Here is a 115,343-nt window from a genome sequence, read left to right as displayed (position 1 = left end):
ATCGCAAGCCGGGAATCGCGATCGACAGAAACCCGTCCCGGAATAAGATCAAGGCGATATATTCGGGATTAGAAAATGGCTGAAACTCTTGACCTTCCGCTCTCCGGCATTTGCGTTGTCGATCTCGTACGCGGGCCGCTTGCGTCGATCACGCGCTATCTCGCTGAATTGGGGGCGCAGGTCGACCGGCTGGACGGTCACGATGCACTGGCCGACGCGGTAGAGGATTTCGCTGCCAATGCGGGCAAGCGGCGCCACAGGATCGAAGTCAACCATCCCGATGCCGTCGCGCTGATTGATGCCGCTCATATCGTGGTTGTGGATGGGGATCAGCCGATCGATCTGGCGGCGCTGGTGCAGGTGCGTCCAGGACTGGTCGCCATGACGGTCAGCGATTTCGGCAGCAACACCTCGCTGGTCGACTGGAAGGGATCGGGACCGGTGCTGCATGCCCTGTCCGGCGAACTCGCGCGCTCCGGCATTCGCGGGCGCGAGCCGTTGATCCCGCCGGGGGATCTTGCCTATCAATGCGCGGCGTCGCAGGCCGCTTATACCCTTGTCACGGCCCTCTATCATACTCTGCGGAGCGGGGTTGGCGACCATATCGACTTTTCCGCGCTGGACGGCGCGGTGCAGGCGCTGGACCCCGGCTATGGCGTCGGCGGCAGCGCGACCATGGGCAAGCCCGCCAAGCTGCTGTCGCGCGACCGGCCGGCAAAGGGCTTCCAATATCCCATCCTGCGTTGCGCCGATGGGCATGTGCGCATCTGCCTGCTCGCCAAGCGCCAGTGGCAGGGCATGTTCCGCTGGATGGGCGAGCCGGCGCAATTCGCCTCGCCCGATTTCGAGAAAACCGCTTTCCGCTACAAGTCGCCTGACCTGCTGCCGGCCATCACCGCCTTTTTCGCGGACAAGAGTCGGGATGAAATCGAAGCGGGCGGCAAGACCTTCGGTGTTCCGGTTTCGGCGGTTCTGACCTTCGACGAATGTATCGAGACGGCGCATATGCGAGAGCGCGGGGCGATTGCGTCGCTGCCAATGCCCGATGGGCGCGTGGCGAAGTTGCCGAACGGCATGATCTGCCTGGACGGCCATCGCGCCGGAATTGGGAGCGGTGACAAGGCCCCTGCCTTTGAGAGCGGCCAGCCCCTCGAACCCGGCTTGGCGCGGCCTTTTGACGGGCTGCGCATCCTTGACCTCGGCGTGATTGTGGTGGGGGCGGAGCAATCGCGGCTGCTGGGCGATCAGGGTGCCGATGTCGTCAAGGTGGAGTCGCGCGCCTATCCCGACGGAAACCGCCAATCCTATCTGCCCTATGGCATGTCGGTCAGCTTCGCCGCTGGGCACCGCAACAAGCGCAGCCTTGGCCTTAACCTGCGCGACCCCGAAGGCCGCCACCTGTTTCTGGAACTGGCCGCGCAGGCCGACATCATCATGTCCAACTTCAAGCCCGGCACGATGGAGAGCCTTGGTCTTGGCTATGAGGATGTGACGGCGGTCAATCCGCGCATCATCATGGTCGACAGTTCGGCCTTCGGTTCCACTGGTCCGTGGAGCGGCCGCATGGGTTATGGACCGCTGGTGCGCGCGGCAACCGGCCTGACGCTGGCATGGCGCTATCCCGACGATCCGGAGGGTTTTTGCGATTCCATCACCATCTATCCCGACCATGTGGCTGGACGCATTGGCGCCATGGGGGCGACCGCGCTGTTGATCCGCCGTTTGCGCACCGGGCGGGGGGGTACGGTGAGCGTTGCCCAGTCGGAAGTCATGCTCGGCCATTTCGCGGCGGATGTCGCCCGTGTGTCAATCGGTGAGCCGACCGGGCAGGCGCCGGACCATCCCTGGGGCGTCTATCCCGCCGCTGGCGACGACGCATGGTGCGTGGTCACGGTCGATGGCGAGGCGAGCTGGCGGGCCTTGTGCGACGTCATCGGCTATGCGGCGGGTGAAAAGCTGTCGAGTCCGGCCAAGCGCCGCGCCGCGCAGCCGGAGATCGACGCCGCGCTGAAGGCCTGGCTGGCCGGCCGTTCGCCGTTCGAAGCGGCGTCAGCGCTTCAGGCGAGAGGCGTGGCGGCCGCGCCGATGCTGCGGGTCAGCGAGCAGCCCGACTTTGTCTATTATCAGGAGCGGCATTTCTTTCGGACGGAAAGCCAGCCCTATCTCCACGAAGATGTGGTCGCGGAGCGCCGCCACGCCACCAGCCAGGCGACCGCTGACGCGGCGACTCGCCCGGCGCCGCTTGCGGGTGAACATAGCGGGGAAGTGATGGCGGATTGGCTGTCCCTCGACCCCGCCGCGATCGACGCGTTGCTGGCTTCGGGCGTGCTGGAATCAGTCGATCCGGCCGAATGGGAGGCCATCGAAAAGACCCGCGCGGCGATTTCCGCAGGAGGCGCTTGACGTTAATTAAGTAAGCAGTTAACCCGAGTGGCATAGTCGCTTGAACAGGAAGTCCTATGTCTGAAGCTCTCATCATCGACGCAGTCCGCACGCCGCGCGGCATCGGTAAGGTCGGGAAGGGCGCGCTCGCCCATCTGCATCCGCAACATCTGGCCGCCACGGTCCTCAAAGCCATTGCGGAGCGCAACAGTCTCAACACTGCCGATGTGGACGACGTCATCTGGTCGACCTCCGCGCAGCGCGGCAAGCAGGGCGGCGATCTCGGCCGCATGGCGGCGCTCGATGCGGGCTATGCCATCACCGCGAGCGGCATGACGCTTGATCGCTTCTGCGGTGGTGGCATTTCGGCGGTCAGCCTGGCCGCCGCGCAGGTGATGAGCGGCATGGAAGATCTGGTCGTCGCGGGCGGCGTCGAGATGATGAGCTATACCGCGACCATCGGCGCGGAAGAGGCTGCCGCGGGCATGGCCCCGCCGCTGATGGGTTCGCTGAACGACCATCTCGACGCGCTGCATCCGCAATCGCATCAGGGCGTGTGCGGCGACGCGATCGCGACGATGGAAGGCATCAGCCGCGAGACGCTCGACGCGCTGGGTCTGGAAAGCCAGCGCAAGGCCGCCATCGCCATATCCGAGGGCCGTTTCGACAAGTCGCTCGTCCCGGTGACGGATGATGAAGGCCATGTGATCCTGGCCAAGGACGAATATCCGCGCCCCGAAACCACGGCCGAGGGGCTGGCCCAATTGAAGCCCGCTTTCACCGCGCTGGCCGATTATCCCTATGACGATAAGGGGTCGACCTTCCGCAAGCAGATCAACCGCCGCTATCCCGACCTTCAGATCGAGCATGTCCATCATGCCGGCAACAGCTCGGGCGTGGTCGACGGTGCGGCGGCGGTGCTGATCGCCTCGCGCGACTATGCCGAAAAGCATGGGTTGAAGGCCCGCGCCCGCATCGTGGCGACCGCCAATATCGGCGACGATCCGACGCTGATGCTGAATGCTCCGGTCCCGGCCGCGAAGAAGGCGCTCGCCAAGGCGGGACTGACCAAGGACGATATCGACCTTTGGGAGATCAACGAAGCCTTCGCCGTGGTGGCGGAGAAGTTCATGCGCGATCTGGAGCTTGATCGCTCGAAGGTCAATGTGAACGGCGGCTCGATTGCGCTCGGCCATCCCATCGGTGCGACCGGCGCGATCCTGATCGGTACGGTGGTCGATGAGCTGGAGCGCACCGGCGGTCGCTATGGTCTTGTCACCATGTGCGCGGCGGGCGGCATGGCGCCCGCGATTATCGTCGAACGCATCGACGGCTGAGATTCAAAATCCCGCAGGAGGGGCAAAAAACATGGAACTGAATAGCAACACCGCCGCCGTCATTACCGGCGCGGCATCGGGCTTGGGCGAAGCGACCGCGCGTGCGCTGGCCGCCAAGGGGGTCAAGGTCGCGATCTTCGACCTCAATGAGGAACGGGGCGAGGCGGTCGCCGCGGAAATCGGCGGTACTTTCTGCAAGGTCGATGTGACGGACGATGCCAGCGTCGCGGCGGGCTTCGAGAAGGCACGCGCCGCCCATGGACAGGAGCGCGTGCTGGTCTGCTGCGCGGGCACCGGCAATGCAATCAAGACCGCCAGCCGCTCCAAGGAAGACGGTTCGATCAAATTCTTCCAGGCCGCCGATTTCAACAGGATCATCCAGATCAACCTTGTCGGCACCTTCCGCTGCGTGGCGCAGTCGGCCGCCGGCATGCTGACGCTCGACACGCTGGAAGGCGACAATGATCGTGGCGCCATCGTCATGACCGCCTCGGTCGCGGCGGAGGATGGGCAGATGGGCCAGGCGGCCTATTCCGCGTCCAAGGGCGGCGTCACCAGCCTGACCCTGCCCGTCGCGCGCGACCTGATGGGCGAGGGCATCCGCGTCAACACCATCCTGCCGGGCATCTTCATGACCCCGCTGATGCTGGGCGCCGGGCAGAAGGTGGTCGATGCCCTGTCGGCTTCGGTGCCCTTCCCCAAGCGCTTGGGCGATCCGGCCGAATATGCCAGGCTCGCGCTCATGATGATCGAAAATGGCTATTTCAACGGTGAGGATGTGCGCCTGGACGGCGGCATCCGGATGGCGCCGCGCTGATCCATGGCCGGGCTGTTCGACACGCCGTCCCGTTGGATGGACGAGGAACTCGTCATGTTCGACGAGTCGGTTTCGCGCTTCCTTGCCGACAAGGTGCCGCCCGAGCGGCTCCAGCAGTGGCGTGAGGATGGCATTGTCGAACGCGCGGCCTGGGATGAAATGGCGCAGGCGGGCCTGCTCGGCCTGTCGATCGCGCCGGAATATGATGGTGCGGGCGGCGATTTCCGCCATGAGGCGGTGCTGATCCGCCGCCTTGGCCTGCTCGGCGCCGAAGGCTGGGGCGTGCCGCTGCACAATGCAATCTGCGGCGGCTATATCCAGCATTATGGCACGCAAGAGCAGAAGCAGCGCTGGCTGCCGGGCATCGTCTCCGGCCGTTATGTGACCGCCATCGCCATGACCGAGCCGGGCACTGGCTCTGACCTTCAGGGCATTCGCACCACGGCGACGGCGAGCGGCAACGGCTATGCGATCAACGGGCAGAAGACCTTCATCACCAATGGTCAGCACGCCAATCTGATCATCGTCGTCGCCAAGACGGATCCCCATGCCGGCAGCAAGGGCATCTCGCTGCTGGTGGTGGAGACAGAGGACGCACCGGGCTTCTCGCGCGGGCGCAATCTCGACAAGGTCGGGCTGGAGATGGGCGATACGTCCGAACTCTATTTCGACGATGTCCAGGTGCCTGCCGACAATCTGCTCGGCGGGGTCGAGGGCAAGGGCATGGTCCAGCTGATGAAGGAGTTGCCCAAAGAGCGCCTCATCATCGCGGTCGAATGCATGGCGATCATCGAGAAGGCGCTCGATTGCACGCTTGACTATGTCCGCGAGCGCAAGGCTTTCGGCAAGCGGGTGCTGGATTTCCAGAACACCCAGTTCACGCTGGCCGATTGCAAGACCGAGGCGGTGGTCGCGCGGCTGTTCGTCGATGATTGCATGGAGAAATATCTGGCCGGGCAACTGGACGCCGCGACGGCGAGCATGGCGAAATATTGGACGTCTGAGCGCGCCCAGTCGATCGTCGACCGCTGCCAGCAATTTTTCGGCGGCTATGGCTATATGAACGAATATCCGATCGCCCAGCTCTACAAGGATGTGCGTGTGAAGCGTATCTATGGCGGCACGACCGAAATCATGAAGCTGCTGATCGCCCGAACGCTGGAGGATTGAGCGGCGGCAGGTCAGAATAGGTGGCTGGCCTTCGCGCCGGCACGCAGGACAGGAGAGTAAAGCCATGAGCTATGAAACCATCCGCTATGAAGTCGAGGATGGGGTCGCCACGATCACCCTGCATCGGCCCGAAAAGCTCAACGCCTTTACCGAAAAGATGATGGCCGAAGTTATCGACGCGCTCGACCGGGTCGATGCCGACGATGCGGTACGCGCGGTGATCTTTACCGGCGAAGGGCGCGCTTTCTGTGCCGGGGCCGATCTCTCGGAAGGCACCAATGCCTTTGTGTTCGAGGGGGATGTGGTCCGGGCGGACGGCTCGCTCAACTATTCGGTCGATGCGGCGCGCGATGGCGGCGGGCGTGTGACCCTGCGCATCTTTCAGTGCCTGAAGCCGGTGATTGCCGCGATCAATGGCCCGGCGGTCGGCATTGGCGCGACCATGACGCTGCCCATGGATATCCGCCTCGCCAGCGACAATGCGCGCATGGGCTTCGTCTTTGCACGGCGCGGTATCGTCAATGAGGCGGCTTCGGCCTGGTTCCTGCCGCGCGTCGTCGGCGTGTCGCAGGCGATGGAATGGTGCGCGACCGGACGGGTGTTCGACGCGGCGGAAGCCAAGGCGGGCGGGTTGGTCCGCTCGCTGCATGCGCCCGAGGATCTGTTGCCGGCCGCGCGCGCTTTGGCGCGGGAGATTGCCGACAATACCGCACCCGTCTCCGTCGCGTTGATCCGCCAGATGGTCTGGCGTGGCCTTGGCATGAGCCACCCGATGGAGGCGCACAGGATCGACAGCCGAGGCATCCTCTCGCGTGGCCGCAGCGGCGATGTGGCGGAGGGCGTGACCGCCTTCCTCGAAAAGCGCCCGGCGCGCTTCCCGGACAGAGTGTCGTCGGACATGCCCGATTATTTCCCGTGGTGGGAAGAACCGGCCTATAACTGAAGGGGAAGAGTGATGGACCTGTTTCGCGAAGGCGCGTTCAAGGGACGCACGGTGTTCGTGGCTGGAGGCTCCTCCGGCATCAATCTGGGCATTGCCCATCGCTTCGGAGAGATGGGCGCCAATGTCGCGCTGATCAGCCGCAGCGAGGAGCGTATCGCGGCGGCGGCGGAAGAGGTCCGGGCGACCGGAGCGGACTGCATCGGTCTGGCGGCGGATGTGCGCGATTATGATGCGGTGACGCGGGCCTATGCGGCGACGGTTGAACGCTGGGGGCCGATCGACGTCGTGATCTCCGGCGCGGCGGGCAATTTTCTCTCGCCCGCCGTGGGTCTTTCCGCCAACGCGTTCCGCACGGTGGTCGAGATCGATCTACTCGGTACCTTCAATGTGCTGCGTGGGTCTTTTGACCATCTGCGCAAGCCCGGCGCCTGCCTGATTTCGATCACGGCGGGTCAGGCCAAGCGCCCGATCATGTTCCAGGCCCATGCCAGCGCGGCCAAGGCGGGGATCAACAACCTCACCGAGACGCTGGCGATGGAATGGGGTCCGGCGGGCATCCGCGTCAATGCGATCGCGCCCGGCCCGATCGGTGATACCGAGGGCATGGCCCGCCTTGCGCCCACGGACGAAGCCACCAACGCGATCAAGCGGCGCTTGCCGCTGCGCGACTATGGCGCCAAGCGGGACATTGCCGATGCGGCGCTGTTCCTGGCGAGCGACAATGCGCGTTATATCACCGGCGTCGTGCTGGAGGTGGATGGCGGGCTGTTGCTGGGCGATGCCTCGGCCGATGCGCTGACCGTGCCGGAGAGGCAGAAATGATCAGGATCGAAAAGCGCGGGACGGTCGACTGGGTGACGCTGGACCGGCCCGACCGATTGAATGCGCTGAACCGCGAACTGATCGATGCGCTGCATGGCTATTTCAGCGATCTGCCGCAGAATAAGGACACCCGCATCGTTGTGCTGCGCGGTGCAGGGCGCGCCTTTTGCGCGGGGCTGGACCTCGACATCGGCGCCGAGGACACGCCCAGCGTGGACGAGCGCTTCGCCTTGCAGCGCCGGATCGCCGAGATCGTCATGAAGATGCGCTATTGCCCGCAGGCGATCATCAGTCTGGTCCATGGCCCGGCTTGCGGGGGAGGTTTCGCCATGGCGCTGGCCTCGGACATCCGCATCGCCGGGGAAAGTGCGCGGATGAATGCGGCCTTCATTCGGCTGGGCCTGTCGGCCTGCGACATTGGCGTTTCCTATTTCCTGCCCCGGCTGGTGGGCGCCAGCGTCGCCGCTGAACTGATGATGACCGGCGATTTCATTCAGGCCGACCGGGCGTTGCAACTGGGCCTCGTGAGCCGCGTCGTGGCGGATGACGCGCTTGAGGCGGCGGCCGAGCCGATCATCGATTCCATGCTGACAACCTCGCCCTTGGGTTTGCGGCTTACCAAGGAGTGTCTGCGCATGGCGATCGATGCGCCGAGCCTGGAGCATGCCATCGCCATGGAAGATCGCAATCAGGTGATCTGTTCGGGAACGCCCGATTTCGCGGAGGGCGTTGCGGCCTTTTTCGAGAAGCGTCGACCCGCCTATGCCAGCGAGCTTGTTCGGGGAGGGCAGGCATGAGCGGCCCCGAGACCATAGAAGTCCGCGCCAACGCCCGCTTTGAAGTGGCGGCGCTGGAGCGTTGGATGGAGGCGAATGTTGCGGGTTTTCGCGGCCCGCTCACCGTTGAGCAGTTCAGCGGCGGCCAGTCCAACCCGACCTTCAAGCTGACCGCGCCGAGCGGCCAATATGTCATGCGGCGCAAGCCCGCGGGGCAATTGCTGAAGGGCGCGCATGCCGTCGACCGTGAAGCGCGGGTGATGCAGGCGCTGGGGCAGCAGGGCTTTCCGGTGCCGCGTGTCCATGCGCTTTGCACCGACGACAGCGTGATTGGTAGCTGGTTCTATGTCATGGACATGGTGGCGGGGCGTATTTTCTGGGAGGGCGATTTCCCCGGCGTGCCCGATGGTCAGCGCGGCGCGCATCAGGATGCCATGGGCGCGACCTTGGCGCAGCTCCACAATTTCGATCCGGAAGCGATCGGCCTTGGCGATTATGGCCGGCCGGGCCGCTATCTCCAGCGGCAGATCGAGCGCTGGTCGCGGCAATATCGCGAGGATGAGCTGGCCGGGCCGACGGCGGACCTCGATTTTCTGGTGGAATGGCTTCCTGCCCATGCGCCTGATGATGAGGCGATCAGCGTCGTCCATGGCGACTATCGCATCGACAATATGATCTTCCACCCGACCGAGCCGCGCGTCATCGCCGTGCTGGACTGGGAACTGTCGACGCTGGGCCATCCGGTGGTCGATTTCACCTATAATTGCATGATGTATCGCGTTCCCTCGGTCATCAAATGGGGCTTGGCCGACCGCGACCTGAAGGCGCTGGGGATGCCGAGCGAAGAGGATTATGTGGCGGCCTATTGCCGACGCACGGGGCGCGAGAGCATCGCCCATCTCGACGTTTACATCATCTTCAACCTGTTCCGGCTCGCTGCGATCATCCACGGCATCAAGGGCCGGATGCTGCGCGGCACCGCCTCTTCGGCCGAGGCGGCGGAGATGGTCAAGAATATGGATATCCTTGCCGCCATCGCCCGGCGCATCGCGGAGGAGGGACGATGAGCGTAAAGTTCGATTTTTCCGGCAAGACCGTGCTGGTGACGGGCGGCACGCAGGGCATCGGCCTTGCCACGGCGCAGGCCTTTGCCGATGCGGGCGCGCAAGTGCATATCACGGGAACCCGTGCGGCGCCTTCGGACTATCCGGGTGATCTCAGCGCCTTTCGCTACCATCGTGTGCGCATGCAGGATACGGCGGAGCGGGCGGCGCTGTCCGATGCGTTCGACCGGATCGATATCCTTGTCAACAATGCAGGGTCAGCGGGCGAGAACGAATATGACTATGACGGCTATTGCGAGGTCATAGAGATCAACCAGAACGCGCCGGTCGACCTCTGCTACCGCTTCCGCGACCGGCTTGCGGCGGCCAAGGGCGTCATCATCAATGTCGCCTCGGTGGGCAGCTTCATCGCCCTGCGCGACCAGCCTGCCTATACGGCGAGCAAATGGGGGCTGCTCGGCTTTTCCAAGTCGATTGCGGATAAATGGCTGAGGGATGGCATCCGTGTGAACGCCGTCGCGCCGGGGTTCGTTGATACGCAGATTATCGACTGGGCCCGCACCGAGGATGCGCTGTCGGCCGATTTCCTCCGTCAGATTCCCGCCCGCCGGGTGGGCCGGCCGGAGGAGGTTGCGGCGACAGTGCTGTTCCTCGCGTCGCCAGAGACGGCCTATATTGTGGGCCAGGCGATCGTCATCGACGGCGGCTATCTGCTGCGCTGACCGTGGGAGATGAGATTTGGCGCTGAAGGACGAGCCATGGCGCTTGCTGCCGAGTAGTTATGCGCGACGCTTTTCGACGCGCATTCTCTTCAGCGACATGGACGCGTTTCGGCATCTGAATAACGGCGCGACCGGGCGTTATTTCGAGGAAGGGCGGGCGGACCTCAATATCCAGATATTTGGTGTCCGCCACATGATCAACGCTCCGGACGGATGGCAGCTTCTCTTTGCCAATGTCACGATCGACTATATTCGCGAGGCCCATTATCCTGGCGCGGTAGAGATTGCGAGCGGGGTGCGCAGCATCGGCAGAAGCTCCTATGTCGTGTCCCAGGCCGCTTTTCAGCAGGACCAGTGCTTTGCCGTGGCCGAAGCGGTTCTGGTGAAGGCACGGCAAGGACAGTCCCAACAGCTTCTGGAAGCCGAACGGGAGGCGCTGGAAGGACTGCGCTGCACTGCGGCGGAGGAATATCCATGACGATCGAACGAAACAATCCGCCCGAAAATCGGCTCACGCATGTACGCAGCTATCGTGCGCCGGACGGTGTGCGACTGAGTGCGGATGTCGGCGGTCCGGATGGCGCGCCAGTGATCATCCTGATGCATGGTGGCGGTCAGACCCGGCATAGCTGGTCGGGTGCGACGCGCGTGTTGATTGAGCGGGGCTATCAGGTCATCAACTATGATGCGCGGGGGCATGGCGACAGCGACTGGTCGTCCAGCGGCGCCTATACGCTCGATGACCGCGTGGCCGATCTGCGGGCGATTACGGACACGTTCGATGGACCCTTTGTTCTGGTGGGTGCCTCTTTGGGTGGCGCCACGTCGATCCATGCCGTTGCGCTCGGCCTGAGGCCGCAGGCGGTGGTGCTGGTTGATATCGTACCCCATGCGGAAATGCAGGGCGTCGCGCGGATCGTCGATTTCATGAGCAGCAACACGGACGGTTTTGCGTCGCTGGACGAAGCGATCGAGGCGGTCGCCGCCTATAATCCCGACCGCCCCCGACCCAATGATCCGAGCGGGCTGATGCGCAATCTTCGTCTGAAGCCGGACGGACGGCTTTACTGGCATTGGGACCCGCAAATCATGGCCAATCCGTCGGTCGCCAGAGCGCATCATGATCTGTTGGTGGCATCGGCTGATCAGATGGCGCGGCTGACCGGGCTTCCGGTTCTGCTGATCCGCGGCCTGCGCAGCGACATTGTCAGCGATACGGGCGTTGCCGCATTTCGCACGATGATGCCGCAACTGGAGGTGGTCGATGTCGCGGGTGCCGGACATATGGTGGCCGGCGACCGCAACGATGCCTTCAATCGGGGAGTCATTGATTTCCTGACGCGGACCATCCCCCTCACGCAAGCGGCGGGGGCATAAGGCGTCAGGCGACCGCTTGCTGGCCTAAAGGCTGGCCGATTTCGTCGCGCTCCACCCGCGCTGCTGCTCCAGCCAGATAGATGCGTACGGTTTCGGCAAACAGTGCCTCTTCATCAAAGGCGTTGCTCTCCAGCGCCTCGCTGAAATGGGGCAGTCGACCGGGATCAACTTCAGGCATCGGCGCACGACCTCTGGTGATCGCCGCTGCTGCGAACAGGGCCGATCCGAAGGTCAGCTTTTCTGTACCCTCCAGAATCGCAAGCTTGTAAGCTGGCGGATAGTTGTAGACTTGCGCCGTTCTTTCATAGGCCTCCAGCAGCAAATGGCGCGGGAAGAATTGCAGCATCAAGGGCGCGGCATTCGGATGCCGAAGGATCGTGCGGCGGGTTGCAACGCAAAGGGTTACGATCCATTCTTCGAACGGGCCGTCGTCGGGGTGCAGGTTCGGGATCTTGAGCAGCAAGATACGGGCGACTTCCGCCAGTAGCTCATCCTTGTCGTGAAAATGATAATAGAGCGATGGCGATTTGACACCCAGTCGTTGCGCGACTTTCGTCAGGCTGAGATTGTCCAGACCCACTTCGTCCACAATTTCCAACGCGGCCTCAGCCGCCCTTTGGCGTGAAATCAATGGTGTGCTCGGCCGTGGCAAATGTTCCTCCCTGTTTTGCGTTCCCTATTTTGCATCCGTCGCAGGGTTAGGCAAGCTGTCGTCGTCCTCAGGCGGGGCATGGTTGAGTGGGCGTTCTTCGCTGCCATATGAACGGGGTTTGGGACGTTCGGGAAAATCATCAGCGCATGCGCTTGCCCTTGTTTCCTCAATGTGGATTGGGCTAGGATTTAATTAATCAGTCAATTCGTGATATGCGATTCTGACGCGCGGAAGGGCCATAGGAGAGCTTGGGCATGATCACCCCTCAAATGACAATTGGCGGCAAGGGCGTCGCGGGCCAGGAGGCGCCGGTAGCGGTGCTCAACCCCGCCACGGAAGAGATAATCGGAGAGGCGCCCGGTTGCAGCCGCGAGCAATTGGACGAGGCGGTTGCTGCCGCCCGTACCGCCTTCCCTGGCTGGAGCGCGCGTCCGTTCGATGAGCGCAAGAAGATGGTCGCTGCACTCGCGCAGGCCATTACGGAGAATGGCGAGGAACTCATTCGATTGCTGACCCTGGAGCAGGGCAAGCCGCTGGCGGCGGCCGAGGGTGAGTTGCAGGGCGCGGCCTATTGGGCAGCGGCGGTTGAAGGCTTTTCGCTTCCGCAAGAGGCGTGGGGTGATGACTCGCGCCGCGTGACCATCCGCCATTTGCCGTTGGGTGTCGTCGGCGCGATCGTGCCGTGGAACTATCCGTTGCTGACGGCACTGATGAAGATCGCGCCCGCTGTTACGGCCGGCAATTGCATCGTCCTGAAACCCGCGCCGACCACGCCGCTCGCGACCTTGCGTTTTGGCGAACTGATCCGCGACATTCTGCCCGCCGGGGTCGTCAACATCGTCAGCGGCGGCGATGAGGTCGGGCCCTGGATTACCGCCCATCCCGGCGTCGACAAGATCAGCTTTACCGGGTCGACCGTGACCGGTCGCCGCATCATGCAGTCGGCGGCGGAGCGGATCACGCGCTTCACGCTGGAACTGGGCGGCAATGACCCGGCCATCGTCCTGTCCGATGTGGATGTGGAAGCCGTCGCGGAGAAGCTGTTCTGGGGATCGATGCTCAACAGCGGCCAGATCTGCGTCGCGGCCAAGCGCCTCTATGTCCATGCCGATATTTTCGATGCGTTTCTGGCGGCCTTCATGGCGGTGGCCCGGTCGCAGACCATGGGCAATGGCGTGGATGCCGGTGTCACCCTTGGCCCGATCCAGAACCGGGCGCAGTTCGAACGGGTCAAGCGGCTCGCGGACAATGCGCGAACGGCCGGATATAGGCTGCATCAGGCGGAGGCGCCATCGGGCGGTGCTGGTTTCTTCTTCCCCATCACCGTGGTCGAGGACCCGGCCGATGATGCGGAGATCGTGCAGGAGGAACAATTCGGTCCGGTTCTGCCGGTCATGCGTTTCACCGATGTCGAGGATGTGATCGCCCGCGCCAATGGCACGCCCTATGGGCTGGGAGGATCGGTCTGGTCCAATGATGTGGAGCGGGCCTCTGCCATAGCGGATCGGCTCGACTGTGCGGCCTCCTGGGTCAACACGATCATGGATGCCCCGCCGGATCAGCCGATGGGTGGTCACAAACAGTCGGGCTTCGGCGTCGAAAACGGTCAGCTTGGCCTGCTGGAATATATGAGCGTGCAGTCGCGGGTAACGCTGCCCGGTGTCGCGGCGGTGGCGGGCGCAGATCTTGTCGCGGACGCCGTCTGATCATGGTTGAGGTGCCCGTCCTGACGCTCAAGGCTCAAAATTTCCGGGAGATTGCGCCTCTGCCGGCGGGCGAGGGACGGCGCCTGCGCCCTGCTATGCTCTACCGAACGGGTGATCTGACCCGGTTGACCGAAAGCTGCGTGGATCAGTTGCGGGCGCTCGGTATCCGGTCGGTGGTGGACCTGCGCAGCGCGGCCGAGCGGACGGCGCATCCCTATCTCTGGCTGGATGCCATTGACGCTGATCCCTGGGGCGATGCCAATGCCACAAGCTCTGCCGCGATCAATGGGCTGATCCGGCGAACCGAAGCGTCGCAGGCTGAGGTTGTGGAGGCCATGCAGGCGCTTTACGCCCAAATTCCCTTCAGTCATGCCCAGTCCATAGGCGAGATCGTCCGCCGTGTGATCGATGGGCGCGCGCCGATCGTCTTCGGCTGCGCGGCGGGCAAGGACCGGACCGGCGTTGCTGCCGCGTTGCTGCTCTCGCAGATTGGCGTGTCGAGGGAGGATATCCTCACCGACTATCTGGCGACCAATGGGGCGCTGGACGGGCTGATGGCGATGGCCGAGCGGGCTTTCCGCTGGGATGTGCGAACGCCCCATGTGCGGGCCGCCCTGATGGCCGATCCGGCCTATCTGGAGGCGAGCTTTGTGGAAGTGGGGCGCCGCTGCGGCGGGATGGAGGGATATTTTGAGTCCGTCCTCGGGATAAATGAGCAGGGGCGTCGCGCCCTGCGTGAGGCGCTGACGGAACCCGATGTGGACTGAAGCGGAGACAGGCAATGTCGACGACAGATGCATTCCAGACCGAACCGGGCGCGGATGGCGCCCATATCACCTATTGCCGCATCTGCGAGGCGCTGTGCGGCATGGTTGCCACGGTCAAGGACGGGCGCATCATCAAGGTTGTGCCGGACCGCGACAATCCCCACACGCAGGGCCATATCTGTGTCAAGGGTCCGGCTCTGGCCGAGGTTGCGCATGATCCTGATCGCGTGACCCGACCGCTGAAGCGCATCGGCGGACCTGGCGAATTTGTGCCGGTCAGTTGGGACGAAGCGCTGGACGACATCGCCGCGCGGCTTTCCGCCTCCATGGAGACGCATGGGCCAGACAGTTTCGCGCTCAACAGCGGCAATCCGCCCAGCCTCGGCTGGCCCAGCGCCATGGCGATCGGGCTATTTGCGCGGGCGATGGCGTGCAAACGCCTCTATACCCCCTCGTCGGAGGATATTTCGACGCCGGTGCTGGCGGGCGAGTTGATGTTCGGAAGCCATGCCTTCCTCTTTCCCGATCTGCCGCAATGTACGCATTTGCTGATCTTCGGCTCCAATCCCCTTGTCAGCCACGGGTCGCTGATGATCGCGCCGCGCATCCGCGAGGATCTGGAGGCGATTGCGGCGCGGGGCCGGGTGATCGTGGTCGATCCGCGCCGCACCGAAACCGCCGCGAAGTTCGAGCATGTCGCGGTCAGGCCGGATAGCGACGTCTGGCTGCTGGGCGCGATGCTCTCGGTGATTGTCGGGGAAGGGTTGGCCGATCAGGCTTTTCTGGCGGAGCATTGCACCGGCTGGGAAGAATTTTCCGCCGCGCTCGGCTGGATCATGCCGGAGATCGCGGCGGACCAGTGCGGCGTTTCTGCCGACATTATCCGTACCATGGCCCGCGAATTTGCCACGGCGCCGGGGGCGGCGGCGATGGGGCGGATCGGCATATGCCGGGGCAGTTTCTCGACGCTCACCAACATCTTCCTGCTGGCGCTGAACGTCGTGTCGGGCAAATTCCATCGGCCCGGCGGCCTTGGCTGGGGGCATGGCGGCACCGCGACCGATGCGCAGTTCGAGGGGATCAAGGGACCGGCCGCCTACAATAAACGCCCCTCACGGGTGAGCGGCATCCCCAGCGTTTGGGGCGCGCAATCCAGCCTCACCTTCCGCGAGGAGATGCTGACGCCGGGCAAGGGCCAGATCAAGAGCCTGTTTCTGATCGGCGCCAACCCGGTCATGTCGATGCCCGGCGGGCCGCATCTGGCCGAGGGCTTTGCCGGGCTGGACCTGATGGTCGCGCTGGACCTCTATGTCACGGAATCGACCCGCCATGCCCATTATATCCTGCCGGTGACAACCGCGCTGGAGCGGGATGACATCAACCAGTTCTTCATGAACCATATGGTCCGGCCCTTCGTCCAATATGTCCGCGCGGTGATCCCGCCGGTGGGTGACACGCGGAGCGAACTGGACATATTGAGCGATCTCTGCCGCCGTATGGGGCGCGGCGCGGTGTTCGAGGGCGTCGACCCCTTCGCCATGGCCGACGCGGCCTTGCGGGGTGGCGTGGAGGGACAGCGTCATGGCCTGACGCTGGAGAAGATCAAGGCCGCGCGGCATGGGATGATGATCGAGGGTGGGCGCTGGGATTTCGATTTCTGCAAGCGCATCGGCCATGCCGACCGCAAGATTCACCTCTGGTCGGACGTTGCCGCGGCGGAGATCGACCGCCTGCGCACCGCGCCGCCGCGCGATGTGGGCGCGCTGCGCTTCGTCAATGAAAGGCGTCTGCGGTCGATCAACAGCTGGATGCACAATGTATCCAGGCTGGTGCGCAGCGATGAGCCGCGTCTGCTGATCCATCCCGAGGACGCGCAGAGCCGCAACATCGTCGACGGCGGTCCGGTTACACTGCAATCGCAATGGGGCAGCATCGATGTGACGGCCAGGGTGACGGACGCGATCCGGCCGGGAGCAGTCGCCTATCCGCATGGCTGGGGGCATCGCGGCGGCTGGGAACTGGCCAATGGTCAGCCCGGCGGCAACATCAATGCGATCACGCCTGCTACGCCGGACATGGCTGAGCAGGTCAGCGGCATGAGCTATCTGGAGGGGTTCGACGTGGAGGTGCGCGCCCGCTGATCAGCGGCTCGCCGCTCCCTCATGGCTCGCCCCATGCCTCGATCGAGCGCAGGTCCAGCAGCGCCGCCGATACCCGCTCCGCATTGGCAATGCACACCTCCTCCACCTGCAATTCCGGCGGGCAATAGGCATAGCAAAGCGCGTAGAAAGCATGGCGCCGATAATCGAGCCAGGCGGCGTCGAAGGACAGTTCCGTCACGCCCTTTTCCCACATCCTTGTGAGATAATGGTCGATCAGATCGCGTTCGGCATGGCGGCGGTCCGCGACGCTCAGGCTAACAGTGATGGCATAGGCGACATCATGTGCCCAATAGCCGTGCATCGCCGTCTGCCAGTCGAGAAAACCGGGCGAGCCATCAGGCAGCCAGAAGCTGTTGCCCAGATGCGGGTCGCCGTGGACGAGGCAAAGGGCGTGGTCGCGGTCATGCTCCAGCAGGCGGATGAGCAGTGCCTTCAGCTTCTCGCGGTCGCGCAGTTCCGGAGCGATGAACGCACCGCGCGGCAGGTTGAGCATCCGGTCGAAATTGCTCTGGTTATAGACCATGTCTGGTACGCCGCTTTCAAGCAGTACGCCGCCGCCGTTCAGCCAGCCCAGCGTATCGAGAAACGGATCGCGCCAATAGCGGGCGTGCAGCGTGGAAAGCAGGTCGAGCATCGCGGCTGCCTGTGTCGGTGAAATCGGTCGGGTCGCGTTGCCGAAGGTCGCATTGCGTGCCATCAGATCTTCAAGGATCAGCGTGGAACCGGCTGTCGCGCTGTCGGTGTAGGAAAAATAGGCGATCGGGCAGCCGATCTCCATCGTCCGGGCCAGATCGCGATAAAAACAGGTTTCGCCCGCATAGACCGCCATTTGCTGCTCGGCATGGGGTTCGTAACCGGCCTTGAGCCACATGGTCGGCGGCAGGCGGTGGCGATGCCCTTCGTCATTATAGGTGAGCAGCAGCCGTACCTTGGTCGCCGTGCCATGGATGACTGTCCCGACTGTGACCGAAGTGACCTCCGTTCCGGGGAAGTTGGTGCTCAAAGCCGCCGTCATCCACTTGGCGGATATGGCGTCGATGGACTCCGGTGGTAACAGCGCCGCGCTCACATCCGGCATCGGTTTTTCCTCTCATTTATCGGCCTTTGGCTGGCCCTTTCCTTGTTTCAGGGCGACGCGCTGGCCTCCAGCCTTTGCCTTGCAAGCTGCTCGGCAATGACGGTGCGGACATGCTCGACATGCTGGCCCCCGGCCGCCGCAGCCTGCTCCGCATCGCTACGGCGTACGGCCTCGATCATCTCCCGATAGTCGGTCAGGCGGATGCCGCGCAGCCGTCGGCTCGGATATTGTGCGTAGATGATGTGCATGGCGATGGCGGGGAAGAGGCGCTTCAGTTCCCGATTGCCGCCAATGTCGAGCAGCACGCGGTAGAATTGCCGCCTCGCCCGGCCGAAATCGGCGATCTCATCCTCGCCCGCCGCCGCCTCCAGTTGGGCCCGAATATCGTCCAGCGCCGCGCCATGGCTCGCGCTGTCGAAATGCGTGGCCGCCGCGCTCAGTACCAGCGCCGTCATGGCCTGAGCGACGGTCAGCACCTCCATCGTCTCGTCCTCGTCCAGTCGACGGATGGCGGGCGAACGGTTGCGGGACAGATCGACCACGCCGCGTGCAGCCAGCCTCTGCATTGCTTCCCGCACAGCATTGCGCCCCGCGCCGAAGCGCGCCGCCAGATCGGTTTCGACCAGCCTCTGGCCCGGCACCATGCGGCCATGGTCGAGATCGGCCAGCAGGCCCTGATATACGCGTTGCACTGTTCCGGCAGAGAGATCGTCCATGGCTTCTCTATCGCCACACATTGTTCAAACAGCAAGTTCCAATTGATTGTTCTACAATCATGTAGCATGAAAGAGGCGCAACACAGGAGTGACTCGTGACCGATCGTGCATTGTCCATTGCCGCCAAGGTGGAAGCCTTCGTGCGGGATGTCGTTGTCCCTTATGAACAGGATCCGCGTGCCAAGGGGCATCATGGCCCGTCCGACGAGCTGGTTATGGAGATGCGCGAAAGGGCGGGCGCCGCTGGCGTTCTGACCCCGCACATCCTGCCGGACGGCAGCCATCTGACCCAGCGCGAGACGGCGATCGTGCTGATCCCCTCGGGCCTCAGTCCGCTGGGGCCGCTGGCGGTCAACACCATGGCGCCGGACGAGGGCAATATGTATCTGCTCGGCCATGTCGGGACGGAGGCGCAGAAGGCGCGTTTCCTTAAACCCCTGATCGATGGGCGCGCACGCTCGGCCTTTCTGATGACGGAACCGGCGTCCGAAGGCGGGGCAGGTTCGGACCCGTCGATGATGAAGACGACCTGCCATCTGGACGGCGACCATTGGGTGATCAACGGCCGTAAGCGCTTCATCACCGGCTATCAGGGGGCTAAGGTCGGCATCGTCATGGCCAAGTCCGAAGCTACTGATGGGACGGGGGGAGCCTGCATGTTCCTGGTCGACCTGCCCGATCCGGCGATTACGATCGAGGCAGTGCCCGATACGATCGACAGCTCCATGCCGGGGGGGCATGCTACCCTCAGGATCGACAATCTGTGCGTGCCGGCCGATCAGATGCTGGGGCAGAGCGGTGAGGGCTTCAAATATGCGCAGGTCCGCCTTAGCCCTGCGCGGCTTTCGCACTGCATGCGCTGGCTGGGGAGCTGCCGCCGGGCGCAGGAGATCGCGACCGCTTATGTCTGCAAGCGGGAAGCCTTCGGCAAGCTGCTGATCGACCATGAGGGCGTCGGTTTCATGCTGGCCGAGAATATGATTCTGCTCCAGCAGTGCGAACTGATGATCGACTGGTGCGCCGGCGTGCTCGACAGCGGATCGCTGGGCACGGTGGAAAGCTCCATGGCGAAGGTCGCGGTCAGCGAGGCGCTGATGAAGATCGCCGACAATTGCGTGCAGGTGATGGGAGGCACGGGCGTTACCGGCGATACGATCGTCGAGCAGGTGTTCCGCGAAATCCGCGCCTTCCGTATCTATGACGGTCCGACCGAGGTCCATAAATGGAGCCTCGCAAAGAAGATCAAGCGCGATTATCTGAAGGCGCATGGCTGACCTGTTTTCCGCATTTTGCGAGGAGCCGGCTGTTCCAGTCGGCTCCAGCATGTTCTGTTGCGGTATATCGAACCGGTCCCAGGCGCGGCCATGACACGGCAATTTCAAATATTGCCCGAGCACAGCAGGAAAGGAACAAGGGAATGATAGAAGGTGGGTGCAACTGCGGCGCGGTGCGCTATCGTTGCGAGGGGAAACCGATAGTGGTCGCGCAGTGCCACTGCCGTAATTGTCAGCGGCAGTCGGGCAGTGCCTTTTCCGTCAATCTGCTGTTCAAGGCGTCCGCTGTCACTCAGGAGGGCGAACTGACGGTTTATGAGGATAAGGACACATTTTCGGGCAATCCGGTGATGCGGAAATTCTGCGGCACGTGCGGTTCGTCGGTTTTTTCCGAACCCACGGATGGCAAGGGCATGCTCATCGTCAAGGCAGGGACCCTGGATGATCCCTCACCTTATGTCCCTGCGGTCAGCGTCTGGACTTCCACGGCGATGCCCTGGGTAGAGTTGCCGGCAGGTCAGCACAAATTTGAACGCAATCCCTGACAGTCAGGGCAGGACGGAAATCGATCCGTCCTGTCCCTTTTCCCTTTCTGTCAGCTGTCGATATGACGCTCTATCGTTTCGTAGAAGGCTGGAATCTTGTCCTCCAGTCCAACATAGATCACATCGTCAATGGCGCCCGTCGAAAGGCCGGCTTGCGACAATTCTGCGGCGCGGAAATCTTCGCCGCCGAAAACGCCCAGAATCATATCATAGGATTTGGCGAACAGTTCCTCGGCCTTCGGGTTGTCCGGCGCTTCGCGGGTTACCATCGCATATTCGACTATCGTGCGATCAGGGCCACGCGGCGCGAGGATCATCACGCTGATATAATAAGGACTTGTGATCACGACGCAATTCGGGATCAATTGATAGGCGAAGGTGACGGATTTATGGATATTCTCTTCCGGCGTGATCAGGGAAGGATCGAAGTTCACCTTGCCTGATGTCTGACGGAAATGTGGACCAAGTCGATCGGTAATGGTCGGCGTATCGGCAAACATTGGGCCCACCGATTCCGCGTGCAGGCGCTGGACATGATAACCTTCCAGAAACGGTTCAAGAACCAGTTTCCAATTGGCCTTCAGGTCAAACGTCTTGCGGCCGTAGACATGTCCGCCCGACAGATTGAGCGCGCCCAGATCTTCCGCCAACTGACCTTCGATCGCCGAAAAATCATAGCTGCGATGACGATCCAGCCCCACCCAGACCAGTCCGCCCGCCTCACGGCAGGGCAGTTGCGCCAGCGGCCGGTCCGCCTTCGAGAAATTGGCGATCGTTTCCGCGCGGGGTACGCCGATCAACTTGCCGTCCAGTCCAAAGGTCCAGGCATGATAAGGGCAGGTCAGGCGCGCCGCGCTCTGCGGGTTGCAATGTTCGACCAGCTTCGATCCCTTGTGCGTGCAGGCGTTGAGAAACGCACGGACTTCGCCATCCTTCGCCCGGGTAATGATGATCGGGACGTTGTAGCTTTCGACCGCAATCAGATTGCCCGGTTCGGGAATGAGGGCGGAAAGCGTGACCGGGACCGGCACCGCCCGGAAGAGCTTTTCCCATTCCAGATCGAATCGCGCCTGGTCGCAGAAAATGGCGGCCGGGCGGCGGGCGTCGATCGCGGGCGCCTCAGCATCGGCATGCGGCGGAATGCGCCGGATCGCATCGATCTGGCCGGTACTAAGACTATCTAGAACCGGAACGTTCTTTTCACTCGGACGCGGCGCGGTCGTGGTGGACATCGCTCTTCCTTCCCTCATCCATCATTAAAACTAATAACGATAGATATGCCTTAACTCGTTAGAGAGATCAAGGGGCGCGATGCCCAAAATTTATCCCTGCATCGCGCCGCAGGCGATTGCGAACCAGAAATAAGCTCGTTATCATGGATATAATCAAACAATTAAATATTATGAAAGGTTCAACATTCTGGTTCTGTCCGCACTCGCGCAATTGGCTGATTTGCGGGCCGGGCTGCTCCTTGTGGTGGACCAATCCGAATGAGGAATAACGCAGATGGCTGATGGGCTGGACTATGATTATGTCATCGTGGGCGCGGGTGCCGCGGGATGCGTGCTTGCCTATCGGTTGACCGAAGACCCCGATGTGAAGGTCGCATTGATCGAGGCAGGCGGCAGCGACAGGAATCCGCTCTACAAGGTTCCAAAGGCCGTAGCGCTGCTGATGAACCGGCCCAGCAATTTGTGGACCTATCCCACTAAGCCGGAAGAAACCAACGCCAACAAGACGGAATATTGGCTGCGGGGCAAGGTGATGGGCGGGTCGACATCGGTCAACGGGCTGATGTGGGTGCGTGGTCAACCGGCCGATTTCGACGCCATTGCCGAATTGTCCAGCGACGATTGGGGCTGGCAGCATATCGGGCCTGCCTATGCCGCGCTGGAGCAGCATGAATTGGGCGCGGGGCAGGACCGGGGAGGCAAGGGGCCGCTCAGGATTTCTCTGCCTGGCCCGGATGTGCGGATGAAATGGCATGAGGCGATACTGGCGGCGGGCCGCAGCATGGGACTGCCCGTCAAACAGGATATCAACCTCCCCGATAATGATGAGGGTATCGGCTATAATCCCCGGACGATCTGGGGCGGCGTGCGGCAAAGCGCAGCGACGGCCTATCTGGAGCCTGCACGCAAGCGGCCCAATCTCACGGTGATCTCGGGCGCGACGGTCGACAAGCTGCTATTTGAGGGCAGGCGCGCGGTCGGCGTGCAATATCGCAAGGATAGCGCGGAGCAGAGTGTGCGCGGTGCGGAAACCATCCTGTGCGGCGGCGCGATGGCGACGCCCGGCATATTGGAGCGTTCCGGCATCGGCGACCCCGCCCGGCTGGCGAAGCTCTGCATCGATGTCGTGGCGCCGCTGCCGCAAGTGGGCGAGCATATGATCGAGCATCGTGCTTTGCTGATGCAGTGGAAGCTGAGGGACCCCAGTCACAGCTATAATCGTGATCATCGCGGTTTCCGGCTGTTGCGGACGATCCTGCGCTATCTGCTGACCCGGAAGGGGCCGCTCAGTTCTGCGACCTTCGACATGGGTGCCTGGCTCAAGAGCAATCCGGGGCTTAACCGGCCCGATACCCAGTTCCTGATCGCGCCGCACAGCGTCGACTTCACGAAGATGGGCAAGACGACAGAGCCTTTCCCCGGCATGTCGGCGGTGGTCTATCCGTTGCGGCCGGAGTCGACCGGCAGCGTGCATATCACCGACACCGATCCGCTGGCGGCGCCCGAGACGATCGCCAATCATCGCGCGACTGCGCTCGACCGGCGCGCGATGATTGATGCGGTGCATGCCGCCCGGAAATTCGCGACTCAGCCGCCGCTCAAGGATATGATCGTGGCGGAAACCAATCCGGGGCCGGACTATCAGAGCGATGAGGAAATATTGAAGGCCTACGACATCTTCGCGACCTGCGGCTATCATACCGTGGGCACTTGCCGGATGGGCAATGATGCCGACTCGGTGGTCGATCCGGAACTGCGGGTACGCGGCGTCGAGGGGCTGCGTGTGATGGACACATCGGTCATGCCGGTGATGCCGTCGGGCAATACGCAGGGGCCGACTATGGCCATGGCCTGGCGGGCCGCTGATGTGATCCGCCGCAAGGCTGCGCTGCCGAAACGGGAAGCCGCCTGAAGGACGGGGCGGACCGGCCCCAATCGCCGGTCCGCCCTGGCCTCATTGGGCCTTCAATATGGCCTTGATCTCATCGGTCGGCGCCTTGAGCGTCGACACTTCCAATATCCCTCCGCCCACACGGCCGCCGCATTCGAACCGCGTCAGCCCGTCCATCCACCAGTGGAAGCCGTCGCCCGTCCAGCCCGGCCCGCCGACCAGCGCGGTGCCGATCACCTTGCCCGTGATCCGCCATGCCCGGCCTGAGCGGGTCCAGAGCAAACTATCGTTGCTGATCGGCGAAATGCCGTCATCGGCCACGACAAAGCCCGTTTCGGCGCTCTCGATCGGATCGACTTCGCCATTGACGAGCGCATAGCCGAAGGTGAAGCTCTGCCCGGCCGCCGACAGTACATAGAGCGAAAAGGCAAGGTCGGAGCCGAACACCGCGAACACCCATCGGCCCGCCGGATTGCTGGAGAGCCGGCGTGGACCCCAGCTATGGTCCTGCCAGCCGCTGCCGTTGATGGCGATCACGCGGTCGCCCATGGTGATGCTGCCCCTGACCGATCCCATGGACTCATAGTGGAGCGAGCCGAGCTTCAGCTTGCCGCCGGTGTTGATCTCGACATGGACGGGGTCGGTAAAGCCTTCATAGTCAACCTCCACCTTCGCGCCTTGGAAATCGGCGGTCAGGTGAAGTTGGCGGATCGATTCCCCGGCGATGAAATGCAGGATGCCGACCTTCATGTCGCGCAGGTCCCTATCGGGCAGGGGAATCCGGTTCTCCTGACTGCGGGCGACTTCGACGCCGTCGACGATCAGCCAGGTCCAGACATGGGCGAAACCCAGATAGGGGCAGAGGCTGATATGGTGGTGGCCGCAGACCTTGTTGCGGATATCGGTCCAGCCAAGGAAGAAACTCTCCTGCCAGCTTTCATCCTCCATGTCGGGGGTGTGGCGGCTGGTGTCGGCAAGCGTGAAGGGGTGGTGCATGGCTGTGTTCCTATGTTAGCCGAGCAATGCGGCGACGCTGTCGAGATCGGTGATGGCGGTGCAGGCGCGCTCCGCATTGTGGACGCAGATTTCCTCCGGATGGAACTCCACCGGGCATAATGTCGTCATGAACATCCACATGGCATGCTGCCGATAGGCGAGCCATGCGCTGTCGAAAGCGATTCTCTCGCCGCCGGCCGCCTCCAGCGCGTCGAGATAGAAGGCGAGTTGTTCCTTTTCCAGCGCGCGGCGGTTTTCGACGCTCTGCGATCCGACCATCAGATAGGCGACGTCGAAGGCCCAGTGGCCATACATGATCGTCGCCCAGTCGAGATAACCCGGCGTTCCGTCGGTATTGAAGAACAAATTGCCCTGATGCGCGTCGCCATGGACGATGCAGTTTGCGTCGCGGATGTCATTGGCATGCAACTGGTCGATGGCGCGGCGGATCAGGGCCGGGTCACGCAGGGCTTTGGGAACATGGTCCCAGCGCGGTGCGGCCGAAGCGGTCGGCCAGAAGTCGAGGAAGATGCCGCACACATCGCTTTCGACAAGCATGCCGCCGCGCTTCAGCCAGCCCAGCGCGTCGAGCTTCGGGCTTTTCCAATAAGCGCCATGATAGCCTGCCTGAAGCGTGAGTACGCGGCGCATCTCCTCGGGTTCCAGCGGCGTTGTCTGGCGGCCGAAGCGGGCGTTGCGGAGCGTCAGATCCTCCAGCATCAGCAGGCCATTGGGCGCATTGGGGTCGACAAGCTGAAGCCAGGAGTGGGGAAGGTTGATCGACAGGCCGGGCGCCAGATCGCGGAAGAACTCCACCTCCGCCACCGAATGCGACATGAGGTCGGCATTGGTCGCGTCGAAGCCCGACTTGATCCAGGCGGAGGGCGGCAGGCCATGAGCGAGTCCGGCCGCATTATAGTGCAGATGCACCTGCGCCTTGGTCGCCATGCCCCGGATGATCGTGCCGAAGGAGAGGCCATCGACGCGCGTGCCGGGATAGGCTTCGGCAAGGGCTGATGTCAGCCACTCAGCGCTGATATCCTCCAGCGAGCGGGGAAAGGGCATGGTGTCGACCCTGTGCATGGCGATCCTCTTTCGATGCTATTTTATTTTACCGATTTTTCTTAGCTATGCGATTGATTAGCGTATAAAGGCCTCGGAGCCAATATGGACAATCAAGGGAGATGGTGATGGAATCCGGGCAAATGGAGGTTCGGACGAGCCGACAGGGCGCTGTTGCCATCATCGCCTATCATAATCCGCCCTCCGGCCTCATTCCCAACAAGGGTGCGATATTGCTGGCCGATGCGTTGCGCGCCGTGCTGGATGACCCGGACGTGCGCGCGGTTGTGCTGACGGGCGGGCAGGAAGGCGTGTTCATCCGCCACGCCGATGTGTCCCAGATCGTCCGCGCCGCACAGGCGTTGCAGGCGGGCGCGATTGCGCCGGAGTCCTTTGTCGACGCGCCATTTCCTCGACTCGGGAGGCTGATCGAAACGGCGGAGAAGCCCGTCATCGCCGCGATTGATGGCGTCTGCATGGGCGGCGGGTTCGAGATTGCGCTGTGCTGCATGACCCGCATCGCCGGGGCTGGCGTGACGGCCATCGGCCTGCCGGAAATCCGCATCGGTATCTTCCCCGGCAGCGGCGGAACGCAGCGCCTGCCGCGCCTCATCGGTGGTCATCGGGCGCGTCGCTTCATGCTGGACGGCGCGGTGGTCGATGCGGCTGTGGCACTGGAACTGGGTCTTGTCGATGAAGTGGTGCCCAGCGCCCTCGACCGTGCCATTGAGATTGCGGAGGGCTATGCGGCGCGGTCGCTCCAGGCGGTCGCCGCGATCCTCCGCCTCACGCGCGACAATCCACCGGCGGAGCGGTTGCAGGCTGAGTTGGTGACTTTCGCCGAACTCCTCCGCGCCGATGGCGCGGCCACAGACATCATGTGCCGCTTCGTGGCAGAAGGCGGCGCCTTGCATGACATGCCATAGGGAACAGCCTCATGACAAAGAACGGCAAATGGGTATTGCGGCACCGGCCTCAGGCGGCGCTGGTGGAGACGGACCTCGACTGGGTGCAGGAAGCGCTGCCCGAATTGCGCGACGGCGAGCTGCTGGTGCGCAACATCTATCTTTCGCTCGACCCGACCAACCGCATCTGGATGAGCGATCGGGAACAATATCTGCCGCCGGTCCAGATCGGCGACACCATGCGCGGCACGACCATTGGCGTGGTCGAGCAAAGCCGTTCGGACCGTTTTGCGCCCGGCGATATCGTCATGCCCGCCATGGGCGGCTGGCAGGATTATACCGTCTCGCCGGAGCGCATGACCCGCAAGCTGAATGTCGCGCCCGGCATTCCGCTGACAGCCTATCTGTCGGTACTCGGGCCAACCGGGCTGACCGCCTATTTCGGCTTGCTGGACATCGGCCAGCCCAAGGAAGGCGAAACGCTCGTCCTTTCCGCGGCGGCAGGCGCGGTGGGGTCGATCGCCGGCCAGATCGGGAAGATCAAGGGCTGCCATGTCGTCGGCATTGCCGGGGGCGCGGCCAAATGCGACTGGCTGACCGAGGAATTGGGGTTCGACGGGGCTGTGGACTATAAGGCGCAGGAGGTCGGTGCCGCGCTGGACCGGCTGTGTCCGACGGGCATCGACATCGACTTTGAAAATGTCGGCGGCGCGATCATGGAGGCGGTCTTTTCACGCCTCAACCGCAATGGCCGGATGATCCTCTGTGGCCTGATTTCCGCCTATAATGACGAGGGGCCGGTGCCGGGGCCAGCTGATTTCGGGCGCATCCTGATGCAGCGGCTGACGGTACGCGGTTTCATCGTCATCGATTATCTCGCGCGCGCGGGCGAGGCCTTTGCGGACCTTGGTCGCTGGATCGCGGAGGGCCGGATCAAGTGGAAGGATCATGTCGTGCCGGGGCTGGAGAAGGCGCCTGACAGCCTGCAACTGCTGTTCACTGGCCAGCATGACGGCAAATTGCTGATCAGGGTTTCCGACGAACCCTGATCGGAATGCTGCTCACTGGCCGGTAAAAACCGGCTTCCGTTTCTCGCGAAACGCGGCCACGCCTTCGCGATGATCGGCAGTGCGGCCTGCGATGCGCTGGTTGCGCCGTTCCAGCGCCAGTGCGTCGGTCAGGCCGACCTCCAGACAGTCGGCAATCCCCTGCCGGATCAATCCATAGCTGCGCGTCGGCCCCGCAGCCAGCCGTAGGGCGACGGCCCGGGCTTCTTCCATCAGGGCATCATCCTCAACTGCCTTGTAGATCATGCCCCATTCCGCCGCCTGCTCGGCGGAAATGCGCTCGCCCAGCAGCATCATGGCGTTGGCGCGGGCCCGGCCGATCAGGCGCGGCAGTATCCAGGTCGATCCGACATCGGGCACCAGCCCGATATTGGCGAAGGGCTGGAGGAAATAAGCAGACCGCGCGGCGATCACGATATCGCCAGCCAGCGCATAGCCGCAGCCTCCGCCCGCCGCTACGCCATTGACCGCTACCACCAGTGGCACTGGTAGCCGCCGCAACCGTTCCAGCAGCGGATTGTACAGCGTTTCGAGCATTGCTCCCGCATCGGGGGGGCCGGCGGGCAGGCGCGCTTCTTCCGATCCGCTCGCCGTTAGATCGGCGCCGGAGCAGAAGGCGCGGCCCTGGGCCGTCAACAGAAGCGCGCGGGCGCTTCCCTCGTCACGGACGCGGTCCACGGCGTGGATCAATTCTTCCAGTGTCTGCGCCGCCAGCGCATTCAGCTTTTCGGGGCGGTTGATGGTGATCGTTACAAGGCCGTCGGCCTCTTCGTAGACTATGTGCTCGTAACTCATCTTCATCCCCGCATTTCTTTAAGCGACGACCTTCTCACCCGCCCTAAAGGCGGCTTGCCAAGCTTCAGGACGTCCCATAGGCATTAGAGAAATCAATTATTGAATTAAAGAAAAACTTCTGCTTATCCGGACGGCCAATGGATGCCCCGTGAAGGAGAGGCCTGCCATGGCATCCAGGCTCCAATTTGCCGGATGATCCGCAACCATTGAGGCTATAGCTCGGCAGAAATTATATCCACGGGGACTGAGCCTGCCGCCCACGGCTGATTCTGTCTGCGCATCATTTTCGATCTTGCTCATGACCGCAGCTGGATCGACTTTTTACCAATTTAGCGATCTGAACGACTGAGGTGGCGCGATAAGCAAGCCGATCTACGGGCATTCTGTTCATTCGCCCTTAAGCAGAGATCGGTATTGCGCACGAACTTTGCCCTGCTTTTGCCTCATCGGACTCATGTCATGTCACTGATACAGTCGCTCTGGTCCGCTCATGAGGTGACCGTCGATCAGTCGATAACGGCGAAACAGGCTGTCGTGCGAGAGCCAAGATGGTCGATCAGTCGGCATCTGCTTGTGGCATTGATGCTGGGCGTGCTTGCATTGACCGTGCTGATGCACATGGCCAAGCTGCATTTCGATCCGTGGCTATCAAGCAATCTCCCTTATTATGCGGGAGGGTTGGCGATGCTGCTTGTGCGTATTGGATTGCCATGGGTGGATTGGAGGCACTCAACTGCGGTTGCTCATTTCTGCGAATATGCTGGGCTTTTCACGTTGATTTCGCTGATGGGGGCCAGCGCCAGCTATCCGGTCGCGGCCTTGACAAGCGGATATGCAGATGCCGCCCTACACCGCATCGATCTTGCGCTGGGGTTCGATTGGCTGAAGTGGTACCGCTTGGTATCGGCCTATCAGCTTCTCCAATTTCTGGGAACGGCCGCCTATCGCAGCATCTATGTCACGCCTGCCTTGTTGCTGTGGCATTGCGCTTGGACGGGTGAAAGGGAACGAGCCTATCGTTTCCTTGCCGGATTCTGGCTGGCGGCGCTGATGACGCTATTGCTGTTCAGCCTGGTCCCGGCGGTTGGTCCCTTTTCCTATCTGTGGCACGGGCCGATCAACTATATGCCGGAAAGTGAATTGTGGCAGTCCGGCCTGATTCCGGCGTTGCGTAACCATGAAGTGCATATCGTCGATCTTGGGCAATTGCGGGGGATCGTCTCTGCACCCAGCTTCCATACGGCCGCAGCGGTGCTCTACATGGCAATGGGCTGGCGCATCGCCCGGCTACGCTGGCTGATCGTGGCGTTGAACGCGGCGATGTTGCTTTCCACGCCCGTCGAAGGCACGCACTATCTGATCGACATGATCCTGGGGTTCATTGTGGCGCAGGTGGCCCTGGCACTCGTTAACCTGTATGTCAGGATGAATGAAAACGAGTTTTTCGACCATGCCGTAGGAACAATGGCTATAAAATAGAAGTGCTGGCGTGTCATCTTGTAGACGAGAAGGTCGAAATCATAGGTTACGTCGAGATTAGGTCGTGTGGACGAATTTGGATACGTTGAAAATTTACTATCCACAAGATGAACCTGCTCTGATTCATAGGATTTCGACTGAACGAAGGGGTCGGAAGACTGTCGACGCCGATGAGCGAAGAAGACTGGGAGCACATGTTGCTGGTATTCCGGGCGTGTTTGCCGCGCCGTAGCCGCAAGGCGGCGGACGACCGATGGTTTCTGGAGGCGCTGCATTTCTTCACGGTCGAGAATGTTCGCTGGCGTGCGCTGCGCTCCATGTCCCCGATCCTGTAAGCGAGCGTGATGGCTGGATCGCCGCAACCGCATTGGCTCATGGCCTTACAGTGGTTACGCGCAATGTCGCGGATTTTGACGCGACCGGCGTATCCCTATTCAATCCGTGGGAAAGCCATTGATAGCCCCGATGTCGGGAAAGGCACGACTATCGAATAATAGGATGGAAAAGCCGCTTTGGGTGAGTTGGTCAAGTTTGTTTGTGAGCAGCGGCTTCAGGGATGGGGAAATTCTTCGTCTGGCAGGTGCAGGCTTAACTTGGATTGATATTGCCGGACGTTAGAGCGATTTCCAGTCAGATGGCATCATCTGACGGTTAAGAAATCGCGGCGAAACAAAGCAATAGAGCGGTCGATCTGATTCGATCAGATCGCAAACCGCTCTAGTAACCGCGCATGCTATAGCCCTTCGGCTTCCACCCAATGAGCGCTGGTGATTTCGCGCGCCAATGCCCAGACCTGACGGCGGATGTCGGGCACGGCCACGATTTCCCAGTGAGCGCCGCGTGTCATCGGCCCGACCACGAACAACCGCTGCTGGGCCGAGTCGTCGCGGGCGATGGCGTGGCACTGGCGATCGACGTCGATGCCGATCGCCAGTGGATCCGAACGGATATCGCCGCGCGCGGCCAACGCGCGCAGCAGCGGGTCATGGGCGCGGCGTAGATCGCCCAACGGGCCTGTGCAGTTGATGACGCGAGCCACAGAGAGCTGTTCTGTTCGACTTTCCCCACGGCGGCGCAGATGGACGATCAGCCCCTTGTCGTGCGTATCGGCTCCTGCCACCTTGGCCGCGCCTATCTCCAGGCGCCCTTCCGCCTGCATTGCCGTTAACCGAGTGGCCACCCGCGGCGCGATCCGATGGCGATGCACATCCCAATAGGGACGCAGATGCCGCAGAAAACGACTGCGCTCCTCCGCACTGGCCGCGCGCCACATATCCTGGGTGAAGGGGCGCAGTTCGTCCACTGCATTGCGCCAGCCGATGGCTGCGCCGCGGGCACGGACAGCGCGCACCAGCGCTGAAAGCGGGCCTTGCGGACGGTCGCCGCCGGGTGCGGAGGCGGTTGCCGGGCCGTGGCTGTGCGGGGCAAGGCCGCGCCGGGACAGCGCGATGATCCGACCGCGAAAACCCGCTCCGTCCAGGCTGAGCGCGCAGTCCACGGCGGTCAGGCCAGTGCCCAGCAGCAGAATCTGGTCATCCGCCTGCAAATCTTGCGCGATATCGGCCGCCCAGGGATCGTTGACATAAGCGGGACGGCCAAGATCGGTGAAGGCGGGCAGATCATGTGGCGGCAGATTGCCGGGGGCGAGCGCGACGGCATCACTGGTCAGGCTGGCCCCGGAACGCAGTTCGATCCGCACGCCATGATCGAGCAAATGCAGGTCGACCGCCTCGTCCGCCAGCGCCGTCAGCCGGCTCTTCGCCAGTGCGCGCACTTCATCCAGCATTGCGCAGAGATAGGCGCCATAGTCGCGCCGCGTGGCAAAGCTGCCCTCCTGACCCAGTTGAGCCCAAGCAAGCCAGTCGGCGAAATGGCCGGGCTGGTCGGGCAGGGCGCTCATATTGGCCGCCCGCACATTGAGGATATGGCCGGCCTGCGCCGCTCCATAGGCCAGGCCGCGTCCTAGCCGATCGGCATGGCGTTCCACCATCGTCACCTTGAGCGCACCATGGCGCAGCAGATTGATGGCGAGCAAGGTGCCGCTGAATCCGCCGCCGATGATGGCGGCATGGTCGACCTTCAGCATGGATCAAGCATTTCTAATGTTCGCCCAGCATTGCTTGTGAGAATTATCTCTACCAATAAAATAGATAAAATCTCAACCCTCTGGAAAGGACTATTATGAGCCTGTTACGTTCCCTTATCCATGGCTGGGTTCGCCTGCGCGATGCAGTGCGGCGGGAATTTTTGCGCGATCCGAATGTGATCCTGTTTGAACGTGCCGCCTCCCGACAGGAAGGTGCCGGTGGCTGCTGAGATCTGGTCGCGCCGCAGCCTTTTGGGTGCCGGGGGTGCGGCCTGCGTGCTGCTGGCCGGATGCGGACGCGGCAATAGCGGTCGGCCCCGGCTGCGCGTGTCCATCACAGGCAAGGGGGAAGGGGACACGCGGCTGCTGTTTAAGGCGGCCGGGATCGAACAGGCGGAGTTCAAGGGTGGCGTTTAGGTTGAGCATCATCTCGCCTACCGTACTTGATCTCAAGGGCGATGGGGTCTCCCTCGTCAATAACAGGAACACGAAGGTCAGTTTCGACTGAGACGGTGGCGGCAAGAGGAATCAGGCCGGCTGGATTGGTGAGGTGATCCGGGTATTCGCTGGTGGTCCATGCGTGACGAACATGTCGGCCAGCTCCGCCAACACATCCTCATGCTTGAGTTGCGGCGCAACGATGAGCGCAAGGCATTCCCTGCTGATCTCGTCGATGATGGTCAGGATACGGAATTTACGGCCATCATGCGTGCGCCTTTCGCCCATACATGCCCTGGATATTCAGGCCGCAGACGGATGCAGGCTCCGTTGTTGAGCCACAGGCGTCCGCCTTTTGGCTGGTGCGGCGGAACCTTAAGACCCTCACGCTGCCATATCCGTTCGACCCACTTATGGTTCGCTTTCCGTCCCGCATGACACAGCAATGCCGTCACCCGGCGGCAGTCTCCGGGTCATTCAGAGGGGGTATGTCATGCAGACGAAAAATTGATTGATTTTTACGAATAATGTTGTGATTGGCGTGAATGTTATTTCACTTACGTATTTGGATCTAATCCATAAAACGCAGATAAAGGTTTTTTCGCCACAGGCGATCTTGTTCAGGGAGAGGCATATGAGTTTGTTCGGTCACAGTAGCCATGTTGCGATTCTCATGGGGCTGCTGGCATCGCCGGCGATGGCGCAGGAACAGGCCGGTGGTACCGGCCTGGGTGACATTATCGTGACAGCGCGTCGTACTGCGGAATCGATGCAGACCGTTCCGGTCGCCGTGACCGCGCTGGGTGGCGAGTTTCTGGAAAAGCAGAACATCGTCGATGTGACCTCGATTCCGCAGTTCACGCCGAACCTCTCGATCATGCAGCAGTCGACCAGCCTGACCGCAGCATCGGTCTATATTCGCGGCATCGGCAATCAGGAACCGTCGTCGGTCGCCGAACAGGGCGTAGGCGTCTATCTGGACGGCGTCTATGTTGCGCGTTCCGCCGGTGCGCTGTTCGACCTTGTCGACCTGGAGCGGATCGAAGTTCTGCGTGGGCCGCAAGGTACGCTGTTTGGTCGCAACACCGTGGGTGGCGCGATCCAGCTCGTGTCGAAGAAGCCGGCCAACGACTTTGCACTGGATGTGAAGGCTGGCTATGGCAGCTTCAACGAATGGTTCACCAAGGCGCGCGTAGACACCGGCTATATCGGTGGATCACCCATCAAGGCGTCGCTGTCGCTCATGCATCGTCAGCGCGACGGTTATATCGACAATTTCTACACCCCCGACAGCAAGGATCCGGGCGCCGTCAACGCCGATGCGATCATGGTCGGCCTGCAGGCCGATCTGGGCAAGGTCACGGTCAACTACAGCTTCGATTATAATGACCGCCGCGGCACCGCGCCCTATTTCCAGATGCTGTATGCCACCGATGACGTGAAGAATTATTTCGGGCAGTCGGCTTCGCTGGGCGGTGATCCGTTCCTTGTCTCGCCAGACCGCCAGAAGCATGTCTACCAGGCTGGCTTCGTCGATAACGACGGTAATCTGCGTTATGACGCCCGTGCGAAAATCCAGGGCCACTCGCTGACGATCGCCTATGAGCCGATCGATGAACTGACGCTGAAGTCGATTACTGCCTATCGCAAGTTCAACCAGGACACGATCCTGACGCTGGGTGGTAACGGTTACCTGAAGGGCGTCGTGCTGGACCCTGTCACCTTTGCGCCGTCCGTTGGGGCCGTCACGCCGATTAACGGCAACAACGCGCCGCAGCGGCAGTGGCAGTTCAGCCAGGAATTCCAGGCGCTGGGTAACATGGGTGACCTCTCCTATGTCGCTGGCCTCTATTATTTCTACGAAAAGTCGTCGGAATATAACCGTCAGAATCTGACTTTCGTGCTGCCCGGCGGACAGGCGGGTCTGAACCTCGCACCGGTCCAGGCCTTTGGCGGCACGGCCGAATCCATGGCTGCTTTCGGCCAGGCGAGCTGGAAGCCCGCCATGTTCGACGGCAAGCTGGAATTGACCGGTGGCGTCCGCTTCACCGGCGACCGCAAGACGCTGACCATCTCGGGCGACGTGAACCCTGCGCTGCACGGCAATGTCGACTATACCAATGTGTCCTGGCTGGGTTCGTTGAACTATCGCTTTACCCCCGCGATCATGGCTTATGTCCGGGCATCGTCGGGCTATCGATCGGGCGGCATCAACCCGCGCGCGAGCGTCATCAACATCTTCAAGCCGGAAGACGTGAAGTCCTATGAGGCGGGCATCAAGTCGGAATTCTTCAACCGCAGCGTTCGCCTGAACGTCGCGGTGTTCCAGACCGACTACAGCAATCAGCAGATCAACCAGTTCGCGGCCGGCAGTGGCGGCGTGACCTCGCTGATCGTGAATGCTGGCAAGGTGCGCTTCCGTGGCGTTGAAGGCGAACTGACCGTTGCACCGGTGCGGGGCCTGACCTTCGATGGGTCGCTGGGCTATACGGATCCGACCTACAAGACCTACCTCTATCTGGATCCGACGACCAACGCGATCATCAACGTTGCCGATGAGGCACGCATGCCGCAGACGGCGAAGTTCAACGCTCATGTCGGTGCGCAATATGTGGTTCCGGTGAGCATCGGGGAACTGACTGCGCGCGTCGACTATGCCTATCGCAGCACGGTCTACTTCCACAATCTGGACCGGGTGAACCCGTTCAATGTGGAAACCCGTTCGCGGCCCGACCACAACCTGCGGGCGCGCCTGGCGTTGTCGGACATAACGCTGGGCAGCGGCAAGCTGGAACTTGGCGTCTGGGGTGATAATCTGACCAACCAGAAGAATCTGGACTTCGCGATTGACTTCGGTTCGCTGGGCTTTGCGGCGGGTTCGTACAAGAAGCCGCGCACCTTCGGCGTCGATGCCAAGATCAGCTTCTGATCGAAACGGAGGCGGGCCGGGATTTCCGGCCCGCCACTTGTTGGTCAGGGCAAGACAATAAGGGAAGCGAGGACAACGCAACCCATGGACCTGCAGGAGAGTAGGCGATGGCAATGGATGAAAGCTCGACAGGCGAAGTGAAGCTGGCAGCAATCTGGCGAGCCTTTTGTGAAAGGCTGGCTGAAGCAGGCGAAATTCTCGACCGGCCGCATGCCCCGAACACGCCGATTGATCAGGCCGAAGGGCTGCGTTATCTGAGCCGCCTCACGCGCACCGCGCTCAACATGCTCGTGGATTCCAGCGATCCCGATTTTCCTCGACTCTTTCTGTTGTGCGATGATGCCATAAAGATCGGTGCCGACAATCCTGACAACCTCTATCAGCAGATCGTCGTACGTGGCGACCGCGACTATCGCATCACAGGCAAGCGCAACAGCGTTCCCTATTTCTCGATCGGGTCCAAGGCGAATCGCTATGCAATCGACGGGACCATGGCATCGACCGGCGAGATTGAACTGGCCGACATGGAGATTGCGGCCGATGGCAGTTTCGAAATCATCGTCAGTAAAACGGAAAAGCCAGGCAACTGGCTGCCGATGGCCGATGACACGACACTGCTCATCATTCGCCAGACCTTCAACGACAGGAAGATGGAAGTGGCGGCCGACGTTCGCGTTGAACGGGTCAGCGATGGGCCGTTGGTGCCCGCCATTCTCACGCCTGAAACCATAGAGACGCAGCTCAACGGGGCGGCGGCATGGGTGCGCGGTACGGCGAACACCTTCGCTGACTGGACCCAATGGTTCATGGAGCAGCCCAACCGTATCTATGAAGGGAAGGAACAATCTGTCTATCAGCGGGCAGGGGGTGACCCGAAAATCTGGTACGGCCATATCTATTACGATCTCGCGCCGGACGAGGCACTGGTCATCACAGCCAAGCCGCCTGAATGCCGTTTCTGGAATTTCCAGATCGACAATTGGTGGATGGAATCCATGGACCATGTGAACCGCAAGGTCTGGGTGAACGGTGCGCAGGCGAAATATGAGGAGGACGGTAGCGTCATCCTTGTCTGTGCTGATCGTGATCCGGGCTATGGCAACTGGATCGACCTGTCTGGTCACCGGAGCGGTACGGGCTTGTGGCGCTGGATCGAGGCAGCGGAGCATCCCGTTCCGCAGTGCAAGGTCGTGAAGCTTTGACAGCATCCCTCCCGATGCGGATCGCTGCGCTGGAGGATAGGGAAGCGATCCGCGAACTGATCGCCCGCTATGGTCCGCTCGCCGATGCCGGTGACTGTGCAGGCGCGGCGGCACTGTGGACCGAAGACGGAATTTATGAGGTCGGCGGTTTCGGCAGTTATCAGGGGCGAGCGGCAATCCAGGCGCTGCTGGAAGGAGAAAGCCATCAGGGCCTGATCCATGGCGGGGCGGCTCATGTTCTGAGCCCACCGGTCATTGATCTGGACGGTGACTGCGCAATCGCGCACACCTACTCCATCGTGTTTCGGAAGTGTGGCGACAATTGGGAAGCGCACCGTGTTTCGGCCAATCTGTGGCAGCTGGTACGGACCGATGAGGGATGGAAGGTTTCACGAAGGGTAAATCGTTCGCTCGACGGATCGGAGGAGGCGCGAGCGCTGAATTCCGGGCTGGCGCGTTTGTCGTTCAATAGCGCTTGCATCACAAAACCTTGAACTCGGGCTCGTGTCGTTCCGAAAAGGCTGTGGCTGCTTCCTTATAGTCGTGCGTCATCATGGTCGCGGCCTCATAGGTGATGGACAGTAACAGTATCTGATCCGGTTGCGTTTTGAATTGCTTGTTGACGGTGGCCTTTGACCAACGGACGGCCCAGCCAGGATTGGCTGCGATTTCGACCGCAATCTTGCGGACCTCAGTGACGATATCCTCCTTCGCACAAACATAGTTGATGAGACCCGGTTCCGCCGCCTCCAAAGTGCATGAACGACAACTGGTCGCGGATGTGGCATCCACCGCGTCGTCCGACAGGCTCAGGCTTCTACCGCCCGTCGATAATGCGGCAACACCATCAGCAAGAGCGCGACGATGACCGGCAATACGACGGCCCCTGCGATCGCAATCGAATATCCGAGTGCGGCCTGGTTGCCAAAGCCGAAGTCGGTGATTGCGGCGATGACGCTGGCTCCCAGGCCGGTCCCGACCAGGTTGACGCACAGAAGCGAAATCGCCGTCACCTGTCCGCGAAGCTGATTGGGGGTAACGTCCTGAATTGCAGCCAGCATCACCCCCTGCGACGCTTGGCCCAGAAGCGTGCCGATCGCCATCATGGTCAGCGACAGGAAAGCCGTTGGCATCAGCGGCGCGGCGATGATGGGCAGGCCCTTCAGTAGTGTGGCGATCAGCACGACGCGCATGTTCGCGTCCGCCCGCCCACCCTGCATGAGCTTCCCGGCCAGCCAGCCGCCCGACAGGGTGCCGACGGTTCCGCAAACAAGCATCACCAGTCCATAGAACAGGCCGACCTCTGTCGGGGTCATGCCATAGCTGCGGATGAGGAAGGTCGGGAACCAGAGCGCCGTTCCGATTGCCAGCAGCGCGATCAGGCTCAGCGAGCCGATGAGCGAACCAAACAGCATCCAGCGTTGCGCGATATAATCGAAGCCCTCACGGAGGCTGCTCTTGGCCGAAATATCCGCTGCCACGTCCTGCCGCACAGGTTCACGGATCGTCATCATCAGTGCCGCGAGGATCAACCCCGGCGCCGCGACGCAGAGAAACACCGCCTGCCACGGGGCAAAGGTGCCGAGCAGCGGCAGCGTCCAGCCCCCTGTCTTGGTAAAGTGGCCCAGCAGCCAGCCGCCCAACAACAGTGCGAGTCCGCCACCGATCGGGTAGCCGACCGCATAAAAGCTGATTGCCAGCGCGCGTCGCCGCCGTTCGAAATAGTCGCTAATCAGCGAATAAGCCGTCGGGCTGAGCGTCGCCTCGCCGACGCCGACGCCGACACGGGCAAGGAACAGGCCGATGAAGCTGCTTGTGAAGCCGCAAGCGGCGGTCATCGCCGACCAGAGCACCACCCCCCAAACGATCAGCGTCGCGCGCCGCTTCGTGCGGTCGACGAAACGGCCTATCGGAAGCGCCGCGACGCTATACAGTACGGAAAAGGCGAAACCCTGGAGCAGGCTCATTCCGAAATCGCCCAGCCCCAGATCCTTCTGGATCGGTTCGACCATCAGCGTCAGTACGCGCGCGTCGATCGCGCTGAAGCAATAGCCGGCGAACAGGATCGTGACGACCAGCCAGCGATAGACGCTGCCGGGCATGGCAGCCTTCATTGCTGGCCGGTCTGCCGCCGGTGCGCCGGACGCTGCCGCCGTCACCATGCGGACGGCGGATCCTGCCGCGCCAATATCTGTTCGGTACGCGCCGCGATCAGCCTGTCATTGTCCGCGCTGTCGGGCAGCAGCCAGAAGCGCCCTGCGCGAAGGCCAGCGAGTGCAAAAGCCGACACTTCCTCAGGTTCCGTCAGCTTGAGTTTGAGGCCGGTGGTGCGCACCAGATCCTCCATCGTCCGATAGGCAACCTTGGTTTGCGCCTCATCCTCGACATAGTCGGAGGGGCGCACTTCGCCCGAAGCCATGATCGCGGTGTTGACCGTATGCGGTCCAGGGAAGAGGATGGCGGCGCGCAACTGTCCACCCTCACGTAGCAATTGCTGGTGGAGGACTTCGGAGATGCTGGTGATCGCGGCCTTGGTTGCGGCGTAGATGGGCGTGTTGGGAAGCGATCGCAGCCCGCCGTTGGTCGACCCCGTGTTGATCACCACGCCTTCCTGCCCCGCTTCGAGCATTCGCGGTACGAAGGCGGCGATGCCGTGAACGACCCCTAACATATTGACGTCGATCCCCCAGCGCCAGTCGCTGAGCGGCAGCGACCAGATCTTGCGCTGTGCTTCGCCCAGCCCAACGCCAGCATTGTTGAAGAGGAGGTGTACCGTCCTGAAGTGGTCGAATACCTGGTCGGCGAGCGATCGCACCGATGCCTCCTTCGTGACGTCGCAGGCAATAGCAAGCACTTCGCCCTTGCCCAGCTTGTCGATTTCCGCGCGAACGGCTTCGAGCCGCGCCGGGTCGATATCGGCGATCACCACATGCGCGCCGTTGCGGGCGAGGTCGGCGCACAAGCACTTGCCCACGCCGCTCGCTCCGCCGGTCACGACCGCCACCCGGCCGGAAAAATCCCGCATCAGGCGGCCTTCCGCGTGCCGATTTCAAGGCCGGTGTTGCGTGGGTCGTCATTGCGCCCGACCCAATGCGGTGCGATCCATTCGCCCGGCACCGTACGCAGGATCGTGCCGCCGGTCGCGGTGCCGCCTTCGACATATTGCATGTCGGTGATGCGGCGGACCGGAATGTCGACGAGAGGATCATAGGGCGATTCACGCAGGGTGATTGTCCCGTGCATCGCGCGTCGGCTGCTATAGTTGCGGACCCAGTTAAGGCGCGTCAGGAAGACATCGCCATCGAACTCGCCGGGCGTGTCGATCGATGGCATCCCCTTGTAGCAGAACAGATGCTCTTCGAACGACAGCGGGGCGTCGATGGCCTCGCCGATCGTCCCCTCGATCTCGAAATAGGCGACGCCGTGCCGTGAGCAGGTCGCGCGAAGGTGATCGCCATTGCGTTCGAAATGCGTCTCGGCGATCTTCTTCGGCTCGCCGAAACGTTCGCGGCCGGAGGTGACGACGGTTTCCCCTTCCATCGCCATATGGAAGCAATAGGCGCCCGGCGCGCCTTCGTGGGTGCAGTTGACGCCGACCGTCAGGGCGCCGATTTCGACCGTGTCTGTTTCGGTCACATGCATCGCGACATGCGCCATTTGCAGCCAGATTTCGGGCCGCTCAACCGCGACCAGCGGTTGCGGCAGCAGCGCCGCGATCACTTCGGGGTCGGTCTCATAGGTCGCGCGGATGCCATAGACAGTATTTTTGAGCATCCCTGGAGCACGGGTTTCGACAGGACCTTGGATATAACGCAATCTCGACATCGCAACTCTCCCATTGGCGCCTGCGGGCGCAGTGTTCGGACGGGTCCGCCGGAGCGGAACAGGGGGGTGGGTTATTCGGCCGCTTCGACGAGGCGAGTGCCGTCTGGACCGTCGGCGTAAAATTGCTCGAAATAGCGCCGGAAGCGCAGGATCGGACCGTCGCCATCGCACAGAAAGGGCTGGGCGCGGTGAATCTTGTTGTGCCAGATCGGTATGTCACCCTCGACACCCTTTTGCCCGCAGGTATTCTCGATCGCCTGCGCAATTGCCTGTTCCTGCGGTGATCCGGGTTCTACCTTCGGGTGAGTGAAGCAGAAGCGGAGCTCGACGTCGTCGGCCTCGACTGGAGTTGCGATCACGAGCAGCGAGAGTTCCACGAGCCCGCTCAACCGTGTGAATTTCTGTCCGGCGCCATTCTGGACTGTTTTGACCGAATAAGGGAGCTGTTTGCGCTCGCCTGTCGGCAGGTCGATGGTGCGATGACCCCGCGCGACGCTGTGTCGCAATACGCCGTCATAATGGGTTTCTCCCTCGGGCACTGCGTCCATGGCATGGACATAGGCGAAATGTGCGACGTCGACACCGTTCTCGGCAATTTCCTGGGGATTGCTGGCGAAGCGCCATTCGCGCTTCGTCGGCTCGGCCCAGCTTGGGTCGGTGAATTCGGGATAATCGATGACGTCGAACATGGGCGCCACATCATCGGGATGATACCAGGCCCAGATGATGCCGCTCTTCTCTTCGATGGGATAGGATCGTGCCAGCGGCTCCCGTTTGGCGCGCGGCGGGAATGCCTTGGCATAGGGAATGGCGCTGCAAAAGCCGTCGGGCCGAAAGGCCCAGGCATGGAAGGGGCAGCGGATGCTGTCGCCCTCAACCCGGCCACCCTGCCCAAGATGCGCCCCCAGATGTGGGCAATAGGCATCGAGCAACCCGGCCATGCCTTCTTCGTTGCGGAACAACACGAGGTCGCGCCCGAAATAATGGACTGCACGGACATCGCCCACTTTCAGTTCGGCAGCATAGCCGATCCCGAACCAGCCATAGGGAATCGGCATCGGAAAGCGTTCAACCTTTGGCAACGTCATTCTCCCGGCTGGCCGACCTTGCTGGACGGCTCTTCTGGGTCAAGTGTATCGCTTGACGCGCCGGACGTAAGACCCAAATCGCGCACAGTTTGTGCGTGATGGCGAACAATGTGGAGAAGATTGACAGGTTTAGAGCGCGCTGCGTTAAATCGGACGCAGGACGCGCGCTCTAATTTTTGTTGTGCATCATCTTATGCAGAAAACCCGAGCTCGGAGTCACGTGCCTCCGGCTCGCCCGCTTTTCCGCATGATGCTCTAATAACGCGCGGCGAGCGATGCCGCCATTGATGGGCGGACCTTCACGCGGGAGAATTGGCGGACCAGATAATCGATGAAGGCGCGTGTCGCGATCGACATGATGCCCGGCGAATAGACGACCCAACATTTCCTGTCGTAAAAAGACCATTCGGCATCGAGCGCGAGCATTCCACCGCTTGAAAGATCCTGACGGACGATGCTGACGGGCAGACTTGCGATGCCCAGGCCTTTGCGTGCTGCGCTGCGCAGTGCGATGCCGCTGTTGCTCATCCACCGTGGGTTGACCTTTACGCTGACGTCGTCGTTGAAGCTCATCGTCGTACTGAGGTCGGTCAGGCAATCGTGATGCAGCAGATCCTGCGGCATCTCGGGCCATCCCCGGGCCGCGACATAGGCTGGCGCGGCGCACAGGCAATAGGACAGATAGCCAAAAGTCCGCGCGCGCAGATTCGAATTCGGCAGGGTGCCATAGCGGATGACCACATCGAACCGCTCCTGAACGATTTCATTCTCGTTGAGATAGGCAATGGGTTCGATAACGATGCCGGGATGTTCGGTGCTGAATTCGGCGAGCAGCGCCGACATGAAATCCGATCCGAAAATGTCGCTGAGCCCCACGCGCAGCCGTCCCACTGGTTCGGTGCTATAACGGCCCACCTGCTTTTCGACCTCGCTCAGGCGCTGCTGAAGATCTGAGCATTCGCGGTGGAAGCTCTCGCCCGCGCCGGTGAGCGACAGGCGGCGCGTGGTGCGGACGAGCAACTGGACTCCCAGCCGTTCCTCCAGTTCGTGCACTGTCTTGCTGATATAGGATTTGGAAACGCCAAGCTGGTCGCTGGCGGCGGTGAAACTTCCCTGTTCGACCACCGCCAGAAATTCCTCGATTCCCCGCCAACTCGACATCTTCCCACCCCCAAAGGCCGGGATGCTATCAAGCAGACGCCCGAATGCAATGCTCATATGCCTTCCCTTCCGGGGAAGGGTTCGACAGCTTATTCCGCCGCCTGTTTGACGAACAACTCCCGCCGTGGACCGATCTTGCCTGCGATCTTCCACAGCGCGTCGGCATCGACGTCATAGACGTCAAGCGCGTTGATGCCGAGCATCGCCTGGATGTCGTCGTCAGGCAGGCCGCCGAGGCTGATCGTCATCTTTTCAAGCGTGCTCGGCCAGGTTCCTTCGGGATGGGGATAGTCAGTACCCCACAGGATGCGGTCGACGCCGATGTCGTAATAGGCCTGCGTCGTTTCTTCGTCAGGCAGCGCTGAGCAGCCGACCCAGATGTTGCGCGCGAAATACTCGCTCGGTTTCATGCTCATATTGGCATAATAATCGCCGAGCTTTCCGCTCGTGTGCTTGGCTGAGGCGCGTATGTCCATCAGTTGCATCACCCAAGGGAACCAGAACTCGCCACCCGCTTCGGTGAAACAGACTTTGAGCTGGGGATATTCCTCGAACACTCCACCAAAGGTCATCGACCATAGCGGCCGCGTCATCCAGAAGGCGAATTCGCACAAATAAGTGCCGATCCAGCCGGGCTGCGTGGTGTCATAGGCCGGCGATGCGCCCGAATGGAAATGCAGCGGCATGTTGAGATCCTGGAGCATCGCCCAGATCCGGTGATATTTGGTGTGATTGTAAAGATCGTACCCTTCGGTCAGTGCGGGGAAGAATACGCCCTTGAGTCCATTTTTCCGCGCCCATTCGATTTCCTTCGTGGTTTCGTCGAGATCGTAGAGCGCCGGGATCACGGCAAGACCGATGCGGCGATGCGGATCGTCCTTGCAGAAGTCCGCGAGCCAGCGGTTATGCGCCCGGGCTCCCGCCCATTGCAATTCGGCACGCGCGGGAGAGGGCTTCAATCCGATGTCGGCACCAAAGGGCGGCGCATTGCGTTCCGTGATGCCGTCCGGGAAGAGGACTTCGGCCGTGACGCCGTCACCGTCCAGCACTCGGTTGCGGATGACGCCATTCCATGCGCCTTCCAGCCCTTCGCCGACCCGTGCGCGCCATTTTGTGTTGAAATCATCGATCAGGAAGCGCTTTTCATGCTCTTCGCGTGCCTTGATCTCCTGCTGGACCGTCTCGTCGAACTGCACATGATATTTGGATTCGAGATAGTCGCGATATTTTTCGGGCGGCAGGCCTGCATGGCCGTCCGACGAAATGACTAGATAACGGTCCATGTTCCTTCTCCGCCTTACTCTTGCACCCTATGCCCCGGCCCAGCCCGCGTGGGGCCGAACCGGCGACATGACCATGATCCGACACTATGCGCTTTGCGCGCGGGAAAAAGCGGCTCCGCAGCAACGCACTATTGCTCGTCATGCACAATGGGCCGGACGAGATAATCGAGCAGCAGCGCGCCGCCGATCACGGCCGCAATCGCGAAGGGTGCTGGCTGCCATATCTGATAAGCCATCGAGGCGGCGATCGGCGGGACGCTGATTGACGCACCAGCGATCAGGGAGATGGCCGACGCGATGCCGACCTGTTCCTTCGCCGTTCCCGCAAGCGACGCCGCGGCGCTGAACCCCGGTCTGGCGAGGCCATAGCCGAAGCTTGCGAGGGCAAAGCCCAGTACTGCCGCCCAGACATTGTCATTCAGCATGGCCGCTATATTGCCCATGCACGCCAGCGCAGCCCCGGCGCGCATCATCGCCAGGGGTGAAAGCAATAGCAGCCGCACCAGTCCCCATTGGGCGAGCAGCGCAGCGATCGCCCCAGTGGTCATCGCGATTCCTATCATCTGTTGTGCGGTCAGGGCGGCGGGGGGCGTCCGGTCGATGATCACGAAGCCGATCGTATAGAGGTTGATCGCCTGCGCTGAGCAGAGCAACATGCCGAAATTGAGATGACGTCCGATGGCCTTGCGCCGCCATACGCTTGTCAACGACGGCGCGTCAGGGGTGGCGGAGACCGCCACCTGTCGCGGCGATGCTGCGGGAAGAAACATATAGCTTCCTGCGAGCGTCAATATGCCCAGCATCGCAAAGCCGAGCATGGGTCCAAGCGGTCCCAGTGGACTGATCATCATCGTAGGCGCGATAGCGGGGCCGATGATCGTTCCCAGGCTGAGCGCACCTGCAAGTCCGGCGATCGCCTGAGTCCGCTGCGTTCCGTCTGTCCTTGCCGCGATCAGCGACTGCGTCGCGGTTGCTGCTGCGGATCCCAACAGGCCGTAGATCGACCGCAGCACCGCAAAGCAGCCGAAGGTCGCCAGCGGCGGCAGCAAGCCCATCAGACCCAGTTCGACCGACAGCGCGCAGCCTCCCATCGACACGATGAAGCCGATAAGGCCGCCGCGAATATAAAAGGCTGGCCCGGCGCGTCCAATGCGCAATACCCAGAAGGGCGAGGTGACAGCCCAGGTCAGGGCTGAAAATGAGAAGATACCGGCGACGAGAAAATCAGGAATGCGGAGCGTCCGGCCGATTGCCGGCATCACCGACACCAGTCCAATATTGCCGATCGCGGTCAGGAAGATGACTGCCCCGAGAAAGGGCAGCACCCACCGTGACTCGACCAGCGATCGGGATGAAAGCGTTGCCATGAAGCGCCCCCGATCAAAAACGGATGCGCAGCTCGCCGCCGAAGCTGCGCGGATCGCCATATTGGCTGATCGTCAGGAAGCTGAGATTGATCGCGCTGACCAGATATTCCTTGTCCGTCAGGTTTTTGCCCCACAAAGCGAGTTCGGCTGTCGTGCCGCCGCCGAGCTTGATCTCCGTGAGCGCGAGGCGCCCGTCCAACAGGCCGTAGGACGGCATCTTGGCGAGTGGATCGGGCGTGATCGAGGAGAACTGGCTGCTGCGCCAGCTATAGTTGAGGCTTGCCTCCAGTCGCCCGACATGGACATTCTGGCGATAGAGCGCGCCGATCTGATAGTTCCACTTGGGCACACGCGACAGCACATAGGTCTTGGTGACGTCGGTGCCGTCTGGCAGGATGAAATCGGTGTAACGCGCGTGGACATAGCCGCCGCCGAAGTTGAAGGTTAGATTATCGGTCGGCCGCAGCGCGCCCTCGACTTCGAAGCCGGTGAATTTGGCTTCGCCCGCGTTGATGATGTTGGTGGTTACGAGCGACGGAACGAACACGCCCGCCTGAAATTGCTTGTAGATAGAATGATAGACGGCGGCGTTCAGGCGCAGGGCATTGTTCCATCCGGCATATTTGACGCCGAGTTCGAACGAGGTCAGCTTTTCGGGATTATAGGGGGTCAGGAAGGCTGCATTGGTTGCTGCCGTGTCGTTGATCCCCCCGCTCTTGAAGCCGGTCGCGACGCGCCCATAGACCGAGAAATCCGGCTGGAACTTATAGAGAATGTTGAATTCGGGGTTGAAGCGCTTCCAGACCCCCGAATTTTCGAGTGGGCTGAGATCGGTATAGCCGATGCCCCCGGCGCCTGGCCGGGCTCCGGCCGCTGGTCCGCCGCTGCGGGTGATCGGATTGCCGTTCGCATCGCGCAGGAACACGCCCGATCCGGGGGCTGCGGGATTGAGACGATAGGCTGAGTTTGAGAGCAGCAACTCATAGGCATATTTGGATTCGCGGGTGTAGCGCAGTCCCACCGACGCCGTCAGCCGTTCGTCGAGCGCACGCGGCGTCCAGGCGAGCTGGCCATAGCCGGCATAGGATTTCGAATGTCCCCCGCGTGCGCTGATATCGAAGGCGTTGCCGCCGAACTGGAAATTCCAGCGCGGATTGTAGACGTCATAATGGTCATCGAGATAGAAGAAGCCCAGCGTATATTTAAAGTCGCCGACCGTCCCGAATACCTGCGCTTCCTGCGTGAACTGCCTGTACTTGTTGCGAAGCACTATGCGGAGCAGGTCAAGGGGCGTGCCGTCGAAATCGCTTGCTGAATTGGTGAAGGCGGTTCGCCGCGCAGTGATTGACTTGAGCGTCATGTCGCCGATGCCGGGTTGCCATTCAAGGGTCAGCGCGTGGCCGGTGGTGCGGAAATTGCTGAGGCGGGCGCTCTGTGCACCGGTGTCGCGCGTCCGCTTGTCTACGACATAGGGTGCAACCAGAGCATTGACGAAAGCGGTCGAGCCCGATCCTGTGGCGGCCGTCAGCGCGAGTTGGTTTGGCGTTCCTTTGCTGTCGCTGACGTCATAGGCATAGCGGGCGCTGAAATTGCCCGATGGGCGCCACATCAGGTCGAAACGGCCCGCCCACAATTCCTGCTTGCCATAATGGTCGTGGAGCGTCGTGTTGCGGAAATAGCCGTCGTCGAGCTTGGTCACGAGGCCGACCTTGGCGCTGAAACCGGCAATCTCGGGCAGGTCGATCGACAGGCGCTGGGTATATTGCCCATAGCTGCCGCCACCGACCAGCAACTGTCCGCCGAACTCGCCGGACGGCTCACGCGTGATCATGTTGACCGCACCACCGATGGTATTCTTGCCATAGAGCGTGCCCTGTGGGCCGCGCAACACCTCGACCCGCTCAAGATCGACTGTGTCGAATGCGGCGCCGGTCGACTTTCCGATTGGCACGCCGTCAATATAGAGGCCCACCGGTTGGTCACGGGCCAGGCTGGTGTCGGCCGAAGGCGACAGGCCACGGATCGTGATCAGCGGACCGAAGCTGTTGCCGATCGTCTCATTGATCTGGATATTGGGAACGAGGGTCGCAAGATCGCTGACGGTGCTTACCTGGGCGCGCTCGAGCGCAGCGGAGCCGACCGCGGAAACAGAGATCGGCACATCGACAAGCCGCTCCTCCCGACGCTGGGCGGTAACGATGATGTCGCCCTCGCTGGCTGCCGGATTTCCTGTCGTTTCTCCCTCGGCGGCTTGCTGTGCCAGCACCACTGACGAACTCAGTGCTGTCGCGGTCATGACTGCGCAAAATGCAGCGTTCCGAATTATCATAAATCCTCCCTCTCCTGCGCCAGCTCCTTTAGGGCCGTTATTATGTGGCCTCTTTCTTGCCTGGCCCATTTCTTGAGTGGAACGATAACTGACGTTCCTTGGCGATAAAGCGCACCATCATCACTACACTGTTCACCCATGTGGCGAATAACGGCCGACTTGGCATCGCTTCATCGATCGAACGTTCGGCGATAAGACCGGTGGGCTTCGTGATGCGCCAAACTCAGTCATTTGTGGAGCTCCGCACCGTACCTCTAAGCGAACGTTGACAGAAGGGACCCTTTTTAAGAGCATTGTTCCAGGCAATAGGGCTGCGCCCGTTCCCCCAGCTTCGCTGCCATCCAAAAATCCGAGCGAACCCCGGCCAGCGCCAAAGGACGTCGAACTTACAGAGAGTCCGCCGCTCCGACCAACTGAGAAGGAATTGATCGCGAAATTTCGCGCGGAGTTGGAACGCGACTATGGAGGTGGATCAGATCATGGAAATTGACCTGGAACCCGCGTATCAGTAGCGGAGCCGGTTCCCACCTTGACACGCTCTGCGGTAAATAGCAGCCTTATCACCGCATATATTGCGGAGAATATCGCTTGCGATGCGGCGAATAAGACCTATATTCACCGCAAATGAAGCGGTGAATATGACGTACATCCACGAACTTCCTTCATGGCCGAACTTTACGTGGCGAGACGAACGACTCGCAACCAGGCTGGGTGCGGTCCGTCACCAGCAGGGCCGACTGATCGGTCATATGAGCGCGTTGGGCTTCGACATGCGGAACGAGGCCGTCCTTGCGACACTTACGCAGGATGTCCTCAAATCCAGCGAGATCGAGGGCGAGCATCTCAATCAAGACCAGGTCCGCTCATCGATCGCGCGTCGTCTGGGGATGGATATCGCCGGGTTGGTTCCAGCGGATCGCAATGTCGAGGGCGTGGTCGAAATGATGCTTGACGCCACCCAAAATTATGCCGCACCACTTACCACCGATCGGCTGTTTGCCTGGCATGCTGCGATGTTTCCTACCGGTAGAAGCGGAATGACGGCCATCACTGTCGGCGGGTGGCGTATCGACGAAACGGGGGCCATGCAGGTCGTGTCCGGCCCCATCGGACGCGAGCGCGTGCATTATGAGGCGCCGGCTGCAACCAGGTTGGAGCTGGAGATGGACGGGTTCGTTCGCTGGTTCGAATCCGATATTGGCATCGATCCGGTCATAAAGGCTGGAATCGCACACCTCTGGTTCGTGAATGTCCACCCCTTCGACGATGGCAATGGTCGGATCGCGCGCGCGATCGCCGATCTTGCACTTGCCCGCGCCGAACATACTGCCCAGCGCTTCTACAGCATGTCGGCCCAGATCCGACAGGAACGCAAAATTTATTATGATCTGCTCGAGGCAACGCAGAAAGGCGACCTCGACATAACGTCCTGGCTGGAATGGTTCTTGGATTGCTTAGGTCGTGCCTTCGATGGCGCCCAACAGACCTTGTCCGCGGTGCTAAGCAAAGCGCGTTTCTGGGAACGCTTCGGGGATGTTCCGATGAACGACCGACAGCGGGACATGATCAATCGGTTGCTCAATGGCTTCGAGGGCAAGCTGAACTCGTCGAAATGGGCAAAGATCACAAAGGTCTCCTCCGATACGGCGCTGCGAGACATTCAGGATCTTGTCGAGAAGGCAATTTTCATCCGCGACGAAGGCGGCGGACGAAGCACCAGCTACTCCCTTTCCGATTTCAATTGAACGGTCCTTGGTGCAGCCACACGGACCGAAAGCTGATTGGCTTGCGCTAGGACAATCCGATCAGGCAGCTATCCGGCAGGCGTCCGCGATAAGCGGACTTTTGAAGCGCTACGATAGCATGATCCGGATTAGTCAGGATGCAGCATCCTCGATGACATTATGGCGTTCCACAGCTGTAGGACACGAGCGGCGTTCGATTAGCGTGCAATAGAGACAGCCAGTGCGGCGGCTGCTGCATCATGCATTGCCTTCTCTATATAGCCGACCCCGCGGCAATCGCCGACCACATGGACCTCGAAGCCCGCTAAACTCAATGTCTCAGCCAATTTGGCATCGCCGGTCGCTCCCTTGGCAATGACAACATGATCGGCTGGTACGACCTGCTGCGATCCCTCTTTATCCACGAAGTGGACCAGACCTTCCTCGATGGCGATACCGCTCGCTTGCGGGCATAGGCGAACGCCATGTTCTGCCAGTTCGGCCAGAAGACGCATACGCCGCACAATTGTCAGGCCCGCACCAAAACGTGGTGCTTCATCAACCACCGCCACTTCACGACCGCGCTCGATAAGGAACTCGGCCAGTTCGAGCCCGACAAGCTCGCCTCCGATGATGACGATGCGCTGCCCTAACGGTATCCAGGTCTTCGTCGCTTCGCGCACGAAGGCCAGATTAGAGGTTAGCCGGGTCGCCGCACCGACTTTCGCCGCAATGCGTGTGGCCAGACCCACTTTCTGCTTGAGGGCCTCTCCCCCTTTCCCGAGCATGAGTCCGCGCAGATCATCGCCGCTCAACACATGGGGTAAGTGATTGCCTGGGATCGGTGTCAGACCGCGCACCGCGCCGGTCGCAACAACGATGGCATCAGGTGCGAGCGCGTGCATCACCTCCAGCGTCGCGTGGGTGCGCAGCCGCACCTTGACAGCCGACATCTCGATCTGGTGGCGCAGCCAGTCAAGCAATCGCTCGTTGGCTGGATAGGCGAGGGAAGCAAAGCGGAGCGTGCCGCCGAGCCGCTCCCCCTCTTCGATCAGGACGACCTTGTGCCCCATCGCATCGAGCCGCCGGGCCGTTTCCATGCCACCCGGGCCGCCGCCAATGACAACAACCCGTCTGCCGCCATGCTGCTGCAGTGGCCGCTGATATTCAAAGCCGAGCTCCGGGTTGACCGCGCAGCGCATCGGTTGGCCAAGATAAATCGCGCTGATGCAGGTGTAACAATAGATGCATGGCCGCACATCATGCTCCCGTCCTTCGGCCAGTTTGGCAGGCAGATAAGGATCGGCAAGCAGCTTGCGCCCCATCGACACGAAATCGATCGTGCCCTTCGCGATCGCTCGGTCGCCGGCTTCCGGTTCAACGCGACCTGAGGCGATCACCGGAATATTGACGGCCGCCTTGATCCGTGCGGCATAAGGGAGGTTCACGCCCGGTTCGTGTGGTGTGTGCGATCCTGAGTGCAGTTTGGGCTGCCCCGCATCATGATAAGCGGTGACGGTGATGGCCTCAGCGCCAGCCTGCTCTGCCAAGCGCGCGATTTGCACGCTATCCTCTATCGTCAGTCCATTCTTCACCCCGACTTCACGGGAATCCAGTTTGCACCATAGCGCGATTGCACCGCCTGTGCGGGCCTTCACCGCGGAAATGACCTCGAGCAGGAAACGCGCCCGATTTTCGAGCGACCCGCCATAGGCATCGGTCCGGACATTGGTCTTGGGTGAAATGAAGGAGGAGAGCAAATAGCCGTGGCCGCCATGTATCTCGACACCGTCGAAGCCGGCACGCCGTGCCCGATCGGCGGCATCTGCGAATTGCTTGACCACATGGTGGATGTCATCGACCGTCATCACCTTGACGTCGATGTCACGCACTCGGCTAAATGGCGCCTCGGCGAGTTCCTCCAGCAAGAAACTCGCGGTGAAATCTCCACTCGGTGCAGGCGGCAATGACGGTCCCCAGATCGGTCGGCCGGCCAGCATGTCCTGCATCGCGACAAGGCCGCCATGGTGGATCTGCGCGGCGATTTTCGCACCATGCCGGTGCACCGCTTCGGTGAGAGCTGTCAGCCCTGGAAGAAAGCGATCGTCCGAAATGGCGATCTGATTGGTTTGGTTGGCGCCGACCGGCCACGCGACCCCTGCAACGCCAGTGATGACAAGGCCGACGCCTCCCTTCGCTTGTTCTTCGTGATAGGCAATGATGCGTGGACCGCATTGCCCGTCTACTTCGGCAAGGGACGCCCCCATGGCGGTGACAGCGATCCGGTTGCGCAAAGCAAGCGGCCCGATCTGGCCGGGGGAAAATAGGTGCGACAGGTTTGCCATAGCTTGAGAATTATCCAGAAATATAAGGTGGCTGCACGAGGTCGCCGGATGGAATGATGCTGGAAGCTGACCCCGACATCGAAGCCATAGCTGACAGGCCGTTCGAAGATGGCGCCGGCAAAACCGAGCGCTCCAAAATCAATGCCATTGGACAGGTTCTTCTGGTTGGTGAGATTGTCCCCCTTTTCCTTCCTTTCGGTTTTGAATGGGCGCAGCCGCGTCAAATGAAGCGGTCCGCCAGCTCAGATATGAAGTTCGATCGGCTCGAGTTCGGCCCACAGCGGCCCGAGCAGCGTGCGCAGGAAAGCCTCATCCGAGTAGATTCGTTCGCCGCTCAAGCCCTCTTCGCCAAAGGTGAGGATCGCCATGATGCGGTGCATCGAAGGCTCGGTTGCGCCATCGAGCAGGATTGAGATCGTATATTCCTCGACCACCCCGTCAGGGCCGAAGGATTGGCTTACCGGCGCCGCGCCCCGCATCCGCTGCTGCACATGCGCGACAAAATGCTCATAATAGCGCCGCGTATTGGCCATGCCGGAGAAGCGCTTGCCAACCGGATAGAGTTCGTAGACGGGCTCCCCTTCCATCGTCGCCATGATGGCGTCGACGTCCTGCGCGCCCTCGGTAAGCGCGTGCCGGTGCGCGACCGAGATGAGATTGATAAGTGATCGGGACATTCAGATAATCCTAATTTTCATGATGAGATGAACATACCGCTTCGCGGACACGGCGAAGCGAAGATTGTGCAAGCGGACGGAATTCCATGGAGACGGTGCACAGCACATCGTCATTGAAGCCGAGACACGCCATCATGCATTGGCCGGTTCGTCGACCAGCAGTGTCATCGCGCCTTCAAGATCACCATTGCCCACGGCCTCAAAGCGTCCGCCGGCCAGCTTCAATAGCTCCTCTGTCGACATTTCTGGTTCCATGCCAGCCTCCCATCAATATCCTCTGTTAGCGCGCTACGGTTGAGAGTCGCTATTGTCGCGTGATACGCAAAGCGCTCATTCATGTTCGTAGCGCTCATTTTGAGATGGTCATTGCATGACACGGTCAGGCGCCTGCGGGTAAGGTTCACAAGATTGCGCTCGGACGGCAATCTATCTAGAATGCGATGAGGAGAGGCAGGTAATTGACGGCATCGACATCCTGGAATGAGCGACGGCTCGCTACGACGACAATCGATGATGCTGTCGTCAGGCTGTGTGAGCCGCAGGGTGGCAAACTTCCGCCTGAACTCTCGGGATGTGAGCAGACTTATCAGATCGGAATGTGGCTGTCGGACGTCAACCGTCCGCATGGCTACGCTTGCTATGGCAGTTCTCGGAAATTTGTGCCGATGAGCCGGTTCAACTGCATTCCGGCCGGTGTAGATTGGAAGGCACGCTTAAGCGGAGAGAACCCGATCCAATCAGCAATCTATTGCGATTTCGAAGCCGCCTTTTTCGAAGCTTGCACGGGGATTGCAAGCTATGACAGCACCGACTACCTGGAAGCCTGTTTCAAGGCCAGCACGCCACTGCTCGAGCGTACATTGTGGATGATGGCCGACGAGGTCGGTAGTCCCGGCTTTGCTCACCTGCTTGCTGTCGATGGGCTGAGCCGCCTGGCGCTCGCCGAACTCGGACGTAGCTTGGCACGCCATTGTCTGCCGACCAATGGCGATGGTGTGCTGGCTGGTTGGCAACTCGCGCGAATCCGGGAATATGCCGAAGAAGCCGAGGGGCATGCGGTCACATTGACCAAACTCACCGAATTATGTGGTGTGAGCCCTTCACATCTCCGTCGGCTGTTCAAGGCGACTACAGGGACAACGATCACGCGCTATGTTGAGGACATCCGACTCCGTCGCGCGCGCACCTTGCTCATCGAGACGCAGTTGCCTCTGAAACAGATCGCCTACAAGCTCGGCTTTTCAGGGCCCAGCGCTTTTTCAGCCGCTTTTAAGCGCGCGACAGGCGTAGCGCCGCATATCTATCGCAAGACCGCTTCAAACGTTTAGAGCATTTTCAAGTCAGATGGGAACATCTGACGACTCGGAAAATGCGGAAAACAAAAGAAAATGAGAGCATGATCTGATTCAACCTGATCGGATCATGCTCTAGTATCCCTCAAGGTCCGAAGTGTTCTTGCCATCTCCAAACAGATCGCCAACCACATGGTCCCTGCTCAATTACTGTCGCGACCAAAGGTCTCAACGAGCGAAACAAATGAATGAATGGCGATATCGCTCAGCTTGGGCATCAGCGGCTCAAATGGCTTTTCATAGCCGGCAAATGGGGTCATCCCCTCCATGGAGGCCGAAATGAAAAGGGCGATGGCTTCGCGGTCGGCTATCGGCAAATCGGGACGGATATCGCCTACAATCTCGATCAGCGGTGCACGGGCGCGACCGTAAAGCTCCTGAACTCGCGCCAGGACGAAGGCGTCATGGTTGGAAAGTGCCCATAGTTCGGGGAAAATACGCGTCGTCTTCTTGCTACGGATATCCTCCAATATGAAGGTGCAAATCCGCTGCAGCCGCTCCTGCGCCGAAGCGCTGGACATGTGGACGATCTGGTCGAATTCCACCTCATAGCTGCGGATGACAGCCTCGAGCAGTTCGCGGACAAGGTCTTCCCGGCTGCGATAATGATAGGTGAGATTGCCAAATTTCATTCCGCAGGCGATCGCGACTCGCCGCATGCTCATGGCGCGATACCCTTCCTCGATCAGGATTTCGAGAGCGGTGCGAAGGATGAGTTCGCGTGTCTCATTTCCCTTGGAATAGCCGCCGTCGCGTTCTGGGATGTCGAGTTCGATCATTGCTTCCTTAACTCATCCTAATGAAATGACGCCATTTTCGGCTTGTGGACGTCAACTATATTGGTTCGGATAAATTATGTCATCTGACAAAATTAGGTCACTTGACAGATTTGTTGCTGTTTCGTCATATTTTGCTCGAGCGGACATAAGCCGCCTCCTGGTGGGAGGAACCTCATGCGGTCGATTGCCCTTAGTGCGTTGCTGTTTGCAGTCGTGTCGGGACCTGCGCTGGCAGGCACGGCAGACTATCCCAAACCTCTGCCGGAAGAGCAGATACCTAATGTCGGTAGCCTGCCGGAAACCTGGCCCAAAAGCTGGGTTTTGATCCATGATCTGAACTTTGCCTCGATCCTGGACGGGAAACTGGCGGTGGTCGATACGGCCTCGCCGGGGCGACCACTCAAGGGGTTGGTGCGCGCCGCGCAGTTCGCCAATGAACTGGTGTCGCCCGAGCGCGGAGAGATTTACACTGCGGAAACATTCTACAGCCGCCTGACCCGTGGAGAGCGGACGGATGCGATAACCATATGGGATATGAAATCGCTCCAGCCCAAGGGTGAGATCTTGCTGCCCGGCGGCAAGCGGCAATTGTCTGTCACCTATCCCAATCTGTTCCAGTTCACCAATGGCGGCAAATGGGCGCTTGTTGCCAATTTCACCCCGGCCCAATCCGTCACGGTCGTCGATCTGGAAGGTCGCAAGGTGTTGAACGAGATCGACCTTCCCGGCTGCACGCAAATCTATCCCAGCGGGGATCGCGGCTTCAGCAGCCTGTGCGCCGATGGATCCATGTTCAGCGTGGCTCTGGATGACAAGGGGCAGGCGGCTTCCTCCAAGAGCATCGCCAAGGTCCATGATATCGACAAGCAGCCATTGTTCGGCACTCCGGCGATGGTCGGGCGCACGGCCTGGTTCGTCAGCTTTTATGGCATGATCCAGGGCATCGACCTGTCCGGCCCGGTCGCCCGGCCTTTGCCAGGCATGTTCAGCGTCGGCACGGCGGCAGGCGGTGCGCCGCAATGGCGACCTGGCGGCTGGCAGGTCATTAGCGCCGACGCCAAGGGGTTGCTCTATGTGTTGATGAGCCCCAATGGCAAGGAAGGCAGCCATAAGGACGGCGGAACCGAAGTCTGGGTGGTCGACCCTGTTAAGAAGATGCGCCTGTCACGGATCGCGCTGAAGGGGCAGGGGCTGGCGATCGCGGTTACACATGAGGACAAGCCGCAACTGATCGTCGCGCGGACGGATGGCGTGATTGACGTCCATGACGCGGCGAGCGGTGCCTTCGTTCGCACTTTGGGCGCGACGGTTGCGGCCAACCCCTTTGTGATCGCGGTGCCGTGATGGCGGCGCTGCCTCTCTTCCTCGCGATGCTGCTGGGTATGTCGGCGGTGCACAAGGCGGTGGACCGCGAGCGGCTCGCTCTGGCCGCGGCGCGTCTGGCCGGGGCTCGCCAGCAGGCCGGGCCGCTGCTGCTGATCGCGGCGGGAGCGGCAGAAATGACCGCCGCGCTATGCTGGCTGGTGCCGGCCTTGCGCCTTGTCGGGGCAGTCATCGCTATCGCGCTCTGGGCAGGCTATGCGCTGGCCTTGCTGCGCCGTCGCGGTCAGTCGCTTGATTGCGGATGCGATCTGGTGGCACGGGAACGGCCCGTCGGTCTGGCGCAGATCCTGCGGCCGGTCGCGCTGGCGCTGTTGGCTGCTGGAGCGGTTCTTGTCCCGCAGGCGCCGTTCACGCTGGACGCGCCCTTCGCCGCCGCCGCTTTTCTGGCGCTCTTTCTGGGCGCTTCGGAAATTCTCGCCATTCCCCAGCCTTCGTGGAGGAAAAACTGATGCTGACTTCCCAGATTTTGCTGTGGGCGGCGGTCGTTGCCCAGGCGCTGCTCATCGCCGCACTCGCGCGGCAGGTCGGTATCCTGCACGAGCGGATCGCCCCAGCCGGTGCACTAACCCTGCATCAGGGCGTGAAGATCGGTGAAACGGCGACGCCGATGGATGTCACCACCATTGACAATGCAAAGCTCACCATCGGGGGCAAGCGAGACGGGCGTAGCCAGCTTCTCTTCTTTGCCTCTCCGGACTGTTCGATCTGCAAGTCGCTGATGCCAGTACTGCGGTCGGCTGCGCGGGCCGAAGCGGATTGGATCGATGTGGTGATCGCTGGCGACGGGTCGAAGTCCGCCTATCGCGCCATGGCGACCGAGCATGGGCTGGAGGGGTTGCCGCTAATATTGTCCGAGGCGCTGGGCCGGGCCTACGGCGTGGCGAAGCTGCCCTATGCGGTCCTGCTGGATGAAGGTGGCAAGGTTGCCTCTCTGGGCCTCATCAACAGCCGCGAGCATCTGGAAAGCCTGTTCGAGGCGAAGGAGCGCGGTGTCGCGTCGATCCAGGATTTCCTCGCCCGTCGCCGGAAGGAGGCCTGACCCATGGCCGGTTTTGACAAGCTGACCGAAAAGTTGGCGCGGGGCGTTGCGCGCAGCACGTCCCGTCGTTCACTGCTCGCCTGGCTGGGGGCTGGGATGACAGGCGCAGCCGCCTTTCCCGCCCTGCCGGTGGCGCGCGCTGCCACCCACCCCGATGCCGCGCGCCCGGAAATGACGTCGGGCACGATGCAGGATCCCGGCAATCAGGCGAGCTGCGATTATTGGCGCTATTGCGCGATCGACGGCTTCCTCTGTTCCTGCTGCGGCGGGACGGTGAACAGCTGCCCGCCGGGCACGGAAATGTCGCCGATCACCTGGATCGGCACCTGCACCAACCCGGCGGACGGCCGCGCCTATATCATCAGCTACAATGACTGTTGCGGCACGACATCCTGCGGCCAGTGCCTGTGCAATCGCAACGAGGGCGATCGGCCGCAAGTCCGGCCCCAGTCCAACAACGATTATAATTGGTGCCTGGGCACGGAGAGCAGCGTTTATAATTGCTCGGTCGCGGCGATTGTCGGCACCGCACTGGAGCAGCCGAAATGAGGCCGCTTCTGTCCGTTCTGCCGGTCGCGTTCATGGCCTTCGCGCCTGCCCATGCCGCGCCTGATGGTGCGACCATCTATAACCGTTGCGCTGCCTGCCACACCCGGACGGGAGCAGGCGTGCCGGGGGCCTATCCGCCGCTCAATGCCGATTTTCGCTTGCTGGCGGCCAGGCCGGAAGGACGCCGCTATCTGGCGCTGGCCGTGATCAAGGGGCTGAATGGCCCGATCATGGTGGAGGGCAAGCCCTATCGCGGCATGATGCCTGCGCAGGGCGGGCTGGACGATGCGGGCATCGCGGCCGTGCTGAACCATGTCGGCGGCACCATCGCCAAGGCTGGCCCGGCCTTTCGCCCCTTCACCGACAAGGAGGTCGCCGGTTATCGGGCGGGTGGCGGCGGATTGAGTGCTGCAGATGTCGCGAAGCTGCATGAAGGAGCGGGCGGCAAATGAAAGGTGCGCCGCTCGTCCTGACGGCCTTTGCTGCGATGACCGTAGCGCTGGCGGCGCGGGCGGGCGAGCAGCCGATACCGGGTGTCACCAATGCCGCCCAGGCCCATCAGGACTATATATTGAAGTGTCAGGGCTGCCATCGCCCGGACGGTGGTGGAGATGACCGTTCCAACCCGCCGATGCGCGGCATTGTCGGCCGTTTCCTGACGGTGCCGGGCGGGCGGGAATTTGTCGGCCAGGTGCCCGGCGTTGCGACCGTCAATCTGGACGACAGGCGGCTGGCGGAACTGGTCAACTGGACGTTGCACAGATTCGACGCAGAGCATCTGCCTCCCGATTTCAGGCCCTATACGGCCGAGGAAATCGGCGCGCTGCGGCGCAATCCCCTGCGGCTCGACCGCGTCGCTACAAGAGCGCGGCTGGTCGCAGAATTTGAAAATGCAGGATCGGAACAGGGAAAACCATGAACGGAGGATAAGTCCATGGGGGAACATTATCTAGGGGTAGCAGTCGCCTTGACCAGCCTTGTCCTGTCAGGACAGGCGCTCGCACAGGAGACGCCGCAGGGCGAAATCGTCGTGACGGCTGCCAAGCGATCAGAAAATGTGCAATCGGTGCCGATTTCTGTTTCCGCGATCGGTGGCGATAGTCTGGCCAAGTCACGCATCAGCAATGTCGATAGTCTTGTGACCAAGGTTGCCAATCTTCAACTGACGTCGATCGTTGGAGACAACACACCGATCTTCGCTCTACGTGGCGTTTCAATGTCGGACTATAGCCTTAACCAGTCCAGCCCGGTCGCAACCTATTATGATGAAGTCTATAAGGGAAATTTCGCCTTTCTGGGCGTCGCCATGTACGATCTGGAACGGGTCGAAGTGTTGCGCGGACCGCAGGGTACGCTCTATGGCAAGAACACGACGGGCGGCGCGGTCAACATCATCAGCCGCGAGGCAAAGCTGGGCGAGACCAGCGGCTATATCAACCTGGGATATGGCAATTATAGCCGCTATGAGGCCAATGGCGCGGTCAATGTCCCGCTGGGTGAAAAGGCCGCGCTGCGCGTGGCAGGCACCTTTGCGCGGGCGGACGGCTGGTTCAAGAATGTCGTTCCGGGAATGCCTGACCTTGCCAGCACCCGTGAATATGCGGTGCGCGGCACGCTGAAGGCTGAGCCAGTCGAGGGGCTGACCTTTGTTCTGCGCGCGTCGACCAGTTTCCAGAATCCCCAAAATTACGGCATTTATGCGCAGCCCGAAGCCATAAACCGTCCCGGCCTGTCGCGTTGGCAGATCGCCTCCGACGTGCCTGACCGACGCCGCGCGCGCACGACTTCGGTGGCTCTGACAACCAATGTCGATCTTTCCGACAGTCTGGCGCTGACCAGCATTACTTCCTATGACCGAGGCAAGCTCTTCTTCCGGGAGGATACAGACGGGACGGCCTCGAAACTGCTGGAAATCCCCTATTATGACAAGGCCAGCCAATTCGCGCAGGACCTGCGCCTGACCAGTGACACTGGAGGCCCGTTCGACTTCATTCTGGGTGCCTACTTCAATCGGGAAAAAGTGTTCAATCGCACTGCTTTCGAAATCGCTACAGATGTCGATGTCAATGAAGACGGCGTGATCAATGGGCAGGATTGTGCAGACGGCTTGCCCGTTGCCTGCAAAATCCAGAACCAGTTCGATCAGGTCAAGAAGAGCTACGCCATCTATTCTGATCTCAAATATAAGATCGGGGAGGCTGTCACGCTACGCGGTGGCCTGCGCTATACCCATGATACGGGGCGACAGAGCGGCTTCATTTCGCAGGCGCTGGGTGTGGACAATAATGTTGTCGCAACACTCATTCCTCTGTCGGACCTCCGCTTCAAGAAGGATAATTTCTCAGGCAAGATCGGCGTCGACTATAAGCTGGCAGGCGGTAATCTGATCTATGTCAGTGTCAGCCGTGGATATCGCGCACCGAGCTTTAATGCTCAGGCATTTTTTGATCCGTCGGAACTGTCGGTTGCCAAGGCGGAGCAGGTCACATCCTATGAACTGGGTGCAAAGACTCAGTTCTGGGATCGCCGAGTCACGCTAAATGCTGCGGTTTTCTATTATGATTACAAGAACCAGCAGTTCATCAACGTCGATCCTGCAAGCGCCGCGCAGACACTTCTCAATATTCCCAAGTCGCGTATCTATGGCGGCGAAGCTGAACTGACCATTCGGGCGACCGACGATCTGACCATGCGTGCGGGCATGGGGCTGCTTTCGGCGAAGATCAAGCAGGGCACCGTCAGCGGCGTTGACGTGTCGGGCAATCATCTGTCCAATGCACCGGCCCTGACGTTGAATGGCGGGATCGACTGGACGGTGGTGGACGGCAGCTTCGGCAATATCTCGGTCCATCCCGAAGTCGCTTATCAGTCGAGCCAATATTTCGAAGTGCTCAATATCCCCCGCCTGAAGCAAAAGGGTTATGCCCTGCTCAGCGGCCATATTGACTGGGAAAGCAAGAATGGGCGTTTCAACGCCTCTCTCTGGGCGAAGAATCTGACCAAGAAGTTCTACTTCACTTCACGGGTCGATTTGCTCGCGGGCTTTGGCTTCGATTATAACCATATCGGCAATCCGCGCAGCTATGGTGTAACGGTTGGCGCGAAATTCTAAAATAATGGGAGCCGGACGACCGGCTCCCCAAAGGAGAGGAAGATGGCGGATTATAAGCTGCTGATCGGCGGCGATCTGGTCGACGGTGCGCTGCAGATGGAGGTGGTCAATCCTGCGACCGGTGTGCCCTTCACGACCGTGGCTCGTGCTTCGGCGCGTCAGGCGGATGAAGCCATCGCCGCGGCCAAGGCGGCGCAGCCTGGCTGGGCGGCAGTGCCCTTTGCCGAACGACAGGCTAAGCTGGTTGCGCTGGCCGATGCGGTTGCCGCCAATGGTCTCGAACTGGCGCGCCTGCTGACGCAGGAACAGGGCAAGCCGCTGCCTGAAGCGCAGGGAGAGGTTGCCTGGACCGAGGGTTTCCTGCGCCACTATGCGACGCTGGAACTGCCTGACCGGGTGATTCAGGATGATGAGGCCGGCTATATTGCGGTCAAGCACAGGCCGCTGGGCGTTGTGGTCGGAATCATCGCTTGGAATTTCCCGTTGCTGGTCGCCTGCTGGAAGATCGGTCCGGCAGTGCTGGCCGGCAATGCCATCGTCCTGAAACCTGCGCCCACAACCCCGGTGACCGCGCTGGCGCTGGGCGCGCTTTGCCGCGAAATATTCCCGGCTGGCGTGGTCAATATCATCACCGATGCCAATGACCTTGGGCCGCATCTGACCGCCCATCCCGATGTCGCCAAGATCGGCTTCACCGGATCGACCGCGACCGGCAAGCGCATTGCTGCCAGTGGTGCCGACAGCCTGAAGCGCGTGACGCTGGAACTGGGCGGCAATGATCCGGCGATCGTGCTGGAGGATGTCGATGTGCGCGAAACGGCTAAGGCGATCTTCGGCAATGCTTTTCTGAATTGCGGGCAGGTCTGCTTGGCGGTAAAGCGCGCCTATGTCCATGCCGACATCTACGACGCGATGTGCGAGGAACTGGCCAAGCTGGCTCAGGCCGCCATCGTGGGCGACGGACTGGAGCAGGGCACGCAGATCGGTCCGATTCAGAACGCCATGCAATATGAGAAGGTGAAGGGCTTTCTGGACGCGGCCATGGCAGAAGGCAAGGTCATCGCGGGCGGTCAGGTCATCGAACGGGCGGGCTATTTCATCCAGCCGACCATCGTGCGCGACGTGACCGACGGCATGAAGATCGTTGATGAGGAACAGTTCGGCCCGATCCTGCCGCTCATAAAATTCGATGATGTGGAGGATGTGATCGCCAGAGCCAATGCGTCGGAATATGGGCTGGGCGGGTCGGTCTGGTCGGCCGATGTGGCGCGTGCTTCGGACATCGCGGCGCGGATCGAAAGCGGGCAGGTCTGGGTCAACCAGCATATCGCCATCGGGCCGCATATCCCCATGGCCGGCTTCAAAAACTCAGGGTTGGGCGTCGAGCAGGCCGAAGAAGGGCTGGCCGAATATGCCCAGCTGCAAGTCATCAACGTCAAGCGATGAGCGGCCTGTCGATCACGCGGGGCGCCACCGACGTCCCGCTGCTGGAAATGACCATCGGTACGGCTTTGCTGAAGGTCGCGGAGGAAAATGGCGAAGGGCTGGCGCTGGTGTCGCGACATCAGGCTATTCGCTGGAGCTGGCGGCAATTTCTGGACGAGGTGAACCGGGCCGCGACTGGGCTGCTGGCGCTGGGCGTCGGGAAGGGCGACCGGGTCGGCATCTGGGCGCCCAATTGCGCGGAATGGACGGTCATCCAGTTTGCCACGGCGCGGATCGGCGCGATCCTGGTCAACATCAACCCCGCCTACCGCACCAGCGAGGTCGATTATGCGCTGAACAAGGTGGGCTGCTCCGTGCTGGTCACGGCGTCGCGCTTCAAGAGCAGCGACTATGTGGCGATGCTGCGGGAGATCGGGGCGGAAGCGCTGCCCGACCTGCGCCATATCGTCCTGTTGGGAGAGGAGCGGCATGACGGCCTGCTGTCATGGGCCGACCTGCTGCGCGATGCCGATACGGACCGCCTGACCGTCATCGAGGCGACGCTCGACCGCAACGACCCCATCAACATCCAGTTCACCAGCGGCACCACCGGCCAGCCAAAGGGCGCGACGCTGACCCATCGCAACGTCCTCAATAACGGCTATTTCTCGGGCCGGACGATGCGCCTGTCGGCCGCCGACCGGCTGTGCATCCCGGTGCCGCTCTACCATTGTTTCGGCATGGTGCTGGGCAATATGGCGGCGCTGACCAGCGGCGCGGCGATGGTCTATCCCGGCGAGGCCTATGACCCGAAGCTGGTGCTGGAGGCGGTCACGGCGGAGGGCTGCACCGTGCTGCATGGCGTGCCGACCATGTTCATCACCATCCTCAACCATCCCGATCTCGCCGGCCATGATGTGTCGACGCTGCGCACCGGGATCATGGCAGGGTCGCCCTGTCCGGAGACGGTCATGCGGCAGGTGATGGACCGGCTGCACATGACGCAAATCACCATCGGCTACGGCATGACCGAAACCAGCCCGCTCACGACCCAGACGGTGACAGACGATCCACTGGAGGAGCGGGTCGCCACGGTCGGACGCATCCATCCCCACGCCCAGGCGAAGATTGTCGGGCCCGACGGCACTATCCTGCCCTTTGGCGAGCAGGGTGAATATTGCTCGCGCGGCTATGCTGTGATGCTGGGCTACTGGAACGATCCGGAGCGTACGGCCGAGGCGATTGATGTCGAGGGCTGGATGCATTCGGGCGACCTCGCGACCATGGACGAGAAGGGCTATGTGCGGATCACCGGCCGCATCAAGGATCTCATCATCCGGGGCGGCGAGAATATATATCCGCGCGAGATCGAGGAGTTTCTGTTACGCCATCCGGCGATCGCCGACGCGCAGGTCTTCGGCGTGGCCGACGCCAAATATGGCGAGGAAGTCTGCACCTGGATCATTCCTAAATCCGGCGTTAGCCTGTCCGAGCAGGACATATTGGATCATTGCCGTGGACGGATCGCGCATTTCAAGATGCCGCGTTATGTCCGCATCGTCGAAAGCTTCGAAATGACGGTGACGGGTAAAGCGCAAAAATTCGAAATGCGTCGGATCATGGAGGCGGAACTTGACCTTCGCGCCTGATTGGCGCTCATTGAGATGACGGAGAAGAATTTCATGCATGCAACCGGCGGATCAAGCGCCTATTTCCGCCGGATTGATACGAACCGGTTCATGCCAAGCGAACATGTCAGCGGCGCGTGGAATGTGGCGGAACAGCATGTCGCGCCGGCGCTCGGCCTCATGGCCCACGTCATAGAGGCGGATCATCATGGCCGCCGGACCGATCGGTTGCAGATCGGGCGCCTGTCCTATGACATATTGGGCACGATCCCGATGGAAGCGGTCAGTATCGACGTCGCGGTCATTCGGCCGGGACGGACGATCGAGCTGGTGGAAGCCCGGCTCAACCATGGCGGGCGCCCGGCCGTTATCCTGCGCGCGTGGCTGGCGAAGGGCTATGACAGCCACGCACTGGCCGCGACCAATCTGCATCCCATCGACCCAGTCGACGCGATGCCGTCCTGTGATCCGACTTTACTCTGGCCTGGCGGTTTTATTCGGAGTGTGGAGGTTCGCCGCAAGGAGGAACGGCCCGGAAGAGCAAGCGCCTGGGTACGCTCATCCTGTCAGCTGGTCGAAGGAGAGTCTGTGTCGCCGACGGCCCGTTTGATGATGTTGGCCGACATTGCGAACGGCATTTCTCCGCTGACTTCGCCAGCCACGACGGCTTTCCCGAATCTTGATCTCACCGCACATCTCTTCCGCGAGCCTGTTGGCGAGTGGCTCGGCCTTGATGTCTCAGTATCCTTCGGCCGCTCTGGCGGTGGCCTGACGCACAGCATTATCCATGACAGTGCTGGACCATTGGGCAGTCTGTCGCAATGGCTCACTGTCAGGACTGCTGCGCTCTAACCTGTCGCGATTTTACCCGGAAAACCCCGATTGTTTGTGATCGGAAAATTCGAACACGGGCGACTGTCGTTCAGCAAAAGACCGGCAGGCCGGTTCAATTTGAATTGATGGCAGATGTTCGCGCCAGCCTCCTCAAATGGCTCGAGCTGCGGGGTGGACCCCTGGAGGATTATGCATTCCCCGGCCGTACCGACCACGCTGCCCACATAAGCACCAGGCAATATGCCCGCCTTGTCGATGATTGGGTCACGGGAATTGGGCTGCCTAGCGAGGATTATGGTACCCATTCTCTGCGCCGAACCACGGCATCGATCATCCGCAAGGCTACCGGAAATCTCCGCGCTGTCCAGATCCTGTTTGAGAGCCGAAGGCCCGGAGTGGTCCTTCGTTCATCGAGCCATCATAGGCAGTGTCTATGGCCGCTCTGTTGGACAATTCGGTATCCTATCGAATCAGCTTGCCTTGCCTTTCGAATGTTACGTAGGATTACTGCGCAACGGCTGACGTTTACGCATCTCGTTTCGTGAAAGCGCAGGCGATGAAAGTCTTTGGAGTTCCTGGCACGCTGGCCTCGCTACTGGTGTTGATGGCGCCTACAGCCGCGCTAGCGACTGAGGGCCAGTCCTCCACGAGTGTTGCCAGCGTTAGCGAGCAGATAAATGAGCTCACCCGGCCTGCGATCATCGTCACCGCCAATCCGGCACTGATTGCCGCATTAAACGGAATCTCACCCGAACAGACATATGATACCGATCGCTTGACTTCCTACGTCGTTAGTACTGTTGGCGAGGCGATCGATAAGATTGCTGCGAAGGACGGCGATGAGCAGCCTGTATTGCTTGTCAACGGCCAGCCCGTCCAAAGCCGGAGCGCTATTGAGAATTACCCAACCGAAGCGATTTCCCACATTGACGTATTACCGCGCGGGTCTGCCGAGAGAATTGGCGGTGCGCCCAATCAGCGAGCCTACAACATAGTGCTGCGTAGTCAGATGACGAGCGTCACGGCTACCTTCGGCCACAACCTTGCGACCGAGGGGCATTGGAACGGAGACAGCGGCGAAGTGCTCCTGACTCGAATTCGGGATGGAGACCGCTTCAATCTCAGTTTGCGGGCACATTATTCCGGCCTGTTGCGCGAGGCCGACCGAGGGATCATTCAGCCACAGCAAGATCAGCCATATGACCCGACCGGCAACATAATCCCGGCGCTGGGGGCCGTCGCGATTGATCCTCGGCTAAGCGCGCTGGTTGGGTTTCCCGTTAGTATCGCAGCCGTGCCGGCAAACAATCTGCACCCATCGCTCGTTGACTTCTCCGCCGGGGGCGGCTTGGCAAATACAACCGATCTTGGTCGCTATCGCAGCCTGCTTCAGGCCAGCCGGAATTATGTGGGGAGCCTCGCCTGGACTAAACAACTTGCATCCTGGTTCGCGGCCTCGCTCAGCGGAAATCTTGAGTGGGGTGACAGCCATGGGCTGGCTGGCCTGCCTTCCGCTTTGCTCCTTATCAGTGCTGACAACATCAATACGCCATTTTCGCGCGATGTCCTGCTTGCCCGCAGCGATTTGGCTCATCCACTTCAAAACCGCAGCCACTCCATCGGCGGATCGCTTTTCCTGAATTTCGATGCCAATTTAGGCAAATGGCATGCCAACCTGGGCGGCCATTACGAAAGCCGCATTGTTGAATACCGGAACGATATCGTCCAATCTCCTGCATTCCCTGGCTTCATCATACTCGACATGCGGAGAAATCCCTTTGATCCTTCGTTGGGTTCGCTCATTCCGGTCAGCATCGACCTGAGCCGCAGTCGCACATCGCGCTACGAGGCACATGCAAATATTGATGGACCGCTCTTCTCGTTGCCGGCAGGCGACGTTCGAGTTCGTGCTTCAGTTGTCGCTGGGCACGGCACGCTTACGCCAAGCGGGTCGTTTGGAGGAACGCTGCTCAGCCGAACGGACGTTACCGAGCAGATGGGCATCACAATTCCGATCACCAACAAGCAAAAGGCGTTTTCACCGCTCGGTGATCTCGAACTGTCATTCGATATAGCCCGGACAGAACTCACGGATGAAGCTTCACTCGACCGTTATTCATGGGCGGTCGGCTGGCAGCTGCGGCCATGGCTGCGGATAAATGGAGGCTTTAACCGCACCCGCAACCCAGTCGATTTGGGCATATTGGCCGCACCTGCAAGGGTCTATCAGAACGTCCGCACCTATGATCCCGTGCGCAACGAGACCGTGGACGTGACCTATTCAACTGGCGGGAATCGGGGGCTAAAGCCAGAGACCGACGACGTCTACCGAGTGGCGCTGTCAATAACGCCGCTGCCGCATTATGATCTGCAATTGCAGGCGGCGTACACTGACAGGAGAAGCCGTGACCAGGTTGGCGTCGTTTCGACCGCCAGCGCGGCGGAGATGGCTGCTTTCCCTGACCGGTTCATTCGCGATGCTTCGGGCCAGTTGATCCAAGTGGATGGCCGGCCGGCCAACTTCGCCAGCTTACAGGAAAAAGCACTGCGATACAGTGTCTCCTTCGTCATCCCCTTCTACCATCGGTCGATCCCAAGCGATCCTTCAGTGCGAGTAGGTGGTGAAAACACCAATCCAGCCTTCGTCGACCTGCCGAGGCCACGGCTGGAGGTGAACTTTGCGCATACCATATTTCTCGAAAGCACAGCGGTGCTCGTTTCCAGTCTCTCTCGCATTGATTTGCTCCACGACGGCGCAATCGACCCGGCCGGTGGTTCACGGCGTCACTTGATCAACGGCGTTATTTCCTTCACCGACCGGGGCTCCGGAATTCGCCTAACCGGCGCCTGGCAAAGCCCAACCACGCTATTTGTCAGCACAAGCACAACCAGTCAGCTCCACTTTGAGGCACTGGCCGACTTCGATCTTACGGTATTTACGAGCACACAGCGCTTATTCCCAGGAAGCAGCTGGGTTCGGAATGGGCGGATCAGCATTACCGTAACCAATATCGCCAACGCCCGTCAACGGGTCGTCGACGCACAAGGGGTGACGCCGCTCGCCTATCAGCCAGCCTATCTCAACGCTGTTGGCCGCGCGGTCATGTTCGAACTACGCAAGACGTTCTGAAGTCCCGATGCCGGTTGGTGAACCTCGCCTGCCATGCGCCACGAGACTACAGCAACGTGCGGAAGACCGGTTCCCACTTTTCCGCATGATGCTCTTGGGGGCCTCGTGAGCTCAATAATTGAGGTTCAAGAATACCCTCCCATTGGAGCGGCGCATCACCGCACCCCAGCGGGAAAAGTGTCATCACGCCGCAAGTTCAGCAATCGCCAGTGCAAAATGACGCGCAGGGTTGGACCATAGTGCAACAGCGCAGTTCAAGGCGTTTGGTTGGAGCAAGCGACATCATATTGCGACACGGAGGCCGTATTGCGTGAATTCTGGAGCTGTTGACCAGCGTAGACAGAGCCGGCAGTCCCATCGGGATTAAATGCAGAGCCAGGCGCATCCGCCGCTTGGCCGGGAGGCGGTCCGTTTACGCCACATGTTTGTCCAGGCTGGCCGGTCTCCGTCACCTGGGAATGGTTATAGCCTACGCCGTTCGTCGATCCGGGACTTGTGGCACCGTTTCCACCGGCGGCATATGCAAGCGTAGGCGCAAGCAATATGGCAGTGGCGCCAAGGAGGAGGGTCTTGAGTTTCATCGGAGGAACTCCTCATTTGCTCACCGGAGTCTCAAAAAATGCGCCCAAGAGGCGCCCCAAACGGACGCTCCAGTGACCCCCGTTTGTACCATGCAAGAGGCAATCGGTTCAATTGCCAGATTAGGAGCGAGCAGCGTGGCATCGTTGGCGCTGGACCGATCGGGCTGGCGGTGCTGCTGCAATCAGTGGCGGTCGAGGCCCGGGGGCTCAAGGTTCTGATTACGCCATGAACCGGCGTTACCGCATCGCCACGCGCTTCAATCCTTCGGCTGCGACGAGATAGGCTGCGACCAGCAGCGCCGTGGCGGCAACAATGGGAAGGCTCGGCGAGACGAAACCTAGTGCCGAAGCGACCGGCAGGAACGGCAGCAGGATCGCCATTGCAAGGCAGAGGGCGGCTGTGGCCACCAGAAGGGGGTGAGGCCGTTGCCGCCAGAGCGGCGCTGAAGTCCGGATGACGAACACCACCAATATCTGGGTCGCCATGGATTCGACGAACCAGGCCGTGCGGAATGTTGGAATATCGGCATGGAACAGCGCGATCAGGGCGCCGAAAGTGGCGATGTCGAACAGCGACGACAATGGGCCCATGATGAAGGTGAAGCGGACAAGACCGCGCATGTCCCAGCCATGGGGGGCGGCAAGGTCGCGGCTGTCGGCCCGGTCGAACGGGATGCTCGTCTGCGACAGATCGTAGAGCATGTTGTTGAGAAGGATCTGGACCGGTGTCAGCGGCAGGAAGGGCAGGAAGAGCGAGGCGAGCGCCATGGTCAACATATTGCCGAAATTGGAACTGGTACCCATGCGGATATATTTCAGGATATTGGCATAGGTCCGTCGGCCTTCGGCGACGCCGTCGGCCAGAACGCCGAGGTCTGGCGCAAGCAGGATCATATCCGCCGCCTCGCGCGCAACATCGGTCGCACCATCGACGGAAAGGCCGACATCGGCCGCCCTGATCGCAGGCGCGTCGTTGATGCCGTCGCCTAGAAAGCCGACCGTATGTCCCCGCGCCTGAAGCGCGCGCACGATCCTGAGCTTTTGGTCAGGCGTGACGCGCGCGAACAGATTCACGGTTTCCACCCGCGCAGCCAGTGCCTGATCATCGAGCCTGGCGATTTCATCTCCGCCAAGAATTGGCGCGTTGGGCAGTCCCAGCGTTTCCATCAGATGCTGGACGGCGACCGGGGCGTCGCCGGATATGACCTTGACCCTGACGCCGGCGGTTGCCAGCCGTTCGATCGCGGCGGCGGCCGACGTCTTGGGCGGGTCGAGGAAGAGGCAGAAGCCGGCAAAGATCAGATGGTCGTCATCGTCGGTTTCGATACGGGTGCGGCCCGACGCAGGTTTCCATGCGATGCCGAGCAGGCGCAAGCCCTGGGCGGCATGGTGGTCGTGCATGGTCCGCAGGCTCGCCTGCAATGCAGCGTCCATCAGCACGAATGTCCCGTCTGCCGTTTCGGCCCGGTCGCACAGGCCAAGGACAGTTTCCGGCGCGCCCTTGACGATCTCGATCCGCTCGCCGCGCCGTTCGGCCAGCACGGATATCCGCCGCCGCTCGAAATCGAAGGGGCGTTCATCGAGCTTGTCCCAGCCGGTAAGCGGATGATCGCCGGTATGCGCGAGCAGAGCGTCGTCAAGGGGACTCCTCAGACCGCTTTCGAAACGGGCGTTGACCGCGGCGAGTTCGAACACGCGCTCACTGTCCGCGCCGTCAATGCCAGGATGCCCCGTCATCGCGATCCGCGCCTGAGTGAGCGTGCCCGTTTTGTCGGTGCACAATATGTCCATTTCGCCCAGATCGTGAATCGCGGACAGCCGTTTGACCACCACCTTGGCCGCCGCCATGCGCTGGGCACCGCGCGCCAGCCCGATCGTCATCACCATGGGCAGCAGTTCGGGCGTCAGGCCCACGGCGAGAGCCATGGCGAAGAGGAAGGATTCGACCGGAGGCCTGCCCAGCGCCAGATGCGCCAGCAGGACGAAGAGTACCAGGAAGATCGTCAGCCGGACGATCAGCAGGCCCAGCCGGTGGATGCCCCGTTCGAAGGCGGTCGGCGGCTGTTCGTCGTCCAGTGATCGGGCGATGCCGCCGAATTGCGTGCGGCTGCCGGTCCGGACCACCAGCATGGTCGCGCTGCCCCCGATCATCGAACTGCCGTGCAGCAGCAGATTACCTGCTTCGCCCATGGTGGCACCGGGATTGGCGCCGGGTGACTTTTCGATCGGGAAGGGTTCGCCGGTCAGCACAGCCTGATTAACCTGTGCGGCATTGGCGGAAAGGACAAGGCCGTCGGCGGGGATGAGATCGCCTGCCGACAGCATCACCACATCCCCCGGCACCAGATCGACCACGGGCAGGGTCGACGTGGCCTTGTCGCGCAATGTCGTCGCGGTCAGGGCGATCGATGCCCGCAGCGCCGCGGCGGTCGCTTCAGCGCGGCGTTCCTGCGCGGTGTCGAGCACAGTGGAAAGGAGCACCATGGACAGGATTATGACGAAGCTCGTCATGTCCCCCGTCATCCCCGCGACCGTGGACGCGGCGAGCAGCATCAGCACGAGCGGATTGCCGAGACGCCGCACCAGATCGGCAGACAGGCGCCGCCCTCTTCTTTCAAACAGCGTGTTGGGACCGTTGACCGTCAACCTGCGGTTGGCTTCGGCAGAGGACAGCCCTTGGTCGCTTGCGTGCAGTGCGGCGAGGATTTCAGTGGGGGTGCAATGCCAGTACTCCTCAGGGATCGCAGTGACCTGTCCTGGGGCCATCGGCTCGACCATGTCATGGGCGCGATACCGGAGTCGCGGCAGAGGAAAGGATGTCATCTTGGCCTCATCGGGATCACCGCCTGCACTGGCTTATCCCGTTCCTTATCCGAATCCGTTAAACTACGTAACTGTGCGGGGTTCGTTCGGCGGGTGGCCTGAGTAAAGTGCCAGAATTTCGGTCTGTTCATCATCAGAGGAAACGCATGGCCCCCACGCGATGGCGAAGCTGGTTCCTTGCGGTCATTCTGGTGGCCGGTCTGGTTGGCGCGATCATCCATTGGGGGGAGGTTCGGCAGTTCGCGGCCTTGTTGACGCAGGCGGAGCCCGGCTGGATCGGCATCGCCCTGCTGCTTCAGATGTCCACTTATGCCAGCGTCGCAGGGGGATGGTCGGTTGTGCTGCGCCACGCTTCCACGCCCCGTCCCATCGGGCCGCTGTTACGGATTGCCCTGACCAAATTGTTTGTCGATCAGGTTCTCCCCAGCGCGGGCATGGGGGGGCAACATATTGCTTGTCGATCAATTGCGCGGGCTTGGTGTGACGAAGGGCACCGCAGTTGCTGCGCTGTTGATCTCGATGATCGGCTTTTACGCGGCTTACGCCCTTTTTGCTGTCATCGCGCTTCTGCTGCTTTGGCTGCATGACCGTGCGACGCCGTTGATGGCGGGGATTATCACGCTGTTTCTCGTCGTGACCTTCGCGATCCCTGCTCTGGCGCTTTGGCTGCGGCGCCGAGGGCGCAGGCAGTTGCCCGATAAAATCGGTAGACTGGATTTCATACGAAAATTGCTCGAAACAGTCGCCCAGGCACCCGCCGATCTTTTGCGCGATCCCGCCCTTGTCGCCGCCGTTACGGCCTGCAATGCCATGATCTTCCTTGCCGATGCCGGAACCTTGTTCGCCTGCCTTCATGGACTTGGGCAGGAAGTTGCGTTCGGAACGGCGTTCATAGCGCTCATTATGGCATCAGTGGTGACGACCTTGGGGCCGGTTCCATTGGGACTGGGCAGCTTTGAAGCGACATCTGTCGGAGCACTCCATCTGCTGGGCGTCGGTCTGGAGGCGGCTTTTGCGGCGATCATGCTTCTGCGCCTGTTCACGCTCTGGTTACCGCTTGTTCCCGGCATGGCGTCGATTCGGGCTATCAGACGGACGCCGCGCGCCGGTCGATGAGGGTGCGGACCGGGCGAGAAGCTCTTCCTTGCTACGCGACTGCTGGATCTTCGGGATTGACGACAGGGATGAAGTCCGGCTCCCGCTCAACTCAAGGCGAGCCCTCTTATCAAGGCTATGAAGCTGCCCAGCGTCGACACATCCGGCGTGCGCATTCTCTCGCCGGCGAATTGAAAATGCGTCAGGGCGGTTTGCTGTTGTGGGGAAAGCAATATCTTTGCTCCCACCACGTTATCGGTGATCCGCGCAATCGATGCCGGCATCTCACCCAATTCCTTGATGGAGATCGTCCCTCTGTCTCCGACCTTCCAGCCGCCTTCATTGGCGAAAGCCACGCCGCTCGATGAAATGTCGAGCAACTGCACGACAGTCTCGGAATCGGCGGCGCTGAAGACAGCCGTCCCGCCGATCGGCGCGCGCTCATCGGCCCTGCGCGGCGTTTCGACGCACACGATCATCGCCATTATGCAGACCAGGACATTATACATGCTCCAGAAGGCGACAACGCCCTTCTGGTCCGAGAAGAATGTGGGTGCCAGCGGCGAGCAATAGCTCACGAGCATTCCCATTGCCGTGAAAAGCAGTACAATGGCGAAACGCGACAACAACTTCCAGTGGATGACTGTGTGCGAACGGTCCCCGCCCTTGTTGGTCACCTTGAAGGGCCGCTCGCCGGGGAACAGAAGCGTGTGCAGTGACGCTGCGACGATCTCCGGGGCGATCAACAGTTGAGACGTGTCGGTCAGCAAAGGCATGATGCGCCCATTGGAATACCAGCTGATGGCGAAGGCTTCCACCAGGATGCGCGGTAGCAGGAACGCTGCAAGCTGGTCCATGGGTGCGTCCATGATGGTGAGGCCCGTCGTCCAATAAAGGATCGGCACCAGCAGGCAGGCGAGACGAAAGGGAAAGCTACCTACCCAATAAAGCAATGTCTCCGCCAGGCTCATCCGATCGATCCAGCTCAGCGGTCTGCGGGAAAACAGCCCGTCAGCGCTGCGGACGATCTGCATCGCACCCACGCACCAGCGAATACGCTGGGTGCAATATTCGCCAATCCCCTCCGGGGCGAGGCCCAGGCTCAGCTTTTCATTGAGATAGGCGGTGAAGAAGCCGTGCTCTTTCATGCGGATCGACAGCAGCATGTCCTCGGTAATGCTGTCGGTCGGGAAGCCGCCGATCTGCGTCAGGGCGCTTGTGCGTACGACCGACGATGTGCCGCAGGAAAAGGCGGTGTTCCAGCCATCCTTGGCTGGGAGCAAAGTGTCGAAGAAAAAGCGCTGCTCATCCGGCAGGTCGAGATGTCCCTTGATCCGATGTTGCAGCGGATCGGGGTTGAAGAAATGCTGCGGGGTCTGGACCACGCCCACGGCAGCATCCTTGAACAAGGCGATGGAGCGCTTCATGAAATTCGGCAGGGGCACGAAGTCGGCATCGAGAATGGCGACGAAGTCCGGCATTTCGCCGCGCGCTGCGAGCGTTGCGATGCCGGCATTCATATTCCCTGCCTTGGCATGCCTGTTGTCGGTTCGGGTGAGCCATTCCACGCCACGGCGCCGGCAAAGCGCCTCTACTTCCGGGCGGTGGCCGTCATCCAGCATATAGACTTTTGCCGGGTAGCTTTGGTTCAGCGCACCGGTGAGGGTGCGCTCTAGAATACCGACTTCTTCATTATAGGTGCAGATGAAGATGGCGGCGGTAGGCTGGGTCGTGCGAAGCCAGCGGATGTTCCGGGCGACATCCTGCGACCGGTTTCCCCGGCGTGTCAGAACGAACAGCACCAGCATCCCGCCCAGGGTGGAACAGACTTCCAGCATGAAGAAGCCGATGGACAGAAGGGCGGCGACTGGGGTTGTCAGATCGAGCGTCGCGACCAGACGCCATCCCATATAAACCAGAATCGACAGGATCGCGGCCCCACTGACGATCAGCCGGTGCAGACGGTTTGTCGGGTGGAGCAGAGGGAAGACGAGCAGGCAGAGCGCGAGGGTCGCCAAACCCCAGAAATAAGGCGGAATCTCGACCGCATTCATGGCGCGCTACAGAACCACCCGGCCCGCCGTGCCCACCGGGCACCGCTTCTGGTCCTTTGCATCGAGCGTGATCCGGGCCCCAATCAGATATTCGCCCTGCGCAGGCTCGGAAATCTGGCTGGTGACCCTGAGTTGTGACGGATTGCTGACGCCCATGTTAACGATGGTGCCAGGCCAACGATCACCATTGGAAAATGCGATGAACTGCACGGGGGCGCCAATGTTGAGCTTGCTGTACGTGCTGCGGCCGACCGTGAAATAGGCGAAGAAGGAGGAGCAATCAGCGAGCATGTAGATGGGATCTCCCTCCCGCACGGATTCCCCAGCCGCCGCGACCTTGGCCCAGACGCGGCCATTGACGCTGGCCTGAAGCGGCAATTGCAGGCGCCTTGTCGCGCTGTTCTTGTTGTGGCCGGTCAGCCGCTCCGCATTGGCAAGGGTCGCAGTCAGAATGTCCTTTTCGCCGCGTAGCTGGCTCAGGGCCAGATTGAGATCGCTCAGGCGCTGCGTGGAATATTGGACGTCGCTATATCCATTGTTGAGAAACAGACCTTGACCGGCAGCATGAGCTTCCAGGCTATCCGTGCGTTGACGGGCCAAGGCTGCGTCGCGATCCGCCAGCGCGGCGCGTTGATCCTGTTCCGCCCTTTGCAGGCCAGCCGTGCTGATGAACCCCTGCTTGGCAAGCGCATGAGTCCGCGCCAATTGCCCCTGCGAAAAATCGAGGCGTGCCTGCGTGGCGGCAAGCTCAGCCGACGCCTCCATACTGACGCTGCGCAATTGCAACGATTTTTGCGAACGGTAGAGGCCGGATTCCCTTCGAATGCGGGCAGTATCTTCATTGATCGCTGCGGTCCGGGCGTCGATACTCACCAGCTTAGCCTTCAACTGGTCGATATCTTCCGATCCGGCTTGCACGGCCGATGACAGTCCTACAGGGACAGCGAATGATCCCAGCAACTGGTCATGCGTGACACGATCACCGACATCGGCGCTCAACTGATCGACAATACCCGAGACCGGCGCCCTGACGACGCCCATGTCCGCGACTAATGTCGTGTTGTAGCCTGTTGTGAAAATAAAGCTGCGTATCAACACCGCAAGCGCCATCACCGACAGCAAGCCGCCGACAAGTACGCGGCGCGGGAGAGAGAGGCGCTTTGTCTTCGGCTGTTGCGACAGCCGGAACTCCGCCATGTCCTCAGGTGGAAGCTTGACTTCGACGCTCATCTTTTCCTCGTCTTGAAGAGGACTGCCTAGGTCAACATACTTAAGAAATGATTAGCCGCTGTGGAGGAATGGGTGAGAGTGGCCGCTAACGGTCACGGATTTTCTCTTGACCATCGGTGAAGCGTGTGGGCCGACATCGAAGTGGAATCCCACCAAAGAGTGCATACTATATTGATTCTATTTCCTATTCACCTGAAGCGCGGAGTTGAGATCGGCGCCTATAGGGCGGATTCAACCGGTCGTCGCAACACCGAGAGATTGGAGGTCGTGAACATGGCAGGCCGTCGAGTATCAGAACGCTGTACCCGAGAGAGGCTACGTTCACCCGGCCGCCCCCTGCTTGGCAGCGTGAGCACCATTGCCGCTTCTGGCAGTCGATCGCTCGAGGGCGTATCTGCTTCCGCCCACGGCCTCTGCCATCAGCGATAACATGGCTGATTGGCGCCTCCAGATTGGCGGCTATGTTATGTGGTAGGAACGACTTCCGCTCCGGTCGAGTCGAGCCAGAGACAGTCTTCGAGCGTCCGCAATTGGCCGGCGAATTTGGTCGATTGTTCCGTTGTAAACGCTCGAGATTGAGTGCCTTCCAGCGCAAAGCCGGGAGATCGGCGATAACGGGATCAAAGCCGGCTGCTTTCCAGTCTGGCCTTAGCTGTCTGGTTGCGAGACATCATTGGGACTTGGTAAGTAGCGCCATCGCGGATCACGCGTGGCGCTTTGCCGCTCTTGCTGATGAGGTTTCGTGATGGTGCAGATACATCCCCAGGCCCGGACCACGCCTGCTGTGCGGGCGGAAATTGCCCGTTCTACCGAGCCCGCCAGTGTCGTGGCCAAGCGCTATGGCATCAGCGACGAGGCAGTCCGCAAGTGGCGCAGACGCGGCGAGCAGGCGGTCCAAGCGCCAGGCGGCACTTCCTCAAAGGCAACCGAAACCGCATCTTCGCTATAGCCCAACACGCGGCGGGTCGCGCTGACTATAGCATCGGTCAGCTCGCGCTTTTGCGTCTCGCTCTTCCCCGACCAAAGTTTCACGATCACATGTGGCACGGGCCCATCCGAACACCAGAGGAAACAGGGACCAGGCTTGATCGACCGCAGCATTGCCGACACCAGCCCTGGCGAAGCGCCGGCGGGAATGCGCGCGATCGCCCGCTCGAACTCAACGATGATTGCCGGTCCGATCATCGCTATCGGACCAGGCAGCACCTGCACCTCAGCAAAGCCTTGGGTCGCCTGCTCCATCTGCCGCCGCTATCTTCGGCCGCACCTCAGCACGATGCGCTACGGCGAAATTCGGAAGGTGTTTGTCCATGTAATCGCTTGAAGGCTACCGCAAAACCGCTTGGGGTAGCAAAGCCAAGCAGATAAGCCGTTTCCTTGACCGACCGTTTCTCCTTCAACAGGAGTTTGGCTCTTTCAATACGGATCCGCTGGACATGGGCGTGGATCGTTTCACCGGTTGATTGGCGGAAGCTGCGCATCAGATGTCCCGCGCTGACATCGCAGGCCCGTGCCAATTCTGGAATCGTTGGGCTGCGTTCGAGGGAATTGGTGATATAGTCGGTCAATCGCCGCAATTGCATCGGTGAAAGTCCACCCGAATAATGTCTTTTCTTTTCTTCAGGTTGCCGGGTGCAGCGCACGACGTCGACGATCGCTGCGCGAACAAGTAGATCGATTATAGTTTCACGCGCGAAGCCAGGCGACCGTAATTCAAATGCAAGACGCCGCATCATTTCTTTCATTTGCGGCGCGCGAATATCTCCACAGGCTCGCAGCCAATCCTCTGATATGTCTCGTTCGAATTGGGCCAATTCCGGGAAGGCGCCAAAGTCAAACCGGCACGATAGACTCTGCTCAACGCCACCTGGTCCGTAGCCAACTACCGGTACGCCGCCCGGAACGAATATGATATTCCCCAAATGCAAAGGCTCAGTTTCTCGCCGATCCGGGATATAGCGTCCGATGGAGCTACGGGGCCGCCCGCTAAGGCTGACGGAGAGTAGGTGACGGGAGCATACTATACCAGTGTGGGTAGGTGCCTCACGATGATAGGTGCGTATTTGCACATCAATACCGGGAAGTACGAAATTCGCATCGAGTTCATAGGTGCGCTTAGGCCCCACGAGCGTCTGTTCAATCATCGATGCACCTCTCCGACAGAACCTTCCGTCTGTGCCCACAGAGTTAACGAATTGGTCCTGATTCTAAAAGCTCGTCTCATATCGGAAAATGTTAGTTTTTGGATGCATCGTTATTTTTGAAAGGTTCTTTGCCCTTGCCTGGATCCGAATTTCCGAGATTAGGGGCCTCTCGGGACGCTCGTATTTTTTCCTGTATCCCGCAGCTTGCTTAAGGATAAGTAGATGTCCCATACCCAGTCCGTAGCGTGTTCCGGATTGCTCGCTACCAATCCACTGACAGCACCCGGGGCCCCGTTCGAACTGATCGAGGAGTTGGTCGAAGGGCGCCTGTGTCGGGTGTTCCGGCATGGCCCGCGCGCGATCGCGGATGTCTATGCGGAAGCCATGGCGTACACCGATGCCCTGTGCCTCAGCGGGCCGACCGGCACGCTCACCTACAGCGAGCTTTTCACCAAAGCGGCAGCCTTGAAGGCGGCGCTGGCCGAAGCCGGGCTGGGCAAGGGGGATCGGGTCGCGATCGCGATGCACAACCGGCCGGAATGGATCGTTGCCTTCGTTGCGGTTTCCGCGCTTGGTGCAACGGCAGTTCTGGTCAACTATCGCGCATCGGCAACGGAACTGATGCTGGCGCTGGAGGATACGCAGGCCAAGGCGCTGATCGCGGAGCCCTTCATCGCCGTCCATGTGGCGGAAGGATGGCGCGCGGAACGGCTGGTCATCCTGACAGCCGGAGAACAGGCGACATCACTGCCCGGCGCTTTAGCTTTCGACGATGTGCTGGTGTGCCACGCCGGTGCGTCGTTCCAAGCCGCTGCGATGGGGCCGGGCGATGAGGCGGTGGTGATCTTCTCCACCGGCACCACGGGTGCCCCAAAAGGCATCTTGCTTAGCCAACGCGCGCTGATGACGACGATCATGGGGATCGATTACAGCATGGCCAATGTGGCCATTCAGGCGGGGGCGCCGTTGGAAAGCCTGACGGTCAAGCCGGCGGTACAGCCCAGCGTGATGCTGGTCTATCCGCTGTTCCATTCCTCCGGCCTCAACGGGGTGCTGCTGCCCAGCCTGCGGCGCGGTGGCAAGATCGTCATGATCAGCAAATGGCGTGTCGGCGACGTGATCGATCTTTTGGAACAGGAACGGTTGGCCGGGTTCTCCGGCTCGCCCGCGATGCTGTGGGATCTGCTCAAGGCACCCCGCGAAGGGCGGGATTTGTCTAACCTGCGTTTCCTGTCGGTCGGCGGGCAGGGAATCACGCCGAAGCTCCTCTCCGAACTGACCACGGCCTTTCCAGGGGTGATGGTCAGCAATGGCTACGGACAGACGGAAACGGGGTCGGTCAACGGCATCGCCGGGCAGAACCTGCTTGATCGGCCAACCTCGTCCGGCCGCCCGATCCCGATTGTCGATGTGCGCATCGTGGATGACGCGGGCGTCGATGTGCCGCCGGGCGAGGTGGGCGAAATCTGCATCGCCGGGGCAACGATAATGATCGGTTACTGCAACCGGCCCGAAGACACCGCGCGCACGAAGCAGGACGGGTGGGTCGCGACCGGCGATCTCGGACGGCTCGATGCCGATGGCTATCTCCATGTCGTCGACCGGAAGAAGAACATCGTCATTTCCGGCGGAGAGAATATCGGCTGTGCCGAGGTCGAGGCCGTGGCGCTGACCCATCCGGCGGTCGACCAGGCGGCGGCATTCGGCGTTCCCGATGATCGGCTGGGCGAAGTGCTGCTGCTGGCGGTGGTCTTGCGCAAGGGGCAGGCGACGGACGCAGCCACGCTTATCGAACACTTCGCCGGGAAGATCGCCCGCTACAAGGTTCCGCGGGGCATATTGTTCATGAATGCGCTGCCGCTCAATGCCCTGGACAAGGTTGATCGGCGGGCCCTCGCCGTAAGCGCGGTGAAGCGTGAAGCGTGAAGCAAACAAGAAGCGTAAAGTCACGGAATCGAGAATGCCAGGGAGGAATACGATGTTTGCAATCCCCTTGAAAGTTGGCAGGAAGCAAAGGGCTGCAATAGCCGGAAGCGCGGTGAGCGTGGCGCTGGCGACCCTGCTAGCCACGGTGCCGTTGCAGGCCCTTGCAGCGGGAAAAGCGGATATCCTGTTTGTGAACGGAAATATTGTCCCGATGACGGCGCCCGATGCGCGCGCGCAGGCGCTGGCCGTGAGGAATGGCAAGATCATCGCGGTGGGCAGCGAAGCTGAGATCCAGCGTATGCGCGGAAGTGCGACCAAGGTGGTCGACCTTCATGGCAAGACCCTGCTACCTGGTTTCATCGATGCGCATGGCCATATCACCGGCCTTGCGCAGCAGGCCGATCTTGCCGCGCTGCAGCCCCCCCCCGTAGGCACGGTCAAGGACATCGCGAGTCTTCAGGGCGCCCTGCGCCAATATGCGCAGACTCATCCGGACGGCTGGTTGATGGGCATGGGCTACGACGATGCCGAGCTTACAGAAAGGCGCCATCCGACGCGTCAGGAGCTGGATGCCGTTTCCGCCGACCGCCCCATCATACTCGGCCACGTCTCGGGGCACCTTGCGGCGATGAACACAAAGGCGCTGGAACTGACAGGGATGCTGCATCCCGAACGTGATCCGCCGGGCGGCGTTATCCGGCGCGAAGCCGACGGCAAGACGGCCTCGGGGGTGGTCGAGGAAAGCGCTATCTTTGTTGCTTATGCCGTTACCCCGCGCCCCACTCTGGAAAAACAAATAGAGCAGCTCAAAAAAGCGCAGGAAATCTATGCCAGTAACGGCTTGACCACGGCGCAGGATGGCGCCTCCCTGCCTGAGACATGGACCCTGCTCCAGGCGGCTGCGAAGCGAAATGCGCTCTTTCTCGATATTCATGCCCTGCCGCTGATGCAGGCCTGGCCGACGGGGCTGGACCAGGTTCCCTTTGCGCGGACATACACGCAGCATTTGCGCGCAGCGGGGGTAAAGATCCTGGCCGACGGCTCGCCGCAGGGGCGCACCGCGTGGCTGACCCATCCTTATCATATCGTGCCTCCGGGGCGCGAGAACGACTATAGCGGCTATCGGCAGATTCCGGACGACGTCCTGCAGGGGCTGTTGCGCAAGGCGGCAGATCACGATTGGCAGGTCTTCGTCCACGTCAACGGCGACGCGGCAATCCAGCAGTTGATCGACAGCGTCCGGGCAGTAGGGCAGGCTAGCGGCAAGCCGTTGCAACGCACGATCGCGATCCATTCCCAGACCGCGCGCGTCGACCAGTTGAAAGAGATGAAGGCGCTGGACATCGAGCCGTCCTTCTTCGCCGCGCACACTTTCTACTGGGGCGATTGGCACCGCGAGGTGACGTTGGGATTGCCGCGTGCCGAACATATCTCGCCCCAGCGCGATGCGTTCGATCTTGGGCTGCATCCGACCATTCATAACGATTCCCCGGTGGTTCCGCCCGACATGATTCGGCTTATCTGGTCGGCGGTGACACGCCGGACCCGGTCGAACGACATCCTCGGTCCGGAGGAGCGGGTCACCCCTTATGAGGCTCTGCTGGAAGTTACGCGCAACGCTGCCTACGAACTGCATGAAGAGGCCACGAAGGGCACCCTGGAAAAGGGGAAAATGGCAGATCTCGTTATTCTCGACCGCGACCCTCTCGCTATTCCGCCGGAACAACTGATGGACGTAAAAGTATCGGCTACCTTGAAAGAAGGACAGTACGTGTATTCTCGTCCCTGAGCATGACAACTTCAGGCGGGCGGCGATCGCGCATGCGTTTGTTTCTCAAGAAGACGTTCATTCTGTCGGACCTCACTGCGGCTCGGCGAGGTTCGAGATACTGTGGTCACGGTTGCAATATTCGCATTTCGTAAGGGAGTGAACCAAAGGCCAAGCCATCTCAGTTGATGGCAGCTCATGTTCAACGGCCTGTTCGAAGAATGGGCGTTTCAGAACTGGCCCACGGAACGTCTCAGCTACGAGCGAAGGGCGGGCTTCGCTCCCATAGGCGCCACCGGAGCGATGATTGTGGGTACGCTGATCGACGGAGATGGAGCGTCGTCTTGGTATGGCCACGCTCCGCGCGGCGGGCGGAATGGGCATCGCGATGGTGCTGGAACGGGTTGCTTGAAGGGCACACATATGAGCGAAGTAGTCAGCTATAACGTAGATTCGGACGGTCTTTGCGCATTAGTGCTGGATCTTCCTGATTCGAAAATGAACGTCCTTGGCGCGACCTTGTCCAACGCCCTGGAAAGCACTCTTCGTCGCGCAATGACGGATGAAGCGGTGAAGGGCGTTGTCATCACGTCCGGAAAGGACAGCTTCGTAGCAGGTGGCGATCTCAAGATGCTAAGTGGAGGCATCGATGTCGCGGCAATGCCGTCGGAGGACGCGATCCATATGTTCTCGTCTTTCTCGCGCCTGCTACGCTGGCTGGAGACCGCTGGAAAGCCCGTTGCATGCGCCATCAACGGCTTAGCGCTAGGCGGTGGACTGGAGATTGCTTTGGCCTGCCACTATCGTGTCGTGGCGGATGATCCGAAGATCGCGCTGGGCCTTCCCGAAGTTCAGGTCGGGCTGCTCCCGGGAGGCGGCGGTACGCAGCGCCTTCCTCGCCTTATTGGTCTTGCAGCTTCTCTTCCGCTTCTTATGCAGGGTCGTCAGATCTCGCCAGCTAAGGCTTTGGATTTGGGCGTCGTGCATGCGGTGGTCCCGCGCGAGGAACTGATGAAGGTCGCCAAGCGGTGGTTGCGCGAGTGTGGCGATCCCGTCCAACCGTGGGACCGCAAGGACTTTAAGGTACCTGGGGGTGACGATACCCTCACTCCCGAGTTCCGCACTATGTTCATTGGCACCAATGCGACTACGCGGGCAGCGGCATTTGGGAACATGCCCGCGCCGGAAAAAATCGCTTCGGCGCTCTATGAGGGGTTGCAACTTCCGATGGACAAGGCGCTTCAGGTCGAAGCAAAGTATTTCGTCCAGCTGATGATCGACCCCGTCGCACGAAGCCTGATCCGCACGATGTTCGTAAACAAGGGCAAAGCGGACGGTCTTTTCGCTCGCCCAAAGAATATCTAGAAGACACGCTTCACACGGATTGGCGTCATCGGCGCTCGCACCGTGGGAACCGGCATTGCGTTCGCAGCCGCGAAGGCAAAGATTAATCGACCGCGGTATCGAAGCAGCCGAACGCGGGAAGGGCTACGCTGCTAAGCGCCTTGCGCGAGATTTGGAGAAGGGGCGTATCACGCAGGAAAAGATAAATGCCATTCTCTCGAGGATCCATCCAACAGTGGAATAGCTGAACTATCGATGCCTTGCATCTTGTCGGGCCAGTTGCCGCCCGGTCACAGGCGCCTGGGCAATGAACAGAATGGTAAGGATGACACCCGCTGTTCCCGCGACAATATCGATGCCTGACCACGACACGAACAGGCCCGGCCCGAAGCCAAGTTCCATCATCATCATGGTCAAGGCTGTCAGCATCAGCCGGCCTCTGGAAGGTCCGTTGACGCGGAGCGGAGTCAGAAAGGAGCCTGTTCTGGAGCAGGTTGTGGGATAGGTAGATACCATGGCGCAAAAAAAGATTATATCTGTCGATGCACGAGGCAGATTCCTCGGGTATATTGCACCTGGTGAATTGAATAGATTTTCGCTTGGGCGCATATTCAGACTGCTACTTACAGGAGGCAACACCTTCATTAAATTATGAAATATTGGTTCATTGACTAAAAATCGGTTTACCTTCGAGTCGTGTTTAGCGTGTGATTGAGGCTTGGGTGGCTGCACTCAACCTCAAACATGCCTTAGCCCGCCTTATTCGTGACGCTCTCCCTTCTGCCGCTCACTGGCCTTTTGCACCATCGGGCTTATGATCAGGACAAGCGATCATGCTGCGTCTATTTCAGCGCGAGTGTCTGATAGGCTTTCGGATTGAGGGACGGGGCTTTGCGGTTCGGCGGCGCGGCCGCGCGGGCTATGTCTGGGTGGCCCTGAGCGCGGTGGCGATGGTCCGGAACACGGCGGCGTCGGGACAGGCCGAAGCGAAGGCGACCCGGACGCGGGAGGCGGTTTCGATGACGCGGGCGGCGATCTTGAGAAGCCGCAGGCGCAGGGTTGCGAACTCGGCGGTGGCGAGCGCGGTGGTCTTGGGGATGACCTGCTGGATGCGCCACATTAGCCAGTAGGCCGCGGTGTGCAGAATGAGCCGCATCTGATTTGCGTTGGCTGATCGGCACGAAGTGCGATCACTGCTGAGCTGTGTCTTGTGCTGTTTGATCAGGTTCTCGGCCTGGCCGCGGGCGCAATAGAGGCTGTCGTAGATGTGTTCAGCGGAGCCTTCTGCCAGGGAAGTGACGACATAGCGGATATCCATGCCCATGATGCTGGCTTCGATCCGGGTTACGACGCGGCGCTGGCATTTCCAGCTTTTCGCCCCATAGCGGATCTCGGCATAGCTGCGCAGGACAACCCGGTCTTGCTCGGCGCGCTTGACGGCGCAGGCATCAGCGGCAGCGACAATGTCTGTATTGGCGCGCAGCGCGGCATTGGTGGGAAGGCCGAAGACATAGTCGATGCCGTGCGCCTCGCAGAAGGCCATGACCTCTGGCCGGCCATAATGCCCATCGCCGCGGATGGTGATGTGCGTTTGCGGCCAATGCCGACGGATATGCCGGACAAGCCGTCGAATGTGCCCCGCAGCCTCCGCGCCTGACGGCGTCTTGCCGGTACGCAGCAGCATGGCGACCGGCCGTCCCGTCGCCGTGTCATAGATGTGGATCGGCAGGAAGCAGCGCTCGCCGTGATGGCCGTTCCAGAACGAAAGCTGTTGGTAGCCATGCACGACATCACACGTATCATCGATGTCCAGTATCACCGCCTTGGGCGGCTCGGGGTAGCTGGCGCAGTAGATGCCGACCATCGCGACCAGCATCCGCGCCAATTCGCGCGTGGTCGGCGCATTCTCCCAGCGGCTCATTGTCGGCTGGCTCGCCAGGCCTGCGCCTGAACCCAACAGTTTGCCCAGCGCCAGGCGAAAGCCTGGGTCGTCGCGCAGGGCGTCGAGATCATCGGCATCCTCGTAGCCGCAGGCAATAGCCAAAACCCGCGCTCGCAGAATGTCATCGAGCCTGTGGGTCACACGGGAAGGATCGCGCGGATCGGCAATGCAGGTGGCGAGCTGCCGGCAGATACCCATCTCGCGCTCGGCTTGCGCCAGTAGCAAAACCCCGCCGTCCGAGGTCAACCGGCCACCATCAAAGGCGGCCGTGACTTTCTTGCGCGCGACCGCTGGAAACGAAATCAGAGGCGCGCTATCGTCGCCCCCGGCGGGTGTGGCCTGTGGCATTTTTTGCCTCGTTGCAGGTTGGTCTAGACATCCAATTTCCTACAACAAGACAAAGTCTTACGCCACTCCCGCCGTAAGCGGGGCAAACTCCCGGGCGGTCAGGCGGGAGCGGCGCTGACGAGGTCCGGCAGCCATGGAACGGATGGCGCGCCGGGAACGGCGAAGCGATCACCGAGGAATTGGTAGAAGGAGACGCCAAGCTTGGCACAGGTTTTGATCAGGCCGAGCATGATGTCGCGAGCGATCCGTCCTTGTTCGCTAACGGTGCCACCGGAAATTTTGCGCTTGGTGACAAAGCTGCGGATATCGTTTTCCGAACCGTTGGTATGCAACGGGATTTCGGGACGTGTCAGAACGCGCAGGAGATCGTTTTTCTGGCGGTAGAGGCGTGCCAATTGCCGATCGAGCATCACAAAGCCGGTTTTGCGGGCAAAGATCCGGTCAAAACGAACCCTGAGGGCACGGCCCCGTTTGGGATCCGGATGCTTTTGCCAGGCTTTGAGATCGGCGTAGAACCACCAGATCAACGTGCGGATGAGTTCGAGCGCTTCACGATCTTTCTTCGAGCGGGGATGGAGTTTGTGGACCAGCCTTTCTGCATGTACCCAGCACAACGCATGGTTGCTGCCGACGCGGAACTGACCGGCGCCATCGGAGACGATAGCTGTGTCGCCGAGCAGACCTTGTTCGCAAAGGGCGCCCCATAGCGCGCCTTCGGTCGCGACCTTGGTGGGATCGGGCGTGACGCTCAACTTGTCAAAGCCCAGCGCGCAAAGATGCGCCTGCCACGCCTCGGGGCTCTCAAAATGCTTGGCTTCGTGGGCTTCCAGCACGGCAATCGGTTCGGACGCGAGGTTCATCTCGCGCATTTTGGCTAGCGCTTCGTCGTTGACGACAAAATGGCTGATGCCCGCCTGAAGAAGATTGAGAAAATTGCGCCGCGATTTGGAAAAGCTGCTGCGAAACACCGCGAAGCGCCGATCCCCAAGATGGGTGACATACCCATTCTTGCGAGCATGCGGAGCGGAAGTGTCGTCGACATTGATCCATTGCGCCGTGGAAATCCCCGTGGCTAAAATCGCCCGATCTTCGGCAACCAGATCGTCGAGCCCACGGCTGAGCAGTCGTACGACCTGGCGTTTGGAAATGGCCAAACCCATCCCGTTCAACATCGAGCACAGCCGTTCGCTGGTGATCTGACCTTGGAAATGACCCGCCGTGATAAAGCGCCGTAGCTCGGGGCCAAAGCCTCCCAAAATGCCCGCCGGCAACTCTGCTGCGATCCGCTTACCATCAGGACCCCGCCAAATCTCGCGACGATAGCGGATGACGTCAACTTCAAGCCGAAGATCCTGCACCAAGACGTCTTCGTAACCCTTGAAACGTGAGCCATCAGGAACTGCCGCTTTCAGCGTCACATCCCGGCTGACGGTGAGCTTCGATTGCACCGCCCCACGCCTCCGCTTGCTCCGCTTCTTCCCCGGTGTCGGTGACGTCGACTTCTCCATCCCCGATGGCTTCGACTTGAAGCGGGGACGCGGCGGATCGCCCTTCAATCGCGCAATCTCGTCCCGTAATGCCTGGATCTCCAGCTTGTCAGCCGCCCTCTCGATCAGCAGATCCTGGTTCGTCGCTTCCAGACGGTCGCAACGCTCAACCAGCGCAGCAACAACCCGACGAATATCCTCCTCGCCTCTTGTACCGCCAATGTCGTTGCCCGAAGTCATCGGCAGTGTGAATCACGCCAAACCAACCTTGTCCAGTCCCCCTGCCCGGAAATTTGCCCCGCTTACACTCCCGCCACCCCTTCACGTCCAGCCTCATGAATACGACGGGTTAGATTGTTGACTGGCTTAATCGCTGAACTCAATTTGAGGCGAGGGAACGTGCCATGCGCGGATGGTTTGCCCGGCCTAATTGATGCTGGCGGCTCGACCAAACATCTGAACCGCACCATTCAATGGCACCATCTACTGCGCATGCTGCTTTGCCCGACGGGCTGAAGCCGATGCCCATTTGCTTGGGCAAGCACCACATTTCTGCTCGCCTGCAAGAGTTCTCGACATGTCGGCTTAGACCCGAGGGGACCTCAAATGGCATCGATCACAATCACCGGAACCGCGATTCTAGATGAATCACTCGGCCTTCAGACGCCGGCTACGTCCGACACTGGCAATGACATCGCTTTTAGCGATCTCCAGGCGGCGGCCACGACCGATGCCGACGTTCTGGCATTCTACAATCGCCTGTTCGGCACGGGAGCCGGCCAACTTGCGCTGAGCGCTTCGTTCGCGACTGCAAACGGCATTGCCAAAACGGCTGACAACTTCATCAGCGTCGACGCCGCTGGCGGCACGGTGAACAGCCTCGGCTTCGACGATGGCAGCGGCGGCGCGCTTCCGGTTTGGACCGGTGTGGCCAATTTCAGCGCCGGCGTTCTCACCACATTCGATTCCGTCGACGGCGGCGACATTCGTCTGTTCGCCGACCCGGTACTGGGTAGCAGGGCCGCGCTGGGCTATGACAGCAGCGGCCACCTCGTCTTCGCCCTGCTGCTGGACCCGAACGCCGGGCTGACGCAGGCGAAGGTCTGGATGGTCCAGTTCGAAGCCATCAAGAATCCCGATTTTCCAAGCAATTATGATGACCCGGTCAATCTCTTCGACACGCTGGGCGTCTCGGCCGGTACGACGACCCATTTCGATTTCAGCACCCTGCCGTCAGGCAACAATCTGTTCGGCATGGTCGGGACCACCACCAATGCAATTGTTGTGATCGGCGCAAATCCCGACCCGGTCGGAACCGGATTCAGCAACACCAGCGACACCATCAACACTTCGAAGGGTGGGGGCAGCGTCACGATCGGCGTCAATGACCAGAATTTCAACCCGGGCGAGGCTGCCTACTTCACCTATGTTTCGGGCGCGAACGCCAACTTTGTCGGCGCAGCCCTGGATGCCAATGAAGCGGATAATGTTGCCAATATCGATTTCACGAGCAGGATCGAGGTTGGCGCCGCATCGACCAAGATCGTTCAAGTGTCCGGCAACAACCTGGCCGTGCTGACGATCAAGGCTTTCAATGGCGACAATAGCCTTGATGGAGCCGCGTTCGACCCAACCCCGCCAAGTGGCGCGAGCGCGCTTGGTAACGGCACGGCCGTGCCCATATTGCGGATCGAGGTTCGCGATGCCAACGGGGCATTGGTGCAGTTGATCACCAACCCTGTTGCCGACAGTAATGGCGTTTATACTGTCTCGAACCTCAACGATAATTACACCATCAAATGGTACACCCAATATAACGGCCAGGGCGCAGTTCACGACCAAGTGCTGCTGGGTTCCGGAGCGGGTGAAAAGTTCGACATTGGCGGTTTTGATATCGACCAGCCGAACAGTGCCCGTGCGGATATCGGCGCCCAGCTTATCTTCCAGGACGACGGGCCGACAGTGGCGGCGGTGCCAAGCACTAATTTCGTCCAGCATGACGAGACGCCGGGGGTACAGAATGGCGGTGCCGATCCGGCCGACAAGGATGTGGCTGGCAGCGCCTTCATCGCCGGCAGCAGCGGCCCGACCGTGGACAGCCTGTTCTCGGGCGTGGTCAGTACCGGCGACCTGGACGTCACGCCCAAGGACACCGGTAATGCGATCGGCTTTGCGCGCAGCGGCGGCTCGCTGCTGACCACCCCGACCGGCAGCTTTGGATCGGATGGCGCAGGGACGGTTCCGCTCAGCTATGCGCTCAGCGTCAGCGACGGTACCTATTCAGGCGTCTCGACGACAGGCGGTACCCAGATCTTCCTCTACAACGGCTCCGGGGCGACCGCTGGTCTGATCCTCGGCAGGGTCGGCAATGAGCTTGCCGGCGGTGATACGGCGAACGCCAATGGCGACATCGCCTTCGCCCTGGCGGTCGACAGCAGCACTGGCGAGGCGTTCATCGCCCAATATCTGTCGCTCAATCATCCGACCGGCGGCGCCTCCTATGACGAAACGATCACCCTGCTTGCGGCAGCGGTGCAGATGAGCGTCACCCGTACCGATGGCGACGGCGACACGGCTGTCGATTCCAACAATAATGTCGGCGACCTGTTCAAGTTCGATGACGACGGGCCGACCGTGGCGGCGACGCCAAGCACCAATTTCGTCCAGCATGACGAAACGGCAGGCGTGCAGAATGGCGGTGCCGATGCGGATGACAAGGATGTCGCGGGCAGCGCCTTCATCGCCGGCAGCAGTGGTCCGACCGTGGACAGCCTGTTCTCGGGCGTGGTCAGCACCGGCGATCCGGACGTCACGCCCAAGGACACCGGCAATGCGATCGGCTTTGCGCGCAGCGGCGGCTCGCTGCTGACCACCCCGACCGGCAGCTTCGGATCGGATGGCGCAGGGACGGTTCCGCTCAGCTATGCGCTCAGCGTCAGCGACGGTACCTATTCAGGCGTCTCGACGACAGGCGGTACCCAGATCTTCCTCTACAACGGCTCCGGGGCGACCGCTGGTCTGATCCTCGGCAGGGTCGGCAATGAGCTGGCCGGTGGCGACACCGCCAACGCCAACGGCGCTATCGCCTTCGCCCTGGCGGTCGGTAGTACCACTGGCGAGGCGTTCATCGCCCAATATCTGTCGCTCAGTCACGGGAACATCGGCTCGAACGACGAGACGATCACCTTGCTCGCAGCGGCGGTACAGATGAGCGTCACCCGTACCGACGGCGACGGCGACACGGCTGTCGATTCCGACAATAATGTCGGCGACCTGTTCAAGTTCGATGACGACGGGCCGACGGTGGCGGCGGTGCCGAGCACCAATTTCGTCCAGCATGACGAGACGCCGGGGGTACAGAATGGCGGCGCCGATCCGGCCGACAAGGATGTGGCCGGCAGCGCCTTCATCACCGGCAGCAGCGGCCCGACCGTGGGCAGCCTGTTCTCCGGCGTGGTCAGCACCGGCGACCCGGACGTCACGCCCAAGGACACCGGCAATGCGATCGGCTTTGCGCGCAGCGGCGGCTCGCTGCTGACCACCCCGACCGGCAGCTTTGGATCGGATGGCGCAGGGACGGTTCCGCTCAGCTATGCGCTCAGCGTCAGCGACGGTACCTATTCGGGTGTCTCGACGACAGGCGGCACCCAGATCTTCCTCTACAACGGCTCCGGGGCGACCGCTGGTCTGATCCTCGGCAGGGTCGGCAATGAGCTGGCCGGCAGCGATACGGCGAACGCCAATGGCGACATCGCCTTTGCCCTGGCGGTGGGCTCCACCACCGGCGAGGCGTTCATCGCCCAATATCTGTCGCTCAATCATCCGACCGGCGGCGCCTCCTATGACGAAACGATCACCCTGCTCGCGGCAGCGGTGCAGATGAGCGTCACCCGTACCGATGGCGACGGCGACACGGCTGTCGATTCCGACAATAATGTCGGCGACCTGTTCAAGTTCGATGACGACGGGCCGACCGTGGCGGCGACGCCAAGCACCAATTTCGTCCAGCATGACGAGACGCCGGGGGTACAGAATGGCGGTGCCGATCCGGCCGACAAGGATGTGGCTGGCAGCGCCTTCATCGCCGGCAGCAGCGGCCCGACCGTGGACAGCCTGTTCTCGGGCGTGGTCAGTACCGGCGACCTGGACGTCACGCCCAAGGACACCGGTAATGCGATCGGCTTTGCGCGCAGCGGCGGCTCGCTGCTGACCACCCCGACCGGCAGCTTTGGATCGGATGGCGCAGGGACGGTTCCGCTCAGCTATGCGCTCAGCGTCAGCGACGGTACCTATTCAGGCGTCTCGACGACAGGCGGTACCCAGATCTTCCTCTACAACGGCTCCGGGGCGACCGCTGGTCTGATCCTCGGCAGGGTCGGCAATGAGCTTGCCGGCGGTGATACGGCGAACGCCAATGGCGACATCGCCTTCGCCCTGGCGGTCGACAGCAGCACTGGCGAGGCGTTCATCGCCCAATATCTGTCGCTCAATCATCCGACCGGCGGCGCCTCCTATGACGAAACAATCACCCTGCTTGCGGCAGCGGTGCAGATGAGTGTCACCCGTACCGACGGTGACGGCGACAGCATCGCCGACTCCGACAATAATGTCGGCGACCTGTTCAGGTTTGACGACGACGGGCCGAACGCCAATGGCACAGCAGTGACTGCGAATGTTGACGAGGACGGTGCAATCGTCGTGACGGGCAATCCGGGCGGTCCGGGTGATGATCCTACGTCAGCGAGAAGCGCAACCGGCAGTATCGCCGGGATCTTCGCCGGTGGCAGTGACGGCGTGAAGAGCTATCAGCTTTCCACAGACACAAGCGGCCTCCCGGCGGTCCTGACATCCAAGGGCGGCACTATCGTCTACAATGTCAATACGGTCACCCAGACGCTGACCGGCTATGTCGAGGTCAGCGGCGCGGGTTTCGATCCCCTTGTCGATCGCACAGTCTTCACCCTGGCACTGAGCGGGACCAACAACAGCGATTATACCTTCACCCTCGTAGACCAGCTTGACCACGCGGCGCCGCCCGCCGGAACTGCGTTCGAGAATGAGATCACCCTCAATCTCGGCTCGGTCCTTCAGGTGGTCGATGGCGACAATGACACCGCGACGGCTGCGGCAGAGAAGCTGGTGATCACCGTCGATGACGATTCCCCGATTATCGCGGCCCAGATCATCAGTGGCGTGGTCGATTTCACCAACGGCAGTTCGGTGAGCAGTTCGCTCAACGGCTCGGTGGGCTTCGACGAGAACAACGCAACCAACCAGTCCGCGGCGGGTACCAAGACATACACTTTCACTTCCTACACGGGAGACGCCGATTCGCCATTCTCCGCGGCAATGACGACCCTGTTCCCTGGCATTCACGCCGTGCTCTCGGCTGACGGCACGACGGTCAATTATTATTCGACGGCGGGTACCGCGAATCCCCTTTACCAGATCGTCCTTGGTGATCAGGGCGGTGCCGGTAGCTATACCTTTACCGCGCAGCAGACTGCTCCCAATCTCAGCTTCGACTTTGACTTTGGCAACATGCCCGCGAATCAAAATCTGTTCGGGCTGATCGCCGCCAATGAAGGGAATATAGATACCAAGGGCACGGTGACCAAAGCAGATGACACCCTGCCAGACGGCGGTGTGCTGATCATCGCCCAGGGCGTCAACCTGAAGGCGGACAATAGCTACAGCAACACCAGTCAGACCATCAACACATCCAGCGCCTCGCAGATCAGCGGTGCGACGATCGGTGTGTCCAATCAGGCGTTCGAGGGCGGCACCTTCAATCCCGCGGGCGCCGACACGCGGGGCGATGCCGCTTTCTTCGTCTATGTCGATAATCCTTATGTCAGCTCGACGTCGGGCCTGCCCAATGGGTCCGGAGGGCTGACATCGACGACGGCTGATGATGCGGACAGCATCAAATTCACGGGTCTGCTCGAAGTCAGGACGGCGTCCGTGACGGCGGTGCAAGCACAACTTCAGGGCAATCCCTTCGTCGGCATGAAGATCGAGGCCTTCCATCACACCAACGAGAACCTAGCCCGTCGTATTCATGAGGCTGGACGTGAAGGGGTGGCGGGAGTGGCGTAAGACTTTGTCTTGTTGTAGGAAATTGGATGTCTAGACCAACCTGCAACGAGGCAAAAAATGCCACAGGCCACACCCGCCGGGGGCGACGATAGCGCGCCTCTGATTTCGTTTCCAGCGGTCGCGCGCAAGAAAGTCACGGCCGCCTTTGATGGTGGCCGGTTGACCTCGGACGGCGGGGTTTTGCTACTGGCGCAAGCCGAGCGCGAGATGGGTATCTGCCGGCAGCTCGCCACCTGCATTGCCGATCCGCGCGATCCTTCCCGTGTGACCCACAGGCTCGATGACATTCTGCGAGCGCGGGTTTTGGCTATTGCCTGCGGCTACGAGGATGCCGATGATCTCGACGCCCTGCGCGACGACCCAGGCTTTCGCCTGGCGCTGGGCAAACTGTTGGGTTCAGGCGCAGGCCTGGCGAGCCAGCCGACAATGAGCCGCTGGGAGAATGCGCCGACCACGCGCGAATTGGCGCGGATGCTGGTCGCGATGGTCGGCATCTACTGCGCCAGCTACCCCGAGCCGCCCAAGGCGGTGATACTGGACATCGATGATACGTGTGATGTCGTGCATGGCTACCAACAGCTTTCGTTCTGGAACGGCCATCACGGCGAGCGCTGCTTCCTGCCGATCCACATCTATGACACGGCGACGGGACGGCCGGTCGCCATGCTGCTGCGTACCGGCAAGACGCCGTCAGGCGCGGAGGCTGCGGGGCACATTCGACGGCTTGTCCGGCATATCCGTCGGCATTGGCCGCAAACGCACATCACCATCCGCGGCGATGGGCATTATGGCCGGCCAGAGGTCATGGCCTTCTGCGAGGCGCACGGCATCGACTATGTCTTCGGCCTTCCCACCAATGCCGCGCTGCGCGCCAATACAGACATTGTCGCTGCCGCTGATGCCTGCGCCGTCAAGCGCGCCGAGCAAGACCGGGTTGTCCTGCGCAGCTATGCCGAGATCCGCTATGGGGCGAAAAGCTGGAAATGCCAGCGCCGCGTCGTAACCCGGATCGAAGCCAGCATCATGGGCATGGATATCCGCTATGTCGTCACTTCCCTGGCAGAAGGCTCCGCTGAACACATCTACGACAGCCTCTATTGCGCCCGCGGCCAGGCCGAGAACCTGATCAAACAGCACAAGACACAGCTCAGCAGTGATCGCACTTCGTGCCGATCAGCCAACGCAAATCAGATGCGGCTCATTCTGCACACCGCGGCCTACTGGCTAATGTGGCGCATCCAGCAGGTCATCCCCAAGACCACCGCGCTCGCCACCGCCGAGTTCGCAACCCTGCGCCTGCGGCTTCTCAAGATCGCCGCCCGCGTCATCGAAACCGCCTCCCGCGTCCGGGTCGCCTTCGCTTCGGCCTGTCCCGACGCCGCCGTGTTCCGGACCATCGCCACCGCGCTCAGGGCCACCCAGACATAGCCCGCGCGGCCGCGCCGCCGAACCGCAAAGCCCCGTCCCTCAATCCGAAAGCCTATCAGACACTCGCGCTGAAATAGACGCAGCATGATCGCTTGTCCTGATCATAAGCCCGATGGTGCAAAAGGCCAGTGAGCGGCAGAAGGGAGAGCGTCACGAATAAGGCGGGCTAGCGCTTGACGATAGCCCTACGTCAGAAAATCGGGATTTCGCGCTCAATCCGATCGCCGGGGCGACCAGCGTGCCGATTACGTCGGTACGCGTGTATCAGGTTGACGCGAAAACGGTCGATCCGAACACGCAGTCCGGGTTCAAGGAGACTTTGGTCGAACAATGGGATTATGTGAGCGATGGCGACCCATTGCACCATAGTGTCGACAGCGCGACGACCGGCGTCGTTGCTTCAGCGTTCAATGGCTTGGTGAGCGGCCAGGGCCTGAGTTTCGTGGACCTCACGGGCATGCAGTCCAATATGCGGATCGAGTTCGACACCAAGACGGTCCACGACACGGCGCTGATTACCAATATCCAGGGTGCGTTCGACCTGGGCGCCTATTCGATTTCGCAATCGACGGTCATTCCCGATCAGCAGTTCGATTTTTCTGCCCAAGTCACTGACTATGACCGGGATATTTTCCCCGGCGCTGTCTCGACGACGGTGGATGATTTTTCGGTTGTCGTGAATGGTTCCGGGTTGTTCGACCTGACGGGTATTAGTTCCTTGGACACAGACTCCTTGCCAACGCAACCGACGAGAATAGTGTCCGGATTTACCTCCGGCACGGACAAGCTTGATTTCGCCAGCATCAGCGGTTCGTTCGCGGCTGAGACGGTCACGCACGCCACCAATCTCGCTGCGTTCATCGCCGCGGCGGACACCAAACTCAATGGCAGCGTCGACTTCTATTTCGATTCCTTTGGCGGCAACGGCTATCTCGCCTACGACAATAATGGGGTGGGCATCACCGCGCTCATCCAACTGGTTGGCGTGACGAACATGGTCGGAGCCGACCTTATATGAAGCAGAGATAATAAGGGGTGGCTTGGGCCGCCCCTTATGTCTTTTGGCGATCCTACTGGATCAGCCACCGATCAGTGACGATCCGGAAATATCCGATGGCATCACGCCAAGCAGCGTCACGCTATCGGTGCTGCCGCTGGTCGCGATCGAGATCATCGTGCTGTCGATATGGCCATCGCTATTCGTGTCCAGAGCCGAAACCGTGAATTGCGCGGTGTGGCCGGCATTCCACCACGTCTCTCCATCATAGAGATTGCCCGTCACCATCGACTGGGAATAGCTGCCGAAATCGAACAGCAGGTGATCCCCCTGGGCTTGGTTGAAGTCAGTGACGACGTCATGCCCACTGCCGATATGAAAAACGAAGGTATCTGCTCCGCCGCCACCGGTCAGCGTGTCGTTACCGGCCCCGGCGTCGATATAATCGCTGCCCGAACTGCCCTTGATTATATCATTGCCTGCGGTGGTGGAATTCGCCTTGATCGGTTTGCCCATAGCTCTCGTCCTTGTTTCCGACATTCGGCAGCGCGTGACAAACGAACCAAACCGGTCCGCATGTCGTGCGAACGCAGATTAAATGAACGCAGCTTATTACCCCGCCGCCGCCTTCTTACACATGAAAAAACATGGTGAAAAAGTGGTTATGGACACAATCTGCCGCAGCAAAGTAACGCCCCGCCGGATATTTTCTTAAATGACCGAATTTAATCGCAAATAAAAATCATGCGTCCTTTCTAATTTTGTCAAATGAATTATCAAGTCATTGGATAAGATGGACATTTTTTTGAACAATATTATTAAATACAGGTAACTACTTGTCAAAAAAAGCGTTTTTTTGTTGAAGATCACCGAGGTCGCGCCGTCAGTCGCGGTTGGATGCGCGGGAATGATTGGTTTCAGGCTTGCTACATCGTCGCTGAATTGTCGGCTGGCACGTCGGAGAAAATGGGAGTGCCAACGCTAACGGCAGATATGACCCTGGTTGCGCTCCAGAGCGGGCGAAGCGATAAGTCCCAGCTGATCTGCCCCTTTTCCGAGCACCACCGGTCGAACAGGCGGGACTTGGCCATGGTCAGCAGCAACCAGAGCGGCGTGTTTTCGATGGTCATGCCACGGAAGACCGTTCCGTCCAGATGCGGCGGTCCGCTGATCGACGTCGGTCCCTGAATGTTGAAGAGGAAGGTTTCCGGCTCCGCATATTGGCAATCCCAATAGTTGGGGATCAGTTCGAGGAAGCGGCTGTTATAATAGCAATCCTCGATCTCCGGATAGAATCAGGTGCCGCCACGCGCGAGATAGCCGCGGAACACCGGGTTGAGTCCGATCATGTCCCCGGCCAATGTCACCCCTTAGGGTATGGAGCCGGAGGTCGTGGCGATGACCTCTTCGGCGTCCTGAAATTCTCGGCCATGATCAGCGGCCAGGGGCCATTGTCTCGGACGACCTGAAGCAGGCGGCCTGCCAGAAAGGTTTCACTGTCGCGTTCACGACCGCCGCAGCACTGGTGAACCAGTTGACGGAAGCCAGGGACGAAAAGCGGCTGCTCAAGACGCAGCGCGACCTGGCGGCTGTGAAGCTGCTCATCGTCGACGAACTGAACGGGGGCGGAGCTATCGTTCGAGACCTTCTCGCAGAGCTACGAGCGATCGTCACGTCCAACCTCCCGTTCGAGGACTGGACACAGGTTCTGGGGTCTGAACGGTTCACCGGCGCGCCGCTCGATCGGCTCACCCATCATGTCAGCATCCTCACCATGAATGGTGATAGCTTCCGCCTTAAGAAGTCCGCCCGCCGCGCGGCTGGGACAGAGTAAAAATAGGCCACCCACGCCGCCTCCGGCTCCCCCGGGAAACGCCAAATATGCAAAGGCCCCCAATCGGGGCCCTTTGCATATCAGCGCGCACTCTCAATGGCCTGTTTTTACTCTGCCACGCTGGCCTAAAATCCGACCGCCGTTGACAGCTAGATCGGCTTTTGATCCGGCATGCCTTCTGTCGGAGCGTCAGCGCTGGCCGCTCATATACGGGTGAAGCTGGCCATAGAGCGCACACCTCGCCAGAGCGTGGGAGTTCGTCAGGATCCGGTGGCATATGCCTCCCGACAATCACCTGCCGGTCACACCATTCGCCTGGGACCAAGGGAAGGCGCTCACCCGTGCCGGGATTGCCAACCCAGAGTATTTCCGGCGGCAGGAGCCTACAGAATTCGCGATGCAGCCATGCCGCATATTCCCCCGTCCGGCCAGAGGTCCAGATCGCGCCCCTCGTCGATCAGGCGCTGGACATGAATATGGGCCAACGCCTCTTGCTGGAGTTCTCGCTTTCGCGGCTCGACGGAGAAATCATTGGCAAGGGCGCGGTCGATGCCGCGCGGATGGGTGTCGTGCCCTTCGACGAGGTTAGAATAATAGCAGTTCATGGAGCGGACGTGCGTCCCCACCGCTTCCTGTAAGATGGGGTGAATGCGACCGACCAGTCTGTTAGCTTCGGCGATCAGCGTCACTGCGCCATCCTCAAGGCCGCGAGCGGCCTCTTCCGGCACCATGGGCTCCATCGTGAATACATTCATGCCGGTTACTGTGCCGGTTTAAAAGCTAGAATTATCGAGCTTTGTGGTTCCTTGCGGGATTTTCTGTGCCGGTTTGATCGCGGGGAATGGCCTGCGAGTTGCAATGCCTTCGTGGAGACCGGCCCGGCGGGAATCGACCCGAAGGCCGACCGGCAGCTTTTTCAATGTCCGCCCAGCTTGTGGATCAGCATGCAAAAAGGGCTGATCAGCGCTCATGCGCGGGTGCGACAACAGGCCGGACATGCGACAGCAACGGCACGATGTTTGGATCGCTCGTCTCGTCGCTGATCCATTTGCACATGCGGCGCAGAGGTTCCATGCCGTCATGCGGCCCGGCCATCGCCGCCTTGCACGCATAGCCGAGCGAGACGATCCGCTGCGCACCATTGAACACCAGCCGGTCGCGGAGGCTGGCCTTGAGCCGGTCGGGATAAACGCCGATCGTCTGCGTATAGGCGGTGACGGAGCGGATCGGCACGTCGAGATCATCGACCGGGACCAGATTGACCACGCGATTGTTGAGCAGCGGGGCGAAATCGACCGGCTCGTCCATCTGGGAGATGATCACGGCCCCTTCTTCCCCGCCGCCGATGATGCGGTGGTCGTTGCTCACCATTTTGAGGCTCTGCATTTCCTCCAGCAGCTCCGCATCGATCGCGCCCGGACCGCTGCACGTCCTCGGCAGATTCTGGATCGCATCGAACAGCAGCTCTCCGAAGCGGTTGGCTTTTGCCAGGCCGTCGTCGCTCGTACCGCTTTCCAGATAGATGACCCGCGCGCTGGCGCAGGCCTGCTGGTTGAAATAGGCGACGTCCAGCGCGGCCCGTTCCGCGACTTTGGCCATGGTCGCCTCATCCTCGAACGCCGCCGCGCCGATGATCGATGAGGACAGCTTGGGGTCCATCGTGATCAGGTCGATCCCCGGCTGGATATAGCGGGAAATATGGGTGATCGAGGCTTGGCCGCCCCAAGCGATGATCTTCTCGATCCGGGTGGGATTGTAGAGATGGGATTCGATGCTTTCATCGCCGCCCTTCCAATAGGCGATCGTCAGATGTCTGGTCACCGGATGGTCCGGCGCCATGCGGATCATCGTCCGGCCGATTGCCGCAGCGGTGATCGGGTCATTGGACGGCGTCTTGAAAATCGCGTCGCTGCGGGTGATGGCGTTGCGGATCACACCCAGCGCGGAGGGCATGGGCACATTGCCGGCCAGTACATGGGCAGTGCGCGCGCCGAAAGCACGGATGTTGCAGACGCAGCCGCTCGCCATCTTCCGTTCGACCCAACCGTCCAGATAGCGGAGGCCGATGGCATTTTCCGCCAGCTCGCGCACGAAGGGCTTGGCAAACAGGCTGCCCAGCGTGCTGTAGAGATGATGGACGATGCCCGCCGAAAGCCCGGACGATTGCGCCGAAAGCTCGAAGGCTTCCTGAAGATAGGGGTTCCTGTCCAGCACCAGTTCCTCGCCCAGCGCGGCGAGATAGTCGAATATCTCCTCGGATTTCAGCGCATGGATGTCCGCCAGCGCGGCGGGATCATCGAGCGTCAGCGCGTCCAGATGTTGCCGGACGTCGGGCGTGGTGAAGGCGAGGCCGTTGCGCCGCCCGCCAAATTCCAGATCGGCATCCTCAATGATGCGGCCGCGGATGATCAGCGGAACATGAGTGATCATGGGATATTGGTCCTTTGGTCAATGGTCAGCCCGCAATGGTGGCCATGAAGTCGAGCGCCTTGTCGGCGATGCCGGGCGCCCCCGCGCAGGTGATCTTGTCGTCGCCGCCGCGCAATTCGCTGTAGCGGCGGATCTCACCCTGGATGAACGCGCCCTTGCGGCCGCAATCGCAGGGGCTGAGGCCGCCATGGTTCAGTGTGACCTCGTCACCGGTCAGGAAGCCGCCCCAGCGCGTCTGGGTGCCCAGATCGATGATCCCCAGACGTCCCGTATGCGTGCCCGCGCGCGGCAGTGGCTGACCGCTATCCGGATCGAGCAGATAGGGGATCAGGTTCGGCACGATATGATAATGGCCCGCTGGGCACATGCGCGTGATCGCGGAAACCCCCTCCGTCATGCCATAGCCCGGCCGGGGGAAGGGCACGCCGGTAAAGCGCGTCACCTGTTCCCGATAATCCGCTGGCAGCGACTGGCCCTTTGTGCCCCCGGCGATGAAGAACAGGCTGTCACGGGCGAACAGCCCCTCCAGCTTGCGCTCCAACCCCTTGACGGCTGTATCGACCACCGGCGGCAAGACCCCGTTCAGCACGACGCGCTGGCCGCGAAACTCATCGGCGCAGCGCTCGAAGAAGCGATCGAGATGCCGGGGTGCTTCCGCCTGTTCACGCAGGAATTGCTCGCGCCGGTCGATCAGGCCCGGTGCGAGCTGTTTCTGCCCCAGCGTGCCCTTGGCCCGCGCGCCCTCCAGCCGGCCGGCGAGCGAGGCGACGTCGGCGCTGATCCGGCCGGGATTGAGGCAGAGGACCCGGCTTGCGTCCCCGCCGTAAAAATGCTCGATGATCGCATCGACAGAGCGGGGGAAGCTTTGCGAGCCATGGCGATAGCCGAAGGCGATGAGGGGCAGCGTGCCCAGACCTTCGACCCCGGCATCGGGTTCATCGCCAAAGCCCTCGAACGACCGCCTTATGCCGATGACGGAGGATCGGGTTTCGACCGTTGCCATGGGCACGAAGGACAGCTTGCCGGTCGTGCCGGATGAATGGCGCATGCGGATGTCGGTCTGGGCATCGAGCAGGTCGATCCAGTCGTCGATCGATCGGCAGGCGCTGCTGTCGACATGGTCAAGGTCGATGGCGGTCAGCGTTCCGACCCAGCGGGTCATCTGATCATAGCGGTTCTTCTCGATCGCGGAGGCTGGATAGCTTTTATACATGGTGTGCGGGAACAACAGCAGCGCGCCATCTTCCAGACTGGTGATTTCGCTCAGTCCCTGTTCCTCGGCAAAGCGTTGCAGCACCTGAACATGCGGCAGCAGGTCGTTGAAGCGCTTCTTCAGTCCCGCCAGCTGGATCGCCTCCAGTTCGTCGCGGTCGAAGGAAAATTTCTCCGTGATCGTGAGTTCGATCAACCTGTGGGGTTCGGCCTTGAGCCTGTCATGATCGACGCTGGCCGATCCCTGAACCGCTGCTGTCGCCATCCTCTCGCCTCCTGATGTTGTGGGGCGCACAGTAAGGGCGGCGGAAGGGTGTGAGCCAGTGATGGTTTGTCATTCCGATCATGCAGCGGATTCATAGTAATTCAGATGATCATTAACTAGCTTGCTATATCCTTTTGCGTGAGGCAGGTTTCCGGCGAACAAGGCATCGCACCGGCAAGATCGACGGGCCAGCCAATGGGACGAGGTTCAGGACATGACGGGATCGGCATCTCGATCAACGGCCGTGCGCGACGTCAATCTTTCCGGCCTGGACCTCAATCTGCTGGTCGTTTTCGACATGATCCTGATCGAACAGAGCGTGTCGCGCGCCGCCGAGCGGCTGCATCTGACCCAGTCGGCGGTCAGCCATGCGCTGTCCCGGTTGCGGTTATTGCTGCACGATCCGCTGTTCGTGCGAACGCCGCAGGGCATGCAGCCGACTGCGCATGCCGAGGCTCTGGCGGGGCCGGTGGCTGCTGTCCTTCGGGACATTCGGACCTTGCTGGTCCCCAGCGCGCAATTCGATCCGGCGACTTCCACCCAGCGCTTCACACTGGGCATGACCGACTATGTCGCGGCGGTGGTGATGCCTGCCCTGGCGCGTCGGATGACAGCGGGTGCGCCGCATGTTCGACTGGTGGTGCAGCCATCGAACGCCCGCAGCTGCGGACAGATGATCGAAAATGGCGGGATCGATCTTTATGTGGGCAGCGAACCGCCCCATCCGCCTAATTTTCTGGCGTCCTCCCCGCTGTACGCCGACGAGGCGGTCTGTGTGGCACGCGCGGGACATCCGGCCCTCTCTGGTGGACTGTCGCGCGACGATTTCCTGCACTGCGCGCATCTCCACATCTCGCCCTTCGGCGCGTTGGGGGCGATAGATCAGGCGCTGGCAAGCCAGCGCGTGACACGACGCATTGCCATGACGATAGGCGATTTTCTGGTCGCTCCCTCGATCATCGAACAGAGTGATCTGATCGCGGTCTTACCCCGGCGGATCGCCGAACCGATGTTGGCGCGTTACGCGCTGGCGATGACCGAATCCCCGTTCGATTTCGGCGCCTTTCCGATCAGGCAGACCTGGCATCGGCGCTTCGACAAGGACCCGGGGCTGAACTGGCTGAAAAGCGAAATAGAAGCGGCGTGCAGCCGATAGGCGCTCAAGCGCGGAAGGAGATGTATGGCAAGCTCAGGATCGGTAGCGGACAAGCTCTTCAGCGCCGATATGGCGCCGGCCCAGACCGGAGGCTATGCTTGGTTCGTCGCTGGCATGTTGTCGATCGCCTATCTGCTGTCGATCCTCGACCGCTATCTGCTGAGCGTGCTGATGGAGGATGTGAAGCGCGGGCTGATGCTCAGCGATACCCAGTTGGGCATGCTTCAGGGACCAGCGTTCGTGATGATGTTCCTGATCGCCAGCGTTCCGTTCGGGCGGCTGGCCGATATCGCCAATCGCAAGCTGACGGTGACGGGCGGCCTTGTCTGCTGGAGCCTGGCGACGATAGGGTGTGGCCTTTCCCGCAGTTTCGCGGAATTGATGGCCGCCCGGTTGATGGTTGGCTTGGGCGAGGCGGCGCTGATTCCCTGCGCCATGTCGATGATCACGGCCTGTTTCTCGCGCGACAGGCTCAGCCGGGGTGTTTCGATCTTTTCGATGGGTGGGTCCTTTGGCCGAGCTGTGGCTTTCGGCGGCGGGGGTATGCTGCTGGCCTGGTTTGTCGCGAATGGAGGGTTGAGGGTCGCGGGTGTCCGCACGCTTGATCCGTGGAATTCGGTATTCATGACCGCAGGTTTGGCTGGCCTTGGCTTTTCGTTGCTGTTCCTGCTCTTGGTTCGAGAGCCGCCGCGCATGGCTCCGACAGGGCCGCGCGCGGGCATCGCCAGCGGGTTCGTCCATGTCTGGCGTCATCGCTGGGCCTATGCGGCGCTGTTCATCCCGTTTGGCATGACGACGGGGATGACCGCCGCGATCGCCGCTTGGTCGGTCAGCTTCTATGTCCGGGATCATGGACTGGATGTCACCGCTGCGAGCGGTCTTGTCGGCCTGACGGGCTTGCTGGCCGGACCTGTCGGCCATCTGTTCGGCGGTTGGCTGAATGATGACCTCGGCCGACGCCATATTGCCGGCGCCCAGCCGCTGATCCTGGCCGGAGTGATGCTGGCGGCGGTCCTGTTCGCCAGCCTGTTCGCGCTGGCTCCATCGCTGGTCGTCGCTGCTGTCGCTTATGGCTTGGCCTATTTCAGCCTTTGCGCCGCTGGCCCTACGGCCTTTGGCGGCGTGCAATTGCCGACGCCAGCCGACCGCCGGGGCGTCGTGTCGGCAATTTTCCTGATCACCTATAATGCGCTGGGCTTCGGCCTCGGTCCGCTCATCGTAGGCCTGATCGGCGACAGGATCGTGAAAGACCCGAACCAGTTGGGTCTGTCCATCACCCTCACGCTGCTGATGCTGATCGCGATCGGCCTGCCTTTCGCGCTGCTCGGCCGCCATGCCTTTGCTCGCGCCGTTGCCGAGCAGGAAGCAATGGTCTCACAAATGCCGCGATGAACGGTCGAGATGGAATTTCATCTGCCGTCGGGCGCCCGCCGCGTCGCCCTCGCAAATCGATCCGATGATCTTTTCATAGTCCTGTAAATAGTCCGAAGTGGGCTGGGCATCCAATTCCGATAAAATCTGATGGATGATCCCTGAGACGAAAATCATCACATTATTGCCTGAGCTTTCGATGATGGCTTGAAACAGCGCAGCTGAGTTGTGCGTCTCATGGGCAGCCTGGATGTGTGCCTCATTCTTCGCCGCCATCCCGGCCGCGCGAATCTCCAGCGCATAGCGGATTTCAAAGACATGCTCGCGCGTGATCGGGAGCGTCATGAGGAAACGGACCGCAGCGGCAGAGGCAGGGCCGGGATCAGGCAGCGCGACACGCAGACCCCCACCTTTGCCCCGCCGGGTTTCGACGACAGAATGCGCTTCCAACATGCGTATGGCTTCGCGCAGCACGGAGCGACTCACGCCAAATTGCAGGAGGAGTGCGGATTCCGAACCCATGGAATCGCCGGGTTGCAGGCCGAGTTCCGCAATCTGCCGACTGATCTTGAAAGCGATCCATCGCGGCAATTTGCGGTCGCCGCGGGCATCGTCCGTCGCGATCCGGCTCATCGTGGCGATTTGCGACCGCTCGACCGCACGATATTGGTTGAGGAAATCCTGCCGCAGCGCAGTCAACGCCGTGAAGCTGTCGCAGGATAGGATGCCATCAATGATGGCACGCTTGGTTCCTCGCGACTGGTGGAGATGGTGCGCGAGATTTTCCGGCTGATGGAGTCGAGCGACACTCAAACCCGACAGGGAAAGCTGAAATGCATCGATCAACGTCATCAGTATCGGGTTGCGTGACAATTTTGCGATCAGCGCCCAAAATTGTCTGAATTTCGTGGATTCTTCCACAACATCGCCAAAAGGCGCCGCGAAATTCTCCCGGAACGCGGCGATCTGATCGGTGCCTTCCTCATCCAGATGCAGGATGGCCAGTTCGACGGCTTTGGCTTCCAAAAGCTGCCAGACCTCGATCAGGTCGTGGATGCGGACATCGGACACTTCCAGAAAGGCAGCCAACTCCCCGACATTGGCTTCATAGGCCGGGGCCGTGACGAGCAGCCCCCCGCCTTTGCCCGCCTTCATGGTGCCGATACCATGCAGCTCGATCAGGCCGAGCGCCTCGCGCAGCACGGCACGACTGACGCTAAAATTGCGGATCAGTTCAGCCTCGGTGGCGATGATTTCCCCAACCGGCCAGCCAGCCTTCGCAATCTGTTCGCTGATTGATCGCGCAATCTGAGCGCTGAGCTTCCCCATGCTGCGACCATGCCGCGAGATGGACCGATCGTCAATCGGTCGAACGAGTCGGAAGCGACTCTATATGCTTTAATAGTGTGCTGTTTAAAGCCTAGACGGTACAGCCCTGCCGGACGGAAATTGGAAATAATCATATAAAACAATATATTAATTAATTCGGAGGCGTCGCGCCCAGCCTATTGCGTATAATGGTATGCTTGTATATTATGCACATGCTGAGAATCGGACCATGCTCAGGACATCATGATGGCCGGTAACAGGAGGGGATAAATGCCGAGATATTTCGGATGCCTACGCGCGCGCCAAATGGCTGGATGCGCCATTTTTGCTTTTGCCATTCACGCCCATGCCGCATCCGCCCAGGAGGGGCCGAAGACGAGCGTGACTGAAGGCCGTGACGGCAGCATTGCCGATATTGTGGTTACGGCCAACCGCCGCGAAGAACGGTTGCAGGATGTCCCCGCGTCGGTCACCGCCGTATCGGCCGATCTGGTCGCGGCGCGCGGCCTGTCGGACCTCAAGGCTCTGAACGAAGCCGTGCCCAGTCTGGTTCTCGTGCGCAGTGCGACATCCAATACGCCTTTTTTGCGAGGGATCGGCGCCGCTGCGGCGTCTCCGTCGAATGAACCGTCCGTCGCGACCTATGTGGATAATGTCTATATTCCAAGCAATGTCGCAACAGTGTTCGACTTCAACAATATTGAGCGGATCGAAGTCTTGCGAGGTCCGCAAGGGACCTTGTTCGGCCGAAATGCCGTAGGTGGCGTGCTGCATGTCATAACCCGTGATCCGACCGCGACACCGGCGATGGATATGGATCTGACCTATGCCAATTACGATACCGTCGTCGCCAATGCCTATGCTTCGGGCGGGATAAGCGACAATCTGTCGGTCAATTTTGCCGGCCATATTGCGGACCGCAATAAAGGCTGGGGCCGCAATATCGCGACGGGCAAGGAGGTCTATACCTATTCGGACATCTCGGCGCGGGCGAAGCTGCTATGGACGCCGGGTCCGGACACCCGGATATTGCTGGCCGCTGACATTGACAGGTTCAACGGCGATCAAGGCGTCCTGAGAACAGCCGTTCCCGGAACCGTGACAGCAGGCGCTACGGCCAATGCTGGCTTCTATAATGTCAACAACAACGTCGATGCCCGGAACAAGGTCGACGCCCAGGGCGGAAGTCTCCGCGTGGATCAGGATTTCGGCGGTCTGAATATCACAAGCATCACCTCCTATCGTTCGGTCCGGCAGGACGTCCTTTATGATCTCGATGCGTCCGTGGTGCCGCGCACAGCTGTCACTCTGGCAACGGAAGTCGATACTTTCTCTCAGGAATTGCAGTTGAAGTCAGCGCCGAAAGCACCGGTGCGATGGATTTTGGGTGCCTTCTACTTCAACGACAAGACCGGCTATGCGCCTCAGGGCGTTCTGATCGGAACGACGACGCAGCAATATGTCAATTCGCGGCAAAGCACCCAGTCCTTTGCTCTGTACGGTCAGGCCACCTTCGAGCTGTTCGACCGCACCAGCCTGACGGCGGGACTTCGCTACACGGCGGACAAGCGGAAGATCGAGGGACGCACGACCGTCAACGGCATCCAGACCCTGTCCGCCAAGGGCGACACCGATTTCAACAAGATGACATGGCGTCTTTCGCTGGATCATCGCTTCACCAATGATGTGATGGCCTATGTCTCCTATAATCGCGGGTTCAAGAGCGGCGTGTACGACGTCACCAGCTATTTCAATCCAGCCGTCGCTCCCGAGATATTGGATGCCTATGAAGTCGGATTGAAGACCGACTGGTTCGACCGACATTTGCGCGTCAATATTTCAGCTTTCCATTATGATTATTCCGATATCCAGGTCACGCAAATATTGGGCACGACGGCCATCACGGTGAACGCCGCCAAGGCAAGGGTCAATGGCGCCGAACTGGAAGTGACCGCCATGCCGGTGGAGGGGCTCAGTTTGACCGGCGGCCTGTCGCTTCTGGACGCCAAATATAAGGATTTCCGCAATGGTCCGCATTTCTCCCCCAATGGGGCGGCGGCGACCTGTGCGATCATCGATTATCCCGCCAATGCGCCCGGCGGGCAGACGCAAGTGGCGGGCGGATGCGATTTTTCCGGCAACCGGATGATCTTTTCGCCGCCGATGACCGTCAATGTGGCGGCCAACTACACGCTGAATCTGGCGAACGGCAGCGATCTGCTGTTCAATCTCAGCTATTTCCATACCGCTCGCTTCTATTTCGAACCGGATCATTCGATTGCGCAAAATCCCTATGGGCTGCTCAGCGCGTCGCTCGGCTGGCGGTCGGCGGACCAGCGGCTTGGCTTGCGTCTGTGGGGCAAGAATCTGACGAACGAGCAGTATTTTGCCGGGGCGAACAGCACCTCGGCCGGACGCCTCTATAGTGCGGCGGAACCGCGTACCTATGGCTTCACCCTGTCCTATCATTTCGACTGATCCGCATCTTACGGGAGACATTATCTATGCTGGCCATGCAGGAGCGCCCTGTTTTTACGCCGGAACATGAGCAATTCCGGCAGACGGTCCGCCGCTTCTTCCGAACCGAAGTCGATCCCCATTATAAACAGTGGGAACGTGACGGCATTTATGACCGCGATATTTTCCGCAAGGCGGGCGAATATGGGATTTTGCAGGCGGGGATACCGACTGAATATGGCGGTATGGGCGGCGACTTCCTGCATCATGCGATCTTGCATGAAGAGGCCGGCTATTCGCTGGGCGGCATCAGCATGGGCGGAGGGCTGAGCACCGACAGTTCCAGCTATCTCATCTATGCGGGCGGCACGGAAGCCCAGAAAAAGGCGTGGTTGCCGCGCTATGCATCCGGCGATGTGATCGCGGAGGCCTGTTTCACCGAGGCGCAGGCGGGCAGCGACCTGCGTGCGATCCGCACCGTCGCCCGGCGGGATGGCGGTGACTATGTCATCAACGGCGCGAAACTATGGGTGACCAACGGCGTCCACTGCAATTTGCTGCCGACCTACGCGCTAATCGATGAGGGCAGCGGCAAGCCGGGCGCGGGCATATTCCTGATCGACGCCAGCATGCCCGGTGTGAATAAGAGCAAGCCGATCGAAACCATCCACAGAGGCTGCGGCGCGGAGATCGAGTTGTTTCTGGAAGATGTGCGCGTTCCCGCTGACCGGCTGGTCGGAGAAGGGGATTCGGCGGCTCTGCCCAATGTCCTCAAGGTCATCACCGACATGCGGGTGGCGCAGGCGTGCCGCTTTCTGGCGGGTGCCGAACTCGCCTTCGACCTGACCGTCGATTATGTGCGCAACCGCAAGGCTTTCGGTCAGAGCATCTTCGACTTTCAGGCCACGCAGCACGCGCTGGCCGAGATGAAGACCGGAATTGCAACGCTGCGACCCTTTGTCGATCAATGTCTGGACAAGATACAGCTGGGCACGCTGGCCCCGGCGGAGTCGGCCATGGCAAAGCTCGCGGCATCGGAACTGGAGTTCAGCGTCGCGGACCGGTGCCTGCAACTGCATGGCGGCATGGGTCTGGCGGTGGAAACGCCGATTTCGGGAATCTTCACTACCTCTCGTATTCACCGCATCTTCCTGGGAACGTCGGAAATTCAGAAAAATGCGATTGCAAAGTCGATCTGATCAGCGATGGGGGAGGTGAGGGATGAATGAAGCCGGGTCATATCTGAAAGGATTGAAAGTCCTCGATCTGGGATCGGGCATGGCCGCTGCCCTGGTGGCCAAGTTCCTGGCCGATGCCGGTGCCGAAGTCTGGCGCGTTCCGCCGGTGGGCGACGTCGCTTATGAGGCGCTCTATCCCGCCTACCGGACTTGGCATGCAGGTGGCCACTTATGCGGGATGGATGACAGGGAAACGCTTCTGGCGAGCGCCGATCTGTGCCTCATCGGGGGAGAGGATCATCCCGACGTGACGCCCTTCACGGTCGATGCTTCGTCCCATCCGCGTCTCATCACCATCCGCATCGATGGCAATCCACCGGATATGGAAGGCGCGGGCCGCCCGTCGAGCGAATTTCTGGCGCAGGCGCTTTCTGGGCTGGCCTTCGAACATTATCCGGATCGGCCGCTTGCCATGGCCTTTGCGCCGGCGAATATCGGTGCAGCCTTTCAGGCGCTGCTCGGCGGGCTTGCGGCGCTGATCGAGCGGGAGAGCAGTGGCTTGGGGCAGGTCGTGCGGACGTCCCTGCTGGAAGGCGCGATCAGCTGGCTGCCGATGTTCTGGATGGACATAGAGAAGCCGACACCGGCGGCCGCCTTCATCACGCCCAAGGATGCGATGCCGCTGATCTTCCAATGTGCGGACGGGCAATTCCTCCATCTGGTGATCGGCGCTGCGGGGTCGAAATATAAGCTCTATCGCCTGCTGGGCATTGATGATCCGACGGTATTGCCCGGAGACAGCGGCATGCCCCGGCCGGGCGGTGATCCGCGTAATTTCTATGGGGATATCGACCTGATCGCGTCCCGTTGCGCCTTGTGGCAGCGGGATGCGCTGTTGCAGGCGCTATGGGCGGAGGGCTTGCCAGCCGAGCCGGTTCTGGCGCCCGGCGCGTGCTGGGACGATCCGCAGATCATCCGCAACGGGGTGATCGTCCGCCATGCCGAAGGGGTCGACTCTGTAGGCTTGCCCATGCGCGCCACCCGAACAGCCGCAGGCAAGCCGCGCCCTTTGCCCGTTGGGCAGCGCCCGCTCGAAGGCATCAGAGTGGTCGACTTCGGCGCCTATGTTGCTGGGCCGCTGGCTTCGCAACTGTTGACGGGTCTGGGCGCGGATGTGGTGAAGGTCGAGCCGCCGAGCGGCGATCCCAGCCGTGGATTGATCCGCGGCTATATCGCCTCCAACCGGGGCAAGCGCGGCATCGCGCTGGACCTGAAAGACCGCGAAGGGCTGAACACCGCGCAGTCGCTCGCGGTCGACGCCCATATCGTCACCAGCAATTTCCGTTCCGGCGTCTCGCATCGGCTGGGCATCGATGCCGAGACACTGGCATCCTTGCAACCCGACCTCATCATATTGGAGAGCCCGGCCTATGGATCGGACGGCCCCAGCGCACAGCGTGCCGGGTTCGACATGGTGATGCAGGCGGTGACAGGGTTGGAGCAGCGCGCGGGGATCGAAATCCGGCGCGGAGCAAAGCTGCGGCAGCCACTATGGAACCGGCTGTCGATGGTCGATTTCGCGGCGGGCACGCTGGGCGCGATCGGCCTGCTCTGCGCCCTGTACGCGCGGCGGCGGGATGGTGGGGGAAGCCGGATGGAAATGCCGCTGATCAATGCCGGGCTTTTCCTGCTGTCGGAACTCATCCGTCTGCCTGATGGGCAATTTGCAGGCGCTGACCCGATCAACGACAGCGGAACGGCGATCCATCCGCGGGAGGGCTTCTATCCTGCCCGCGACGGTTGGATTGCGCTATCGGCGCGTGGGGAAAAGGTCCGGCACGCCCTGTCGGCGATGACAGGTCTTGCCGAACCCACGCAGGCTGCCATCGGCGCGATGTTGGCGCCGCTGTCCATGGCGGACGCGATTGCGATGCTTCGGGACGCCGGGATCGGGGCGGAAATCTGCGTGCGGGATGGGGAGGCCCGTATGCTGGGCAATGAGGCGTTGGCGGCGCGGGGCATGGTGCGGATTTCGGATCATCCCGTCATGGGCCGGATGAAGGATCTGGGACCATGCTTCAGCCTGTCCCGTTCGCCCTTGGGCAACTATGTCCCTTTGCATGGCGTGGGCGAACATGATGCCGAGATTTTGGCTGAACAGGCTGCGCGTCGTGCCTCGGTCTTATAAAGTACGCTAGCATATTTTCATGAGGGGCTGTAGGCAAGGTCAGGGCCGGGGGGAGGAAAGGGTTTGACCATGGACATAAGCCGCCGTGAATTTCGGACCCCGGACGGGCTGACGCTGATCGCAGATGTTGGCGGTCCCGAGGAGGCGCCGACCATTGCCTTGCTGCATGGCGGCGGACAGACGCGCCATAGCTGGGCAGGGGCGATGCGCCGGTTGATCGGCGAGGGCTATCGTGTGATCAATTTCGACGCGCGTGGGCATGGCGACAGCAGCTGGTCGGACAGTGGCGATTATTCGCTCGGCGCGCGCGGGGCGGATTTGCAGTTCGTGCTGGGCGATGCGCGGCCGGTCGCGCTGGTGGGCGCTTCGATGGGCGGCATGACCAGCTTCCATGCGGTGGGCAACGGGCTGCTTCCGCAGGTGACCGCGCTGGTGCTGGTCGACATCGTATTGCGGCCAGCGCCGGGCGGGGTGGAGAAAATCCAACGCTTCATGCGCGCCCATGATGATGGCTTTGCCAATCTGGAGGAAGCCTTTGCCGCTGTGGCTGCCTATAATCCCGAGCGCAAGACGCGGCGCGACCCGTCGGGGCTGATGAAGAATCTGCGCGCCCGCGAGGATGGCCGGCTTTATTGGCATTGGGACCCGCGCATGATGGCCGTTCGGCCGACAGCGGAGCCGCCCGGCTGGACCGAGCAATTGCTGGCAGCGGCAAGCCATGTCCATATTCCCACCCTGTTGGTGCGCGGCGGGCGCAGCGACATTGTCGATGATGCCGGGGTGGCCGAACTGGTGCGGCTGGTGCCGCAGACGGAGGTGCATGGCGTGCCCGAGGCAGGCCATATGGTCGCGGGCGACCGCAATGATGCCTTCAACGACAGCGTGGTGGATTTTTTGCGGCGCATCCGCTTCGGTCAGGACGGGGCCGACGCATCCATTTGACGGATATGCATTATTATATTGATTGTCAGCATATCATAATCTAGCAAACTAAAAAATTGTTTCTGGGAGGATGGGCTGATGTCGGTGAAACTGCGTCATTTTCTGGCTGTGCTGACGGCAGGTTCCGCTATCGTAACGACAATGCCGGCAAGGGCGCAAGCGTCCGATGCGCAGGCGCCGGAGCAGGGCGCGATCGGCGATATCGTCGTCACGGCGCAGCGGCGTTCGGAATCCTTGCAGAAAGTGCCGATCGCCATCGCGGCGATCACCGCTGACGGTCTGGTGAAGGCGGGGATCGAGGGCACGACGCAACTCGCCAATGTGACGCCCGGCCTGACGCTTGGCGGGGAGCGTAGCACCATCGCCCCCTATCTGCGCGGCGTGGGCTCGAAAAACTCCGCACCCGGCGATGAATCCGGCGTCGCCACTTATGTCGACGGCGTCTATATCGCAGCGCTCTCCGGCGTGAATCTGATCTTCAACAATATCGAGCGGATCGAGGTGTTGAAGGGGCCGCAGGGCACGCTGTTCGGTCGCAACGCGACCGGTGGTCTCATCCAGATCATCACCAAGAAGCCATCTCACGACGCCATGCTGGATGGCGAGATTGGCTATGCCAATTACGACACCTATTCCGCCAAGGTCTATGGCACCGCGGGCCTCAGTGACAGGATCGCGGTCGATCTGGCGGCGGTCTATGTCAACCAGAATAAGGGCTATGGTCGCAACAGCGGATCGACGCCGGGCGTTGCGGGTGAGCAGGTGAACCGGAAGGAAGAATGGGGCGTGCGCGGCTCGCTGTTGTTCGAGCCGAGCGATACGCTGAACTTTCGCCTGACCGGCGACTATACGCATCGCGATTCCGACATTGGCAATGTGCGCATCATCTATCCCGGCACGCGCACCACCGGCGGCTATAGTTTCGACGGCAATGACTATGGAACGATCAGCAATCTGACCTCCTTCGGCACGTTCAAGCAATGGGGCGTGTCGCTGGTGGGCGAGTGGCAGGTCGGCGATGCGACGCTGAAAAGCACGACCGCCTACAGGGATTATCAAAATGACAGCCGTTACGATCAGGATGCCTCGCCCTTATCGCTAGTCGACGCGATCCTCAATGAATCGACCCGATCTTTCCAGCAGGAACTGGTGTTGATCGGCACGACTGGGCGGTTGGAATATACGGCGGGGCTGTTCTATTTCCATTCCAAGGCGGCGTTCGAACCGCTGGCGGTACGCAGCGCCACGGCCGCGCTCAACAGTGCCATTTATGACGATGTCACGACCGACAGCTATGCCGCTTTCGTGCAGGGCACCTACAGGCTGACCGACAGCACGCGGCTGACGGCGGGCGTCCGCTATACCCGTGACGAACGCACGCTGGATGGCGAGACGATCGCGCTGGCCGGGCATCCGCTGGGCGCGGGGACGGTCATCAACACGACGGACGACAACCCGACACGGCCGGTCAGTGCGGCCTTTCCGGACGGGGCCTTTTCCAACAATGTGGCTTTTAAGAAGTTGACCTGGCGGCTGGCGATCGACCATCAGCTGAGCCGCGATGTGCTGCTCTATGCCTCCTACAGTCGGGGGTTCAAGAGCGGCATCTTCAACCTAGGTGGTCCCTATTTCCCGCCTGCCCGGCCGGAAACGATCGATGCGTTCGAAGCCGGGTTCAAATCCGACCTGCTGGGCCGGACATTGCGGCTCAACATGTCGGGCTTCTATTATGATTATAAGGATTTGCAGCTCAACCGCCTGATCGCCGGGGCGAGCTTCATCTACAATGCAGCGCAGGCGCGCATCTACGGTCTGGATGCGGAGGCGATCATCGCCCCGCCGGTGCAGACCGGCGACCTGCAATTCCGCATGGGCCTGTCGCTGCTCGACAGCGAATATAGCGAGTTCAAAAATGCGCGCATCTATACGCCGCGCACCGTTGCGCCCTTCGGCAATGTGGAAACCATCACCGACGCCTCGGGCAATCAACTGGTCAACGCGCCGCCGGTCACGATCAATCTGGGCGTCGATTATGAACGGCCGGTGGGTGGCTTGCAGGCCGGGTTCAGCGCCAATTATCTGTTCAACGGCGGCTTTTACTGGGACCCGGGCAATCGCAAGGATGTGAAGCAGGATGCCTATGGCGTGCTCAACATGCGCCTCAGCCTGTCCGCGCCCGATGAGCGATGGAGGCTGGCGCTGTTCATGAACAATGTGACGGATGAGCGCTATTTCCAGAATGTGACCGTCTCGGGGATCGGCGACAATGCCTTTTACGCGCCGCCGCGGACCTATGGCGTGACGCTGGGGTTCAAGCTGGGCGGACGATGATGAGGCTCGTTGAGAACAGCATTGCTTTTTTAGTAAGCATATTTATCATATGCCCGTCAGAGTCGACCACAAGCATGGCGGCTGGCGGACGATCTTTGATCGGGAGAGGGTCATAGTCATGAATTATCTGGCATGGGGTGTGGACTGGATTTGCCGGATATATGCGCTGACAGCGGAAGATCAGTCCTATCTGTACGCCTGCGCCGATATCGCCAAGCCTTCGGATCGCACAGAAAAATCGACCCCATCTGAAAAGGCCCTGTCAGACGACAGGGCCTTTTGCCAACCCAATTGGAATGACCGGATAGAGCCGGATATCCGAATGCGCTGACGCGTTTCTCATACCATCGTGTCCGGTCTTCGACCGATCACAAGCGGGTTTCTCTCAAGCGCTGCGCGGGCTTGACCAAGGCGCGATGAGTCAGGCTCATCGCGCCTTGCTTCACTCGACGAATGTGACGACTTGCTTCAGCGGAGTACGCGCGACGGGAAAACTGTTCACCGGTGCGTCGGGATCGCGATAGCCGACCGAAATGCCGCAAAAGAAGATATGGTCGCCCGGGATCGCGACATGCTCGCGGATCTGCTTCTGATAGACGGCCCATGCCTCCTGCGCGCAACTGTCCAGCCCTTCCTCGCGTAGCAGCAGCATGACCGTCTGCAACCACATGCCGATATCGGCCCATTGCGGCGGCCCCATATAGCGCGGTGTGTGCACCAGCATCAGTACCGGCGCACCGAAGGCCCGGTAATTGCGGGCGAACTGGGCAAGACGCCCCTGCTTGTCGTCCCGCGTCACGCCCAGCGCGGCATACATGCTCTCGCCTACCTCATAGCGGCTGTCGCTGTAGCGATCCGCCAGATCGGCCGGGTAGATGGCATATTCGCCGCTATGCCCCGCGCGCCCCTGCGGCAGCACCTTTGCCAGCGCACCGCATAGCCGGTTGAGCGCCGTGCCGCTCACCACATGGACGTTCCAGGGTTGCAGATTGCCGCCGGACGGGGCGCGCTGCGCCTTTTCCAGAACCCGCTCCAACACGGCCCGATCGACGGGATCGAGCAGGAACTGGCGGATCGACCGCCGGCTCGTCACTGCTTCCGAAACATTCACGGCGTCAGCTCCTTCAACGGGCGGAACAGGCTGGTGTCGGTTTCGACCATGAAGACCCGCACCGATTCCGGTATCAGGAATTTTCTCTCATCCTCGATCCGCTGCCGATGGACCTCTGGATCGGCCATTTCGCGCATGGTCGCCTCCGCCGTTGCCCGATCCTCGTAAAAGACCTCCGAAATCACATCATAGTCGCCGGGATGCGCCGGATCGGGATGCTGCACGAAATTGCGCCGATGCACCGCCGCGCCATGCGCCAGCAGCCGGTTCATCAGATGCACATGATGGTTGGAATAATAGTCGCGAAACGCCTCGAAACTGATGTCGGGGCGTTTCTTCGCTAACAGCATGACCTTGAACATCAGAGTGACCGTGCGACGATCACACGCATGATCTCGGCCGTTCCGGCAAAGATACGATGCAGCCGGGCAGCAGTATAGAGCCGTGATATCGGATATTCGTCCATATAGCCTGCACCACCATGCAATTGCACGCATGTATCCATGATACGCGCTTCCATTTCCGGCAGCCACATCTTCGCCATCGCGCATTTCAGCGTGTCGAGCTTGCCATGCGCCTGATAGTCTCGGATTACCTCGTCCAGAAAGGCGCGGCCCACTGCCAGTTCGGTCTTCATTTCGGCCAGCTTGAACTGCGTGTTCTGGAAATCGAAGATGGTCTGGCCGAAAGCCTTGCGGTTCTTCACGAACTCGGTGGTCTCCTCGAGCGCACGCTGCGAGGCGGCATGCGCGATGAGCGGCCAGGTGATCCGGTCCATATTCACCCCGCCCAGGCACAACGCCATGCCGCGCCCTTCCTCGCCCAGCAGGTTGGTGACGGGCACGCGGACC

Annotated in this window: 89 protein-coding genes and 4 pseudogenes (1 of these 93 running past the window's edge); 55 read left to right on the top strand and 38 right to left on the bottom strand. The window is 61.0% G+C overall.

The annotated features are described in order from the left end of the window. Positions 1–75: 75 nt before the first annotated feature. The 11 genes from HUK73_RS20380 (at position 76) to HUK73_RS20330 (ending at position 11,410) form a co-directional block, all read left to right on the top strand. The gene (locus HUK73_RS20380) at positions 76–2,403 is read left to right on the top strand and encodes a CoA transferase (protein ID WP_176593673.1); all 2,328 of its coding nucleotides are present in this window, start codon (positions 76–78) and stop codon (positions 2,401–2,403) included. A gap of 56 nt (positions 2,404–2,459) precedes the next feature. Next, entirely contained in the window at positions 2,460–3,719 is a 1,260-nt protein-coding gene (locus tag HUK73_RS20375) for an acetyl-CoA C-acetyltransferase (RefSeq protein ID WP_176593672.1), read from the top strand. Positions 3,720–3,750: 31 nt separating this feature from the next. Next, complete coding sequence (locus HUK73_RS20370) at positions 3,751–4,536, top strand: SDR family NAD(P)-dependent oxidoreductase (protein ID WP_176593671.1); 786 nt, start codon at positions 3,751–3,753, stop codon at positions 4,534–4,536. Positions 4,537–4,539: 3 nt separating this feature from the next. Continuing rightward, on the top strand, positions 4,540–5,706 hold the full coding sequence (locus tag HUK73_RS20365) for an acyl-CoA dehydrogenase family protein (protein ID WP_176593670.1): 1,167 nt from the start codon (positions 4,540–4,542) through the stop codon (positions 5,704–5,706). A 64-nt stretch (positions 5,707–5,770) separates the two neighbouring features. Next, positions 5,771–6,649: a crotonase/enoyl-CoA hydratase family protein gene (locus tag HUK73_RS20360; protein ID WP_176593669.1), complete on the top strand. Its 879-nt coding sequence runs from the start codon at positions 5,771–5,773 to the stop codon at positions 6,647–6,649. Between the two features lie 12 nt (positions 6,650–6,661). Next, complete coding sequence (locus HUK73_RS20355) at positions 6,662–7,471, top strand: SDR family oxidoreductase (protein ID WP_176593668.1); 810 nt, start codon at positions 6,662–6,664, stop codon at positions 7,469–7,471. Continuing rightward, entirely contained in the window at positions 7,468–8,268 is an 801-nt protein-coding gene (locus HUK73_RS20350; RefSeq protein WP_176593667.1) for an enoyl-CoA hydratase/isomerase family protein, read from the top strand. Before HUK73_RS20355 ends, HUK73_RS20350 begins: the two co-directional genes overlap by 4 nt. After that, complete coding sequence (locus tag HUK73_RS20345) at positions 8,265–9,314, top strand: phosphotransferase family protein (RefSeq protein ID WP_176593666.1); 1,050 nt, start codon at positions 8,265–8,267, stop codon at positions 9,312–9,314. Before HUK73_RS20350 ends, HUK73_RS20345 begins: the two co-directional genes overlap by 4 nt. Next, positions 9,311–10,033 carry an SDR family NAD(P)-dependent oxidoreductase gene (locus HUK73_RS20340; RefSeq protein ID WP_176593665.1) on the top strand — a complete coding sequence of 241 codons (723 nt, stop codon included), beginning with the start codon at positions 9,311–9,313 and terminating at the stop codon, positions 10,031–10,033. The genes HUK73_RS20345 and HUK73_RS20340 overlap by 4 nt, the downstream gene beginning before the upstream one ends. A gap of 16 nt (positions 10,034–10,049) precedes the next feature. Beyond that, complete coding sequence (locus tag HUK73_RS20335) at positions 10,050–10,511, top strand: thioesterase family protein (RefSeq protein WP_176593664.1); 462 nt, start codon at positions 10,050–10,052, stop codon at positions 10,509–10,511. Then, positions 10,508–11,410 carry an alpha/beta fold hydrolase gene (locus HUK73_RS20330; RefSeq protein ID WP_176593663.1) on the top strand — a complete coding sequence of 301 codons (903 nt, stop codon included), beginning with the start codon at positions 10,508–10,510 and terminating at the stop codon, positions 11,408–11,410. The genes HUK73_RS20335 and HUK73_RS20330 overlap by 4 nt, the downstream gene beginning before the upstream one ends. Before the next feature lie 4 nt (positions 11,411–11,414). Here the strand turns inward: HUK73_RS20330 and HUK73_RS20325 are convergent, their stop codons facing one another. Continuing rightward, complete coding sequence (locus HUK73_RS20325) at positions 11,415–12,008, bottom strand: TetR/AcrR family transcriptional regulator (RefSeq protein WP_176593662.1); 594 nt, start codon at positions 12,006–12,008, stop codon at positions 11,415–11,417. Positions 12,009–12,316: 308 nt separating this feature from the next. Here HUK73_RS20325 and HUK73_RS20320 point away from each other — a divergent pair, with 308 nt between their 5' ends. The 3 genes from HUK73_RS20320 to HUK73_RS20310 are packed head-to-tail and all read left to right on the top strand — an operon-like array spanning position 12,317 to position 16,676. After that, a complete protein-coding gene (locus tag HUK73_RS20320; RefSeq protein ID WP_218036668.1) occupies positions 12,317–13,768 on the top strand; it encodes an aldehyde dehydrogenase family protein in 1,452 nt (483 codons plus the stop codon). Positions 13,769–13,770: 2 nt separating this feature from the next. Then, positions 13,771–14,535: a tyrosine-protein phosphatase gene (locus tag HUK73_RS20315; RefSeq protein ID WP_176593661.1), complete on the top strand. Its 765-nt coding sequence runs from the start codon at positions 13,771–13,773 to the stop codon at positions 14,533–14,535. 14 nt (positions 14,536–14,549) lie between these two features. Then, complete coding sequence (locus tag HUK73_RS20310) at positions 14,550–16,676, top strand: molybdopterin-dependent oxidoreductase (RefSeq protein ID WP_176593660.1); 2,127 nt, start codon at positions 14,550–14,552, stop codon at positions 16,674–16,676. 19 nt (positions 16,677–16,695) lie between these two features. On the opposite strand, the gene HUK73_RS20305 is transcribed toward HUK73_RS20310, so the two are convergent. Together HUK73_RS20305 and HUK73_RS20300 are read right to left on the bottom strand one after the other, a co-directional pair. After that, positions 16,696–17,775: a phosphotransferase gene (locus HUK73_RS20305; RefSeq protein WP_176593659.1), complete on the bottom strand. Its 1,080-nt coding sequence runs from the start codon at positions 17,773–17,775 to the stop codon at positions 16,696–16,698. Positions 17,776–17,822: 47 nt separating this feature from the next. Beyond that, positions 17,823–18,491, bottom strand: coding sequence for a GntR family transcriptional regulator (locus HUK73_RS20300; RefSeq protein ID WP_255326455.1), 669 nt, complete (start codon positions 18,489–18,491; stop codon positions 17,823–17,825). Between the two features lie 95 nt (positions 18,492–18,586). On the opposite strand from HUK73_RS20300, the gene HUK73_RS20295 reads away from it, so the two are divergent. Then, the gene (locus HUK73_RS20295) at positions 18,587–19,765 is read left to right on the top strand and encodes an acyl-CoA dehydrogenase family protein (protein ID WP_176593657.1); all 1,179 of its coding nucleotides are present in this window, start codon (positions 18,587–18,589) and stop codon (positions 19,763–19,765) included. Positions 19,766–19,908: 143 nt separating this feature from the next. Then, positions 19,909–20,310 (top strand): GFA family protein, encoded by a 402-nt coding sequence (locus HUK73_RS20290; RefSeq protein WP_176593656.1) that lies wholly within the window; start codon positions 19,909–19,911, stop codon positions 20,308–20,310. Between the two features lie 50 nt (positions 20,311–20,360). Here HUK73_RS20290 and HUK73_RS20285 read toward each other — a convergent pair whose 3' ends face one another. Beyond that, positions 20,361–21,542 (bottom strand): aromatic ring-hydroxylating dioxygenase subunit alpha, encoded by a 1,182-nt coding sequence (locus HUK73_RS20285; protein WP_176593655.1) that lies wholly within the window; start codon positions 21,540–21,542, stop codon positions 20,361–20,363. Between the two features lie 274 nt (positions 21,543–21,816). Here HUK73_RS20285 and HUK73_RS20280 point away from each other — a divergent pair, with 274 nt between their 5' ends. Further along, positions 21,817–23,454: a GMC family oxidoreductase gene (locus HUK73_RS20280; protein WP_176593654.1), complete on the top strand. Its 1,638-nt coding sequence runs from the start codon at positions 21,817–21,819 to the stop codon at positions 23,452–23,454. A 42-nt stretch (positions 23,455–23,496) separates the two neighbouring features. Here HUK73_RS20280 and HUK73_RS20275 read toward each other — a convergent pair whose 3' ends face one another. Both HUK73_RS20275 and HUK73_RS20270 read right to left on the bottom strand, forming a co-directional pair. Then, positions 23,497–24,429 (bottom strand): hypothetical protein, encoded by a 933-nt coding sequence (locus tag HUK73_RS20275; RefSeq protein ID WP_176593653.1) that lies wholly within the window; start codon positions 24,427–24,429, stop codon positions 23,497–23,499. A gap of 15 nt (positions 24,430–24,444) precedes the next feature. Further along, positions 24,445–25,512 carry a phosphotransferase gene (locus HUK73_RS20270; protein WP_176593652.1) on the bottom strand — a complete coding sequence of 356 codons (1,068 nt, stop codon included), beginning with the start codon at positions 25,510–25,512 and terminating at the stop codon, positions 24,445–24,447. A 107-nt stretch (positions 25,513–25,619) separates the two neighbouring features. On the opposite strand from HUK73_RS20270, the gene HUK73_RS20265 reads away from it, so the two are divergent. Both HUK73_RS20265 and HUK73_RS20260 read left to right on the top strand, forming a co-directional pair. Continuing rightward, positions 25,620–26,417, top strand: a complete 798-nt coding sequence (locus tag HUK73_RS20265) for an enoyl-CoA hydratase/isomerase family protein (RefSeq protein ID WP_176593651.1) — start codon at positions 25,620–25,622, stop codon at positions 26,415–26,417. Between the two features lie 11 nt (positions 26,418–26,428). Further along, on the top strand, positions 26,429–27,445 hold the full coding sequence (locus tag HUK73_RS20260; protein WP_176593650.1) for an NADP-dependent oxidoreductase: 1,017 nt from the start codon (positions 26,429–26,431) through the stop codon (positions 27,443–27,445). Positions 27,446–27,457: 12 nt separating this feature from the next. Here the strand turns inward: HUK73_RS20260 and HUK73_RS20255 are convergent, their stop codons facing one another. Then, a complete protein-coding gene (locus HUK73_RS20255) occupies positions 27,458–28,258 on the bottom strand; it encodes an enoyl-CoA hydratase-related protein (RefSeq protein WP_176594731.1) in 801 nt (266 codons plus the stop codon). Positions 28,259–28,753: 495 nt separating this feature from the next. On the opposite strand from HUK73_RS20255, the gene HUK73_RS20250 reads away from it, so the two are divergent. Both HUK73_RS20250 and HUK73_RS20245 read left to right on the top strand, forming a co-directional pair. After that, positions 28,754–29,737: a phosphatase PAP2 family protein gene (locus HUK73_RS20250; protein WP_369805582.1), complete on the top strand. Its 984-nt coding sequence runs from the start codon at positions 28,754–28,756 to the stop codon at positions 29,735–29,737. Between the two features lie 170 nt (positions 29,738–29,907). Continuing rightward, positions 29,908–30,072, top strand: coding sequence for a hypothetical protein (locus HUK73_RS20245; RefSeq protein ID WP_176593649.1), 165 nt, complete (start codon positions 29,908–29,910; stop codon positions 30,070–30,072). A gap of 398 nt (positions 30,073–30,470) precedes the next feature. Here HUK73_RS20245 and HUK73_RS20240 read toward each other — a convergent pair whose 3' ends face one another. Then, entirely contained in the window at positions 30,471–31,823 is a 1,353-nt protein-coding gene (locus HUK73_RS20240; RefSeq protein ID WP_176593648.1) for an FAD/NAD(P)-binding protein, read from the bottom strand. A 219-nt stretch (positions 31,824–32,042) separates the two neighbouring features. Here HUK73_RS20240 and HUK73_RS20235 point away from each other — a divergent pair, with 219 nt between their 5' ends. Beyond that, entirely contained in the window at positions 32,043–32,240 is a 198-nt protein-coding gene (locus HUK73_RS20235) for a hypothetical protein (RefSeq protein WP_176593647.1), read from the top strand. A gap of 138 nt (positions 32,241–32,378) precedes the next feature. On the opposite strand, the pseudogene HUK73_RS20230 reads toward HUK73_RS20235, so the two are convergent. Further along, positions 32,379–32,722, bottom strand: a pseudogene (locus HUK73_RS20230) (IS3 family transposase); the annotation flags it as partial. A gap of 173 nt (positions 32,723–32,895) precedes the next feature. On the opposite strand from HUK73_RS20230, the gene HUK73_RS20225 reads away from it, so the two are divergent. From HUK73_RS20225 to HUK73_RS20215, 3 genes are all read left to right on the top strand, one after another. Next, complete coding sequence (locus HUK73_RS20225; protein ID WP_255326454.1) at positions 32,896–35,190, top strand: TonB-dependent receptor; 2,295 nt, start codon at positions 32,896–32,898, stop codon at positions 35,188–35,190. 107 nt (positions 35,191–35,297) lie between these two features. After that, on the top strand, positions 35,298–36,392 hold the full coding sequence (locus tag HUK73_RS20220) for a DUF1214 domain-containing protein (protein ID WP_255326453.1): 1,095 nt from the start codon (positions 35,298–35,300) through the stop codon (positions 36,390–36,392). A gap of 14 nt (positions 36,393–36,406) precedes the next feature. Continuing rightward, a complete protein-coding gene (locus HUK73_RS20215; RefSeq protein ID WP_176593646.1) occupies positions 36,407–36,886 on the top strand; it encodes a nuclear transport factor 2 family protein in 480 nt (159 codons plus the stop codon). On the opposite strand, the gene HUK73_RS20210 is transcribed toward HUK73_RS20215, so the two are convergent. From HUK73_RS20210 to HUK73_RS20170, 9 genes are all read right to left on the bottom strand, one after another. Continuing rightward, complete coding sequence (locus HUK73_RS20210) at positions 36,873–37,184, bottom strand: enoyl-CoA hydratase-related protein (protein WP_176593645.1); 312 nt, start codon at positions 37,182–37,184, stop codon at positions 36,873–36,875. The genes HUK73_RS20215 and HUK73_RS20210 overlap by 14 nt on opposite strands. A 17-nt stretch (positions 37,185–37,201) precedes the next feature. After that, positions 37,202–38,554: an MFS transporter gene (locus HUK73_RS20205; RefSeq protein ID WP_176593644.1), complete on the bottom strand. Its 1,353-nt coding sequence runs from the start codon at positions 38,552–38,554 to the stop codon at positions 37,202–37,204. After that, positions 38,548–39,417 (bottom strand): SDR family NAD(P)-dependent oxidoreductase, encoded by an 870-nt coding sequence (locus tag HUK73_RS20200; RefSeq protein WP_176593643.1) that lies wholly within the window; start codon positions 39,415–39,417, stop codon positions 38,548–38,550. The genes HUK73_RS20205 and HUK73_RS20200 overlap by 7 nt, the downstream gene beginning before the upstream one ends. Continuing rightward, positions 39,417–40,166 (bottom strand): acetoacetate decarboxylase family protein, encoded by a 750-nt coding sequence (locus HUK73_RS20195; protein WP_255326452.1) that lies wholly within the window; start codon positions 40,164–40,166, stop codon positions 39,417–39,419. Before HUK73_RS20195 ends, HUK73_RS20200 begins: the two co-directional genes overlap by 1 nt. Before the next feature lie 122 nt (positions 40,167–40,288). Then, the gene (locus HUK73_RS20190) at positions 40,289–41,299 is read right to left on the bottom strand and encodes a Rieske 2Fe-2S domain-containing protein (protein ID WP_176593641.1); all 1,011 of its coding nucleotides are present in this window, start codon (positions 41,297–41,299) and stop codon (positions 40,289–40,291) included. A 261-nt stretch (positions 41,300–41,560) separates the two neighbouring features. Then, positions 41,561–42,523, bottom strand: a complete 963-nt coding sequence (locus tag HUK73_RS20185) for a LysR family transcriptional regulator (RefSeq protein ID WP_255326451.1) — start codon at positions 42,521–42,523, stop codon at positions 41,561–41,563. Positions 42,524–42,555: 32 nt separating this feature from the next. Continuing rightward, positions 42,556–43,749: an amidohydrolase family protein gene (locus tag HUK73_RS20180; protein WP_176593640.1), complete on the bottom strand. Its 1,194-nt coding sequence runs from the start codon at positions 43,747–43,749 to the stop codon at positions 42,556–42,558. 128 nt (positions 43,750–43,877) lie between these two features. Further along, positions 43,878–45,116 carry an MFS transporter gene (locus HUK73_RS20175; protein ID WP_176593639.1) on the bottom strand — a complete coding sequence of 413 codons (1,239 nt, stop codon included), beginning with the start codon at positions 45,114–45,116 and terminating at the stop codon, positions 43,878–43,880. A gap of 13 nt (positions 45,117–45,129) precedes the next feature. Further along, the gene (locus tag HUK73_RS20170) at positions 45,130–47,412 is read right to left on the bottom strand and encodes a TonB-dependent receptor (protein ID WP_255326450.1); all 2,283 of its coding nucleotides are present in this window, start codon (positions 47,410–47,412) and stop codon (positions 45,130–45,132) included. A gap of 626 nt (positions 47,413–48,038) precedes the next feature. Between HUK73_RS20170 and HUK73_RS20165 the strand changes: the two genes are divergently transcribed. After that, complete coding sequence (locus tag HUK73_RS20165) at positions 48,039–49,190, top strand: Fic family protein (protein WP_255326449.1); 1,152 nt, start codon at positions 48,039–48,041, stop codon at positions 49,188–49,190. Between the two features lie 197 nt (positions 49,191–49,387). Here the strand turns inward: HUK73_RS20165 and HUK73_RS20160 are convergent, their stop codons facing one another. Next, positions 49,388–51,514 (bottom strand): FAD-dependent oxidoreductase, encoded by a 2,127-nt coding sequence (locus HUK73_RS20160; RefSeq protein ID WP_176593637.1) that lies wholly within the window; start codon positions 51,512–51,514, stop codon positions 49,388–49,390. 242 nt (positions 51,515–51,756) lie between these two features. Then, positions 51,757–52,191, bottom strand: a complete 435-nt coding sequence (locus HUK73_RS20155; RefSeq protein ID WP_176593636.1) for a hypothetical protein — start codon at positions 52,189–52,191, stop codon at positions 51,757–51,759. 458 nt (positions 52,192–52,649) lie between these two features. Between HUK73_RS20155 and HUK73_RS20150 the strand changes: the two genes are divergently transcribed. After that, positions 52,650–53,519, top strand: a complete 870-nt coding sequence (locus tag HUK73_RS20150) for a helix-turn-helix transcriptional regulator (protein ID WP_176593635.1) — start codon at positions 52,650–52,652, stop codon at positions 53,517–53,519. Between the two features lie 167 nt (positions 53,520–53,686). On the opposite strand, the gene HUK73_RS20145 is transcribed toward HUK73_RS20150, so the two are convergent. After that, positions 53,687–54,322 (bottom strand): TetR/AcrR family transcriptional regulator, encoded by a 636-nt coding sequence (locus HUK73_RS20145; RefSeq protein ID WP_176593634.1) that lies wholly within the window; start codon positions 54,320–54,322, stop codon positions 53,687–53,689. Positions 54,323–54,496: 174 nt separating this feature from the next. Between HUK73_RS20145 and HUK73_RS20140 the strand changes: the two genes are divergently transcribed. The 12 genes and pseudogenes from HUK73_RS20140 to HUK73_RS20090 all read left to right on the top strand — a co-directional run bounded on the left by HUK73_RS20140 (position 54,497) and on the right by HUK73_RS20090 (position 67,422). Continuing rightward, a complete protein-coding gene (locus HUK73_RS20140; RefSeq protein ID WP_176593633.1) occupies positions 54,497–55,666 on the top strand; it encodes an amine dehydrogenase large subunit in 1,170 nt (389 codons plus the stop codon). Next, the gene (locus HUK73_RS20135; RefSeq protein ID WP_176593632.1) at positions 55,666–56,154 is read left to right on the top strand and encodes a MauE/DoxX family redox-associated membrane protein; all 489 of its coding nucleotides are present in this window, start codon (positions 55,666–55,668) and stop codon (positions 56,152–56,154) included. Before HUK73_RS20140 ends, HUK73_RS20135 begins: the two co-directional genes overlap by 1 nt. Further along, positions 56,154–56,744, top strand: a complete 591-nt coding sequence (locus HUK73_RS20130; protein ID WP_176593631.1) for a methylamine dehydrogenase — start codon at positions 56,154–56,156, stop codon at positions 56,742–56,744. The genes HUK73_RS20135 and HUK73_RS20130 overlap by 1 nt, the downstream gene beginning before the upstream one ends. Positions 56,745–56,747: 3 nt before the next feature. Next, positions 56,748–57,293, top strand: coding sequence for a methylamine dehydrogenase light chain (locus HUK73_RS20125; RefSeq protein WP_176593630.1), 546 nt, complete (start codon positions 56,748–56,750; stop codon positions 57,291–57,293). Next, a complete protein-coding gene (locus HUK73_RS20120; protein ID WP_176593629.1) occupies positions 57,290–57,745 on the top strand; it encodes a cytochrome c in 456 nt (151 codons plus the stop codon). The genes HUK73_RS20125 and HUK73_RS20120 overlap by 4 nt, the downstream gene beginning before the upstream one ends. After that, positions 57,742–58,212, top strand: coding sequence for a cytochrome C (locus tag HUK73_RS20115; RefSeq protein WP_176593628.1), 471 nt, complete (start codon positions 57,742–57,744; stop codon positions 58,210–58,212). The genes HUK73_RS20120 and HUK73_RS20115 overlap by 4 nt, the downstream gene beginning before the upstream one ends. A gap of 15 nt (positions 58,213–58,227) precedes the next feature. Further along, on the top strand, positions 58,228–60,405 hold the full coding sequence (locus HUK73_RS20110; RefSeq protein ID WP_176593627.1) for a TonB-dependent receptor: 2,178 nt from the start codon (positions 58,228–58,230) through the stop codon (positions 60,403–60,405). Positions 60,406–60,447: 42 nt separating this feature from the next. Continuing rightward, a complete protein-coding gene (locus tag HUK73_RS20105) occupies positions 60,448–61,851 on the top strand; it encodes an aldehyde dehydrogenase family protein (RefSeq protein ID WP_176593626.1) in 1,404 nt (467 codons plus the stop codon). Continuing rightward, positions 61,848–63,479: an AMP-binding protein gene (locus tag HUK73_RS20100; protein WP_176593625.1), complete on the top strand. Its 1,632-nt coding sequence runs from the start codon at positions 61,848–61,850 to the stop codon at positions 63,477–63,479. Before HUK73_RS20105 ends, HUK73_RS20100 begins: the two co-directional genes overlap by 4 nt. Positions 63,480–63,494: 15 nt before the next feature. Continuing rightward, the gene (locus HUK73_RS20095; protein WP_255326448.1) at positions 63,495–64,310 is read left to right on the top strand and encodes a thioesterase family protein; all 816 of its coding nucleotides are present in this window, start codon (positions 63,495–63,497) and stop codon (positions 64,308–64,310) included. Between the two features lie 29 nt (positions 64,311–64,339). Next, positions 64,340–64,666, top strand: a pseudogene (locus HUK73_RS26925) (tyrosine-type recombinase/integrase); the annotation flags it as partial. Between the two features lie 167 nt (positions 64,667–64,833). After that, positions 64,834–67,422 (top strand): hypothetical protein, encoded by a 2,589-nt coding sequence (locus HUK73_RS20090; RefSeq protein ID WP_176593624.1) that lies wholly within the window; start codon positions 64,834–64,836, stop codon positions 67,420–67,422. Positions 67,423–68,240: 818 nt separating this feature from the next. On the opposite strand, the gene mgtA is transcribed toward HUK73_RS20090, so the two are convergent. Continuing rightward, complete coding sequence (mgtA, locus tag HUK73_RS20085; RefSeq protein ID WP_255326447.1) at positions 68,241–70,826, bottom strand: magnesium-translocating P-type ATPase; 2,586 nt, start codon at positions 70,824–70,826, stop codon at positions 68,241–68,243. Positions 70,827–70,972: 146 nt separating this feature from the next. Between mgtA and HUK73_RS20080 the strand changes: the two are divergent. After that, positions 70,973–71,942, top strand: a pseudogene (locus HUK73_RS20080) (lysylphosphatidylglycerol synthase transmembrane domain-containing protein). An 86-nt stretch (positions 71,943–72,028) separates the two neighbouring features. On the opposite strand, the gene HUK73_RS20075 reads toward HUK73_RS20080, so the two are convergent. Together HUK73_RS20075 and HUK73_RS20070 are read right to left on the bottom strand one after the other, a co-directional pair. After that, on the bottom strand, positions 72,029–73,975 hold the full coding sequence (locus HUK73_RS20075; RefSeq protein WP_176593622.1) for a glycosyltransferase: 1,947 nt from the start codon (positions 73,973–73,975) through the stop codon (positions 72,029–72,031). A 6-nt stretch (positions 73,976–73,981) separates the two neighbouring features. Further along, positions 73,982–75,205 carry an HlyD family efflux transporter periplasmic adaptor subunit gene (locus HUK73_RS20070; RefSeq protein ID WP_176593621.1) on the bottom strand — a complete coding sequence of 408 codons (1,224 nt, stop codon included), beginning with the start codon at positions 75,203–75,205 and terminating at the stop codon, positions 73,982–73,984. A gap of 745 nt (positions 75,206–75,950) precedes the next feature. On the opposite strand from HUK73_RS20070, the pseudogene HUK73_RS20065 reads away from it, so the two are divergent. Beyond that, positions 75,951–76,085: pseudogene (locus HUK73_RS20065) on the top strand (IS481 family transposase); the annotation flags it as partial. Here the strand turns inward: HUK73_RS20065 and HUK73_RS26575 are convergent. Both HUK73_RS26575 and HUK73_RS20055 read right to left on the bottom strand, forming a co-directional pair. Further along, a complete protein-coding gene (locus HUK73_RS26575; protein ID WP_255326595.1) occupies positions 76,043–76,306 on the bottom strand; it encodes a tautomerase family protein in 264 nt (87 codons plus the stop codon). The pseudogene HUK73_RS20065 and the gene HUK73_RS26575 overlap by 43 nt on opposite strands. A gap of 167 nt (positions 76,307–76,473) precedes the next feature. Then, the gene (locus tag HUK73_RS20055) at positions 76,474–77,349 is read right to left on the bottom strand and encodes an AraC family transcriptional regulator (RefSeq protein ID WP_176593620.1); all 876 of its coding nucleotides are present in this window, start codon (positions 77,347–77,349) and stop codon (positions 76,474–76,476) included. A gap of 222 nt (positions 77,350–77,571) precedes the next feature. Between HUK73_RS20055 and HUK73_RS20050 the strand changes: the two genes are divergently transcribed. The 3 genes from HUK73_RS20050 to HUK73_RS20040 all read left to right on the top strand — a co-directional run bounded on the left by HUK73_RS20050 (position 77,572) and on the right by HUK73_RS20040 (position 82,408). Further along, the gene (locus HUK73_RS20050; RefSeq protein ID WP_176593619.1) at positions 77,572–79,275 is read left to right on the top strand and encodes a class I adenylate-forming enzyme family protein; all 1,704 of its coding nucleotides are present in this window, start codon (positions 77,572–77,574) and stop codon (positions 79,273–79,275) included. 52 nt (positions 79,276–79,327) lie between these two features. Continuing rightward, on the top strand, positions 79,328–81,064 hold the full coding sequence (locus tag HUK73_RS20045; protein ID WP_176593618.1) for an amidohydrolase: 1,737 nt from the start codon (positions 79,328–79,330) through the stop codon (positions 81,062–81,064). 177 nt (positions 81,065–81,241) lie between these two features. Next, positions 81,242–82,408: an enoyl-CoA hydratase-related protein gene (locus tag HUK73_RS20040; RefSeq protein WP_176593617.1), complete on the top strand. Its 1,167-nt coding sequence runs from the start codon at positions 81,242–81,244 to the stop codon at positions 82,406–82,408. Between the two features lie 228 nt (positions 82,409–82,636). Here HUK73_RS20040 and HUK73_RS20035 read toward each other — a convergent pair whose 3' ends face one another. From HUK73_RS20035 to HUK73_RS20025, 3 genes are all read right to left on the bottom strand, one after another. Continuing rightward, complete coding sequence (locus HUK73_RS20035) at positions 82,637–82,816, bottom strand: hypothetical protein (protein WP_176593616.1); 180 nt, start codon at positions 82,814–82,816, stop codon at positions 82,637–82,639. A gap of 490 nt (positions 82,817–83,306) precedes the next feature. Continuing rightward, positions 83,307–84,677, bottom strand: coding sequence for an IS1380 family transposase (locus HUK73_RS20030; RefSeq protein WP_176590134.1), 1,371 nt, complete (start codon positions 84,675–84,677; stop codon positions 83,307–83,309). A gap of 98 nt (positions 84,678–84,775) precedes the next feature. Beyond that, the gene (locus HUK73_RS20025; RefSeq protein ID WP_218036409.1) at positions 84,776–86,404 is read right to left on the bottom strand and encodes a transposase; all 1,629 of its coding nucleotides are present in this window, start codon (positions 86,402–86,404) and stop codon (positions 84,776–84,778) included. Between the two features lie 366 nt (positions 86,405–86,770). Here HUK73_RS20025 and HUK73_RS20020 point away from each other — a divergent pair, with 366 nt between their 5' ends. From HUK73_RS20020 to HUK73_RS20010, 3 genes are all read left to right on the top strand, one after another. After that, positions 86,771–92,263 carry an S-layer family protein gene (locus HUK73_RS20020; protein ID WP_176593615.1) on the top strand — a complete coding sequence of 1,831 codons (5,493 nt, stop codon included), beginning with the start codon at positions 86,771–86,773 and terminating at the stop codon, positions 92,261–92,263. Positions 92,264–92,320: 57 nt separating this feature from the next. Then, positions 92,321–93,691: an IS1380 family transposase gene (locus tag HUK73_RS20015; RefSeq protein ID WP_176590134.1), complete on the top strand. Its 1,371-nt coding sequence runs from the start codon at positions 92,321–92,323 to the stop codon at positions 93,689–93,691. A 238-nt stretch (positions 93,692–93,929) separates the two neighbouring features. After that, a complete protein-coding gene (locus HUK73_RS20010; RefSeq protein WP_176593614.1) occupies positions 93,930–94,709 on the top strand; it encodes a hypothetical protein in 780 nt (259 codons plus the stop codon). A gap of 60 nt (positions 94,710–94,769) precedes the next feature. Here the strand turns inward: HUK73_RS20010 and HUK73_RS27080 are convergent, their stop codons facing one another. After that, complete coding sequence (locus HUK73_RS27080) at positions 94,770–95,204, bottom strand: calcium-binding protein (RefSeq protein WP_304413758.1); 435 nt, start codon at positions 95,202–95,204, stop codon at positions 94,770–94,772. Between the two features lie 410 nt (positions 95,205–95,614). Continuing rightward, the gene (locus HUK73_RS20000; RefSeq protein WP_176593612.1) at positions 95,615–95,818 is read right to left on the bottom strand and encodes a hypothetical protein; all 204 of its coding nucleotides are present in this window, start codon (positions 95,816–95,818) and stop codon (positions 95,615–95,617) included. A 290-nt stretch (positions 95,819–96,108) separates the two neighbouring features. On the opposite strand from HUK73_RS20000, the gene HUK73_RS19995 reads away from it, so the two are divergent. Continuing rightward, the gene (locus HUK73_RS19995) at positions 96,109–96,522 is read left to right on the top strand and encodes an ATP-binding protein (protein ID WP_176594722.1); all 414 of its coding nucleotides are present in this window, start codon (positions 96,109–96,111) and stop codon (positions 96,520–96,522) included. A gap of 383 nt (positions 96,523–96,905) precedes the next feature. Here the strand turns inward: HUK73_RS19995 and HUK73_RS19990 are convergent, their stop codons facing one another. From HUK73_RS19990 to HUK73_RS19980, 3 genes are all read right to left on the bottom strand, one after another. Next, positions 96,906–97,277, bottom strand: coding sequence for a hypothetical protein (locus HUK73_RS19990; protein WP_176593611.1), 372 nt, complete (start codon positions 97,275–97,277; stop codon positions 96,906–96,908). A gap of 205 nt (positions 97,278–97,482) precedes the next feature. Further along, positions 97,483–98,952, bottom strand: coding sequence for an acyl-CoA reductase (locus tag HUK73_RS19985; protein WP_176593610.1), 1,470 nt, complete (start codon positions 98,950–98,952; stop codon positions 97,483–97,485). A 25-nt stretch (positions 98,953–98,977) separates the two neighbouring features. Beyond that, on the bottom strand, positions 98,978–100,429 hold the full coding sequence (locus HUK73_RS19980) for a hypothetical protein (RefSeq protein WP_176593609.1): 1,452 nt from the start codon (positions 100,427–100,429) through the stop codon (positions 98,978–98,980). A 214-nt stretch (positions 100,430–100,643) separates the two neighbouring features. Between HUK73_RS19980 and HUK73_RS19975 the strand changes: the two genes are divergently transcribed. Both HUK73_RS19975 and HUK73_RS19970 read left to right on the top strand, forming a co-directional pair. After that, positions 100,644–101,585: a LysR family transcriptional regulator gene (locus HUK73_RS19975; protein WP_176593608.1), complete on the top strand. Its 942-nt coding sequence runs from the start codon at positions 100,644–100,646 to the stop codon at positions 101,583–101,585. A 24-nt stretch (positions 101,586–101,609) separates the two neighbouring features. After that, positions 101,610–102,977, top strand: coding sequence for an MFS transporter (locus HUK73_RS19970; RefSeq protein WP_176593607.1), 1,368 nt, complete (start codon positions 101,610–101,612; stop codon positions 102,975–102,977). On the opposite strand, the gene HUK73_RS19965 is transcribed toward HUK73_RS19970, so the two are convergent. Continuing rightward, entirely contained in the window at positions 102,960–104,285 is a 1,326-nt protein-coding gene (locus tag HUK73_RS19965) for a FadR/GntR family transcriptional regulator (RefSeq protein WP_176593606.1), read from the bottom strand. The genes HUK73_RS19970 and HUK73_RS19965 overlap by 18 nt on opposite strands. Before the next feature lie 381 nt (positions 104,286–104,666). Here HUK73_RS19965 and HUK73_RS19960 point away from each other — a divergent pair, with 381 nt between their 5' ends. The 5 genes from HUK73_RS19960 (at position 104,667) to HUK73_RS19940 (ending at position 113,381) form a co-directional block, all read left to right on the top strand. Beyond that, complete coding sequence (locus HUK73_RS19960; protein WP_176593605.1) at positions 104,667–106,763, top strand: TonB-dependent receptor; 2,097 nt, start codon at positions 104,667–104,669, stop codon at positions 106,761–106,763. A gap of 26 nt (positions 106,764–106,789) precedes the next feature. Then, complete coding sequence (locus HUK73_RS19955; RefSeq protein ID WP_176593604.1) at positions 106,790–107,941, top strand: acyl-CoA dehydrogenase family protein; 1,152 nt, start codon at positions 106,790–106,792, stop codon at positions 107,939–107,941. A gap of 22 nt (positions 107,942–107,963) precedes the next feature. Further along, positions 107,964–110,108 carry a CoA transferase gene (locus HUK73_RS19950; protein ID WP_176593603.1) on the top strand — a complete coding sequence of 715 codons (2,145 nt, stop codon included), beginning with the start codon at positions 107,964–107,966 and terminating at the stop codon, positions 110,106–110,108. A gap of 69 nt (positions 110,109–110,177) precedes the next feature. After that, positions 110,178–111,050 carry an alpha/beta fold hydrolase gene (locus HUK73_RS19945; RefSeq protein WP_176593602.1) on the top strand — a complete coding sequence of 291 codons (873 nt, stop codon included), beginning with the start codon at positions 110,178–110,180 and terminating at the stop codon, positions 111,048–111,050. Between the two features lie 78 nt (positions 111,051–111,128). Further along, complete coding sequence (locus HUK73_RS19940) at positions 111,129–113,381, top strand: TonB-dependent receptor (protein WP_176593601.1); 2,253 nt, start codon at positions 111,129–111,131, stop codon at positions 113,379–113,381. 442 nt (positions 113,382–113,823) lie between these two features. Here the strand turns inward: HUK73_RS19940 and HUK73_RS19935 are convergent, their stop codons facing one another. The 3 genes in view from HUK73_RS19935 to HUK73_RS19925 are tightly spaced (at most 11 nt apart) and all read right to left on the bottom strand, a layout consistent with a single transcriptional unit that may run on beyond the window. Then, entirely contained in the window at positions 113,824–114,492 is a 669-nt protein-coding gene (locus HUK73_RS19935) for a nitroreductase (RefSeq protein ID WP_176593600.1), read from the bottom strand. After that, positions 114,489–114,842: an EthD domain-containing protein gene (locus tag HUK73_RS19930; protein ID WP_218036665.1), complete on the bottom strand. Its 354-nt coding sequence runs from the start codon at positions 114,840–114,842 to the stop codon at positions 114,489–114,491. Before HUK73_RS19930 ends, HUK73_RS19935 begins: the two co-directional genes overlap by 4 nt. Positions 114,843–114,853: 11 nt before the next feature. Beyond that, positions 114,854–115,343, bottom strand: the final stretch of a protein-coding gene (locus HUK73_RS19925; protein ID WP_176593598.1) for an acyl-CoA dehydrogenase family protein. It continues 662 nt past the right edge of the window; 490 of the gene's 1,152 nt are visible here — the last part of the coding sequence; its start codon lies beyond the right edge, outside the window — the gene reads right to left on this strand; the stop codon is at positions 114,854–114,856.

The sequence above is a fragment of the Sphingobium sp. EM0848 genome, assembly GCF_013375555.1.
GTDB lineage: Bacteria > Pseudomonadota > Alphaproteobacteria > Sphingomonadales > Sphingomonadaceae > Sphingobium.
This window is presented reverse-complemented; position numbering and strand designations above follow the sequence as displayed.

Coding starts and splice junctions, on each gene's coding strand:
- HUK73_RS20280 (WP_176593654.1), top strand. CDS start 21,817: ATGGCTGATGGGCTGGACTATGATTATGTCATCGTGGGCGCGGGTGCC.
- HUK73_RS20040 (WP_176593617.1), top strand. CDS start 81,242: ATGTTCAACGGCCTGTTCGAAGAATGGGCGTTTCAGAACTGGCCCACG.
- HUK73_RS20025 (WP_218036409.1), bottom strand. CDS start 86,404: ATGACTTCGGGCAACGACATTGGCGGTACAAGAGGCGAGGAGGATATT.
- HUK73_RS20000 (WP_176593612.1), bottom strand. CDS start 95,818: ATGACCATCGAAAACACGCCGCTCTGGTTGCTGCTGACCATGGCCAAG.
- HUK73_RS20225 (WP_255326454.1), top strand. CDS start 32,896: ATGAGTTTGTTCGGTCACAGTAGCCATGTTGCGATTCTCATGGGGCTG.
- HUK73_RS19970 (WP_176593607.1), top strand. CDS start 101,610: ATGGCAAGCTCAGGATCGGTAGCGGACAAGCTCTTCAGCGCCGATATG.
- HUK73_RS20115 (WP_176593628.1), top strand. CDS start 57,742: ATGAAAGGTGCGCCGCTCGTCCTGACGGCCTTTGCTGCGATGACCGTA.
- HUK73_RS20310 (WP_176593660.1), top strand. CDS start 14,550: ATGTCGACGACAGATGCATTCCAGACCGAACCGGGCGCGGATGGCGCC.
- HUK73_RS27080 (WP_304413758.1), bottom strand. CDS start 95,204: ATGGGCAAACCGATCAAGGCGAATTCCACCACCGCAGGCAATGATATA.
- HUK73_RS20290 (WP_176593656.1), top strand. CDS start 19,909: ATGATAGAAGGTGGGTGCAACTGCGGCGCGGTGCGCTATCGTTGCGAG.
- HUK73_RS20165 (WP_255326449.1), top strand. CDS start 48,039: ATGCGGCGAATAAGACCTATATTCACCGCAAATGAAGCGGTGAATATG.
- HUK73_RS20120 (WP_176593629.1), top strand. CDS start 57,290: ATGAGGCCGCTTCTGTCCGTTCTGCCGGTCGCGTTCATGGCCTTCGCG.
- HUK73_RS19990 (WP_176593611.1), bottom strand. CDS start 97,277: ATGAATGTATTCACGATGGAGCCCATGGTGCCGGAAGAGGCCGCTCGC.
- HUK73_RS20125 (WP_176593630.1), top strand. CDS start 56,748: ATGGCCGGTTTTGACAAGCTGACCGAAAAGTTGGCGCGGGGCGTTGCG.
- HUK73_RS20240 (WP_176593648.1), bottom strand. CDS start 31,823: ATGCTGAAGGTCGACCATGCCGCCATCATCGGCGGCGGATTCAGCGGC.
- HUK73_RS20050 (WP_176593619.1), top strand. CDS start 77,572: ATGTCCCATACCCAGTCCGTAGCGTGTTCCGGATTGCTCGCTACCAAT.
- HUK73_RS20100 (WP_176593625.1), top strand. CDS start 61,848: ATGAGCGGCCTGTCGATCACGCGGGGCGCCACCGACGTCCCGCTGCTG.
- HUK73_RS19945 (WP_176593602.1), top strand. CDS start 110,178: ATGGACATAAGCCGCCGTGAATTTCGGACCCCGGACGGGCTGACGCTG.
- HUK73_RS19975 (WP_176593608.1), top strand. CDS start 100,644: ATGACGGGATCGGCATCTCGATCAACGGCCGTGCGCGACGTCAATCTT.
- HUK73_RS20105 (WP_176593626.1), top strand. CDS start 60,448: ATGGCGGATTATAAGCTGCTGATCGGCGGCGATCTGGTCGACGGTGCG.
- HUK73_RS20350 (WP_176593667.1), top strand. CDS start 7,468: ATGATCAGGATCGAAAAGCGCGGGACGGTCGACTGGGTGACGCTGGAC.
- HUK73_RS20265 (WP_176593651.1), top strand. CDS start 25,620: ATGGAATCCGGGCAAATGGAGGTTCGGACGAGCCGACAGGGCGCTGTT.
- HUK73_RS19965 (WP_176593606.1), bottom strand. CDS start 104,285: ATGGGGAAGCTCAGCGCTCAGATTGCGCGATCAATCAGCGAACAGATT.
- HUK73_RS20030 (WP_176590134.1), bottom strand. CDS start 84,677: ATGCCACAGGCCACACCCGCCGGGGGCGACGATAGCGCGCCTCTGATT.
- HUK73_RS20245 (WP_176593649.1), top strand. CDS start 29,908: ATGAGCGAAGAAGACTGGGAGCACATGTTGCTGGTATTCCGGGCGTGT.
- HUK73_RS20355 (WP_176593668.1), top strand. CDS start 6,662: ATGGACCTGTTTCGCGAAGGCGCGTTCAAGGGACGCACGGTGTTCGTG.
- HUK73_RS20255 (WP_176594731.1), bottom strand. CDS start 28,258: ATGAGTTACGAGCACATAGTCTACGAAGAGGCCGACGGCCTTGTAACG.
- HUK73_RS20275 (WP_176593653.1), bottom strand. CDS start 24,429: ATGCACCACCCCTTCACGCTTGCCGACACCAGCCGCCACACCCCCGAC.
- HUK73_RS20375 (WP_176593672.1), top strand. CDS start 2,460: ATGTCTGAAGCTCTCATCATCGACGCAGTCCGCACGCCGCGCGGCATC.
- HUK73_RS20215 (WP_176593646.1), top strand. CDS start 36,407: ATGCGGATCGCTGCGCTGGAGGATAGGGAAGCGATCCGCGAACTGATC.
- HUK73_RS20285 (WP_176593655.1), bottom strand. CDS start 21,542: ATGTCCACCACGACCGCGCCGCGTCCGAGTGAAAAGAACGTTCCGGTT.
- HUK73_RS20070 (WP_176593621.1), bottom strand. CDS start 75,205: ATGAGCGTCGAAGTCAAGCTTCCACCTGAGGACATGGCGGAGTTCCGG.
- HUK73_RS20095 (WP_255326448.1), top strand. CDS start 63,495: ATGACGGAGAAGAATTTCATGCATGCAACCGGCGGATCAAGCGCCTAT.
- HUK73_RS19930 (WP_218036665.1), bottom strand. CDS start 114,842: ATGCTGTTAGCGAAGAAACGCCCCGACATCAGTTTCGAGGCGTTTCGC.
- HUK73_RS19955 (WP_176593604.1), top strand. CDS start 106,790: ATGCTGGCCATGCAGGAGCGCCCTGTTTTTACGCCGGAACATGAGCAA.
- HUK73_RS20320 (WP_218036668.1), top strand. CDS start 12,317: ATGATCACCCCTCAAATGACAATTGGCGGCAAGGGCGTCGCGGGCCAG.
- HUK73_RS20045 (WP_176593618.1), top strand. CDS start 79,328: ATGTTTGCAATCCCCTTGAAAGTTGGCAGGAAGCAAAGGGCTGCAATA.
- HUK73_RS20170 (WP_255326450.1), bottom strand. CDS start 47,412: ATGACCGCGACAGCACTGAGTTCGTCAGTGGTGCTGGCACAGCAAGCC.
- mgtA (WP_255326447.1), bottom strand. CDS start 70,826: ATGACATCCTTTCCTCTGCCGCGACTCCGGTATCGCGCCCATGACATG.
- HUK73_RS20360 (WP_176593669.1), top strand. CDS start 5,771: ATGAGCTATGAAACCATCCGCTATGAAGTCGAGGATGGGGTCGCCACG.
- HUK73_RS20075 (WP_176593622.1), bottom strand. CDS start 73,975: ATGAATGCGGTCGAGATTCCGCCTTATTTCTGGGGTTTGGCGACCCTC.
- HUK73_RS20195 (WP_255326452.1), bottom strand. CDS start 40,166: ATGCTCAAAAATACTGTCTATGGCATCCGCGCGACCTATGAGACCGAC.
- HUK73_RS19940 (WP_176593601.1), top strand. CDS start 111,129: ATGTCGGTGAAACTGCGTCATTTTCTGGCTGTGCTGACGGCAGGTTCC.
- HUK73_RS20305 (WP_176593659.1), bottom strand. CDS start 17,775: ATGCCGGATGTGAGCGCGGCGCTGTTACCACCGGAGTCCATCGACGCC.
- HUK73_RS20055 (WP_176593620.1), bottom strand. CDS start 77,349: ATGATTGAACAGACGCTCGTGGGGCCTAAGCGCACCTATGAACTCGAT.
- HUK73_RS20260 (WP_176593650.1), top strand. CDS start 26,429: ATGACAAAGAACGGCAAATGGGTATTGCGGCACCGGCCTCAGGCGGCG.
- HUK73_RS20315 (WP_176593661.1), top strand. CDS start 13,771: ATGGTTGAGGTGCCCGTCCTGACGCTCAAGGCTCAAAATTTCCGGGAG.
- HUK73_RS20130 (WP_176593631.1), top strand. CDS start 56,154: ATGCTGACTTCCCAGATTTTGCTGTGGGCGGCGGTCGTTGCCCAGGCG.
- HUK73_RS20110 (WP_176593627.1), top strand. CDS start 58,228: ATGGGGGAACATTATCTAGGGGTAGCAGTCGCCTTGACCAGCCTTGTC.
- HUK73_RS20200 (WP_176593643.1), bottom strand. CDS start 39,417: ATGCGGGATTTTTCCGGCCGGGTGGCGGTCGTGACCGGCGGAGCGAGC.
- HUK73_RS20370 (WP_176593671.1), top strand. CDS start 3,751: ATGGAACTGAATAGCAACACCGCCGCCGTCATTACCGGCGCGGCATCG.
- HUK73_RS20145 (WP_176593634.1), bottom strand. CDS start 54,322: ATGATCGAACTCGACATCCCAGAACGCGACGGCGGCTATTCCAAGGGA.
- HUK73_RS20175 (WP_176593639.1), bottom strand. CDS start 45,116: ATGGCAACGCTTTCATCCCGATCGCTGGTCGAGTCACGGTGGGTGCTG.
- HUK73_RS20330 (WP_176593663.1), top strand. CDS start 10,508: ATGACGATCGAACGAAACAATCCGCCCGAAAATCGGCTCACGCATGTA.
- HUK73_RS20035 (WP_176593616.1), bottom strand. CDS start 82,816: ATGCTGACAGCCTTGACCATGATGATGATGGAACTTGGCTTCGGGCCG.
- HUK73_RS20205 (WP_176593644.1), bottom strand. CDS start 38,554: ATGGTGACGGCGGCAGCGTCCGGCGCACCGGCGGCAGACCGGCCAGCA.
- HUK73_RS20380 (WP_176593673.1), top strand. CDS start 76: ATGGCTGAAACTCTTGACCTTCCGCTCTCCGGCATTTGCGTTGTCGAT.
- HUK73_RS19985 (WP_176593610.1), bottom strand. CDS start 98,952: ATGATCACTCATGTTCCGCTGATCATCCGCGGCCGCATCATTGAGGAT.
- HUK73_RS20135 (WP_176593632.1), top strand. CDS start 55,666: ATGGCGGCGCTGCCTCTCTTCCTCGCGATGCTGCTGGGTATGTCGGCG.
- HUK73_RS20160 (WP_176593637.1), bottom strand. CDS start 51,514: ATGGCAAACCTGTCGCACCTATTTTCCCCCGGCCAGATCGGGCCGCTT.
- HUK73_RS20340 (WP_176593665.1), top strand. CDS start 9,311: ATGAGCGTAAAGTTCGATTTTTCCGGCAAGACCGTGCTGGTGACGGGC.
- HUK73_RS19980 (WP_176593609.1), bottom strand. CDS start 100,429: ATGGCGACAGCAGCGGTTCAGGGATCGGCCAGCGTCGATCATGACAGG.
- HUK73_RS20345 (WP_176593666.1), top strand. CDS start 8,265: ATGAGCGGCCCCGAGACCATAGAAGTCCGCGCCAACGCCCGCTTTGAA.
- HUK73_RS20015 (WP_176590134.1), top strand. CDS start 92,321: ATGCCACAGGCCACACCCGCCGGGGGCGACGATAGCGCGCCTCTGATT.
- HUK73_RS20220 (WP_255326453.1), top strand. CDS start 35,298: ATGGCAATGGATGAAAGCTCGACAGGCGAAGTGAAGCTGGCAGCAATC.
- HUK73_RS19950 (WP_176593603.1), top strand. CDS start 107,964: ATGAATGAAGCCGGGTCATATCTGAAAGGATTGAAAGTCCTCGATCTG.
- HUK73_RS20020 (WP_176593615.1), top strand. CDS start 86,771: ATGGCATCGATCACAATCACCGGAACCGCGATTCTAGATGAATCACTC.
- HUK73_RS20155 (WP_176593636.1), bottom strand. CDS start 52,191: ATGTCCCGATCACTTATCAATCTCATCTCGGTCGCGCACCGGCACGCG.
- HUK73_RS26575 (WP_255326595.1), bottom strand. CDS start 76,306: ATGCTGCGGTCGATCAAGCCTGGTCCCTGTTTCCTCTGGTGTTCGGAT.
- HUK73_RS20185 (WP_255326451.1), bottom strand. CDS start 42,523: ATGAGCATTGCATTCGGGCGTCTGCTTGATAGCATCCCGGCCTTTGGG.
- HUK73_RS20300 (WP_255326455.1), bottom strand. CDS start 18,491: ATGGACGATCTCTCTGCCGGAACAGTGCAACGCGTATATCAGGGCCTG.
- HUK73_RS20180 (WP_176593640.1), bottom strand. CDS start 43,749: ATGGACCGTTATCTAGTCATTTCGTCGGACGGCCATGCAGGCCTGCCG.
- HUK73_RS20270 (WP_176593652.1), bottom strand. CDS start 25,512: ATGCACAGGGTCGACACCATGCCCTTTCCCCGCTCGCTGGAGGATATC.
- HUK73_RS20140 (WP_176593633.1), top strand. CDS start 54,497: ATGCGGTCGATTGCCCTTAGTGCGTTGCTGTTTGCAGTCGTGTCGGGA.
- HUK73_RS20365 (WP_176593670.1), top strand. CDS start 4,540: ATGGCCGGGCTGTTCGACACGCCGTCCCGTTGGATGGACGAGGAACTC.